This is a genomic window from Candidatus Eisenbacteria bacterium, assembly GCA_035577985.1.
Lineage (GTDB): Bacteria > Desulfobacterota > Binatia > DP-6 > DP-6 > DATJZY01.
Genome location: DATJZY010000042.1, coordinates 57,096 through 172,438, shown reverse-complemented (window position 1 = coordinate 172,438; position 115,343 = coordinate 57,096). Strand labels below are relative to the sequence as shown.

The following is a 115,343-nucleotide window of genomic DNA, read 5'->3' as shown; positions in this document are numbered from 1 at the left end:
GCGAGGGCGAGCGTATGCGACATCCGTTGCCCTGCCGTCTCCTGCTGCTGCTCCTCCTGCTCGTACTCGTCGCAGCGATCCCCGCCGCGGCCGACTTGACGGCGGAGCGGTTCGACGCGATCGCGATCGTGACGACGGGTACGATCCTCATCCCCGCGTCGCCTGCCGCGGGCAACATCCTCTCCGAAGTGCGCCACGACGTGCCCAACGTCTCCAAGGAGCTCACGGTGCGCGGCGGGACCGACACGGCCCTGCACTTCGGTCCGGGGCTGACGTCGCTGTTCGCCAGCCACGCCGGCTTCCAGGGTTTCGTGCGCAGCCGGATGGGCGCTCTCCGGCTCTGGGTGTCGGCCTTTGCCGACGCCTTCCCTACGCGCGTCCTGCTCGGGCCGAACCCGCTACGGGCGTACGCGGGCGTGTCGGTGTCCGGGAGCTTCAGCGAGATCGTCGTGCCCCCGGCCACGACGGGAATACCGGTCGGCAGCCCGACGTCGCTCAACCTGCACGTCCAGTTCGACTGCGTGGACACCAGCGCGGTGCCCGTGGTCGGGAGTCCAGGGTACGGGCTCGGGCATGTCGGCATCTCGCAGACCGTGGGGGCGGACGTCTTCACCGGCGACGGGAGCCGGTTCATCGACGGCCTCGGAACCCGCGAGCAGGGGTGTGGTGGGATCTCCAACGACAAGGTGATCGGTGGTCTCACGGCTGGCGACCCGGTCCTCCTGCAGTTCGGCGTGACGCTCTGGGCGATCGCGATCGCAGGCGACTACTTCCTCAGCAACGTCGGCACGGACATGTCGGACAATTCGGCGAGCGGTCTCGACACCGCCTACGTGCTGGTGACCGACGCCGATGGCCACGGCGTCGTGGGCCAGAGCGGGTTCGATTTCGGCCACGCCCCGCCAGCCGACGAGATCACGGTCACGACGACCACCTCGACCTCGACTACCTTCGTGCCGCCCACCACGCTGCCGACTTGCGCCGCGGAGGCATACTGCGGCGACGGCGTCCATCAGGCCGATTGCGGCGAAGAGTGCGACTGCCCGATGGCGCAGTCGGGCGACGTCGTCGCGAGCTGCGCCGCGGACGTGTCGGTTCCGGCGCTCGCGTCGGCGTGCATGCGCTGCACCGGTTGCCGCGTCGACTTCGAGCCGTGCGGTACGACCTCGACGACCACGAGCACGTCGGTGGCGGACACCTCTTCCACGACCTCCACGTCGGAGCCGGGGACTACGTCCACGAGCACCACGTCCGCACCGGGGAGCTCGACCACGACCACCACGACATTGCCGGGCGGCTGCGACGACCTTGCGGACCTGGCCGCCGTCGAGTGCCTGTGCGCCGGCAATACGGTGCCGGCCTGCGGCGTCACGCCGCCGCCCGGGAGCGTCGCCCACCCGTGGATGCAGGCCTGCAAGGGCGCCCATGCGAGCGACGGCGCGACCCCGGCGAAGGCGAAGAAGCAGCTCGCCAGAGCGTCGCGCCTGTTCGGAAAGGCGGCGGCCGCTCTCGGCCGGCCGAAGGTGTCGCGACGGCTCCCCGCCGCGTGCCGGGACGCGCTCCGCGCCCTGGCCGCCGAGCTGCGTGCGCGCGTCGATGCCGCGCGCGCCGGGCTCTGACGCGGCCGCCGCGCGCCACCACAGCTGGCCTGGCGGTCACAACGATGAGTGACCGCGGAAGCCGAAGTGCGAAAGGGGGGACTTGAACCCCCACGGTTTTACCCACAGGATCCTGAATCCTGCGCGTCTGCCAATTCCGCCACTTTCGCGGGTGGAGTCGGTAGGTACCAACGGCTCCGTGGGGTGTCAACGCGGCGCGACGGTGAATGGGATCTCGAGCGCCGGCGAATCCGCGAAAGCTGCCGACCCCTCCTGCACGACGCGCAGCGCGAGGACGTAGTCGCCCGGCTCCGACGGCGTCCCGACGCGCGCGCCCAGGCGAACCGCGTCGGCCGGCGCGACGTCCCACGGGAGCGGCACGGATTGCGGCGGCGGGACGGCAGCCGACGCCGGTCGCCACTCGGCGAGCAGGGCGACGCGGAACCTCTCGGGCTGATCGGCCGGCACGGCGACGGGCCACGGCGTCTGTCCCGTGTTCTCGACGCGCACGACGGGCGCCGTGAGCCCGCGCGCCTCGACCGAAGCGGGCGCCTCGACGAGCGACAGCGCCGCGCGTGTCCGCCCCGGATCGAGCGCCGACAGCGGCGCTCCGAGGACGGTGCGCCCCGGCTGCGGACCGGACGCGAGCGCTTCGAACCACGCTCCGCGTTCCGGCGCTCGGGCGACGCGCACGAGCGTCCATCCGTCCTCGTCGAACACGACCTGTCCCGCCATCGCGCGCAGGGTGGTCCGCGTCGCGACGTCGCGCCACGCGGCCGCCGGGCGCAGGAGGAGCCAGCGCACGTGCGTGAGGTCGACGATCGCGTCCCATGCGTCGGCGTCGGGCAGGCGCGCGATGAGCGACAGGAGGAGCGGCCGGTGCGCGGCGCGGTAGCCCGTGTAGCCGGTGAGGATCGGACGGTGGTGGATCGTCTCGCCGATCATCGCGTCGACCTCGAGAAGCGCCCACGAGCGGTCCTGGAGCGGCAGCTCGAGCAGCGCGCCCGAATCGGCGACGGCCCCGACGCGAGCGTAGACGCCCCGCGTGGCGCGATCGATAACGCGGTCGGGTGCCCACGCTTGCACGGCCGGCGCGCGATCGACAAGCACCGCGGCCGCCGTGATCAGCGCGATTGCCGCTCCCGCGCGCCCGGGGATCGCGGCGAGGGCGGCGCCCGCCAGGAGCGCCGTTCCGAAACCCGCGAGGACCAAGAACCGCTCCGGCATACGGAAGAACCGGAGGGGCGAGTCCGTGAGCAGCGCGAACGGCAGCGGCAGGTCGATTCCGAACGCCGGCTGCATCGGACCCAGCGCGAAGACGATCCCGACGAGCGCACAGGCGATTCCCAGCACGGCGAGACGGCGCGGCGGTCCGGGACGCAGCAGGCCGAGCACGCCGAACGCCGCGAGGGCGAGCGGAATCGCGCCGAAGCGCGACGGCGCGAACGCGACGAGCTCGGCGCGGTAGCGCGCGGCATCGTCGCGGACGGTCTGCGACATCTGATCCAGGATCGGGCCGAGCGCCGCGCCGCGTGCGAAATACGGACGGGACGCGACCATGAGGACCGCCACGGAGGCGACGAGCGCGAGCCCCGCGAGCGCCGTGTATCGCGCTCGCCCACCCGGGGGCGCGTCGAGCACGATCCACGCCGCGGCCATGACGAGCACGAGCACCGCCATGTAGTACGAGCTCACGAGACCCAGCAGCACGGCGGCGCCTATCGCGATCGCACGCCGGGCGTTCGGTTGATCGCGGAGCCGGACGAGCGCCAGCGCGACGAGCGCGAGGAAGACGTTCGCATACTGCAGCGTCTGCACGTTCGCGGGTGCGCGCAGCGGCCCCAGTGCGAACACGACGCCCGCCGTCCACGCGACGGCCGCGCCGGCGCCGAGTGCCGTCACGAGCCGTTCCATGACCACCGCCGCGAGCAGGTACGACGCCATCGTGGCGACGTTCGTCGCCAGCGCGGCGTTCCCGGTCGTCCAGTACACGGGCGCCGCGACGATCTGGCTCGTCGCGAGGTGCTCGGAGCCCGTGAGCTGCGCCGGAGCCGGGTAGTTGATCGGGGCGTCGAAGACGTGCGCCCCCGTGCGCAGCGCCTGCGCCACCCACCCGATCACCCACACGATGACGCGCGCGTCGTCGGCGTGCGGCTGCGCCGGGATCGCGTCGGCGGCGATCCGGATCCACGGCGCGAACAGGACGCCGAACAGCACGGCGTACCCGACGACCGAGAGCGCGAAGCGTCGCGTACCGGTCGTCACCAGCCGTGATCAGCCGTCGGCCGGCGTGCGCAGGGTGATGACGGTGATCTCTCGCGGCACGCCGATCCGCAGGCGCTGGCCGCTCGTCCCGAGGCCGCGGCTCACGTGCAGCACGCAGCCGTCCTCGACGAACGTGCCGGCGTCGAGCGGCGTCATGAGCACGCGAGCGGCGTTGAGGCGGGGGAGCCCCGGCACGGCGAGCTGGCCACCGTGCGTGTGCCCCGCGAGCGTGAGCGGGAGCCCGGCGGCGCGTGCGGCGTGGAACACCTTCGGATGATGCGCGAGCAGGATCGCGGGAACGGCCGGCGGCAGCGTCGCGGCCAGCGCGGGCAGCCGGGCGCTCTCCCATGGCACCGGCCGATCCTCGAGGCCGACGATCGCGAGGCGCTCGCCTCCGATGTCGACGAGCGCCGTCTCGTCGCGCAGGACGCGCCAGCGCGTGTGCGCGTGGATCCCGGCCGCGACCTCGGCGTGGCCGAGCCGCCCGTCGTGGTTGCCGAGGATGGCGAAGACACCGAGGCGCGCAGTGAGGCGGTCCAGCTCCGGGAGCCACGAGTCGAGATCGGTGTGCGGCGAGTCCACGATGTCGCCCGTCACGACCACCAGGTCCGGCGCCTCCGCGTTCGCCAGCTCGAGCCCGTCGCGCACGGTCGCGCGATGGGCGAGGGGACCCAGGTGCAGGTCGCTCACGTGGACGACGCGGAGGCCGTCCAGCGCGGACGGAAGATGCGGCAGCGTGACCTCGAGGCGCGAGACGGTGAGCCGGCGGTAGCCGCGCAGGTAGCCGTCGGCGACGAGCCCCATGCCGCCGGCCAGGCCGAGCATCGCGAACACCGCATGGATGGGATCGGCCGTCACGGACGGGACCAGCGTCAGCATGCCGGCCTCGGCGCTGAGTCCGCCGGCGCGCACGACGAGCATCCACAGGACCGCACCGACGACGAGGCCGCCGGTGCCGCCGGAGGCGACGAGCCCCGCGGCGAGGACGACGCCGCCCGAGCGGTGGAGGATCGGCGCCCGGTCGTCCTCGCGCTCGTACGCGACGGCGGCAAGACGATTGAGCGCGAACAGGCCGGCGATCGCGCCCAGGTGGGCGACGGGCCCGACCGAGATGCCGAGCGCCCAGCAGGCGAGGCCCCACTCGCCGAGCGCGGCGGCGATGCAGAAGGCTTCCCAGTAGTGACGGAAGATGTGGCGGGCCAGCAGGTTGCGCACGGGCTCGCCCACCTTAGCGGGCCGGGCGCGATCGGGCGAGCGGTCCTCAGCAGGAGCCTTGCTGGACCAGCTCCTCGACCGGCACGCCGGCCTTGTGCGCGCCGAGCACGGTCCCGTACCAGCGCGTCATCTCGGCGAGGCGCGGAGTGCGGAAGACCGCGTGGGCGAAGCGGATGGGAGTCGGAAAGCGGGCCATCACGCCGTCACCGTCGTGGCCGGCTCGGCCACCACCCGGTTCTCGATCGCGCCGATGCGCTCGATGTCGATGCGCACGACGTCGCCTTCCTTCAGGTAGATGCGGCGCGGGCCGCCGACGCCGGACGGCGTGCCCGTCGTCACGATCAGGCCGGGCTCGAGCGTGAAGACGGTGGAGAGCGTCTCGACACAATCGTAGCAGTCGAAGATCAGGTGCTTCGTGTTCGAGTGCTGGCGCTCCTCGCCATTGACCCAGGTCCGGAGCTCGAGCGCGTGCGGATCGCCGACCTCGTCGGGCGTGACGATCCACGGCCCGAGCGGGCAATGCGTGTCGAACGACTTCCCGAGCGTCCAGGTGGGCGCCTTGAACTGCCAGTCGCGCACGCTGACGTCGTCGCAGACGAGATACCCGGCGATGAACTCGCGCGCGCGCTCCTTCCGCACGTGGCGGGCGCGCTTGCCGATCACGAACGCCAGCTCGCCCTCGTAGTCGAGCTTGTTCGAGACGCGCGGCAGGTGGATCGGGTCGTACGGGCCGGTGACGCTCGCCGTCTGCTTGTTGAAGAAGAGCGGGAACTCGGGGAGCGGCAGCTTCGCCTCCTCGACGTGGTCGCGGTAGTTGAGGCCGACGGCGAGGATCTCGGGCGGACGGCGGATCGGCGCTTCGAGCGTGACGCGGGCGAGGGGGAGCCGATGCCCCGTCGCCGCGGCGGCAGACCGCGCGGCGTCCATCGCGGCGGCACCCGCATCGAGGAACGCGCGCATCTCCTGCGGCAGGCCCGGCGCCGCGGCGGCGAGGTCGACGATCTCGTCGCCGGTGACGACGCCGAGGCGCGTCCGCTCGTCGTGCGTGAAGGTGGCGAGCTTCATGGGCGCAGGGTTCCGCCATCGTCGGACGCGCGTCAAGCGCCGCCGCTCGCGCCTGCGCCCGCGGCGCGGTAAGGGAGGCCGCATGGAGCGGTCGTTCATGGCGCTGGGTGCGACGGCGGCCATGCTAGCCGTGGCGCTCGGCGCGTTCGGCGCGCACGGCCTCCGCAATCGGCTGACGCCCGAGATGCTGGCCATCTTCGAGACCGGCGTGCGCTACCAGATGTACCACGCGCTCGCGATCATCGCGGTGGCGTTCGCGACGCCGCATTGGCGCTCGGCCGCGACGGCCGGGTGGCTCTTCGCCTTCGGCATCGTCGTCTTCTCGGGGAGCCTCTACCTGCTGGCCGTGACGGGCGTGCGAGGGCTTGGCGCGATCACGCCGATCGGCGGGCTCGCGTTCCTCGCCGGTTGGGCCGTGCTCGTCCGGGCCGCGCTCCGCGGCTAGGCCCTCTCGTTGGCCTGTCCCCGGGCCTTTGGTATCAGACCCCCTCTATGCCCCGCGTCCGAGCGATCGATCCGACGACGCTCCCGAAGCACTTCGAGTCGGCCGCGGCCGAGGCCCGCTGGCACGAGCACTGGGATCGTCTGGGCGCGTATGCCTGGGACGCCTCGCGGCCGCGTGCCGAGACGTTCGTCGTCGACACCCCGCCGCCCACCGTCTCCGGCTCGCTGCACGTGGGGCACGTGTTCAGCTACACGCACGCCGACGTCATCGCCCGCTACCGCCGCATGCGGGGCGACAACGTCTTCTACCCGATGGGGTGGGACGACAACGGCCTGCCGACCGAGCGGCGCGTCCAGAACTACTTCAACGTGCGCTGCGATCCGAAGACGCCCGTCGTCGGCAATCTCCGCCTCGAGCAGGCGCCGGAGAAGACGAAGGAGCCGCCGCGCCTGGTCTCGCGTCCCGATTTCATCGACCTCTGCCTCGAGCTCACGGGGGAGGACGAGAAGGCCTTCAAGGCGCTCTTCCGGCGTCTCGGGCTCTCGGTCGACTGGGCGCAGGAGTACTCGACGATCGACACCCACTGCCGTCGCCTGGCGCAGCTCTCGTTCGTCGACCTGTGGGACAAGGGGCACCTCTACAGCCTCGAAGCGCCCACCATGTGGGACGTCGACTTCCAGACCGCGATCGCGCAGGCGGAGGTCGAAGACCGGCCGGTGAAGGGCGCGTTCCATCACATCGCATTCGACGTCGAGGGCGGGGGCGACCTCGTGATCGCGACGACGCGGCCCGAGCTGCTCGCCGCCTGCGTCGGCGTGACCGCGCATCCGGGCGACGCACGCTACAAGGGGCTGTTCGGCAAGCGCGCGATCACGCCGATCTTCCGCGTCCCCGTGCCGATCTTCCCGAGCGAGCTCGCCGATCCGGAGAAGGGCACCGGCATCCTCATGGTGTGCACGTTCGGCGACGCGACCGACGTCCTGTGGTGGCGCGAGCAGAAGCTCGCGCTCCGCCAGATCGTGGGGCGCGACGGCCGGCTCGTGCCGGTCGAGTTCGGGACGCCCGGGTGGGAGAGCGTCGATGCGGCGGCGGCCAATGCGGCGTATGCACGCATCGCCATGAAGGGCGTCGGCGGGGCGCGGCAGGTCGTGGTCGAGATGCTGCGCCAGCCGGCGGGCGGTCGCGCGCCGCTGCAGGGCGATCCGAAGCCGATCGAGCACTCGGTCAAGTTCTACGAGAGGGGCGACCGGCCGCTCGAGTTCGTATCCAGCCGGCAGTGGTTCGTGCGCCTCCTCGACAAGAAGGACGCGCTCCTCGCCAAGGGTGACGAGATCCGCTGGCACCCGGACTTCATGCGGCTGCGCTACCGCAACTGGACCGAGAACCTGAACGTCGACTGGTGCGTGTCGCGCCAGCGGTACTTCGGGCCCGCGATCCCGGTGTGGTATCCGCTCGACGCGGAGGGGAATCCGGACCACGAGCGGCCGATCGTGGCGGCGCGCGCGGCGCTGCCGGTCGATCCCACGACCGACGTGCCGGCGGGCTACCGCGCCGAGCAGCGCGACCGTCCGGGCGGCTTCACCGCCGACCCCGACGTCTTCGACACCTGGTTCACCAGCTCGCTCACGCCGCAGATCAGCTCGAAATGGGAGCTCGACCCCGAGCGCCACCGGCGGCTCTTCCCGGCCGACATGCGCCCGCAGAGCCACGAGATCATCCGCACCTGGGCGTTCTACACGATCGTGAAGGCGCTCCTGCACGAGCAGGCGATCCCGTGGAAGCACGCCGTCATATCCGGGTGGATCCTCGACCCCGACCGCAAGAAGATGTCGAAGAGCCGCGGCAACGTCGTGACGCCCATGCACCTGCTCGACGAGTACGGCTCCGACGGCGTCCGCTACTGGGCGGCGTCGGCGCGGCTCGGCACCGACACGGCGTTCGACGACAAGGTCTTCAAGGTGGGGAAGCGCCTCACCACCAAGCTCTTCAACGCCGGCAAGTTCGTGCTCCAGCAGGAGGGCGACGTCGCGCCGATCGACGCGGAGCTCGATCGCGCCTTCGTCCACCGCCTCCGCGCCTTGGTCGAGCGCGTGACCGCGCTCTACGAGGAGTTCGAGTTCGCGCACGCGCTCGCCGAGACCGAGTCCTTCTTCTGGCGCGACTTCACCGACACGTTCCTCGAGCTGGTGAAGGTGCGGGCGCGCGACGCGCAGGGCGGCTCGGCGATCGCGGCGCTGCGCCTGGGGCTCGGCGTGTTGCTGCGCCTGTTCGCGCCCGTCCTCCCGTACATCACCGAGGAAGTCTGGTCGTGGGCCTTCGCCGAAGAGAGCGGGCACGCGAGCATCCATCGCGCTCCGTGGCCGGGCACGGCCGACTTCGCGGGCATCGCGGCCCCGGCCGACGCCGGCATCTTCGACGCCGCCGTCGCGTGTCTCGCGGCCATCAACAAGGGCAAGTCCGAGGGCGGCGTGTCGGTCGGTCGCGGGGTGCGCACGGTGACGTTGCGCGCCAGCCCGGCGACGCTCGCGCGGCTCGCGCCGGCGATCGGCGACGTCATGGCGTCGGCCCGGGTCGAGGCGCACACGCTCGGACCGAAGCCCGATCTCGCTGACGACGTGTTCGAGGTGCCGGAGATCGCCTTCGTGGAGGTGGCCGAGGCGTGAGCGACCCCGTCTTCGACGATGCCCGCGTGACGGCGCTGCTCGACCTGGCGCTGCGCGAGGACGTCGGCCACGGGGACCGCACGTCGGAGGCGACGGTCCCGGAGACCGCCCGCGCGCGCGGCAGGCTGCTGGCGAAGCAGCGCCTGGTCGTCTGCGGCCTGCCGCTCGCCGAGCGCGTCTTCGCGCGCCTGGGCGGCGTCGCCATCGCGCTCCACGCCGCCGACGGCGACGTCGTGCAGCCGGGCACCGTGCTCGCCGTGCTGGAGGGCACGGCGCGCTCCCTCCTCGCGGGCGAGCGCCTGGCCTTGAACTTCCTCCAGCACCTTTCGGGCGTCGCGACGCTCACGCGCGCGTGCGTCGACAAGGTGCGGGGCACGAAGCTCGTCGTGCGCGACACGCGCAAGACCGTCCCGGGTCTCCGCCTGCTCGAGAAGTACGCCGTGCGCTGCGGCGGCGGAACGAACCATCGCATGGGCCTGGACGACGCCATCCTGGTGAAGGACAACCACCTGGCGCTGGGCGGCGGCAACTTCGATGCCGCAGTCCACGCGGCCCGGACGCGCTTCGCGTCCCTGCCGCTCGAGGTCGAGGCGCGCACGCTGGCCGAGGTCGAGCGCGCCGTCGCCGCCAAGCCCGATCTCATCCTGCTCGACAACATGACGCCCGACGACATGCGCAAGGCCGTGGCGCTCGTCGCCGGACGCGTCCCGCTGGAAGCCTCGGGCGGCATCACGTTGGAGAACCTTCCCGCCGTCGCCGCGACGGGCGTAGGGTACGTGGCGATGGGCCAGCTCACGCACTCGGCGCCGGCGGTCGACATCAGCCTCAAGCTCGAACCGCTCCGGCCATGACGAGGCGGCCATGAACGTCTGGGATCTCCGCCTGGCCGCCGGGAAGCGGAGCGAGCTGCCGGTCCCCGACGGCTACACGACCGCGCTCGTCGTCCTGCGCGGCGCCGTTCGCGTCGGCGAGTCGGAAGCGATGGGCGCGGCCGAGGTCGGGCTCTTCGATCGCGCGGGCAAGGACGTCACGGTCGGCTGCGACCAGGATGCGACGGCCCTCCTGCTGGCCGGCGAACCCATCGACGAGCGGATCGTCGGCAGCGGCCCGTTCGTCATGAACAGCCCCGTGGAGATCCGCCAGGCGATCGCCGACTACCAGAGCGGGCGCATGGGCCGGCTCGCCTGAGCGATGCCCTCCGGCGCGGCCGACCAGATCCTCGCCTGGCTGCGGGCCGCGAGCGCACCCCTCTCGGGCGAGGAGCTGGCGCAGCGCCTCGGGGTGTCGCGTGCCGCCGTCTTCAAGCACGTGGAAGCCCTGCGCGGGCGGGGGTACACGATCGACGCGCGCCACGCCCAGGGCTACGTGCTGGCGGGAACGCCGGATCGCCTCGACGCCGTGGAGCTCGGGCCGCACCTCACGGGGACGTGGCGCCGGATCGAGTGGCACGGCGAGATCGACTCGACGCAGCGGGCGGCGCGCGACCTCGCCCGCGCGGGCGCGGCCGAGGGAACGACCGTCGTCGCCGAGGCCCAGACGGCCGGGCGGGGGCGACTCGGCCGCTCGTGGCACTCGCCACCGGGCGTGAACGTGTACTGCTCGCTGGTACTGCGCCCGGCGCTGGCGCCGGGCGTCGTGCCGCAGCTCGGGCTCGTCCTCGGGCTCGCGGTGGCCGTCGCCGTGCGCGAGGCGACCGGGCTCGCGCCGATGCTGAAGTGGCCCAACGACGTCCTCGTCGGCGGCCGCAAGATCGTCGGCATCCTCACCGAGATGGAGGCGGAGCTCGAGCGGGTGCACTTCGTCGTGGCCGGCATCGGCGTCAACGTGAACGCGCCGGCCGATGCGTTCCCCGACGACCTGCGGGACAAGGTCACGTCGCTCGCGATCGCGACCGGGCGCCCGGTCGATCGGGTGGCGTTCATGGCGCGGCTCCTCGCGACGCTCGAGACCTACTACCGACGGTTCGCCGACGGCGGCTTCGGGCCGCTTCGCCCCGAGTGGGAAGGGCTGTCGGCCCTGACGGGCCGCACGGTCGTCGTGCGCGCCCCGGAGGGCGACCTCGGCGGACGCGTCGAGGGGCTCGACGACGACGGCGCGCTGCGTCTCGTGGACGCGGAGGGGACCGCCCGCCGCGTGGTCGCCGGCGAGGTCACGATCCGGGACGGCTACGGCACGTAGCGGGCTTGCGGCCCGGCTTCCGCCGGGGCTATGGTCCGCCGTCCGATGCTGCTCGCGATCGATGTGAGCAACACCCACACGAAGCTCGGGGTGTACGACCGCGAACGTCTCGCCCAGCACTGGCGGGTGCAGACGCTCGCGGAGCGAACGGCCGACGAGTATGCGGCGTTGCTGTTGGGGCTCTTCACGGCGGCGGGGCTCTCGCCGACGGCGATCTCGGGCGTCATCGTCTCGAGCGTGGTCCCGCCGATCAATCACACGGTCGAGGAGCTGTGCCGGAAGTTCTTCGGGCACGTGCCTCTGTGGGTCGGCCCGGGCACCAAGACCGGCATGCCGATTCTGTCCGACAACCCGAAGGAGGTCGGCGCCGACCGCATCGTGAACGCCGTGGCGGCCTACGAGCGCGTGCACACCGCCGCCATCGTGATCGACTTCGGGACCGCCACCACGTTCGACTACGTGACCCGCAAGGGCGAGTACCTGGGCGGGGTCATCGTGCCGGGCATCGGCATCTCGCTCGAGGCGCTCGGCTCGCGCACGGCGAAGCTCCCGAAGGTGGACCTGGTGCGGCCGCCGCGCGTGGTCGGCAAGAACACCGTGCACGCGATCCAGTCGGGCGTGGTGAACGGGTACACGGCGCTCGTCGACGGGTTGGTGGCGCGCATCCGCGAGGAGAACGATGCCGACGCCCGCGTGCTCGCGACCGGCGGCTTCGGCGCCCTCGTCGCCGGCGGGTCCACCACGATCGAGACGGTCGACGAGTTCCTGACGCTCGAAGGCCTGCGCATCATCCATATGCGCAACTGCGCACGCAACGGAGGACAGGATGGCAGTTGACGATCCGCGCAAGCTCCGCAACGTGGCCGTCGTCGGGCAGGGCGGCGTCGGAAAGACGCTGGTGTCGGACGCGCTCCTGTTCGCGGCTGGCGGGGTCACGCGGATCGGCCGGACGGAGGACGGCTCGTCGGCCTTCGACATCGAGCCCGAGGAGCAGCGCCGTCGCAGCTCGATCACGGCGGGGTTGCACCACTGCGCCTGGAAGAAGATCGACCTCAACGTGATCGACACGCCGGGCTACTCCTCGTTCCTGCACGACTCGCGCAACTGCCTGTACGCCGCGAGCGGCGCCGTGTTCGTCCTCGGCTCGGGCGGGGGCGAGATCAAGGTCGAGGCCGAGAAGCTCTGGCGCTGGTGCGAGGAGCTCGACCTGCCGCGGATCGGGTTCGTCACGCGGCTCGACCGCGAGCGGGCGCGCATCGACAATGCGCTCGAGGACCTGAAGAGTCTCGGCGCGAAGCCCGCGGTGCTCCAGGTTCCGATCGGCGCCGAGGGGGAGTTCAAGGGCGTCGTCGACGTCCTGTCCGGGAAGGCGTGGGTCTACCAGGGCGACGCGGTCCAGGAGACGCAGCCGCCCGCCGATCTCGCCGACGAGATCGCCGCCGCGCGCGATCAGCTGGTCGAAACGATCGCCGAGGCGAACGACGACCTGCTCGAGAAGTACCTCGAAGGCACCGAGCTCTCGCCCGACGAGCTGCGGGCGGGGCTGCGCGAGGGAACACGTACCGGCAAGTTCCTGCCGATCCTGTGCGGCGCGGGCGCGAAGGGGATCGGCCTCCACGCGCTGCTCGACGCCACCGTCGATCTCCTGCCGTCGCCGGGCGAGCTGCCGCCGTGGAAGGGCACGAACCCCAAGACCGGCGACGAGATCGAGCGCGCGCCCGATCCGGCCGCGCCGTTCTCGGCGTTCGTCTTCAAGACGGTGGTCGATCCCTTCGCGGGCAAGCTGTCGGTGATCCGCATCGTGTCGGGGAAGGCCACGCCCAACCTCGACGTGCACAATACCTATCGTGACGCGCGGGAGCGGCTCGGGCATCTGCTCAAGCTCGAAGGCAAGAAGCAGAGCCAGGTGCCGCTGGCGATCGCCGGCGACATCATCGCGCTCGCGAAGCTGAAGGACACGGCGACCGGCGACACGCTCGCCGACGAGCGCAACCCCATCGTCTACCCGCCCACGCCGGATTCGCCGGCGGCGATCTCGTTCGCGCTCTCCGCCAAGAACAAGGCCGACGACGACAAGGTGATGAGCGCGCTGCACCGCCTGATGGAAGAAGACACGGCCCTACGCGTTCACCGCGACGAGCAGACCAAGGAGTTCGTCGTCTCCGGAACGGGTCAGCTCCACATCGAGGTCGCGGTCGAACGCCTGCGGCGCAAGTTCGGCGTCGAGGTCGAGCTGAAGGCGCCGAAGGTACCGTACCGCGAGACCATCAAGGGCACGGCTAAGGCGCAGGGCAAGCACAAGCGTCAGACCGGCGGGCACGGCCAGTACGGCGACTGCTGGCTCGAGCTGTCGCCGCTCGCGCGCGGCGCCGGCTTCGAGTTCGAGGACGCGATCGTGGGGGGGACGATCCCGCGCCAGTTCATTCCGGCGGTCGAGAAGGGCGTGCGCGAGATGCTGCCGCAGGGGATCCTGGCCGGCTACCCGATCGTCGACTTGAAGGCGAAGCTCTACTTCGGGTCCTACCACGACGTCGACTCCTCGGAGATGTCGTTCAAGATCGCCGCGCACCTGGGGTTCAAGAAGGCGTTCGAGGACTCGCGCCCGGTGCTGCTCGAGCCCATCATGCTGCTCAGCGTGACGGTGCCCGACGAGTTCATGGGCGACATCATCGGCGACTTGAACAGCCGGCGCGGTCGCGTGCTCGGCGCCGAGCCGAAGGGCATCGGCCAGCAGATGGTGCGCGCCAACGTCCCGCTGGCAGAGGTCCTGCGCTACGCGCCCGACCTCCGCTCGATGACGCAGGGGCGCGGCGACTTCGAGATGGAGCTCGCCCACTACGACGAAGTCCCCCCGCACATCGCCGACAAGGTCATCAAGGAAGCCCAGGCGGCCCGCGCCGAGAAACATGGCTGACAGCGAAGACGACCTCCTCGCGGAGGACGCCGCCGAGCGGGTGAAGAACGGCACGGCCGAGGACATCTGGATCCCGGTCGACTTCCTGCGCGAGGACATCCCGCCGCCCAAGGCGCCGCTGCCGAGCATCGCGGTGCAGATCAGCCGCATGAACGTCGTCGAGAAGGTGAAGCTCGCCATGCTGGGCGGGAAGGAGGCGCGCATCCTGCTGACGCACGACTCGAACAAGGTCGTGCGGCGCTACGTCCTCTACAACCCGCGCATCACCGAGCAGGAGATCGCGATGATCGCGCAGAACCGGCTGACCGACGAAGAGCAGCTCCGGACGATCGCCGACAAGAAGGAGTGGATGCGGAACTACCAGGTCCGCGTCGCGCTCGTGAAGAACCCGAAGACGCCGCTGCCGGCCGCCATCGGCCTGCTGCCGACGCTGATGGAGCACGACCTCGCGCGCATGGCGAAGTCGCGCGACCTGCCCGACGGCGTGCTGAACCACGCGCGCCGGCTCGTCCTCGAGCGCCGCGAGCGCAAGCAATGAGGGGTCAGTCCGCGTAGCCGAGCGCGCGGAGCCGATCGCGCTGCTCGGGCGTGGTCGTGGTCCGGGCAGCGCGACCGTACCCGTCGCCATCGACCTGGTGGGCGGCGAGCCAGCGGTCCAGGATCGCGCCCAGCTGCGTGGCGACGGCGGGCGCGTCGCGCGCCCGATCGGTGCGCTCACCGGGGTCGGAAACCACGTCGTACAGCTCGATCGTGCCTGCCTCGCGATCGAACGCGTCGTTGTGCCGAAAGGTGTGGAGGGTCCGGACGAGCTTCCAGCGGTCGTCTCGGAGCGCCACCTGCGTGCCCTTCACCTGCTCGAGGACGAGCGGCGCGGCCGGCGCATGCGATGCGACGAGGTCCCGACCCTGCATGGTCGGTGGCGGGGCGAGAGCGGCGAGCTGGAGCAGGGTGGGCGCGACGTCGAGGCCGCTCGCGAGATCCGAGCGCCGCGCCGGGGCGAGACGGCCTGGGGCCCAGACGAGCATCGGGACGTGCAGCATCTCCTCCCACGTGCCGACGTGCGAGAAATAGACACCGTGCTCGCCGAGCCCTTCGCCGTGGTCGGCGGTGACCACGAGGATCGTCCGATCCGTCAGCCCCCAGGCGACGAGGGTGTCGCGCAGACGGCCGACCTGGCTGTCCACCCACGACACCTCGCCGGCGTATTGCGCGCGGGGATACTCGAGGTCGCGCAGTCCTTCGAGGAACCCGGCGATGCCCGGACCATAGGGGAGCTCGCGGCGCAGCTCGGCCGCGGGTCGCTGCACGAGACCGACGACCTCGCGGTAGCGGCCCGGCGGGGAGGTGTCGGGCCAGAGCAGGAGACGGCGGGCCCCACGGCTGTTGGTCGTGAAACGCTGCTTGAGGTCGCGCAGGACTCCGGCATGGGGCCCGAGGTGGACGCGGAGCTTCGATAGGTCGTAGAGGGCCCAATCGAGCTGCACGCCGGCCATGGTGTCGTGAGCGGGATCGCGCGGATCGCCGCGGTAGTAGGTGCGGTCGAAGGGCGACGGCGGCGTGTAGGGCATGTGCGGATCCCAGAGGTGGATCCAGGCGAAGGTCGGCTCGCGGCAGACGCCGCGAATCCACGCGAGCGCGCGATCCGTCGTATCGTCGGCCCGCCGCGGGTGGGAGATGCGTTCGGGCGCCTCGAAACGTTCCAGCCGATCGAGCATGCGGCCGAGGACCATCTGGGGGCCGAGGTGGTACGCGCTCACGAACGCTGCGGTGTGGTAGCCCGCGCGCGCGAACTCGCCCGGCAGAGTGGCGACCTCGGGCGGTGTCGAATCCTTGTTCGAGAGCACGCCATGCGTCGCGAGGGGCGTGGAGGTGAGCAGGCTCACGTGCGATGGCAGCGTGATGCTCGCCTGCGCGTACGCGCGCTCGAAGAGCAGGCTCTCGGCGGCGAGTCGATCGAACTCGGGCGTGTGCACGCGTGCGCTTCCGTATGCCCCCAGATGATCGGCGCGCAGCGTGTCGACGGTCACGAGAAGGACGATCGGCGCCTCCTTCCCTTGCTCGGGCGTGCAGTCGGGGCGGCAGGCGGCGGCGAGGAGGAGCAGGACGAGGGCGCGGGTCACTCCGCGTACCCCAGCGCGCGCAGCTTCGCGGCGAAGCCGGGATCGCTCGTGCCCGCGACCGTGGCGGCGGCCGGCGCCTGGCCCCGCCAGAGCTCGAGCGCCGCCAGGAGCGCGGCCGCTTCGGGTGCGGCCTGGCTGCGATCGGTCTGCTCGCGCGGGTCGTGCTCGAGGTCGTACACCTCGTTGCGACCCAGGCGCGGTGTCTGCACGAGCTTCCAGCGCGCCGTGCGGAGTGCGACCAGACTGACCGCGCTGCCGTCGGGCCCGATCCCGCTCGCCGTCTCGACGATCGCCGGGCGTTCGTCGGGGGCGCCCAGGAGATCGCGACCCGGCAGGTGGGGCGGCACGTCGGTCCCGAGCACGCGGGCGAGGGTCGGGAAGAGGTCGATCCCCTGTGCGACGTCGCTGCGCCGCTGCGCCGGAATGCCCGGACCCGCCAGCACGAGCGGCACGCGGATCGATTCCTCGTAGAGATGCGAGCCGTGTGTGAGGCGCCCGTGCTCCTGGAACTCCTCACCGTGATCCGCGGTCACGACGATGATGGTGTCCCGGTCGAGACCGGCGCGGGCGAGCGCGGTCGTGAGCGCGCCGAAGGCGCGATCCCACGCCTGCACCTCGCCCGCGTAGCGGGTCCGGAGGTACGCCACCTCGTCGGCCGTCAGCTTATCGCCGCCGCTCCAGTTGATGCGATTGGCGGCGTCGCGCACCCAGCCGCTGGCGATCGCCGGGCGCACGCCGGTGGGCGCTGTGCGCGCGGCGGGCGGCGTGTAGGGATCGTGCGGCTCCATGTAGTGGAGGTACGCGACGAAGCGGTAGCCCTCGCGGCGCGGGAGCCAGGCGAGGAACGCGCCGTTCACCTCCTCCGCCGACGCCCAGTCGTGCCCGTCCGGATCCCACGGCAGCTCGACGACCGTCTCGAAACCCTGCGCGAGGTTCGTGCCCACCGAGACGAGCGGGTTCGCCGACGCGGCGAAGGTCGTGATGCCCGCGTGGGCCGCCGCCTCGGCCCAGGTCGTCAGGTGATCGGCCAGGAAGCCCCACCGCGCGTGAGCATGGTTCGCTCCGTGCTCGGCTTCGCCGACGGCGCCGTGCCGGCGTGAGGGCAGGCCCGTCATGATCGACGCGACCGACGGCAGCGTCCACGACGATTGACTGACGGCGGTGGCGAACACCGTGCCGCGGGCCCCGAGGGCATCGAGCGCCGGCGAGGCGCCGGGGCCCGCCCCATAGAGACCGACCGCGTCGGCGCGCAGCGTGTCGACCAGGAGCACGACGACGTTGGGCCGATCGGACGCCCTGCGCTGTCGTTCGAGCGCCGTCGCCTGCACGACCCGCACGCGGCTCCAGGCCGCGGTGCCCGCGACGGGCTTGCCGGGTGCCTCGGCCTCGACGGCGAGCGCGATCTCGACCGACCGCCCCGCGTACGCCGCCAGGTCGATGCGCTCGTCGAACCAGCGGCGGTCGCGACGATCACCGGCGGGATTCACCGTGCGCGTGAAGAGCGGCGTGCCGTCGACCGTGAGCGTGAAGCGCACGCCGGTGCGGGAATCGTCCCGCGTCTTGTCGCCGGCGACGCCGACGCCGAAGCGCAGCGCCGCGCGCTCGGGCACGGCGACGCGCACGCTCGTCTTGGCGCCGGGTGCGAGGACGAGGCCGGTGCGGGCGCCGTCGCCGCGGAGCGCGTCACCGGGGTCGACCAGCTCCCGCTCGCCGCCGCCGAGATCCGCATCGAGGTGCTGGACCACGTCCTCCACCGTGAGCGTCGGCCCCAGCGGCGCGTCGCGGTGGCAGGCGACGCTCGCCGCGAGCGCGAGCACGGCGAACAGACGTCGCGCGCTACCAGTTGAACGGACCACGGACCTCGCGCGCCCGATCCGCGCCGCGTACGGTGTAGTGGAGGACGAACGACTTGCGCGACGTGCCGCGGCGGCCGACCGGGGCGCCGCCGTGGATCAGCATGCCGTGCCAGAGCAGGACCTCGCCCTTGCGGGCGAGGAACTCGTGGCGTGCGAAGCGCGTCGCGAGGTCGTCGACCCACGATTGATAGGACGCCGCGGTGGTGGCGTCGACGGTGCGGAGGTTCGTCTGCGGGTAGTCGGTGAACCCGGGGAACATCCCCGCCCGGTGCGAGCCCGCGTAGATGACGAGCGGACCGCTCTCGGGCTTGATGTCCTCGCACGCGATCCATGCGCCGACGAGGAGGTTGTGCGGATAGATGTGGAAGACGGCCATGTCCTGGTGCAGGTGCTGCTGGCTGCCGGCCATGAAGTTGATGGCGGCGAACGGCCGTGCGCGGCGTCCCAGGATCTGGGTCACCGCGGCGCGCAGGCGCTCGCTGTGGAAGATCCGGTGGGCGGGCGCGTTCACGTAATGGAAGCCGTGGATGCGCCAGTCGGAGTGGGCGCGCATGCGGGCGCGCTGCTCTTGCGGGAGCCCGAGCAGAGTCGTGTGTGGCACGGCCCGGGGCGGGGCGTCGGGCGCATCGCGCAGATCGAGCAGGTCGAGGTTCGCGATCGGCGCCGGCGCGTCCCACAGGCCGTCGAGCGTCGTGATCATCGCGTCGATGTCGGCCGGTTCGAGGACGTCGCGCAGCACGACGTAGCCGTCGCGCACCCAACTCTCGAGCGTCGCGCGCTCGTCCGCGCTCCGGGCGCGGCGGATCGCCTCGTCCATCGCGTCGGGCTGGTCGAACCACGGGAGCCGGTTCGGATGGCGCTGCCAGGACGGCGTGCCGCCGAAGAGAAGGCTTCGCACTCCCCGTTCCAAGCCCGTGCGCGCGTGATGCAGGCGCGAGCGCATCCCGTACGGCAGGAGCAGCCCCACGCGCGCGCTTTTCTCACACGGGATTCAACCGGGCAACCGGCCGAGCGCGCGAAGCACGAGCTTGGGGAGCGCGAGCGTCGCGAGCGCGCCCGCGGCGGGACGGCTCGCGAGCGACGACGGCGCGGCGGCGACCGCGCGCGCAGCGAGCGCGAGCCCGGTCGTCCGGCGGTCCTCCACCGCCGCGCCGGCGTGGTACCACAGCAGCCGGGCACGCGCCGCGCTGCAGGAGAGGCGCGCGATCGCCGGCGTCGTCGGGTCGGCGTAGTGCTTGTCGACGACGGCGAGGCCGCTCTCGAGCACGCGTGCGCGCGCGGTGTTGCCCGCGTGGCGCCGGTAGTACGTGAGCTCGTCCCGCACCGCGACGACCGGGAAGAACCGCGCGATGCGCAGCCAGAGATCCCAGTCCTCGCAGCCGAAGACCGGAAGCCGCTCGTCGAAGGCGCCCGCCTCGTCGAGGGCCGACTGCCGCACCAGAACGGAAGCGAGGATCATGCGATTCGCTCGCATGAGCGCGGGGAAGATCTCGCCCTCGAGCGGGACGGGCGGCCGCCGGATGCGGAGCCGCGCCCCGGCCGCGTCGACGTAGCGCGCGACGGTGTAGCAGAGCCCGGCGTCCGGCACGGCCTCGAGCGCGGCCGTCTGGCGCGCGAGCTTCTCGGGATGCCAGAGGTCGTCGCCGTCGAGGAAGGCGACCAGATTCGACTTGGCGGCGGCGATGCCGCGATTGCGAGCGGCGGCGCGCTCGCGCCGCGCACCCGGGAGATAGCGGATGCGCTTGTCGGTGACGGCGCGCGCGGCGACCTCGGCGGTGTCGTCGGTCGAGCCGTCGTCGACCAGAAGCAGCTCCCAGTCGGTGAGCGTCTGCGCGCGCACGCTGGCGATCGTCTCGGGAAGCCAGCGGGCCTGGTTGTGGGTCGCGAGGACTATGCTGACGCGCGGCACGCCGTCACTCGACGTAGCCGAGCGCGCGGAGCTGGTCGACCGTCTCCTTCGACGGCGCCGCGACGTCGCCGGCGCGCGGGCCGTAGCGCTGGGCGAGGCGCCGGCTGGCGTCGTGCCACTGGTCGAGCTCGGTACGCAGAGCGGCCACGCGCGCGGGATCGGCCGCGGCGCGGTCGCGGCGCTCGCCGCCGTCCCTGCTGGCATCGAAGAGCTGCACGGCGGCACCGTCGCGGACCAGCACCCACGGCTCGCGGCGGATGCTCTCGAAGACCCGGCCCGTCGCGTCGTCGCTGTACTCCGAGAAGACGACGTCCGGGACCGCCGCGTCCGGGCGGTCGCGTGCGATGCGAGCGAGGCTCACGCCCTCGGCCTGCGCCGGGATGGGAAGGCCCACGAGGTCCAGGATCGTCGGCGTCACGTCGAGGAGGCGCGCCGGCGTCCTCACCCGCAGGCCCGCCGGCAGCCGCTGCGGGAAGCGGAGCACGAGCGGCACGTGCAGCGTCTCGACGTGCAGGTCCTCGTGCAGGAACGTGCCGTGCTCCTGGAACGCCTCGCCGTGGTCGGACGTGAAGACGACGAGCGTGTCGTTCGCGAGGCCGAGGGCGTCCAGCTTCGAGAGGAGCGCCGGGAGCGTGCCGGCGTCCATCTTGTTGATGCCGGCGTCGTAGAGGTCGGACACGTAGCGGACGTGCCGAGCGTCGGTCGGGTCGACCGGCTGCCAGAAGATCTTGTGCGCCTGCGGCCACCCCGAGACGCCGTCGCGAACCTTCGCCACCGCGTCGGCGATCGCGGGCACCGGGTCCGACGCCCAGCGCGCCGCCACCTCGGGCGGCGGCGTGTACGGATCGTGCACCTCGTAGGTGTGGAAGAAGAGGAAGAACGGCTGCCGGCCCCGCGCGTCGAGGAACGCGAGGGTGCGGCTCAACTGATCGCCGTGCTTGTAGACGTCGAAGCCCTGGCCGAAGCCGCGATCGCGGTGCATGTGCGCGCCGCCGGTGAATGCGGCGGTCGCGTAGCCCGCATTCTTCAGGACCTCGGCGAGCGTCACGACGCGCGGATTGAGGGCAGGCGCGGCACCGGCTCCCATCCACAGGGGAACGCCGTGCACCGACGGATAGAGGGAGGTGAGCATCGTCATGTGCGACGGCGTCGTCTTCGGCGACTGGCTCCACGCGTCCTCGAACACGACGCCCTCGGCCGAGAGGCGGGCGTCGAGCGCCGGGCTGATCGGGCGCCCGTAGCCGTACGTGCCCAGCCGATCGGCGCGCAGCGTGTCGATGGAGATGAGGACGACGTTCGGGCCGCGACCACGGAAGAGATCGTACGCCTGGGCGATCCCGCGGCTGCCCGCGACGAAGGCGACCAGGACGAGCGGCACGGCGAGCTCGCGCCACGCCGACACGCGGCGGCGCATCGCGGCCACCAGGAGCAGCAGCCCGACGAGCACGCCCAGCCCGATCGGCGCCACGTGGTCGAAGCGGTCCCAGAACGCGTCGGCGACCAGATGGCGGTAGCCGTCCTCGATCCAGCCCTGCGCCACGGCCTCGCGCCAGGCGTCGAGCCCGGCGACGCCGAGCATGCCCGCGAGCACGGCGAGCGTGCAGGCGATCGGCAGGGCGCGGCTCATGGCTCGTCGCGCTTGCGGACCGCGTCGCGCAGGCGGAGCGCGAGCCGCGCCGCCGGATGGGCGTAGATCCGCTCGAGCGTGTCGCTGACGCGCGCGAGCTCGTCGTAGACGAGCCCCAGCGCGTCCGGCAGATGGGCTTCATAGAGGGCCCGGTGCTTCTCGGCGAGCTGCCGCATGAGCTTGCCCGAGACGCCCGGCGCACGCGCGGCGCGCTCGCGACTGCGCGCCGTGCGGCGGTAGTAGGCGAGGACCTCCGGCACGCAGACGGCTCTCGTGCCCCGCCCCGCGACGCCGATCCAGAAATCCCAGTCCTCGGCGCTCTCGACGTATCGCGAGTCGAAGCCGCCGACGTCGGCCCACAGGCTCCGGCGGAAGAGACACGTCACGTGCACGGTGCAGCGGGCGAGAAGGGCGGGGAGCTCGAACGGCCCGGTCTTCCACACGCCCTGATGGCCGCCGACGAGCGCGACCCACGTATGCACCACCCCGATCGCCGGCTGCGAATCGAGGACGGGCACGGTCTTCGCCAGGAACGCCGGCGCCAGATGGTCGTCGGCGTCGAGCGGGAGGACGTACCGCCCGCGCGCGCGCTCGATGGCGAGGTTGCGCGCCGCGGCGGGCCCGCGGTTCTCGGTGCGGATCACCGTCACTCCCGGGCGCGTGCGGGCGCGCTCGAGGATGCGCGCCGTCTCGCCGTCGGTCGAGCCGTCGTCGACGACGACGTGCTCCCACTGCGTGAACGTCTGCGCCGCGACGCTGCCGAGCGCGTCGGCGAGGTCGCGCCCGGCGTCGAGCACGGGCGTCACGACCGAGACGACGGGATCGCTCATGCCGCGAGGTCGCGACGCAGCTCGGCCAGGCGCGGGAGGGCGCGGACCAGCCCGGTGACGTAGCCGAGCGCCTCGCGGCGCCGGCACTCGTGTGCGAAGCGGCCCGGATCGATCGGCTCGCGGGTGTCGTACGGCAACGCGGTCAGCGCGCCCCAGTACAGCCACCACAGGCGCCAGACCGCGCGCAGCACGCCGCGGTTGCGCAGGATGAAGACGGCGGCCGACTGCCCGCCGGCCCAGTGCCGCCGCAGCATCCAGCGCGGCGACAGCCGCTCGGGGACGACGTGATGGTCGACGACGGCATCCGGAGTGTACCACACGACGCCGCCCGCGTGCTCGAGGCGGTAGCAGAGGTCGGTCTCGTCGTGCACGAGCTGGTGGCGGCCGAGCGGGCCGACGGTGGACGAGAAGCCGCCGGCCGCGCGCGCGGCCGCGACGCGGAACGAGATGTTGGCGCCGAATGGATAGGTCGCATGGCCGTAGCGGACGGGCCCCGCGATCGGCCCGAGATCGTACGCGGAGAGCGCGGCGTAGATCTCGGTCGAGAGCCATGGCGGCGGCGCGCCCGCGAAGCGCAGCACGATGCGGCCGCCGACCGCCACCACCTTCGGATCGTCGTACGGCGCGACCAGCGCGGCGAGCCAGCCGGGGCGCGGCACGGCGTCGTCGTCGAGGTAGGCGACGACGTCACCGCGCGCCGCGTGCAGGCCACGGTTCCGCGCCACGGACAGGCCGAGCCGCGGCTCCTCGACGATGCGGACGGCGTCGCCGTACGTGCGGCTGACGTCGCGCAGCACCGTCGGCGTCGCGTCGGTCGAGGCGTTGTCGACCACGATCACCTCGCCGCCGCACGCGCGCACCTGCGGCAGCGCCGCGCCGACGGCGTGGGCGACGAGATCGGCGCGGTTGTGGGTGCAGATGACGACGCTCGCGACGGCCAACTCGGTTCGATCTACTGGGTGGCCTCGCCACGCGTCAAGCGCACGTGCCCGCGTTGCCGCTCTCCCGGGGACGTGCTACTCGCGGCGCCCGGTCGATGCGCATCTGGTTGCTGACGTCGGAGCTCCCGCCCGAGACCGCCGGCGGCATCGCGACCTACGTCGACGGCTACGCACGGCTGCTCGCCGCGCGCGGGCACGAGGTCACGATCTTCAACGGCGGCGTACCGAGCCGACAGCGTCGAGCCGCGGCCGGGATCACCGTAGTGGATCTAGGGGGCCGTGGGGTGCGCGACGATCCCAATCCCTACGACGTGCTCTCGCCGCCAGCCGCGATGAGCTACGAGATCGCGACGCGGGTCCTGCAGCACGCAGCGGACGTCGGAGCGCCGGGGGTCATCGAATCGCAGGAGTATCTCGCGCTGCCGTACTACCTCCTGCAGCGCAAGCTCACCGAGCGGACCTGTCTCGGCACGACGCCGATCGTCGTCCACCTTCACAGCCCCCGCTTCGGCATCGCGCAGGCGAACCAGGAGCCACGCTTCAAGCTCCCCGACTACTGGACCGGGCAGATGGAGAAGTTCTGCGTGGTCGCCGCCGACGCGCTCGTCTCGCCGAGCCACTACCTCGCGGCCTGGGTCCGGCGTGCGATCGGACGCGACCTCGAGATCGCGTGCGTGCCGTATCCCCTCGTGCTCGGCGAGCGACCGGTCGTCCGTCCGCGACCAGGCGAGCTGGTCGCCGTGGGCCGCCTGGAGCCGCGCAAGGGCGTGTTGCCGCTGGTCCAGGCGTGCGACCGCCTGTGGGACAGCGGCCACACGTTTCGGTTGACGCTCGTGGGTGGCGATCTGGGCTACGCACCACGGGCGACGACGGTTCATGGGTATCTGCGCAAGCTGTACGGACGTTGGTTCGCCGACGGCCGTCTCCGTTGGTCCGATGCCGTTCCGCGGCCCGAGGCGCTGCGGCTCATGAGCGAGGCGTGGGCGGTCCTCGTGCCGTCGGTGTGGGAGAACTTCCCGAACACCTGCATGGAAGCGATGGGGATGGGGCAGGTCGTCCTGGCGTCCACCGCCGGCGGGCAAGCCGAAATGATCGCCGACGGCGGCATCGCCGGTTTCGTGTTCGATTGGACGCTCGAAGGCGACTTCGAACGCAAGCTCGGCGACGTCCTCTCGCTCGACGCTGCGGGGCATGCGCGGATCGGGTCGGCGGCGCGCGCCCGGATCGAGGCGTTGTGTGCACCCGAGACGGTGTTGGCGGCACGCGTGGAGCACTACGAGCGCGCACGCGTCGCGCGCGAGACCCGCCGTCTCTTTCCGACGACGACGACACGACCGGCACCTGCGCCCGGCGCCGCCGCCGGCGAGCAGAGGGGCCTCCTGTCGATCGTGATTCCCTTCTACAACTTGGGCGCCTACCTGCCCGAGACGCTCGCGAGCGTGGAGGCCTCGACGTACACCCCGCGCGAGGTCGTGATCGTCGACGACGGTAGCGACGATCCAGCGAGCCGGGCGCTCGCGGAGCAGCTCGAAGGCGATACGCGCTACCGGGTCGTCCGGACGAGAAATCAGGGCCTCGGTCCCACGCGCAACGCCGGGGCGGCCGCCGCGCGCGGGGAATTCATCGCGTTCGTCGACGCGGATGACCTGGTCGAGCGCGAGTTCTTCGGTCGGTGCGTCGACGTACTCCAGCGGTTCGAGAACGTCGGCTTCGTGTACTCGTGGGTGCGGTACTTCGGCACGCACGCCGGGATCTGGCCGACGTGGAATGCCGAGCTGCCCTATCTCCTCGGGCACAACATGCTGAACCCGTTCGTGGTCGCGCGCCGCGCGTGGTTCCTCCGCCACGGGCAGAATCGGAAGGAAATGGAGCACGGCCTGGAGGATCACGAATCGTGGCTGCGGCTCGTCCTGGCGGGGGCGCTGGGCGTCAGCCTTCCTCACGCGCTCGTCCGCTATCGGATTCGGCCGGAGTCGATGTTCCGCCAGATGCGCTCCGACGCCTTCCTCTACTCGCACGAGATGCTGGCGAACCTGCATCCCGACGTGTACCGCGAATGGGGCCCGGAGCTCACGAATCTGCTCAACGCGAACGGACCGAGCTGGAAGTGGAACCATCCCGACGTCGAGCCCGACCTTCCGTGGGGCGTGTCGTCTCGATACGACGCCGAGCTGGGCGGTCGTCTCGTCGAGCGCTTCCGGCGCTCCGCCGCGGGCCGGCTCCTCCTCCGATCGGCGAATCTCAGGCGGGGCGTGCGGCGATTGCTCGGCGTGTGACGGCGGGGCTCGTCAGATTGACGTGGGCGCGCTTTTCCAGCATCTGCGCCATGACGTGACCGCTCGCAGCACCGTCGCGCCCGTCGAGCGCGATTCCACGCAGACACGCGCCGACGTGGCGATCGCCGTGCGGGGCCTCGGCAAGCGCTACATGCTCTACGATCGGCCACACGAGCGGCTGAAAGAGCAGCTCCTGTGGCGGTTCGGACGGACGTTCGGACGCGAGTTCTGGGCGTTGCACGACGTCACGTTCGAAGTCGGACGCGGGGAGGCGGTCGGGATCGTGGGACGCAACGGCAGCGGCAAGAGCACGCTGCTGCACATTCTCGCCGGGACGCTCGCGCCCACCACGGGCGAGTGCCTCGTGACGGGTCGGGTGGCGGCGCTGCTGGAGCTCGGGAGCGGTTTCAATCCGGAGTTCACCGGCCGGGAGAACGTGTTCCTCAACGGCGCCGTCCTCGGCATGCCGCGCGCCGAGGTTGCGCGCCGGTTCGACGACATCGCCGCCTTCGCCGACATCGGTGAATTTCTGGACCAGCCCGTGAGGCTGTACTCGAGCGGCATGATGGTCCGGCTGGCCTTCGCGGTACAGGCCCACGTCGACGCCGACGTCCTGATCGTCGACGAGGCGCTCGCGGTGGGTGACGCGTACTTTCAGCACAAGTGCATGCGGCGCATCCGCCAGCTCGTCGACCGGGGGACGACGTTGCTCTTCGTGTCGCACGCCACCGACGCGGTGAAGCGTTTCTGTCGCCGGGGACTCTGGCTCGATGGCGGCGCGCTGCGGTACTTCGGGGAAGCGGGTGTCGCGGTGGAGCGCTATCTGGCCGACACGCGCATGCGCGAGGCGCAGAACGGGGAGATCGTCTCCGAGGCAGCGGTCGAGACGTCCGCCGGAGCCGCCCGGTCCGCCGTGCCGCCGGACGACGCCGTGCTCCCGCAGCTCGCCGGCGATCTCGATCTGTCGGCCGACGGGCTCTTTCTGCGCGGCATCTGGCCCTGGTTCACGCTTCGCGAGGGCGAGGCTTTCGGTCGCTACACGAACGACCCTCGCGCCCTTGCCGCCTTCCGGACGGCGGGAACGCTCCTCGAGCTGACCTTCGGGTGCGGCCCCGACGCGAGCCCGGTCGACGTGAGCATCGACGGCCAGCCCCGTCGCACCGACCTCCATGCGATCACCGCGCGTCCCCAGACCTATCGCTTCGCGCTCGCACCGGGGCCGCACATCGTGGCGATCGCCCCCGCCGAGCGCCCGGGTGCTCGGGTCACCCTCGTGTCGTGGCTCGGCGGGCGCGTTCACGCCTCGCCGGCGCTCGCCTTCCGATCGGACCCGCGTCTCGGCTCGACCGACAGCGAAGTCGGACGGTACGGAAACGGGCGAGCCCGGCTCACGGCCGTCGAGGTCCTCGACTGGGTCACGCAGGAGCCCGTGTCCGAGATCGCCTTCGGCCAGCGCGTGCGGCTGCGACTGCATGCGGAACGGCTCGCACCGGTCAGCGGTCGGATCGAGTTCTCCTACATCGTCCGCGATCGCAATCGCGTGGACATCCTCGGGACGACGACCATCGACGAGCGCGTGCGGCTGGACGCATCGGCGTCACGGCTCGTGGTCGAGTTCGCGTTCGACGTGCGGCTGGGTCCCGGCTCGTACTCCGTTCTGGCTGCGGTCGTCGAGTGCTCCGAGGACCTCACGCGGCGCATTCCGATGGATCAGATCGACATCGCTGCGGTGTTCAACGTGGGCGGGGATCCCCAGCGTCCGGTGTGGTACGTCTACCACGAGCCCGTCGCGGTCGCCGCGGCCACGTTCGAAGGGGATGCCCCGCATGGATGATCCGCGGGTCGACGGCCTGCGCCGCCTGGGGGCGCGCATCGGGCAGGCCGTGTTCCTCGGCGCGGACGTGTACGTCGAGCCCGATTTTGCTTCGCTGCTCACCATCGAGGACGGCGTCGTGCTCGCTCGCGGGGTGTCGATCCTCCTCCACGACTCGGCGCTGAACAACGCGCTGGGCGAGCCGGTGAAGTTCGGGCGCGTCGTGCTGCGGTCGGAGTGTTACGTGGGCGCCAACGCGACCATCCTGTGCGGCGTCGAGATAGGCGCGCACGCGGTGGTCGGCGCCGGGTCGCTCGTCACCTCCGACGTCCCCGCCGGCGCCGTCGCCTATGGGCATCCCGCACGCGTCCACGGGACCGCGGCAGCACTGGCGGCGAAGCACCGCCGGCTCCGCGAGACGAGCGACCGTTTCCACTATCTGGACATCGAGCCGTGGCGCGAGCATCGTTCCGGAGACGCGCTCACGCGTGCGGTCGAGAAGATCGGGACCTTCGTCGGCCGCATACCGGACCGGAAGAGCCGTTCCTGAGGGTGACCCCGACGCGGCGCGTTTGCGTGTGCCTCGTGGTCGACCGCGTCCCGCCCGTGGATCGGATCGGAGGGGTCGAGCGGTACACCTACGATCTCGCGCGCGGCCTCCACGAGCTGGGCCACGAGGTGCACGTCGTCGCGCGCGGGAGCGTGCCGATCCGGCGCGACGGGCTTGGGTTCACGATCCATGGGATCGCACCCACGGATCTGGACGACCGTATCGGGTTCTCGTCGCATCCCGTGTGCAGCACGAACGCCCGCTTCGCAGTGGCGGCCGCCCGGCGCATCGCCGCGCTGCAGAGAGAGGGCATCGCGTTCGACGTCGTGCACGCGTCCAACTGGAACGCGTGTGGGTTGGGCGTGCTGTGCGCGCGTCTGGCGCCGCTCGTCCTGATGCTCGTCACCCCACTCAGCGAGATCATGGGCGGCCACGGCTGGGAGCCGACCGACGATCTCCGCCACGCCGTCGCGCTCGACCGCTGGCAGGTCGAGAACGCCGACGCAGTGTGCTGTCCGTCGTGGGGTGTCCTCGACGTGTACGAGGAGACGATGGGCCTCTCGCTGCGGGGCCGACCGACCATGTACCGCACGCCCCTCGGGGTCGCTCCCACGCCGGCGTCGCCCGTCGCGGGAAGAGGGCGGAAGCGGCTGCTGTTCGTGGGGCGTCTCGAGCAGCGCAAGGGCATTCACGTCCTGCTCGCGGTGCTCCCGCGGCTGCTCGCCGCCCATCCGGATTGGGAGTGCGACCTCGTCGGCGACGACAGTGTCGTCGCTCCTGGGACGGACGCGACGTTTCGCGCGACGTTCGAAGCCGGGCCGGTCGGATCATGGAGGGATCGCGTCCACTTCCGTGGGCCGGTCGCGGATCAGGAGCTCGCGCGCTTCTTTGCATCGTGCGACGTCTTCGTGGCGCCGTCGCTCTTCGAGTCGTTCGGTCTCATCTACCCGGAGGCGATGCAGTACGGAAAGCCGGTGGTCGGGTGTCGCACCGGTGGCATTCCCGAGGTGGTGCGCGACGGCGTGGACGGACTCCTGGTGCCGCCGGACGACGCCGAGGCGCTGGCGGGAGCGCTCGACCGTCTCATGTCGGACGCAGCGCTCCGCGAGCGCCTGGGCGACGCGGCGAGGACGAGCGTGCGGGAACGCTTCGACCACCGCGCGATGGCGGCCGGGCTAGTCGCGGTCTACGAGCGCGTCGCAGCGGGCGGGCGCGCGGGTCGACGCGCACGCCTCGGCCGATCGAGCGATCCTGCCGTCGACCGCATCCTCGAAACGATCGCCGCACACGTGGCCGGCGTCCCGGCTGCCGATGGATCGACGGCGGTCCCGCTTCGCACGCATCGCATTCGCGAGTTGCTCGAGGGTGCTCGCACCGAGCCGATCGGCGGCCGACTCGCCTGGCTGAAGAAGCTCGTCTGCTGGTTCACCGCGTCGGCGTTCGACCGACAGGCGAAAGCGCAGGAGGCGCTGCTCGCCGCCCTCGTGGAGGTCGAGCAGGAGATGGCCCGACTGCGCATCGACGAGGGCGAGGTGGAAGGGAGCAGACGTCCGACGAGCGGCTCCTTTGACGCTTCGGAAATCGTGACGATGAAGCGCCGGTGAGGAGCGACGCATTTTCGACGCCCGGTCGCGATTCCAACGCGCCGAGCCTCGTCGCCGAAGGGCCGCCGAGCGGACGGTGCTGTGCGGTGGTCCCGGTCGCGTCGTGCGAAGCTCTCCGCCGGATCGCGAGGAATCGCGCACGACGCCGTGAGGGTCGATTCGGCGCCCGCCGTGCGCGATCGGGCCCGTCGGTTGCTAGGATGCCCTTCCGCCTTCTCGTCGGTCTCCTGGTGCTCGTGTGCGCGATGCCCGCGGTCGCGCGAACCCGTTTGCGCGACTGCAAGCAGGTCTGCGCGCCCGCGATCCAGACATGCATCGACGGCGGCGGACGTGCCCGGAAGTGCAAACGCACGGTCCTGCGGAGCTGCCGAAAGAACGGGCTCTCGGTCTGCACGAAGCCGCAGTCGGTGGGCACGTTCGCCACGGCGCCCGGCGGCGTGGACGTCGCGGGGTGTGGGACGTTCGACTCGCCCTGCGCGACGATCCAGTACGTCGTCGACAACCTGATTCCGCGAGGAACGGCGGCCACGATCAAGGTGGGTGTCGGGGTCTTCGACGGGCAGACGCCGTGCGACGCGGGGACCGGTGCGGACCACGCCGTCGTGTGTGTGGTGGACAAGTACGCCACGATCCTCGGAGGGTTCGTCCCGCCGAATTGGGACACGCCGACCGGCGATCCGAGCGACACGGTGATCGATGCGCAAGGGCAGGGACGGGGCGTCGTCGCCGTCCACAGCGGACCCACCCATCCGGCCGCCGGGATCGAGATGGACGGTTTGACGATCCAGAACGGCATGGCGCACGGCCAGGCGGGCACCAGTGTCGCTCAGACGTGGGCGTTCGGCGGAGGCATGCTTTCCGGGACCTGCCCCGTCACGTTGCGCAACATGATCTTCCGTAACAACACGGCCGTCGGCGGCACCACGAGCCAGGCCGACGGTGGACGCGGCTCGGGCGGTGGCCTGGCGCTGACCGGGACACCAGGGACCACGTCCCCCGCGACGCTCACCAACGTCACCTTCGACGCCAACACCGTGCACGGGGGCGACGGTCAGGAGGCCGGCGGCTACGCGCTCGGTGGCGCGATGATCACGTTCGGATACGGCGTGAGCGCCGATGGCCTCGTCTTCACGAACAACACCGCGACCGGCGGCAACTCGAACGGCGACGGCACCGCCGGAACCGACAAGGCCGACGCGCTCGGCGGCGCGGTGGCGATCGAAGTGGACAGCTCGGCCGATCTCCGGCACGTCACCGCGAGCGGAAACGTCGCGATGGGCGGCAATGCGCTGAACGGGGATGGCGGCGGCGCGTTCGGCGGCGCCTTCTTTGCGGAGCTGGGAACACTCACACTGACCGACGCGGCGCTGGTCGGCAACCTGGCCCACGGTGGCGACGGCACGAACAGCGTGGGCGACAGCTCGATCGCGCAGGGCGGGGCGATGATGGCAACCATGACGGCGCTGACGCTCGATCGCGTGGCCTTCGTCGACAACGAGGCGCGAGGGGGCAACGGCGCCGCGTACGGTGGCATTTCCGAGGGCGGCGGTGTGGCGATTGCGATCGGGTCGCGGGACGGCGTCGATCTGCCTTTCACGATAAGGAACAGCGTCATGGCGAGCAACCGGGTATCGGTGGGCTCGGGCACGCTCGCGGGCGGTGGGGGCGGCGCGATGTGGATCCAGGGCGCTACCGGAACGGTCGAGCATGCGACGATCGCCGACAATCACCTCGGGGAACCCCATCTCCTCGGTGGCGGGGTCGGCATCCTGCCGCTCAACGGCTTCCAGACGCGTGCGGCGTTCAACAACTGCATCTTCGCGAACCACAACTCGCCGGCGACCCAGCCGGGCGTCTACACGAACGCGGCTCTCTGGGTGGCGCAGAACGCGACCGCCGACGTGACGCGCGTGCTCTTCGCCAACAACATCCACGACTCCAACGCGGGAATCTGGGACGTCCTCAACGTGCCCTCGGGAACCATCAACCTGAGCGGGGTGGTGACCGCGCCGAACGCCGGGTTCGTCTCGAGCGGCGACCCGGACAACGACTACCATCTCGCCGCGGGATCGCCTGCGGTGAACCAGGCCGGACCGAGTGGCGTGGCGGTCGACCTGGACGGTGCCGCGCGACCGTCCGGGCCTTCGCCCGACCTCGGGGCGTACGAGTTCACTCCCTAGTGGCGGGGTCGCCGGGGCGGTTCTTCAGGGGGCAGCTCCGGCAGACTCACGATCCTCGGTGTCCGGCGAGACCGCCACGACGGATGGCCACCTCGCAGGTCGTTCGTGCCGCGCGACGAGCACCTCTTCGAAGATCGCAACGGTGATGAGGACGCTCAAGAAGTCGAACATGCTGGCGAAGCGATCGCAGTCCATGAGCATCGCCACGTGCATGGCGACCGTTCCCAAGTAGCCGATCGCGAGGACGAGAACGACCGCCGACCTCGCACCGCGCGCACGACCTCGGAACCGGACGATCCATACGAAGTAGAGGCCGAGCGCCAGGAGGAAGCCGAGAGAGACGACGGCTCTCCCCGGTCGAAGATAGGCGTGGCCCGCCCGAGCGAAGAGGGCCGTCGTGGGCGTGTCGCGACCCCGGGGAACGAAGGTCCAGTGGGGCAATCGGGACGCAGCCTCGCTCCGACTCAGGGCCTCCATGTTGCCGACGTGGCCGACCTCCACGTCGAACCAGAAGAGCAGGGCTGAGCGGTCGTCGACCGTGGCGGGCCCGAATCCACCGAAGGCAACCGCACTCTCGCCGATCTGCGAGACGTGGAGCCACGGATCCTTGGCGATCTGCTCGTCCAAGATGCGCCTCGCCAGGTCCTCGGCCTCTCGTGGGTCGAACCTGTTGCTGAACCGCCACAGCCATTCGAAATCGATGTGATCGTATTCGAGCATCTCGTTCACTCGCGCGAGCGTCGGCATCGATGAGTCAAAGGGCCGGTGCATGTTCTTGTACATGACGAGAACTCGATTCGTCGAACTGAAGAACGACGGCCGTCCATATGCCGCCCAGTTTCGCCAGAGCCACGGCGTGACGATGATGGACGTGATCGTGACGGTCAGGAGCACCGGGCGGAGATACTCGAGACTGCGCCTCAGGCGACCAACGTCGCCGCACGTTCCGTTCGCCGGTCGCTGCAGAAGACATGCGCCCCCGGCGATCGCGGCGCCCAGCGCGACCACGTTGGCGCGCGTCAACGTGCAGACGCCGAGCACCACGCCGAACGCGACCCAGCCGACGGAGCCCCCTGGTCGAACGAGGCACGCGAGCCCGACCAAGACGAGGAGCAGATAGAGGGTGAGCCCGAAGGCTTCGGCCATGATCGCGTGCTCGTTCAGCAGGTAGACGGGGTTGAGCGCGAGGAACACCACCATCACCCATGAGATCAACCGGGAGCCAAGGACCTTGCCGATCCCCCATCCGATCGCGGCCGTGGTGAGGCCAAGCACGCTCTGCAGGAGGACGATCGAGTCCGAACGCCACCCCACGAGCGGCGAGGCGAGTGCCAGCAGCGTCGGGTATCCGGGTAGTCGGACGTCGCGGAGCCCCGCGCTGAAGAAGTCCAGGTCGCGGCGGATGTCCTGCGCGGCCTTCAAGTAGTCCCAGGAGTCGTTCGTGAGGAGCGCAGGAAGGTCCCGGTAGAGAACCCATCGCACCCCGACCGCGGCGACCACCAGCAATGACACGAGCAAGATGTCGGTCGTCGAACGGCGCGACGTCACGCCTGCGAGTCCTTCCGACACGCGGTCCACGTGGCGACGACGAGTAACCGCGTGCTCATGCTGCGCGCTCGCGCGCGGGATATCACATGTGGACCGATGGAATCGAGCGGTGGCGTGCACGTTGCCCTCACCGGATGGCTCTGGTATTCCGCGCCGAAGTGCCCCCGAAGGTGGATAGCCTGCGTTTCGCGCGCGGCACGGCGGCGTACCTGCGATGGCCTCGGTGACCTCCATCCCCATGCGGGCCGACACGGCCGAAGGCGACGCGAGCGCGCACGAGCCCACGATCATCTCGTCGCTGCCGCCGCCGCCACCACCGATCGCCGAGCTCCCGACGCACCTGAACCAGCTCTACCAGCATCCGGCGCCGCGCTTCCTGTGGGACGAGCGCGGAGGGTTGCGGCTACAGGTGAAGCGCGCGCTCAACTTCGTGCTCCGGTTCGTCGGTCGCTCCCAGGAGGCCTTCAACCGCGAGGTGCTCGACGTCCTCACGTTGCTGATGGCCGAGGTACGTGCGCTCCGCCGCTGGAGCGAATCGCTCGCGGCGCCGCCCGGAGAGCGCCCGCTCGATCCGATCGTCCAGGAGCTCGCGACGCTCCGCCAACGCGTCGCGCACCTCCAGGCGCTGTTCTCGAGCGAGATCGTGGACGCGGGACGTCACCGCATGGAGCGGCTCGGCGAGATCGACTCGGCACTGCGCGACATCGGAAGCCGCATCGACGGGCTCGCCAGCCAGGACATGGCGCTCTTGCGTGAGTTCCGCGAGGGCTTCATGAGCCACGCCGACTGGATCACGGTGCTGCAGCGAAAATACCAAGGCGTGTCGCTCGAGGCGCGCGAAATCTCCCAACCACCCGCCGACTGGCCCGAGCCGCGCATCGTCGATCCCGAGGCGTACGCGCGGCGCCTGAAGGACATGGGAGCGGCGGTGCGGGCGAACCTCGGCTGCGGCGAAAAACTGCTCCCGGACTACCTGAACGTCGACCTGCGCGCGCTGCCGGGGGTCGACGTCGTCGCCGACGTGCACCGCCTGCCCTTCGAGGCGGGCTCGCTCGACGAGATCGCTTCCTCGCATCTCGTCGAGCATTTCCGCGAGCACCACGCGCGCACCCGATTGCTCCCGTACTGGAAGAGCCTTCTTCGACCGGACGGCCGGCTCCGCATCGTGTGCCCGAACTGGGCGGTGATGCTCGAGCGCGTGCGGGACGGGCAAATGACCCTGCAGGAGTTCAAGCTCGTCACGTTCGGATGGCAGGACTACGAAGGGGACGATCACTTCGCGATGTTCACGCCGGAAACGCTGCGCGACCTCCTGGTCGACGTCGGATTCCGGCACGTGGACGTGCTCGTCACCGGCCGCATGAACGGCATGTGTCCCGAGATGGAGATCGTCGCTCGCCAGTGACGAGCATCGCTCCGCTGTGATCCATCACGTCATGGAAGCGCTCGACGTCGGCGACGGCGTGACCAACGTCGCCCTCGGCACGGCGGCCTTGCTGCGCGAGCTCGGCGAGTCCGGCACGATCCACGCCCCGGCGAAATGGGTCGCACCGTCGTTGCTCGGCGAGACCCGGCCGCGGCACGACGTGCTCGCCCATCCCGAGGGAGGCCTCCTGTTCCACTACTGGAACTACAACACCTCGACCTGGACCGTACACGCGATCCACGGGAGACGGGCGATCTATTTCCACGGCATCACCCCACCACGTTTCTTCGCCGCCGGATCCGAGCTCCATCGCATGACGTCGGAGGGCTATGCGCAGCTCCGCCGCCTCGTGAACTGCTTCGATCTGATCATCGGTCTGTCGCGGGACGCGCTGGCGACCGTGTGTGGCTTTTTGAGTCGCCCGCGGCCCGCGCTGCACATGTATCCGGTCATCGACCCCGACGAGGTTCGTCGGGATCCGGTCGATGCGTCGCTGCTGACCCAGCTCGAGTCGAGCGGCGACGTGAACCTGGTGTTCGTGGGGCGTGTCGCGCGCAACAAGCGTCACGACCAGCTCCTCCGCCTCTTCGATCAGTACCACGGGCGAAACCCCCGCTCGCGTCTCTTCCTGGTCGGGAACGACGCGGCCGATCCCGCGTTCCGGGCCGAGCTCGAGCAGCAACGCCTCGCCCTGCGTGCGCCCGAGCGCGTCGTCTTCACCGGCAAGGTGAGCGACGCCGCACTCAACGCCTATCAGCGGGGTGCCGACGTCTTCGTCTGCGCAACGGAGCACGAGGCGTTCTGCATTCCCGTCGCGCACGCGATGGCGCTGGGCGTCCCGGTCGTTGCGCTTCGGGCGACGGCCGTTCCCGAGACGCTCGGAGGCGGGGGCATCGTCGTCGACCGGTGGGACCCCGCGTCGGTGGCGGACATCGTGGATCGGCTGGTGCGCGATCGGATGCTGCGGGCGAGCGTGGTCGTGCGGCAGCGCGAAGCACTGCGGCGGTTTTCCGCCGCCGAGGTGAGGGCGCGGCTGGCTGCAGTCGTGGAGTTTCTGCGCTCGGGCACTTGGAGCCCGCTGTTCGCGTGGTCGCACGCGCTCGGCGGCGAGGACGGCGGAGCACTGCATGCAAGAGCATGAGGACGGGCAGGGCGCCGAGACGCGCACCGGCGCGGCGGCAGCGCTGCCGATACCGCCGTCGAACGGGGGACGGGTCCTCGACGGCATGGCGCAGGAGGGACCCGACCAGCTCGTCGACGCCTACGACGGCGGATTCGCCGAGGCGATCGCCATGGGCGGAGAGGTGTACCCGACCTTGTCGCCGCTGCTCCTCGCGAGCCACGAGCGCCGCGTCGCGCTGCTCGAGGCGCTGCCGGTCGGGGACCTCTCGACCAAGGTCTGCGTCGACTACGGCGTCGGATCGTGGGGCTTCGGGCAGATCTACCCGAAGCTCCGGCACTGCGCCTACGCGATCGGCATGGACATCTCGCGCTCCGCGCTCGAAGCGTCGGCGCGGGTTTCGGCCGAGCATCGGTGGCCGTACGGCAACAACTACATGTACATCACCTCGCGGGGAGATCGCTTCGCCCTGGACGACGCGAGCGTCGACCTGTTCTTCGCCGGCGAATGCATCGAGCACGTCGAGAACGTCGAAGCGTTCCTCGACGAGATCCATCGCGTCCTGCGACCGGGCGGGATGCTCGTGCTGACGACGCCGAACGCGGATGGCTACCTCTATCGCCTCCGCGGCGAGCGGTACTGCCCGAGCGTCGAGCACCTGTCGCTCATGGGTTGGGGAGAGCTGTCGGCGTACCTCGCGCCGCGATTCGACGTCGTCGTCGCACACGGATTCAATGCGAGCGTTCAAGAGGACTGGGACGCCTCCATCACGGAGCCGGCGTTCATCAAGGCCTGGACCGAACAGTTCCAGGACCGGCCCGACCTGGCGACGAGCATCGTGCTGCTGGCACGCCGTCGGGACGCCTATCGGCGTCCGCGCTATCTGCAACAGACGTATCATCACGAGTCCAAGGCCATCGCCTACGAGGGCCGGTGGGAGATCGCGCCGCTGCACCGCACGATGACCGCCCGCCGGGGTATGGATGCGGACGCCTCGTCGCTCGCCTTCGACTTCGAGGGGACCGACCTGCTCCTCTTTCTCTGGTCGCACGACTGGAGCGGGTACGCCTTCATCGAGGTCGACGGCATCGGCGCGGACGTGCTCAATCTCTACGGCTCGCAGGGTGGCTTCCGCCGGGTCCATCTGCGCGGGCTGGCCCCCGGCAGGCATCGCCTGACCTTGCGGGGTGGCGAGATCCGCGACCCACGCAGCCATGCGAACCAACTGATCTTCTACCAGGCGATCGCGTACACCCGTGTCGACGACCAAGGGGAAAGCATGAGCTCCAGCGCGCAGGACGTTCCCGCCAACCACAACTTTTCCACCCGGCCCGCCCGGTTCGGCGTCATCTACACGACCCCCGCGCACATGACGGCGCCCGAGCGAGTGCTCGTCTATTCGTTGGTCCTGGGCCTGCGGCCGCAGCGCTGCCTCGAGATCGGGACCCACAAGGGTGGTTCGGCCCTCATCATCGGCGCCGCGCTCGACGACCTCGGCGCGGGGCGACTCGTCTGCGTCGATCCCCAGCCCCTCGTCGCGCCCGAGCACTGGGCGCAGGTGAGCCACCGGGCGACCATGATAGCGGGGCCTTCGCCGGCCGTGCTCCCCCAGGCGATCGAGTCGGCCGGAGGGCTGTTCGACTTCGCGCTCATCGACGGCGACCACGAGTACCCGGGGGTGGTCCGGGACATCGAGGGGACGCTCCGCGTGCTCGCGCCGAACGCCTACATGCTGTTTCACGACGCCAACTACTTCGAGGTGGCGCGGGCGATCGACGAGATGCTGTGCAAGCATGCCGACCGGCTGGTCGACTGCGGGATGCTCTCCGTGCAGCAGACGCCAGAAGATCGCGTCGTGTCCGGTCATCCGGTCATCTGGGGTGGCCTGCGCCTCGTGCGCTATCACAAGCCCGGGTGACGGACCGTCCGACGCATGGTAGCTGAAGGCGGAAGCTCGGGCCGCCCGGTCGGCGGGTGCGCACGATCCCGCGAGCAATGACCAGCGTTTCGATCATCGTCGTCACGTACAACCGGGCGGACTACGTGGAGCAGCTGCTCGCGTCGCTCGGCCATCTCACCTATCCGCACTTCGAGGTGGTGGTGGTGAACGGTCCCTCGAGCGACCGCACGGCGGATGTGCTGCGGGAGTACGACGGCCGCATCAAGGTCGTGAGCTCGCCGGTGGGACGCATGACGGCGCAGCGCAACCTCGGGATCGATCAGGCGACTGGAGACATCGTCATCTTCATCGACGACGACGCGCGGCCGGCCGAGCCGGATTGGCTGGACCGGATCGTCGAGGTCTTCGATGCCGATCGGAGCGGGCGCGTCGGCGCGGTCGCGGGGCCCGCGATCCACTGCGATGGTACGCTGCTCCAGTTCGAATCGGGCATGACGTCCGACTACGCGTTCCAGGTGTTCTGGGGCTCCCGGCCGGACGCGCCGAAGCCGGACGGGACGCGGTGGGTCCGGCGCACGGTGGGCTGCAACAGCGCGTTCCGCCGCTCGGCGCTCGTCGAGGTCGGAGGGTTCGACGAGAACGTTCTCTACTACGCCGACGAGGCAGACGTCTGCTTTCGCCTGGCGAGAGCCGGCTACCGGACCGTCGCCATCCCCGACGGCGCCGTGCGGCACTATCCTGCATCGTCGCCTGGTGCGGGCAAATCGCTCCGCCGAAACTATCGGGTCATCGCCCGGGACGACACGTACTACTGCATGCACAATGGACGAGGTGGCCGCCTCCGCCGGTTCCTCACGACGTTGCGGGTCGCGCCGCGGAAGCACTTCGTCGCGGACGTGTTCAAGTTCTACCGCGAAGACCAGACGTCGGCGGCTGGCGTGCTTCGCTTCTTCCTGTGGGAGTGGCCGCTGGGAATCGTCATGGGGATGTGGGCGGCGCTCGTTCGTGGGCGGCGGTTGGCGCGGGCGGCGATCCCCCCGGCGTTTCTCCCGTTCGGCGCGCAGCGGCCGGAGCGCCGCCTTCGCGTCGCCCTCGTCACCGATCGCGTGCCCCCGTTCGATCACATCGGCGGTGTCGAGCGCTACACGTACGATCTCGCCAAGGGGCTGCATCGGCTCGGGCACGAGGTACACGTGATCTGCCGCGGCGACTTCGGAATTCGGCGCGACGGGCTTGGCTTCACACTGCACGCGGTGTCCGGGGAAGAGCTGGTCGACAACGTCATGTTCCCCGATCGACCCATGGTGAACCAGATCACCGCGTACGCGGCCGCGGTCCCCCACAAGCTCGTGGCGCTCGAGCGCGAAGGCATCACGATCGACGTCGTGCACACGACCAACTGGAACCTCTGCGGCCTCGGGGTATGCCTGGCGCGACTTCACCCGTTCGTGATCATGCTGGTCACGCCGCTCGCGGAGATCATCGAGACGCAGGGCTGGACGCTCGACGACGGGCTGCGAACCTACCTGGCCCTGGATCGGTGGCAGATCGAGCAGGCCGATACGATCTGCTGCCCCTCGTGGGGGGTGCTCGACGTCTATCGCGAGAAGGTGGGACTCGACCGCGAGCACCTGCCTCCCCTCCATCGCACGCCGCTCGGCGTCGCGCCGTTTCGCCGCCCGGATCTCCCGGTGAACACGGGATGCCGGCGCCTCCTCTTCGTCGGCCGCCTCGAATACCGCAAGGGTGCGCACGTGCTGCTCGACGCATTGCCCGACCTGCTGGTGCGTCATCCGGACTGGCAGTGCGACTTCGTCGGCGACGATTGCGGCGCCGACGGCACGGGGACGCGTCTCAAGGGCGAGTTCCTGCGGCGACATGCCGGAGCGCCCTGGCTGGATCGGGTCACGTTCCACGGCGCGGTATCCGACGAGCGGCTCGCCGGCTTCTACGCGGCGTGCGACGTGTTCGTGGCACCGTCGCTGTTCGAGTCGTTCGGGCTGATCTACCCGGAAGCGATGCAGTACGGGAAGCCGGTCATCGGTTGCCGGAGCGCGGGCATTCCCGAGCTCATCACCGACGGTGTCGACGGCGTCCTGGTCGAACCGGGGAGCGTGCAGGCGCTCACGGCCGCGCTCGATGCGCTCATGGGCGACGCCGAGCTGCGTCGCCGACTGGGTGAGGCCGCGCGCGCCAAAGTCGCTCGCGACCTCGATCACCTCGCCATGGCGCGCCGGATGATCCCCGTCTACGAGAGCGTCGTCCGGCGCATGGATGCGCGGGCCAGGGAGCGTCGGCGCCGGCACGTCGCCTCGGCGATCCCGTTCCGGGATGCGCGCGCCGTCGAACGGGTCGGAGCGTGGGAGGAGCGGGAGCCGCGTCCCGGTGAGACCTATCTGGTCGCCGAGCGCCCGGGCGCGGCGCTGCGTTTCGAGGTCCCCGGCGGCAGCGTGCTGTCGCTGGTGACGCTGCGCCACGATTGGAGCGGCGTGCTCGCCGTCGACGTGGACGGACAGCCGCCCGTCTACCTCGATCTGTTCGAGCGGCAGCCCGACTTCCGGAGGCGGACCGACCTGCCCATCGTGGGTGCGCCGGACGACCAGGTCGCCGTGCGCCTGCGCGTACAGCCGTGGCGGAACCTCGACAGTCGGGCGAGCCAGGTGTGGATCCGCCAGGTGTTCGTGAGCGACGCCGCCGATTCCCCGGAGAGCGAACGATGACGACGCACCCCGAAGATTCCGCGAACGTGGACGAGCTGTTGCGGACCATGGACGCCCGCCTGCGCGCGTGCGAGGCGGCGTCCCAGCGCAGCATCTCCCTGGCGATGCAGGCACGCGAGCAGTGGCATCGATTCCGCGCCGAGCCGCTCGGCGGGCGTCTCCTGGGCCTCAAGCGCTTCGTGTACTGGTTCAGTGCGTCGGCGTTCGACCGCCAGGCGCGCGTCCAGGAGGCCATCCTCGACGCCATGGACGAGATCGCGCGTGAGCTGGTCGATCTGCGCAACCGCATGGCCGTGCTCCGGGTCGAGCTGGAGCGGAGCGACGAGGTCACCGGGAGCCCGCGGAGGGGAAACGGCGCGACGTGAGGCGGCGCGCGCCGGGTGGCGCGCGATCGGGGCTGAATCTCGTCGATGCAAGTCTACGAGGCAGTGCTTGGCAGGGAGCGACGCTCTTCACGACCGTGGCTCCCGGTGGTAAGCACACGAGCAAGGTCGATCGATGCCGTCGAGACGCACAGGTCGATTGATCGCGCTGTCGATCGCGGCGTTGGTGTTCTCCACCTCGACTGCTGCTCGCGCGTGGCAGGCACGGCTCAGCGGCACGGGAAGCGGGGAAGGCTCCGCGCTCGCCGTCACGGCGGCGCCCGGCGGCGACGTGGTCGCCGGGGGCTTCATCGACCAGACCGCCACCGGGGCCGATTTCGCTGTGGTGCGGCTCGCCTCGGCGGACGGGTCCGAGCTGTGGCGGACGGTGCTTGCCGGGCCGGCGGTGCACATGCCGCCCAACGAAACCGACGAAGCCGTCGCGGTTGCCATCGATCCCGCCGGCGACGTCATCGCCGCCGGACGCACGTCGTCGCCCGGGGTCGACTCGCAATTGACCGTCGTGAAGCTGAACGGCGCCACCGGCGCGATCCGTTGGCGCCAGGACGCTCCGGCGACATTCCAGGAACCAGTGGGGCTCGCGGTCGACCCGAGCGGCGACGTCTTCGTTGCTACGACGACGGTCGATCCCATGAGCTTCGAATCGCGCATGACGCTCAGGCGGCACGCTGCGCAGACGGGGCTCCCGTCGTGGACGTATACGGGCGTACAAGGGGAGGGTGTCGCCGTCGCCCTGCACCCGAGCGGCGATCCCGTTCTCCTCGGGCGAACCCTGGGAACGTTCCTGCAGGGGAGCGCGGTCGCGCGCGTCGATCAGGCGACGGGAATGGAGGTCTGGGCCACCATGCTTCAGCCTCCGAGTGGCGAGGCCAAGCGATTGCTGGTGTCGGCTGCGGGCGACGTTTACGTCGGCGCGGGCAACACCGGCTCCGACTTCATGATCACCGGTACCATCTCGTTGCTCTCCGGCACCGCCGGGCAACCGAGCTGGACCCACGAGGTGCGCAGCGTCGACGACGCAACCGTGCTCGGGAACGGCGATGTCGCCGTGCTCGAGACGAGCACGATCCAGCAGGGGCAGGCCGCCTTGCTGTCGCCACACACCCTGTGGGTCGAGAGACTCGCGCATGACGACGGCACCCTCGTGGCCGACCACGAATTCCCGCGCGACCCGGGCAACGTGTATCCCTGTCCATGCGGCGCCCGCGGTCGCGGCGCAGCCCTCGTCCTCGATCCGTCGTCGGGCGATCTGTTCGTCGTGGGCAGCTACCGCGACTTCGGTTTCCTGGCCGCACGGCTCGCCGCGGCAGATCTTCACGAGCTGTGGCGCCGCGAAGGGGGCGAGACCCCGGACGTCCCGGGCTGGTACCAGCCGCGCGGTGCGACTCGCACCGCGAACGGGACGCTGGCCGTCGGCGGTGGGCACGCGGCCGTCCTGCCGGGTACGGGCCCGTCCTCCCTCCCCACGTTCACGGTGACGACGTTCGCGGCTGACGACGGCGCGCCACTTGCCTGCGGCGACGGCACCGTGGATGCGGGCGAAATGTGCGACGACGGGAACTTCGTCGGCGGCGACTGTTGCGCCGCCGACTGCAAGACGGCCGCCGCGGAGGGCTCCGCCTGCGACGATGGCTCCGTCTGCACCCTGGGTGATGCGTGCCACGGCGGTATCTGCGCGGGGTCGTCCGAGCTTCCGTGTGCGCCCTGCGGAGAATGTTCGCCGACCAATGGGTGCCTCGCGGAGCCGACGGCGTCGTGCGGTCGGTCGATGGTGAGCGGCGGCGGTCGGCTCGCGGTGGATCGCCCACGGTCCTCTCGCGGCTCGTTCCTGTGGACGCTCAGAAGTGGGCCCGCGACGACCGTCGCGAATCTCGGAGATCCACGGGCCGCCGCCGGGTACGCGGTCTGCGGGATCACGGAGTCCGGGAGGGTCGTACTGCGCGCGACGGCGCCCGCCGGAGGGTGCGGCGCGGTGCGGTGCTGGCGACGAACGCGCCACGGCTTCGAATACAGGGATGCGCGCGCGCCGGACGGGCTGTCCCGTCTTTCGCTTCGGGCAGGCGCCGGGGGCCAGTCGCGATTCGAGGCGACGGGTGGCGGGAAGCATGCGGTCGTTCCCGACCTCCCGGCCACGGAATCGGTCAGGATCGAGCTTCGACGCCTCGATGCACCCGATCGCTGCTGGGCGGCCGACCATGGCACCGTCCGCCGGAACACCCCGCGCCACTATCGGGCGATGGGCGAGTGAACCGCCCCGGCGCTACGCTCACAACACGTCGGCGAATCCCGGCTTCGTGATCATGAACCAGGCGTAGCCGAGGACGAACACGGCGGCGGAGGTCGCCATCGCGATCGACCACGCAGTCCAGTCGGGCGTCTGACTCCAGACGAGGACGCGGCGAAAGTCCTCCACGATGTTGGAGAGGGGGTTGAGGCCGAGGACGGTGCGCAGCGGCTCGGGTACCGCGTCGGCGCGGTAGAAGACCGGCGTCAGGAAGAAGAGGATCTGCGTCGCCATGCCGACGGCGTAGGTCGTGTCACGCAAGAAGACGCCGAGCGACGCGAGGAGCCAGCTGAGGCCGAGCGAGAACGCCAGCAGCGGGAGGGCCGCCACCGGAAGGAGCCAGAGGGTGTGCGACAACGTGCCGAACACGACGAGGCTCGCGACGAGGAGGATCGCGACGTTGACGACGCCGTGGAAGAGGGCGGCACCGAGGGCGCTCACGGGCAGGATCTGGATGGGGAAGACGACGTTCTTCACGTAGTTCGTGTTCGCGACGACCAGCGTCGGCGCGCGCGTCACGCACTCCGCGAAAAGGTTGAAGGCGATGAGGCCGGCGAACAGCGTCAGGGCGAACTCGCCGCGTTGCGGAACGGCGTCGACGCGCCACCGTGCCTGGAAGATGGTCGAGAACACGAGCGTGTACGTAGCGAGCATCACGAGCGGCGTGATGAGGGACCACAGTAGCCCCAGGTACGATCCGCGATATCGCGCCTCGATCTCGCGCCGCGCGAATTGGCCGAGCAGCTCGCGGTGAACGTACAGGTCGCGCATCGGTCGCAGCGGGTTAAGGAAGCGGTACCACATCGCCGCGCGGCGGATCAGGTAGCAGACGTCCGGCGGAGGTTCCAGCACCGGCCACGGCATGATGGTCCGGCGCCACCCGGACGTCGTCGACACGCCCTTGCGCCGCTCTCCGAATTCTAGTTTCTGGCCCTCATGGCGTACTCCATCTCCAAGGCCCCCGCCGGCGATCCCATCCGCATCGCCGGCGGCAAGCTCCAGGTTCCCGACAAGCCCATCCTCCCGTTCATCGAGGGCGACGGCACCGGCCCCGACATCTGGCGCGCGAGCCAGCTCGTCTTCGACGCCGCGGTCGCCAAGGCCTACGGCGGGAAGAAGAAGATCGCGTGGATGGAGGTCTACGCCGGCGAGAAGGCGTTCAACCAGTTCAAGGACTGGCTGCCGGAGGAGACGGTCACCGCGTTCAGGGAGTTCCTGGTCGGCATCAAGGGACCGCTCACGACGCCGATCGGCGGCGGCATCCGCTCGCTCAACGTGACGCTGCGCCAGATGCTGGACCTCTACGTCTGCCTGCGCCCGGTCCGCTACTTCAAGGGCGTCCCGTCGCCCGTGAAGCGCCCCGAACAGGTCGACATGGTGATCTTCCGCGAGAACACCGAGGACATCTACGCCGGGGTCGAGTGGCAGGCCGAGAGCGCCGAGGCGAGGAAGCTCATCGCCTTCCTGCAGAAGGAGATGGGCGTCAAGAAGATCCGCTTCCCGGAGACGAGCGGCATCGGAATCAAGCCCGTATCGCGCGAGGGCACCGAGCGGCTCGTGCGCGCCGCCATCGACTACGCGCTCGGGCAGAAGCGCAAGAGCGTGACCTTCGTCCACAAGGGCAACATCATGAAGTTCACGGAGGGCGCGTTCCGCGACTGGGGCTACGGGCTCGCGGTGCGCGAGTACCGCGACAAGGTCGTGACCGAGCGCGAGAGCTGGATCCTCGGGAACAAGGAGGGGAAGGCCGATCTCACCCCGCAGGCGAACGCCAAGGAGATCGACCCCGGCTACGACATGATGACGCCCGACCAGCAGGCGAAGGTGGTGAAGGAGGTCGAGGCGGCGCTGGCACTGTGGCCGACGCATGGCGACGGCAAGTGGAAGCAGAAGCTCATGGTCCGCGACGCCATCGCCGACATCACGCTGCAGCAGGTCCTGACCCGCCCGAAGGACTTCGACGTCATCGCGACGCCGAACTTGAACGGCGACTACCTCTCCGACGCGCTCGCGGCGCAGGTGGGCGGGATCGGCATCGCGCCCGGCGGCAACATCAACTACGTGACGGGCCACGCCATCTTCGAGGCGACGCACGGCACGGCCCCCAAGTACGCGAACCTCGACAAGGTGAACCCGGGCTCGGTGATCCTCTCGGGCGAGATGATGTTCCGGTTCCTGGGGTGGAACGAGGTCGCCGACCTCATCATCAAGGGCATGGACGGCGCCATCGGCGCCAAGACCGTCACCTACGACTTCCACCGCCTGATGGACGGGGCGACGTTGGTCTCGTGCTCGGGCTTCGCGAAGGAGATCGTGAAGCACATGTAGGCGCGCGCGGGGCGCGCCTACTTCTTGTTCTTCTTCGGCCCCTTCGGGTGCTTCGTCTTCTTCTTGTGCTTCGTCTTCGGCTTCTTCTTGGCCGCGGCCGCACCGGCGGGGGCGGGCGGGTTCGGCTCGAGCACCGGGCGCGCGATGATGGCCCCGCCCTCTGGCCGGATGACCGTCATCGAGGTGCTCGCCTTGGTGGGCACGAAGCACGGGAACTGCGGCGTGTGGAACATGACGACGATGACCCGCTTGCAGACCGTGACCGTCATCTCCCAGCGGCTCGTCGTCTGATCGCCGGAGATGACCCAGAAGAACTCGAGCGGCTTGCCGACGTCCTTGAACTTCTCGAGCGCGACCGCGATGCCCTTGCGGATGATCGACTCGGTGTCGATCGTTTGCCAGAAGCCGCCGCCTGGCGGATCGTTCAGCCAGTCGCGACGAAAGTGCTCGGCCGCCGGCGCGTCGGCATAGAACCCCATGTCCTGCATGATCTGGGGGATCTTGTTCGCCGGCTGCGACGGATCGCCGTTCAGGCGGGTGATGATCTCGTCGACGAGCGGGTTCGAGCTGGCGCCGGCCAGGCGCGAGGCCTTGGCGAGGCGGTGAAAGACCGGGGCTCGAAGGATCAGATCCGGCATCCCTGGCATGGAGGGTTCCTCCTCTCTTCGCCGGTTACCATGATACCTCGAAGAGGTGGTAGCGGCGCGCAAAGCCGCGCAGCGCGACCCGCCCCTTGTCGGTGAACCGGACGGCCTGACCCGACGCGAGCTGCCGGACGACCTCGGCGACCAGGATCTGCCCGGGACGGGCGCGCGCGCAGATGCGTGCCGCCGCCGTGACGGCGGTGCCGAAGAAGTCGTGGTCCTCGAGCATCGCCTCGCCGGCGTTGATGCCGACGCGCACGCCGAGGCGGCGCTCCGGCGAGCGCGCGTTGTGGGCCGCGATCTGGCGCTGCAGCAGGACGGCGCAGTCGAGCGCCAGCGACACCGACGCGAAGGTCGCCATGATCCCGTCGCCGGTGTGCTTGGTCTCGACGCCGCCGGTGCGAGCGAGCGCGTCGCGGACGATGCTGTCGTGCGTGCGCACCAGCTCGCGCGCAGCCGCGTCCCCCAGGCGGTCGAACAGCGCAGCCGACCCGGCGATGTCGGTGAACAGGATCACGGCGAGCGGGCGATCGCGGGCCGGCGGCGGCTCGGGCACGACCCCGAGGGAGCGGGCGTAGAGGACCGCTTCGGCGCGGGTGTCGACGCCGATCTTGCGGAACAGCGTACGGAGATGGCGTGCGAGCGTGTCGGCGCGCAGCACGAGATCGCGGGCGATCGTCGCGTCGTCGTGCCCGCGCGCGAGGTGGAAGAGGATCGTGTGCTCACGGCGGTTGAGGCCTTCGGTGCTCTCGAGCTGGGCAGGGGCCGCGGCGGCGGTCTCGAGAACGGCAGCGAGCGTGCGGGCCTGGTCTTCGAACGGCGTCATGCCGAGCTCGCGCAGGATCGGGAGGGCACGGCCCACGTGGTCCACCGCGCGCCGGCGGTCGGCGCGCCGTCCACGCGCGACGAGCAGCCGCGCCAGGCCGAGGTGGATGCGCGCCAGCTCGGGTCGCATGCCGTGCGTCGTCGCCTGCGCGAGCCCGGTCTCGAACCAGGCCTGGGCCTCGTCCCACCGGTGCAGCATCGTCGCGGCGGCGCCGAGGACGCGCGCGGTGAGACACACCCATCCGCTCGACACGACGACGCCGCGCTCGGCGGCGCGCACGAGGACGTCGTACACGGGCTCGGCCAGCTCGGGCGCGGCGAGGCGCTCGGCGGTCTCGACGAGGGCGCCGTACATGCCGACCGCGTAGACATCGGCGGCGTCGTCCCTCGTGATCGGGCGGGCGAGGGGCAGGAAGCGGTCGTGCAGCTCCGCACGGAGATCCTCGGGACGCTCGGTCCAGGCCCGCACCGCCTGGCGCAGCACGAAGACGGCGAACTGGATCGCCGGCCCCGGGTCGTCGAACACCTGCCCCGGGTCGCCCAGGATGGCGAGCGCGTCCTCGGCTTCGCCGAACGCACCGCGCGCGATGCGTGCGCACGCCAGCGCGGGAAGCGCGGTCGGTCCCGCCCACGGATAGCCGGACCGCTGCAGCAGGGCCATCGCGCGGTAGGCGTGTCGCTCGGCACCGTCGAAGTCGCCCCGCGCGACCGCGAGGCAGGTGAGCGCGCCCTCGGCGAGGGAGTTGTCCCCCCAGTCGTGGAGGCGGCGCGTGATCTCCGCGGCCTCGAACGCGGCCGCGTCGGCGTCGGCGAGCCGCCCGCTCCAGAGGAGCGCCAGCGGGCGGCGCTGCAGGAGGTTGCTCTCGATCCAGGAGTCGCCGCCACGTCGCGCGCAGACGAGGCCCTGTTCCAGGTGCTCGAGCGCGCCGCGCGGATCGAGCGCCTGGCTGGCCGCGAGGGCGGCGGAGCGATGCGACTCGGCGGCGAGCGGATCGTCGCCCAGACGGCGACCGATCTCGAGCCCGCGCTCGGCCATCTCGCGTGCCTGGCCGGCGCGCCGGGCCGTCCAGTAGACCTGCGAGAGCTCGGCCCACACGAACCCGCACAAGGAGGGGTCGTCGTCGGCGAGCCGCTCGGCGACGGCGGTGAGCGGACCGGGATCGATCAGGGTCCCGTAGCCGACCGACGCGAGCGTGAAGCAGGCACGCGTCTTTCCCATGAGGGAGCGCGCCAGCCCGCGCGGATCGTCGGCCTCGGTGAAGGCCGCGATCGCCTTCTCGTAGTGGTCGAGGCACGGGCCCGCGTCCTGATCGCGGGCGTGCGCGAGGCCGGCCAGCCGGTGCAGCTCGGCGCGTTCCCGTACGGGAATCGTCTCGCCGCCGGCGTCGAGCGCGGCCGCGTAGCAGCGCGCCGCGTCCGTCCACGAGGCGCGCGAGAAGGCGAGGTGCCCCGCGCGGCGCGCGTACGCGACGACGTGGATCGGATCGGCGGCCGGTCCGGCGGCGATCAGATGATGGGCGATTTCGAGGTCGCCGTCGGGCGTGGCCGGCAGGTAGTGAGCGCGGAGCGCGCTCGCCACGGTGAGATGCATCCGCTGGCGCTGGCTCGGCGATGGCGTGGCGTAGAAGGCACGCCGAATGAGCGGATGCGCGAACTGGAAAGCACGGCCGTCGGTCGTGAGCAGCCGGCCGGCGACCGCGCCGTCGAGCCGCTCGACCACGACCGCCTGGGGCGTCGCGCTCACCGCGGCCAGCACCTCGGGCACGATGCGATCGCCGATGCAGGCGGCGAGCGTCAGCAGGCGTCGCGTCTCGACGTCGAGCGCGTCGGTCCGCGAGGCGATGGCGGTCGTCACGTCGAGCGGCAGCGGCACGTCGGCGGCCGAGGCGCTCGTCGTGAGGGTGCCGCCCTGCTCGCGGATTGCGCCGTGACGCCGCAGGTGATCGATCACCTCCTGCACGAAGAGCGGGTTGCCATGCGTGGCCTCGTTCACCACCGCGATCATCTGATGCGACGGCCGGCGCAGGCCGAGCCCCTGCACGAGGCGCGTGAGGTCCATCTCGCCGAGGCCTTCGAGGTCGAGGGTTTCGCAGACGTCGTCGCGCTGGAAGCGCGCGATCGCGCGGCCGAGCCGGTGCGTCGGCTCGACCGGACGGCTCGACGCGACGACGAGCAGCGGCAGCCGGTCGCGCCCGGCGACGTCGGCGATGCCGAGCACGAGGTGGGTGAAGAGCTCGAGGGACGCCTGGTCCACCCAGTGCACGTCGTCGAGCATGAGAACCATCGGCTCCTCCCGCGCGAGCTCGATCACGGCGCGCGACGCGGCGAGGAAGAGCTTCGGATCGTGCGGCTGCCACGGCCGGTGCGAGTCGTGGACGGCGCCGGTCGCGACGTCGCCGTGGACGAGACGCCGCACGACGTCGGCGTCGCCGCCCAGGAGACGGGCGACCGACGCCGACATGCTCTGCACGCGCGGCGCCAGCGCCTCGGCGATGGGCAGGAACGGAATGGCCAGGTCCTCGTGGCCTCGCCCCACGCACACCGACGCGCCGCGCGCCGTGGCGTGCGTCTGCAGCTCCCGGAGCAGGCGCGTCTTCCCGATTCCGGGCTCGCCGACGACGAGGGCGACGCGCGGGCGGCCCGCGAGCGCGGACTCCAGGCAACCCCGCAGCCACTCGAGCTCGGCCGCGCGTCCGACGAACGGCGGCGCGCCGCGCGGCGGGTTCGCGAAGGAATGATGGTTCAGCTCGGCTGGAGGGGTCACGACGCTACCTCAGTGCGACATGCCGGGTGGGACGTGGGGGATGAGGAAGATGCAAGAGCGGTTTGCGATACCGTCGAGGATGCCGCGACGCCGATCGAGGTCGGCGAAGTTGCGGTTCGGGCCGCCGAGCGGATCGTCCACCCCCGCCGGTGCCGTTCCGGTGAGGAACTTCGAGAGCAGCGCCTCCTGCCCGAGGGGACCGCTCGGCGACACATGCGTGAAGTGCGTGTCGGTCTCGCGGGCATGACAACCCGAGCACGTATTGAACGAGAACTTGTGACGAAGTTCGGACGGGCTGATGGGCGAGCTGGTGGCGCCCTGCCAGAACGTGTCCTCGGCCATGAGCGCGTCGCCCCCTTTGAACGACGCCGTACCGGGATACTGAAGGGGCACGTCGTACGGCTGGTCGTTGAGGATCGGCGTGGAGTTGGCGGTGACCCACGACGAGACGTCCGCGGTGCCGTTGGCCTCGGGTCGCGGCGTGCGACGCACGGTGCTCTGGGCGAGCGCGCCTAAGTCGTTCAAGTGGAACTCGCGCAGCTCCCAGAGCTGGTTGCCGGGCATCGCGGCCAGGTCCAGGAGGTCGATCTCGTTCGTCCGCAGCTGGGCGAGCGCGCTCCCGTTCGGATTCCCCGGCGCCGCCCCGCTCTTCACGATCTGCTCGGTCAAGACCTCGAGCGCGTCGTTGTAGGCGGTCGTTCCGGGCGTGAGGCTCGAGAGGTCGGCCCACGCGCGCGCCCAATCGCGAAGCGCGATGCAACCGGAGCGTTCGACGCCGTATTCGAAGATCACCGTGAACTGGAGCGGCTTGCACGACGGTGGAGCGCCGAGGGCTCCGAACACGAAGCGCAGCTCGCCGGCGCTTCCCGAGCCGTACGAGAGGTTCTCGGTGAGGTCGATGCGGTTCACGATCGCGAGCAGGCGGAACGGCGCCTCGGCCAGGTCGAGCGGACCGCCCGGAGTCGTTCGCGGCCACGGGTCGATGATCGCGCGCTTCATGAGCCCGCGGCTCGCGATCGAGAGGCCGTTCACGGTCTGCGCGGTCTCCCACTGCGCGAGCCAGTTCCGCACCATCGCCGCGGCGTCGGTCGTGCCGGCCATCTGCTGCATGAGATAGCCGAACGTCCACTTCCCGAGCTTGGTTCCCACACCCCCGGTGCAGGGGTTGTACGTGCGGGTCGTGTCGCCGACGACGCTCGTGTCACGGACGAACAGCGACTTCTTCTCGTCGATCAGCATGGGGGCCACCCAACCGACGTCGAGCGCGACCTTCTCGCCCGAGACGAGCGGCCCGATCGGAAGCTTCGGCAGGACCTTCACGCCGATCTGCTGGCGGCCGGCGAAGACCGGGATGGTGAGCTCGCCGCCGTGCTCGCTCGCCATGCGGTCGAGCAGCTCCTGTCGCTTGCGCAGGGCGTCGACGTCGAGGGTGGTGGTTCCCGTGAAGAGGACGGAGGCGTCGGATTTGGGCCCCTTCTCGGCGTGCAGCTCCACCGGGCCGTGATCGCCCTCGACCGTGAGCGTGTCCTTCAAGCGCGGGTCGCGTGCGAGACGAACGAAGACGCGCGCGGTCGAGGATGCCGGGTCGATGAGCTGCACCGCCACCTCGTCGACATGCGGAGGTCGGACCTGGAAGCTCTCCGATCGCGCTACGATGGGGACCCTCTCCGCATCGGCTCCCTGGCAGGCGGTCAGGGCGGCGACGGCGAGCGTCGCGCAGGCGCGAACGGTACCGATTCGCACGCGCATCGAGGTCCCGAGCGACCCTAGTGCCAGCGCTGCTCGTCGGGCAAGAGGGCACCCCGGCGTGGGCTGCACGGCTTCCTGCGACGGCGACATACCCTCGGAAGAGCACGTTCCGTACCGTTCGGAGCGGCCAAGGTTCGGGACCGCGCGTCGGCTCGATTGGGCAGGGCGTCCAACTGCGTGTCCACGCGAGTGGACACGGCGAGCGGCCCGTCTGCGCCAACCCCCGGCTTGCGCCGGCCCCCGATTTTTAGTTTGAGACCGCTCCTATGGCTCGCAAGAAGATCGCTCTGGTGGGCGCCGGCATGATCGGTGGGACACTCGCGCACCTCTGCGCGACGAAGGGCCTCGGCGATGTGGTCCTCTTCGACGTCGTCGAGGGGTTGCCGCAGGGCAAGGCCCTCGACCTGGCGGCCGCCGGGCCGGTCGAAGGGTTCGACTGCGTCGTGAAGGGCACCAACGACTATGCCGACATCGCGGGGGCCGAGGTCTGCATCGTGACGGCCGGCGTGGCGCGCAAGCCCGGCATGAGTCGCGACGACCTCCTCGGCATCAACGCGAAGATCATCAACACCGTCGCCGAGAACATCACGCGCTACGCGCCGAACGCCTTCGTGATCGTCGTCTCGAATCCGCTCGACGCGATGGTGACCCTGATGAAGGAGAAGACCGGCTTCCCGAAGAACCGTGTCGTCGGGATGGCGGGCGTGCTCGACTCTTCGCGCTACCGCTGCTTCCTCGCCTGGGAGCTGGGCGTGTCGGTCGCGAGCGTGCAGGCCATGGTCCTGGGCGGGCACGGCGACGACATGGTGCCGATCCGCAGCCACACGACGGTGAACGGCATTCCGGTCGCGTCGCTCGTCAAGGCCGATCGCCTGGACGCCATCGAGAAGCGCGTGCGCGGGGCGGGCGCCGAGGTGATCGCGCTCTTGAAGACGGGCTCGGCGTACTATTCGCCGGCGCACTCGGCGATCGAGATGGCCGACGCCTACCTCCACGATCGCAAGAAGATCCTTCCGTGCGCCGCCTACCTCGAGGGCGAATACGGCCTGCGGGGGCTCTACGTCGGCGTGCCGGTGCAGATCGGCGCGGGCGGGGTCGAGAAGGTGATCGAGATCGGCCTCACCGCCGACGAGAAGAAGGCGCTCGCCGTGTCCGCCGACCACGTGAAGGAGCTCGTCGAAGCGACCGCGAAGGTGCTCGCGCAGGCGAATAAGCCCGCGTGATGGCTCTTGCGAGCGCATTTCATTTCGCGCCGGGCGGCAGGCTCGCTACCCTGAAATAGAAGAGCCATGAGTTCCTCGCCCGCACTGCTGGCGTCGACGATCGGCCGCAAGATCGTCATGGCGGTGACCGGCGTCATCCTGTTCGGGTTCGTCGTCCTCCACATGGTGGGGAACCTCCAGCTCTACCTCGGACCCACCGTGATGAACGAGTACGCCGTCTTCCTGCGCGAGCTCCTGCACGGGGCGGGGCTCTGGATCGCGCGCGGCATCCTGCTCGCGGCCGTCGTCCTGCACGTCTGGGCGGCCGTGTCGCTCACGCGCCTCGACCTCGGCGCGCGCCCGGTCGGCTACCGCGAGTGGCGGGCGGCCGAGTCGACGTACGCGTCGCGCACGATGCGCTGGAGCGGGGCGTTCCTCGCCGTGTTCGTCGTCTACCACCTCCTCGACTTCACGTTCGGCACCGTGAATCCCGGCTTCGACGAGGGCAACGTCTACCGCAACGTCGTCGCGAGCTTCCGCATCGTGCCGGTGGCGGGGTTCTACGTCGTCGCGATGTGTCTGCTCGGCATGCATCTGAAGCATGGCACGCTGAGCCTGCTGCGGACCCTCGGGGTTTCGCATCCCCGGCACGAGGCGATCGCCCGCCGGGCGCTCACCGTCATCGCCGCGGTCGTGGTGGTCGCGAACATCTCCTTCCCGCTCGCCGTGCTCCTGGGTGTCGTCCGATGAACCTCGACGCGCACATCCCCTCGGGTCCGCTCGAGCGCAAGTGGGACACGCGTCGCTTCGAGATGAAGCTCGTCGCGCCCAACAACAAGCGGAAGTACCACGTCATCGTCGTCGGGAGCGGGCTCGCTGGCGCGAGCGCCGCCGCCTCGATGGCCGAGCTCGGCTACAACGTCAGCTGCTTCTGCTACCAGGACAGCCCCCGCCGGGCGCACTCGATCGCCGCGCAGGGCGGCATCAACGCCGCCAAGAACTACCGCAACGACGGCGACAGCGTGCGGCGCCTGTTCTACGACACGATCAAGGGCGGTGACTTCCGCTCGCGCGAGGCGAACGTCTACCGGCTCGCCGAGGTGTCGGTGAACATCATCGACCAGTGCGTCGCACAGGGCGTGCCCTTCGCGCGCGAGTACGGTGGCCTGCTCGACAACCGCTCGTTCGGCGGCGCCCAGGTCTCGCGCACGTTCTACGCGCGCGGGCAGACCGGCCAGCAGCTCCTGCTGGGCGCCTACCAGGCGCTGGAGCGGCAGATCGGGTGCGGGCGGGTGCAGATGTACGCGCGGCACGAGATGCTCGAGCTGGTGGTCGTCGACGGCCGCGCACGCGGCATCGTCGTCCGCGACATGGTGACGGGCGAGATCGCATCGCACGTCGGCGACGCGGTCGTGCTCGCGACCGGCGGCTACGGCAACGTCTTCTTCCTCGCGACCTATGCGAAGGGCTGCAACGCCACCGCCATCTGGCGCGCCCACAAGAAGGGCGCGGGCTTCGCGAACCCGTGCTACACGCAGATCCACCCGACCTGCATCCCCGTGTCGGGCGAGTACCAGTCGAAGCTGACGCTCATGAGCGAGTCGCTGCGCAACGACGGGCGGATCTGGGTGCCCCTCAAAGCGGGCGACACACGCGCGCCGGCCCAGATCCCCGACCCGGAGCGCGACTACTACCTCGAGCGCATGTATCCGAGCTACGGCAACCTGGCGCCGCGCGACATCGCGTCGCGCGCCGCCAAGCGCGTCTGCGACGAGGGGCGCGGCGTCGGTCCGGGCGGGCTCGGCGTCTATCTCGACTTCGCCGACGCCATCGGCCGACTGGGCCGCGAAGCCATCGCCGAGAAGTACGGCAACCTCTTCGAGATGTACGAGCGCATCACCGGCGAGGATCCCTACGCCGTGCCGATGCGCATCTACCCGGCGACGCACTACACGATGGGCGGGCTCTGGGTCGACTACGACCTCATGAGCACGATCCCGGGTCTCTTCGTGGCCGGCGAGGCGAACTTCTCGGACCACGGCGCGAACCGCCTGGGAGCGAGCGCGCTCATGCAGGGGCTTGCCGACGGCTACTTCGTGCTGCCGTACACGATCGGCAACTTCCTCGCCGGCGTGAAGCCGGGCGGCATGGACGCGACGCACGCGGAGTGCCGGGCGGCCGAGGCGGCCGTGCGCGAACGCATCGAGCGCCTGCTCGCGGTGCGCGGCAACCGCACGGTGATGTCGTTCCACCGCGAGCTCGGGCGCATCATGTGGGAGCACTGCGGCATGGCGCGCACCAAGGCGAGTCTCACTGCCGCGATCGAGAAGATTCCCGCCCTGCGGCAGGAGTTCTGGAAGAACGTGACCGTCCCCGGCGCGGGGGCCGACCTCAACCAGTCGCTCGAGATGGCGGGGCGGGTCGCCGACTTCTTCGAACTCGGGGAGCTCATGTGCCGCGACGCGCTGGCACGCGAGGAGTCGTGCGGCGGACACTTCCGCGAGGAGTACCAGACGCCGGACGGCGAAGCGCTCCGCAACGACGAGCGCTTCTGTCACGTCGCGGTGTGGGAGTGGTGCGGCGCGGACCGGCCGCAGACGCGGCACGAGGAGCCGCTCGCATTCGAGAACGTCCACCTCGCCACCCGGAGCTACAAGTGATGAACCTGACGCTCCACGTCTGGCGCCAGAAGGACCGCGACTCGGCGGGGCGCTTCGTCACCTACCAGGCGACGGGCGTCGACCCGCACATGTCGTTCCTCGAGATGCTGGACGTGGTGAACGAGGACCTGGTGAAGAAGGGCGAGGAGCCGATCGCCTTCGACCACGACTGTCGCGAAGGCATCTGCGGTACGTGCGGCGTGGTCATCAACGGGCACCCGCACGGCGGCCAGCCGCGTACGACGACCTGCCAGCTCCACATGCGGAAGTTCAAGGACGGCGACACGATCGTCATCGAGCCGTGGCGCGCGAAGGCCTTTCCGATCGTGAAGGACCTCGTCGTCGATCGCGGCGCGTTCGATCGCATCATCGGGGCGGGTGGCTTCGTGACCGCGCCGACCGGCAGCGCGCCCGACGCCAACGCGATCCCCATCCCGAAGGAGAACGCGGACCTGGCCTTCGACGCCGCCACCTGCATCGGGTGCGGGGCGTGCGTCGCCGCGTGTCCGAACGCGTCGGCGTCCCTCTTCACGGCCGCGAAGGTCGCGCACCTGGGGCTCCTGCCCCAGGGGCAGCCCGAGCGCTGGGATCGCGTGCTCGCGATGACGGGGCAGATGGACGGCGAGGGCTTCGGCGGGTGTACGAACCACGGCGAGTGCGAGGCCGCGTGTCCGAAGGGCATCAGCGTGCGCTTCATCGGACAGATGAACGCCGACTTCCTGCGGGCGCGTCTTCGGCGCGGGCGGCGGCCGGCACAGGCGGCCACCGGCGGAGCCGGGTGAGGGAGCGGAATGAACATCCACGAGCATCAGGCGAAGGACCTCCTGCGACGCTACGGCGTGGCGACCCTGCAGGGGCAGGCGTGCTTCACGGTCGACGAGGCCGTGGCGGCGGCCGAGAAGCTCGGGTTTCCGTGCGCCGTGAAGGCGCAGATCCACGCCGGCGGGCGCGGCAAGGCGGGCGGCGTGAAGATCGTGAAGGACGTCGCCGGCGCGCGAGCGGCCGCAACCGAGATCCTCGGCAAGACGCTCGTCACGCATCAGACCGGGCCCCAGGGCCGCGTCGTGCGCCGGCTCTTCGTCGAGCAGGGCTGTCGGATCGCGCGCGAGCTCTACCTCGGCATCGTCGTCGATCGCGCGGTCGGGCGCGTGACCGTCATGGCGTCGACCGAGGGCGGCGTCGAGATCGAGGAGGTCGCGGCGCGAACGCCCGAGAAGATCCTGCGCGAGATCGTCGATCCCGTGGTGGGGCTCGCGGGGTACCAGGCCCGCCGCCTGTGCTTCGGGCTCGGCCTCTCGAAGGAGCAGCTCGGCAAGGGGGTCCCGTTCCTCACCGCGCTCGCCCGCGCCTTCGTCGACCTCGACGCGTCGCTGGTCGAGATCAACCCGCTGGTCGTGACGGCCGCCGGCGACCTGGTCGCGCTCGACGCCAAGATCAGCTTCGACGACAACGCGCTCTTCCGTCACCCCGACGTGAAGGAGCTGCGGGACGTCAACGAGGAGGATCCGCGCGAGACCGAGGCGGCGAAGTTCGACCTCTCGTACATCGCGCTCGACGGCAACATCGGCTGCATGGTGAACGGCGCCGGCCTCGCGATGGCGACCATGGATTCGGTCAAGGCGGCGGGCGGGAGCCCGGCCAACTTCCTCGACGTGGGCGGCGGCGCCAACACCGAGAAGGTGAAGGCCGCCTTCAAGATCATCCTCTCCGACGCGGCCGTGAAGGCGATCTTCATCAACATCTTCGGCGGCATCCTGCGCTGCGACGTGCTGGCCGAGGGCGTTGTCGCCGCGGCGCGCGAGGTCGGCCTCAAGGTGCCGCTCGTCGTGCGGATGGAGGGGACGAACGTCGACAAGGGCAAGCAGATTCTCGCGGAGTCGCGTCTCGACATCATCTCGGCGTCCGACATGCAGGACGGCGCCAAGAAGGCCGTCGCGGCGGCGGGACGCGCGGCGTAGGGGAGGCGACGATGGCGGTGCTCGTCGACAAGAACACGCGCGTCCTCACGCAGGGCATTACGGGTGCGACGGGGCAGCTCCACACGCGCCTGTGCAAGGAATACGGCTCGCAGATGGTCGCGGGCGTGACGCCCGGCCGCGGCGGGACCGACTTCGAGGGCATTCCGATCTTCGACACCGTCGCGCAGGCCGTGAAGGTGACGGGCGCGAACGCGGCCGTCATCTACGTGCCGCCGCCGGGCGCAGCCGATGCGATCCTCGAAGCGGCAGACGCCGACGTCCGCCTGGTCGTGTGCATCACCGAGGGCATCCCGGTGATCGACATGGTGCGCGTGAAGCGCGCGCTCGAGGGCCGTCCGGTGCGCGTCATCGGGCCCAACTGCCCCGGCGTCATCACGCCGGGCGCGAAGTGCAAGATCGGCATCATGCCCGGCTACATCCACACGCCGGGTCGCGTCGGCGTCGTGTCGCGCAGCGGGACGCTCACCTACGAGGCCGTCTACCAGCTGACGCAGCTCGGCATCGGCCAGTCGACCTGCATCGGGATCGGCGGCGATCCCATCATCGGCACCGGCTTCGTGGATGCGCTGCGCCTCTTCAACGACGACCCCGACACCGACGCCGTCATCATGATCGGCGAGATCGGCGGCTCCGCCGAGGAAGAGGCGGCCGCCTTCATCAAGGCCAACGTGAAGAAGCCGGTCGTGAGCTTCATCGCCGGGCAGACCGCGCCGAAGGGCAAGCGGATGGGCCATGCGGGCGCCATCATCGCGGGCGGCAAGGGCACGGCGGCCGAGAAGATCGCGGCGCTCGAGGCCGCCGGCGTCCACATCGCGCCGAGCCCCGCCGAGCTCGGCGTCACCATGCAAGCGGCGATGCGAAAGGCAGGGCTGTTGAAATGAGCCAGCGGACGTTCTTCATCGTCAAGCCGGACGCGATCGCGAAGCGCGTCCTCGGCAAGGTGCTCGCGATGATCGAGGCCTCGGGTCTCGTGATCGTCGCCGGGCGCATCACGCAGCTCACGGACGAGCAGGCCGGGCGGTTCTACGCCGTCCACAAGGAGCGGCCCTTCTTCGGCGACCTCAAGCGCTTCATGACGTCGGGCCCCGTCTTCGTCGGCGTCCTCGAGGGCGACGACGCCATCAAGCGCTGGCGTGACCTCATGGGGCCGACCGATTCGAAGAAGGCGCCCAAGGGCACCGTGCGCGGCGAGTTCGGGACCGACGTCGAGAAGAACGCGTCGCACGGCTCGGATGCACCCGAGACGGCCCGCGCCGAGATCGCCTTCTTCTTCCCGGGGCTCGAGCTGCCGGGCGCAACCGCGGCGCCATAGCATCCGCTCGCGCGTTCTCCGGTTCGGTGCGCCACCGATTTTCGCTTGACCGTTTCGTTCACGGCACGGTAACTGCCACCTGGCTCGAATGCTCCGAAGGTCGGTCCTCGCCGGTGTCCTGCTGCTCGGTCTCGCGTCCGGTGCGTGGTCGCAAGCGATCCTCACCAAGGCCAACGGCGGCGACGACATCCTCATCTTCCCGACGCCCGGCACCGGCCTGCCTGCCCCGACAGCGACACCGGTGACGGGGCTGCCGTCGGCGCCCCTGCGGCCGCACGGCGTCACCTGCATCGACGACGACACCTGCCTCGTGGGCGACTTCCTCTCGCCGCGCGTATTCGTCGTGCGCGCCTCCACCGCCTCGGTCATCGACACGATCGACACCACCGCCACGTACACCGGCAGGGCCACGCTCGCGGTGAACAACGCCCGCACCTTCGTCCTCGCCGTCTCGTCGGGGTTCTCGGGCACCTCCACGCTCGCCGTCATCCCGTTGCCGCTGACGTCGCCGCCGACGATCGGCACCGTGCCGCTGCCCGATCTCCTCGCCGCCTTCGCGACGGAGGGCGTGGCCTTCGACGCCTCGGATCGGGCCTACGTCTGTCACGGCACCGGCGTGTCGGTGCTCGATCCGCCGTACACGACGATCGCGTTCACGATTCCGCTGCCCTCACCGCAATGCGTGTCGGTGGCCGTCACGCCCGACGGGACGAAGCTGCTCGTGCCGGAGCTGACGGTCGGTACGACCCAGGGCCGCGTGCGGATCTTCACGGCGCCGCTCTCGGCCATGTCCACCTTTGATCCCCTGGACATTGCGGGTGCGTCCAACGGCGCGATGCCCGCCCTCTTGAACCTCTCCGGCATCGTCATGCTGCCGGACGCAAGCCGGGCGCTCGTGACGACGACCGCCGCGCCGAACCTCTGGTCGATCACCGCGCCGTTCAGCGGCGCCTCGGTGGTGGAGCCGATCGCTCTGCCGGCGAGCTTCAACGCCGCCCGCGGCTTCGAGGACGTCGGGATCAGCCCCGATGGACAGCTCGCCATCCTCGGCGGCGGCGGCGACAACGACGCGCACACCGCCTTCGTGCGGGCGCCGTTCACGACCGCCGGGGCGACCGTTTTCGACGTCGCCGTCGCGGGTGGACGCGGCAACGGAGCCGCCCGCTTCCTGAGCCCGGTCCAGCTCCCTCCGGTCACCACGACCACGCTCCCGGGAGGCGCCGAGGACTGCGGCAACTGTCTCGACGACGACGGCAACGGCCTCACCGATGCCGAGGACCCGTCGTGCTGCACCGGATCGCAGCGTCAGACGCTGACGCTGCGATCCGGCCGGCTGAAGCCGGGCCCGAGCGACACCACCGCCCTCAAGCTGAAGTCGATGATCCCCGGATTGTCCGGCGTCGATCTCCGCACGCAGGCGCTGGAGGTCCAGCTCCGCGGCGCGCACGGCGAGCTGTTCTGTGCGACGCTACCGGCGGGCCGCCTGGTCGGAAAGAAGCGCGCCTTCCGCTTCAAGGACCGGGCGGGCACGGTGGCGCGGGGCCTCGCCAAGATCGCGGTGAAGCTCGCCAGGGGCGGCGCCGCCAAGGTCTCGATCGCAGGCAAGCGGACCCAGCTCACGACCCCGGCTGCCGGCAGCATCGACGTGACGCTCGGGCTCCGCAGCGAAGCGGAGAGCCGGTGCGCCGCGGTCACCGCCCCCTTCCGTGCCGTCGGCAAGAAGGGCGTGCTGCGCGCGCCCTAGGGTGGTGGCGGCAGCTCGTCTCGCGTCCAGTCGGACGTCGGACGATACGGCATGATGACCCAGAGCACGGCGTAGATGACTGGCCCGGCGATGCCGAGGCTGAACACGGTGCCGAGCACGAACGCGAGACGGACGACGGTGACGGAGACGCCGAACTCCTGCGCGAGCCCCGCGCACACGCCGGCGATGCGGCGCTGCTCGCGCGAGCGATACCAGGTGCGCGTGAGGGCGTGGCCGTCGACGATGCTGCCGCAGTAGCGGCACTTGACCGCCTCGGCGCGGATCTCCTCCGCGCAATGTGGACAGCGCTTCATGGCGTCAAGCATGCGCCTCCTGCAGGGCCGCCCGGAGCTGGCGCTCGGCCAGCACCGGGACCGCCGCGTAGGTGAGGGCGAGGATCAGGACGAGGACGATCGCGTACTGCGTCACGAGGTAGGTGGTGAGGGCCGCGGGGAGCAGCGTTCCGAGGACGTCGTGCAGCCAGCGGAGCACCGTCACGTCGAAGGCGAGGACGAACGGCAGCGGCACCAGCGCCGCCGCGAACGGGCGGAGCCAGGTGCGCCACCGCACCCGGCGAGCGTGTACCGCGAGCAGCGGCGCCGCGGCCGCCAAGACGCGCGGCGTGAGATCGCCGGGCGGCGGCACGTCGAGCGCGCCCAGCAGCGTGCGGATCTCGTCGCGCTCGCTCACGCGGTCCTCGCGAGGGATTTGAGATTCATGACGGCGTGGTGGAGGCGGCTCTTCACCGTCCCGCGTGGGACGCCGAGGATCTCCGCGACCTCGTCCTCCGGGAGATCGTGATAGTAGCGCAGCAGGACGGCCTCGCGCTGCGGCGCGGGCAGCGCCGAGAGGAGGCGCGCCGCGTCGAGCGCCGCGCCCTGGCGTTCGGCCGTGTCGGGCGCGGCGCCGTCGAGGGTCGAGGGATCGACCGGGTCGGGCGGCGGACGGCGATGCCAGTCGCGACAGAGGTTGACGGCGATCTGGAAGAGCCAGGTCGAGAAACGTCTCCGGCGGTCGAAGCGATCGGCGGCGCGGAGGACGCGCAGCCACGTCTCCTGATAGAGGTCGTCGACGTCGCGGCCGCCGAGGTGGCGCCACAGGAACCGGTGCAGCGGGCGCTCATACCGCCGGCACAGGCTCTCCAGGGCCTGCGGATCGCCGCTCGCGACGGCCGCCATCAAGTCCTCGTCGGACGGCATCTCGGGCTGTGCGCCCCGCTATCATGCGGCCGGGCCCCCCGAAAAAGGCGTCGACGATCCGTGGCGCCAGCGACGCAGCATCGCCGCCGCGTCGTCGAGCAGCCCTTCGACCTGAGACGGCTCGCCCGCCGTGCGGGGGATCATCAGCCAGCCGATGGCGTACAGCATCGGGCCGAGGAAATGGATGAAGGTGAGCACGCCGAAGCCGAGGCGCACCGCGCCGACCGGAACGGCGGTGGCGTGGGCGACGGCCGCCGCCACGCCGGCGACCCGGCGCTCCGGATGGTCGCGGCGCCACGCGCCGGCGTCGAGCATCGCGAGCCGGCTCCGGCAGTGCGGGCAGCGAATCGCCGCGGCGGCGATGTCCTCGGCGCAGAACGGGCAGGGGCGTCGCGGTTGGGTCTCGTCCATGAATCCTCCTCGCCCCGTAGTACGCGGCCCGGGTCGCGGAGGTTCACCCGGCAGGATAGTATCCCGATTCCGCATGGCGCTCGCGGACATACAAGACCTGGACCTCGCCGTCGCGCAGGCCTGGTGCGAGCAGGCGGGCGAGCCCCGCTACCGCGCCGCACAGGTGCTCGCGTGGGTGCACCGCCGCGGCGTCGACGACTTCGCCGCCATGTCGAACCTCGGGAAGACGCTGCGGGCGAAGCTCGCCGAGGTGTTCGAGGTGCGGCGCCTCGTGCCGGCCCACGTCGAGAACGCCGCCGACGGAACGCGGAAGCTCCTCTTCCATCTTCCGGGGACGACCGAGAACGGGCAGCGGCCCGCCGCGATCGAGAGCGTGCTGATCCCGCAGACAGGACGCCCGAGCGGCGCGCGCGATCGTCTGACCCTGTGCATCTCGAGCCAGGCCGGCTGCGGCATGGGCTGCGGCTTCTGCGCGACGGCGCAGATGGGGCTCGTGCGGAACCTGCGCGCGGGCGAGATCGTGGGGCAGGTGCAGGCGGCGCAGGCGGTCGCGGCACCCGAGGCCATCACGAACGTCGTGCTCATGGGCATGGGCGAGCCGCTCGCGAACTACGACGCGGTCCGCACGGCCACGGGCATCCTCACGGCGGAGTGGGGCTACGCGATCTCGCCGCGCCGGATCACCGTGTCGACCGTCGGGCTCGCGCCGCTCGTGCCGCGCTTCATCGCCGAGACGCGCGTGAACCTCGCCGTCTCGCTGCACGGCACGACCGACGCGCAGCGCGAGCGCCTCGTTCCCGTGAACCGGCGCTACCCGCTGGCCGCGCTCCTGGCGGCGTGTCGCGAGGTGCCGATCCCGCGTCGCAAGCGGATCACCTTCGAGTACGTCATGCTCGCCGGCGAGAACGACGCCGAGGCCGACGCCCGCCGGCTGGTGGAGCTGCTCCACGGCATGCGCGCCAAGGTGAACCTGATCCCCTTCAATCCCTTTCCCGGGACGCGATTCATGCCGAGCCCGCGCGCCCGCATCGCCCGCTTCCAGCAGATCCTGCTGGGTCGCGGCGTCCACGCCACGGTCCGCGAGAGCCGGGGTCGGGACATCCAGGCGGCCTGCGGACAGCTCGCGACGGCGCGGCCGGCGGCGTAGCGACCGTGGGCGGCATCGGCGTCGTCGTCAATCCGCACGCGAAGGGCAACCGCACGGTCGCCCCCGATCGCGAACGGCGCATGTCGGAGATCCTCGGCAGCGACGGCGTCGTGCGCGTGACGCCGAACCTGGCGGCGATCGGCGACGTCGCGCGCGAGTTCGCCGAGCGGGGGGTCGACATCCTGGCCGTGTGCGGCGGCGACGGCAGCGACCACTGCACGCTCACCGAATTCCACAAGGTGTACGGGGACCGTCCGCTACCGGTCCTTCTCCCGCTCCGCGCGGGGACGATCAACTACATCGCGGACGCGACGGCGGGACGCCGCGGCACGCCCGAGCAGGTGCTGGCGCGCGTCGTGCGCGACGAGCGGCGCGGGCACACGCACGTCACGACCGAGCGCGACGTGCTGCGCGTGAACGGCACCGAGCTGGGCTTCCTGCTCTCGTTCGGGACCGCCGTCAACTTCCTGCGTACGTACTACGCGCTCGACCGGCAGGGGCCGTGGCAGGCGACGAAGCTCCTCTCGAAGATGATCCTGTCGGCCATGTTCGGCACGCACATCTCGCGCGCGGTGTTCCAGGCGGTCGAGGCCGACATCGACTGCGACGGTGACGCGCTGCCGTTTCGCCTCTTCACGTTCTTCTTCGCGGGCACGGTCGACCAGATCGCGCTCGGCTTCAAGCCGACGTACCTGGCACTGCGCAAGCGCGGCTTCTTCCACGTGATCGGGGGGCCGATCCCGGCACGCCGCCTCATCCGCCGCGTCGTGCGCGTCTACCGTGGCTTCCCGACCGGCGAGCCCGAGCTGTACGACAGCTTCGGCCAGCGACTGTCCATCGATTTCGCCCGCTCGACGCACATCATGCTCGACGGCGACATCCTCGAGCCGGTCGTGCGCTGCGAGGTCGACGTGCCGTTCCGGGTGACGCTCATCCGTGGCTGACATGCGGCCGACGAGGTTGCGTTCGCGTGTCGATTCCGTACCATGCGCGCGCCGCCGGGGCGGGCGGCCTGCATGAGCGAACCCACCCTCGGCGTCATCGGCGGAAGCGGACTCTACGAGCTTCCGGGGCTGGCGGACGTCGATCGCGTGCGCCTGCGGACGCCGTTCGGGGAGCCCTCCGACGAGATCGTCGTCGGGCGGCTCGGCGGCACCCGCCTCGCGTTCCTGCCGCGCCACGGCCGCGGGCATCGCCTGCTGCCGAGCGAGCTGCCGTTTCGGGCGAACCTGTGCGCGTTGAAAACGCTCGGCGCCGAGTGGGTGGTGGCGGTGAGCGCCGTGGGATCGCTGCGGGAGGAGATCGCACCAGGACACGTGGTCGTGCCCGACCAGTTCATCGACCGCACGCGCGGACGCACCGAGGAGAGCACCTTCTTCGGGCACGGCGTGGTGGCGCACGTCCAGTTCGCGGACCCGTTCTGCGCGCCGCTGTCGCGCGCGCTGGGAGACGCGGCCCGCGCCCAGGGTGCGACCGTCCACTCGGGCGGCGTGTACGTCTGCATGGAGGGGCCCCACTTCTCGACCCGCGCCGAGTCGAACCTCTACCGGAGCTGGGGCGCGCACGTGATCGGCATGACGAACCTCCAGGAGGCGAAGCTCGCGCGCGAGGCCGAGCTCTGCTTCGCGACGCTCGCGCTCGCGACCGACTACGACTGCTGGCGCCCGGGCCACGAGGACGTGCAGATCGACGACATCCTGCGCGTGCTCGCCGCCAACGTCGACCTGGCGCGGCGGACGGTCGCGGCCGTCGCCGGCCGGCTCCCGGCGCGCAGCGGGTGTGCGTGCTCGCGTGCGCTCGAGAACGCGATCATCACGAGCCGGGACGCGATCCCCGCGGCCGTCCGCCGCGATCTGGCGCCCATCGCGGGGAAGTACCTGTGACGGCGGCGGTCAACGATGGCGCGATCGCGGTCATCGGCTCGGTCGCCTTCGACACGCTCGAGACGCCCGCGGGTCGCGCCGACGACGAGCTCGGCGGCTCCGCCGTCCACTTCGCCGTGGCGGCGAGCTTCTTCACGAAGGTGCAGCTGGTGGCGCCGATCGGCGACGACTTCCCGGCCGAGGCGCTGCGCTACCTCGAGTCGCGGGGCATCGACTGCAGCGGGCTCGAGCGGCGCGCCGGTCGCACCTTCCGCTGGCACGGGCGCTACCACGAGGACATGAACCGTCGTGACACGCTGCACCTGGACCTCGGCGTCTTCGGGGGCTTCCAGCCGCGTGTGACCGACGCCATCCGCCGCGCGCCGTTCGTCTTCCTCGGCAACATCGACCCGACGCTCCAGGGTGGCGTGCTGGACCAGTTCGCGAGCCCGACCCTCGTCGGCCTCGACACGATGAACCACTGGATCGACGAGGCGCGCGCACCGCTGGAGGCGCTGCTCCCGCGCGTCGATCTGCTCGTCATCAACGACGAGGAGGCGCGGCAGCTCTCGCGCGAGACGAACGTGGCCCGTGCCGCGCGGCGCATCCTCGGGCTCGGGGCGAAGAGCGTGCTGGTCAAGCGCGGCGAGTACGGCGCCATCCTCTTCTCGCCCGGCTCGGTGTTCGCCGTGCCGGCGTTCCCGCTCGAGGAAGTCTTCGACCCGACCGGGGCCGGCGACACGTTCGCCGGTGGCCTCCTCGGCCATCTCGCCGCCAGCGGCGACCTCGCGACGCCGAACGTGCGGCGGGCCATCGTCTACGGCAGCGTGCTCGCGTCGTTCGTCGTCGAAGACTTCGGGGGACGTCGCATGCGGACCCTCGAGCGCGATGCGATCGAACAGCGCTATCGCCAGTTCGTGGCCCTGACGGAGTTCTGATCACGTCGTCGCCGCACCTATCGGTCGTGATCCCGCTCTTCAACGAAGAGGAGAGCGTGGACGCGCTCGTGCGCGAGCTCGGGGAGGTGCTCGACGACCTCGGGGAGCCGGCCGAGATCGTCGTCGTCGACGACGGCAGCACGGACCGGAGCTTCGCGCGGCTCGCGGCGCTCCAGGCGGAGGAGGGGCGCCTGCGCATCGTGCGGCTGGCGCGGAACTACGGGCAGACGGCGGCGCTCGCCGCCGGCATCGCGCACGCGCGCGGCGAGCTCCTCGTCACGATGGACGCCGACCGGCAGAACGACCCGCACGACATCCCGCAGCTCCTGGCGGCGCTCGGCGACGACGTCGACGTCGTCAACGGGTGGCGCATCGACCGCAAGGACGGCTACCTGCGGCGCCGACTCCCGTCGCAGCTCGCAAACCGGCTGATCTCGCGCGTCACCGGAACGCGGCTGCACGACTACGGCTGCACGCTGCGGGTCATGCGAATGCCGATCGCAAAGGAGCTGCCCCTCTACGGGGATCTCCACCGCTTCATTCCGGCGCTCGCCGCCGAGATGGGCGCACGCGTCGTGGAGCTGCCGGTGAACCACCGGCCACGTACGGCGGGGCAGTCGAAGTACGGCCTCGGACGCGTCATGCGCGTCGTGCTCGACCTCGTGACCGTGCGGTTCCTGTCCGGGTTCTCCACACGCCCGATCCAGCTCTTCGGCCTCCTCGGCGCACTGTTCACGATCGCCGGCTTCGGCCTCGTGGCGTGGCTCGGCTTCGAGCGCATCGTCCTTCGCACTCCCCTCGGCGGACGCCCCATCGTCCTCCTCGCGCTGCTGCTCGGCATCGTCGGCGTGCAGTTCGTCTCCATCGGACTCCTCGGCGAGATCCTCATGCGCACGTACCACGAGTCGCAGGAGAAGCCGATCTTTCGCGTGCGCGAGATTCGCGACGGCCGCGTGGCTGCCGTGAGCGACGCGGTGGAGCGTTTGCATTGACATCCCGGGAAACCGCAAGTAAGGCTCTCCGCGCATGAAGCTCTGCGTAGTTGGAACGGGCTACGTCGGGCTCGTCGCCGGTACTTGCTTCGCGGAGGGCGGCAACGACGTCATGTGCGTCGACAACGTCGCGGCGAAGATCGAAGCGCTGCGGCGCGGTGAGGTGCCGATCTACGAGCCCGGCCTGGAAGAGCTGATCCGGCGCAACGTCGCCGAGGGCCGGCTCGCGTTCACGACCGACCTGCCGGACGCCGTGCGCAAGAGCCGCGTCTGTTTCGTCGCCGTCGGCACGCCCGAGCGCGAAGACGGCTCGGCGAACCTCTCCGCCGTGCTCGCCGTGGCGCGCGGCATCGCCGAGACGATGGACGGCCATCGCGTGGTCGTGACCAAGAGCACCGTGCCCGTCGGGACGCACCTGAAGATCCGCCACGAGATGGAGCCGATCACGAAGCATCCCTTCGACGTCGTGTCGAACCCGGAGTTCATGAAGGAGGGCGCCGCGATCGAGGACTTCCTGAAGCCCGATCGCGTGGTGATCGGGGCCGCGTCGCCCGAGGCCTTCAAAGTGATGCGCGAGCTCTACGAGCCGTTCGTGCGCACGGGCGCCCCCATCCTCGAGATGGACAACGCCAGCGCCGAGATGACGAAGTACGCCGCCAACGCGCTCCTCGCGACGCGCATCTCGTTCATGAACGAGATCGCGAACCTCTGCGAGCGCGTGGGCGCCGACGTCGACTACGTGCGGCGCGGCATCGGGTACGACCGGCGGATCGGGCATCACTTCCTCTTCCCCGGCGTCGGCTACGGCGGCTCCTGCTTCCCCAAGGACGTGCAGGCCGTCATCCACACCGCGCACGAGAACGGGATGATGTTCCCGCTCCTCAACGCCGTGGAGGAAGTGAACGACGCGCAGAAGCGGCGCCTGGTCGAGAAGATCGTGACCGAGTTCGGCACCGATCTGCGCGGCAAGCGCTTCGCCATCTGGGGCCTCGCCTTCAAGCCGCGCACCGACGACATGCGCGAGGCGCCGGCGCTGACGGTGATCAACGGGCTTCTCGACCACGGGGCCGAGGTCGCCGTGCACGACCCCGAGGCGCTGACGCAGGCGCGCAGCGTCTTCGGCGACCGCGTGACCTACCATCGCGTGAACTACGAGGCGCTCGCCGGCGCCGATGCGCTCCTCATCGTGACCGAGTGGAGCGAATTCCGGCGCCCGGATTTCGATCGCATGAAGTCGCTTCTCAAGCGGCCGATCATCTTCGACGGCCGCAACATCTACGAGCCCGAGGTCATGCGGGAGCACGGCTTCACGTATTTCCCGATTGGGCGCGTCGTCGTCCGGCCGTCGTAGGGCGAGGGGAGGGGCGGCCATGGGACGGGTGCTCATCACCGGCGGCGCGGGATTCATCGGCTCGCACCTCTGCGAGCGCTTCCTGGCCGACGGCGACGACGTGATCTGCATGGACAACTTCCTCACGGGGTCGCCGGACAACATCGCGCACCTGTTCGCGAATCCGCGTTTCTCGTTCATCCAGCAGGACGTGACGAACTACATCTACGTCGCGGGCGCGGTCGACGCGATCCTGCACTTCGCGTCGCCGGCGAGCCCGGTCGACTACCTCGAGAAGCCGATCCAGACCCTCAAGGTCGGCTCGCTCGGCACGCACAAGGCCCTCGGCCTCGCCAAGGTGAAGAACGCGCGCTTCCTGCTCGCGTCGACGTCGGAATGCTACGGCGATCCGCTCGTGCACCCGCAGAACGAGGACTACTGGGGAAACGTGAACCCCATCGGCCCGCGCGGCGTGTACGACGAGGCGAAGCGCTTCGCCGAGGCCATGACCATGGCCTACCACCGCACGCACGGCGTGCAGACGCGCATCGTGCGCATCTTCAACACGCACGGCCCGCGTATGCGGCTCAACGACGGGCGTGTCGTGCCGAACTTCGCGGCGCAGGCGCTCCGCGGCGAGCCCATCACCGTGTACGGCGACGGCTCGCAGACGCGCAGCTTCTGCTACGTGGCCGACCTGGTCGAGGGGATCGTGCGCCTGCTGCGCTCGGACTACGACAAGGGCCCGGTGAACCTCGGCAACCCGACCGAGACGACCATCCTGCAGTTCGCCGAGAAGATCAGAGCGCTCACCGGCTCGAAGAGCGAGATCGTCTTCCGCCCCCTGCCGGTCGACGACCCGAAGGTGCGGAACCCCGACATCACGCGCGCCCGGAAGCTCCTCGGCTGGGAACCGAAGGTGGGCCTCGAAGACGGCCTGCGCAAGACGATCGAGTACTTCAAGGGCAAGGTATGAAGATCCTGGTGACGGGCGGTGCGGGCTTCATCGGCTCGCACGTGGTGGACCTGTGTCTGTCGGCCGGCCACGAGGTCCTGGTCGTCGACAACCTCGCGACCGGGAAGCGCGAGAACCTGAACCCGAAAGCGCGCTTCTTCGAGCTCGACATCCTCGATCCCAAGACCGCCGATCTCATCCGTGCCGAGAAGCCCGACGTCCTGAACCATCACGCCGCCCAGATGGACGTGCGGAAGTCGGTCGCCGACCCGATCTTCGACGCGCGCACGAACATCCTCGGCACGATCGAGCTGCTGAAGGCGGCGCGCGACGCGCAGGTGAAGAAGGTGCTGCTCGTGTCGTCGGGCGGCGCGGTCTACGGCGAGCAGGAGGCGTTCCCGGCGCCGGAGACGCATCCGACCTGGCCCGTGAGCCCCTACGGCGTCTCGAAGCGGGCGAGCGAGCTGTACGCCTACTTCTTCATGAGCGAGTACAAGCTCCCGTTCTGCGCCTTCCGCTACGCCAACGTCTACGGCCCGCGGCAGGATCCGCACGGCGAGGCGGGGGTCGTCGCGATCTTCTCGGGCAAGATGCTGCGCGGCGAGCCCGTCACGGTGAACGGCGACGGCACGCAGACGCGCGACTATGTCTACGTGGGCGACGTCGCGCGTATGAGCCTGCTCGCACTGGAGAAGGACGCGACGGGTCCGGTCAACATCGGCACCGGCGTCGAGACCGACGTGAACCGCCTGGCGGCGCTGCTGCTCGAGGTCTCGGCGAGCAAGAGCGAGGTGCGCCACGGTCCGGCGAAGCCGGGCGAGCAGCGCCGCAGCGTGGTCGACGTCCGGCATGCCGCGGCGGCGTTCGGGTGGAAGCCCGAGGTGCCCATCAAGGACGGGCTGCGTCGCACTGTGGAGTTCTTCCGGCAGAAGCAGGACCGCGACGGCTGACGGCCCGACTTTCGGGTTGACAGGACGTGGTCCCGGAACGATGGTCCCCGTGCATGCATGTCCGCACGGGCACACTCGTGGGCGCGCTCCTCGCCGTCGCGCTCGCAGGACCCGCAGCGTCGCATGCGTCCGGTCGACTCTGTCCGAGCGACAAGGCGAACGCGGCTGGGAAGGAGAGTCTGTGCAGGGCGCGCTGTGACGCCGCCGCGTTGCGCAGCGGCTCTGGCCCCAGCTCGGACTGCCACGATCGATGCCGCTCGAAGCTGGGGCTCGCCTGGGCCCGCGCCGATCGCAAGGGGGACTGCATCGTCGCCGGGGACGAGGGTGCGGTCGCCGACCAGGTCGGCGCGCTCGTCGTCGCGCTGGAGGGTACGCTCGGGCTCGCCGGACGGAGCGCGTGCACGGGCAAGCAGTACCAGTACGCCGGCCGGCGTGCGTCCTGCCGCCTCAAGTGTCACGCGACCGCGATCCGGCAGAGCGTGCCCGTGTCGTCGGCCTGTCTCGACGGGTGTGATCGCTCCTTCCAGGGGCGATGCCTCGGCGCGAACGCCGCGGGCGGATGCCTGGTGCCGGTATCGTGCGCGGGGGTCGCTTCGACGGTCGATGCATTCGTCGACGGGACCGTCACGGCGTTGCTGACCGCCACCACCACGACCACCACGTCGACGACCACGCCGCCGACCTCGACGACCGCGCCCGCGTGCATTGGTTGCGTGGCCGACGGGAACGGGAACGGCGTCCGGGAATGGATGATGGTCGGGGACTCGAACACCACCTTCATCGCGTGCGCGTACCCGATCGTGTTGCAGAGCCGGTACGATCCGCTCGACGTGACCATCCTCGACGAGGGCGATTTCGGATCGTCCGCCGCCTCGTGGGTCGCGGGCGACGTCCTCGCTCCGTTGCTCGCGGCATTCGATCCCGACGCCGTCCTCATCTCCCTCGGGACGAACGACATCGTAGTGGGGACCGCGGAGGCGGCCTGGGCAAACCTGCAACAGCTCTACGATCAGGCGGCGGCCTGGTGTCATGCGAACGGCGACTGCGTGGTGCCGTTCGTTGCGACCGTGCCACCGATCTATTCGCCCCCGGATCCGGTCGACTACAATCCGGAGATCCAGGCGCTCAACGCGCTCATTCGCGCCTCCGTCCCGGCCGAGCGGGTCGTGGACTTCGATTCGTGGATGCCCGCGACGTGGGACGCTTCCGTCATGTGGCGGGACACCGACGGCCGGCATCTCGGCTGCGGCGGCCATGCGATCCGGGCGGACGTCTGCGAGGCCGTTCTCGATCGAACGCCGTAGGCGGTCAGGCGGGACGCGGCAGGGGGAAGGTCAGCAGCGCCGCGACCGGCGCGACCGGATCCGGCTTGCCCGCGAGGACGTTCGCCGCCACCTCGACGACCGCGCGCTCGTGCCTGCCCATGAAGGTCGCGATGCGCGCCGCCTCCGGATCCTCGTCCGCCGACACGAGCGTCGCGAGCTCCAGGTAGCGCGGCAGGTAGTTCGCCTTCACGATCTCCTGGATCGCGCCGAAACGCTCCGCCCAGGGAAGGGCGTTCAGGCCGTCGGCGCCCGACATGCCTCCGGCTCTGCCCTCGGGATCCTCGAGCATCGAGAGGTCGAGTCGCATGAGGAGCGGGCGGATGATCGCCTTGCCCTCGGTCTCGAGCTGGAACAGCGAGCCGAGGACGTATCGCTGCTGAACGTCCTCCGCCTTCCCGAGCATGCCGCCGAACACGGCCTCACCCGCGACCTCGCCGCGATAGACGTCGATCAGGCACTCCCTGAACGCCTTCGTCGCCATGTCGTCACCGCCTGCTGGAGTTCGCGGGTACGCTAGCGCGCTCCTGTCCGCCGACGCAACCGCGATCGCGATGCACGTTAGGGACCAAACGGGTCGCCAGCGTCACACGCGGGACCACGCGCCGATCTCCGATCGCGCGATGATCGCGCTCCCGTTCGCGACGGCCTCGGCGACCATTCGCTCGGCGAGCGTGTCGACGCCGACCTCCGCCGCGGTCGCGACCCCGAATTGCTCCATCGCCGGAAGGAGCGTGCGCGCGACGCTCGCCGCCAGCTGCACGGCATCGGCGCAGTTGACGCCGCTCCCGAGCACGGCCTGGAGTCGCATGGTTGGAACCTGAAGCCCCGCGGCGACGAACACCGAGCCGAGCTTGGCGCCCATGCTGTTGTCGGCGCCGGACGCGCGAATCACCTCGCCGATCCAACGGCAGCACCGGTCGTACGTCGGTGCCGGCGGCGCTGAACGGACACCGTCCCAATCGAGCTCGTGGAAGACGATCGTACCGCCGGGCCGCAGATGGGCGGCGAGACGCCGGAGCATTCCAGCAGGGTCCTGCTGGAACTGCAGGACGTAGCGGCCGACGACGGCATCGAAGGGTCGCTCGAACGTCATCGCGGTCGGGTCGCCCTCGTGGAACGACACGTTGCGAAGGGACCGGGCTGCCGCGCGCTCTCGCGCCGACGCGAGCGCGACCGGAGAGCGGTCCACGCCGACGACCTCACCGGCGCTGCCCACCAGCTCCGCCGCCAGGAATGCGACGTCGCCCGCGCCGCTGCCTACGTCGAGCACGCGCATGCCGCCGGCGAGCCCCGCCTCCTGGAAGAAGGCTCGCGTGATGGGATCGATGAGTCGCGCCTGCGCGGCCAGGCGCTCGATCTCGCGATCGGAATGCCCGAGGACGTATCCGCCCGCATCGCTCAGAGTCTACTCCCGAAGACGCGCCTGACCGGAACGGCATCGAGGTCGACGCCGTCCAGACACCGGACGTTGATACTCCATCCGGAGAACTCGGGTACACCCCCGGCCATTTCCTTGGACGTGCGGTGACGCGGTCGCCGAAACGGCAGGATGCCGCACGTTGGACAGAAGTAGTCTTCGGCCGTGCGCGTGCCCCACTGGTAGAGCGTCAGGTCTTCCAGGGGCGTCAGCAGCCGGAGCCGATCGGCTTCCACTCGATGGATGAGCGCTCCCCGCCGCCGACAGATCGAGCAGTCGCACGACCGGACGTGATCGAGGTCGAGATCGACCTCGAATCGGGTGCGACCGCAGTGGCAGGAGCCGCGATAGGTCGTCACGTGACGGCTTCCAAGAAGCACAGGATGTAGCCGTCGGGATCCTCGACGTAGAAGTCGCGCGCGCCCCAGGGTCTCTGCTCGAGGGCCTTCGTGATCGGCGCCCCGCGACCGACGAGCTCGTCGTGCAGCTCCCGGACCCCGGAGACGGCGAGGTACGCGTCGAGATGGTCTCCGATCGGCGATGGACGCGCTCCGCCTCGAGCTTGGGTGCGCACTTCAGGTGGATGACGGCCCCACCGCGGGACACGCTCGCGTAGAAGTCCCCGTAGACGAAGTCACGCGAGAAGCCGAGGCGCTGCTCGTAGAAGGTGAGCGCGTCGCTCAGCTTCTCGACGAGGAACTGGGGGGCCGCAGCAGTGATCGAGGCCATCGTATACCTCTCCTCGACCCGTCTGACTGAAGATGGTGAGCAGCCAGCGAAGGCCAGGCTGCTGCATCGCCGGGGCTAGACGGTGGTCAACACTTCCCATGCTGCGACGGTAAGCTGTTGATGCACCGGGTGACACAGTCCGGAGTGCATGCGCTGGACCCGTGGTCCGAGACGGATGCCCGCGATCCGCGTGGCGACGATCTCGAAGGCATCAAGCAGTGGCGCCAAGCTTATCTCGGGCGGTGTATGCTCATAGGCGACAACGACGACCGCTTTGCGCTCGTTCCCATTCAGCGTCTGCAGCTTCAAGCAGTCACCGATGACGCTGACGTTGCCCGGGTAGGGGTGGAGGAGGTTCACTGACCAGTTCTCGGCTTCCTTGCCATTGTCCCCGAAGGGTCGAGCGATTTTGAACTCGAGCGCCCACTGTCCGGGGATCAGAAGATCTGGTGTTCGCTTCGTCCGAGCCGAGCCGCCGTAGGCCGGTAGGCCATTGAGGTGTTTCGCGACTGCGCCAACGAGCTGTGGCTCGCCATACGGCCCCACGCCGGGTCGAAACTGTTTAAACCCGATCCCGCAGCCATCGAGAGCGACGAGACCCTCCACAACGTCGTCCACCACCCGCGCGAGTTCCATCCTTTCCTTACCCGCCTAATGTCGGACCGGTTCAACGGCGGAACCAACCGCCGCCCGTTGCCCCTTCGACTTCACCGCTCGAGCACCCCGCTGTTGCGCGCGTCGTGATGATACCGCGGCCACGGCGGCGTCGTCTTCGGGTTCCCCGCGCTCCGCCACACCCACACGTATCCCTCGCGCGTCGTGACCGCGACCACCTGACTGCCCTTCGCGAACTGCTGGCTCACGGTGGGCGACGCGATGATCCAGCCGCCCGTGAACTTCGGCCAGCGGAGCGGCTCGGTTCCCGAGGCGTCGATCGCGTGGACGAGGTAGCCGCCGCTGCCGACGAGGATCTCCGGCACGTCGTCGCCGGAGATGTCGGCGACCGACGGCTCGCCGAGGAAGACCAGGTCGTCCAGCAGGCGGGGGAACGCCACCAGCGACTCGCCGGTCGCGGCGCGCCAGGCGAGGAGGTGCACGTCGTGCGGGAGCTGCTCGGCCGGGAGCTGCGCATCGAGCAGGCGGACGAAGCCCGCGCCGGTCTGGATCCACGCAACCGTGCCGCCGGGCCCGATCGGCGCGAACGTGCCGCTGCCGAGGCTCGGCACCGACGCGAACGGGTCGGTCGTGGGGCTGGCGGCGCCGAAAGTCGCGCGATCGGTCGGCAGCGTACGTGGCTTGCCGGCGGCGTCGGCACCGTAGAACGACGAGCCGTCGGACTGCAGCAGGTATGCGGGCCCAGCGACCGAGCTGATGCCGACCTCGAGCGTTCCGTCGCCGTCGACGTCGGCCATGGACGGCGCGCCGGGCACGCCTTCGATCCACGGCAGCAGCTCGTCGGCGAGGATCGCGGGACGCGCCGGCCAGCCGGTCAGATACGGCCCCGACGGATTCGTCGCGCCCTCGGCATCGTTCATGCCGGCGGCCGGGATCGCGTACACGCGGCCGTTCGCCTGCGAGAGCACGCCGAGGTTGATGAAGAGCGAGATCGTCCCGTTGCCGGCGGCGGCGAAGTTCGGCGCTTCGCGATACTCCTCGTTCGTCCCGACGACGATGACGGGCCTGCCGTCGCCGCGCAGCGGACCCACAGCCGGCGTCGACACGATCTTCGTCCCCTGGAGCGCGACCGCCTGGCCGTTCACGACCTTCGGCGTGACCTTGTGCGAGACGGGATCGATCGCCGCCATCTGCGTGCGGTCGACGACCTGCACCGGCCAGCCGGGAAGCGGAGAGCCGTCCGGACGCCACACGTAGACGTGGCGATCCATCGCCGCGGCGACGATCTCGAGCGTCTTCGGTGTGCTGTCGAGATCGGCGAGCACGGGCGGCGCGACCAGCCCGCGCTGTACGCGGTTGAAGCGGTCGCGCACCGTCCGCGCCGAGAAGCGCGGGTCCGTCGTCACGGGGAAACCCTTCCGGCGACGACCCTTGCGATCCCACACGTAGAGCTTGCCGCCGAGCGATCCGGCCACCACCTCGACGCGGTGGTCGCCGTCGATGTCCGCCGCGGCGAGGCCGTTGCCGAGCGACTCGGCGTAGGTGGGTTGCAGCGCGCCGACGGTAAACGCGTGCGATCCCGTGTGGAGCGGCAGGAGATCGGTCGAGACCGGCCAGCCCTTCATCTCCGTCCCGTCGGGGCGATAGGCGTGCAGGAGGCCGTCCGACGTCGCGACGAGGAGGTTCTCCTTTGCCCGCTTCCCGTGGCCCTTGAGCGCGATGAAGAGGGGCGACGCCTCGCCGCTGCCGCCCAGGCGCACGGGGAAGCCCGGGAGGAGGTCCTGGTCGTGAACCACGTAGACCGTGCGGCGCGATTCGCCCGTTCGCCCCGCATCGTCGACGACGCGCAGGCGCAGCGTGATCGTGAACAGGTCCGGGGTATCGTTCGGCGACGCGGTACCGCTCGGTGCCGTCGACGGGGTGGCGGCGGGGTCGAACGCGCAGGTGGCGGCGGCGTCGGCGACACGCCAGGTCGCGAGGGTCGCTGCACTCAGCGGCGACGTCACGCCCGACGCGCTCGCGATCGGATGGAAGCGGTCTTCGGTTGGCTGGACGCCGCACCCGAACGCCAGCTCGTAGCCGAACGACGTCGCGCGACGCGCCGCCGCCGAGCCCGTGATCGGGACCGCGGGCGTCGACTGCGGATCGAGCGTGGTCCACCAATCGGGCGCGAGCAGGTCGGCCTCCGGCGGGATGTCGCCCATCGCCACGGCGCCCACGGCGTGCGCCGCATGCGCCCGCCCGTAGCCGAAGTACTGGTCCCAGCCGGGCTGGGACGCATAGCGCACGGTGGTCGTGCCCGGGAGCCCGAAAGCGGCCGTCCGGTTCGACGAGAAGTCGATGTCGTCGGCCGTCATCGTGAGGAGCTGGCCGACCTCGTTCGCGGAGAGCGGGTGTACGTTGCCGGTGGGATCGGTGCGGCGCGGCGTGAGCGAGCCGGCCTCGACGGCGTCGAGCGCGGCCGAGACGAGGAGGCCCGCGATGCCCGATCCGCGCCCGGTCGCCTCGGACGAGCACGACGACGACGCGATCGCGACCGCGATGTTGCCGCCGTAGTTCGTGCACCCGTTGAGGAAGAGGAAGGAGTGCGGCGTCAGCTCGATGCCGGACACGTCCGTGAACTTCGTCACCGAGTTGACGGTGATCGTGTGCCGGTTCGCGGCCGGCACGTTGTGGTGGAAGCTCTCCTCGTCCGCCGCCGACGCGATGACGGGTACGTCGCGGCCGTAGGCGTACTCGATCGCGTCGCGCGCGAACTGCGAGTCGTTGACGGCGCCGAGCGCCTCCTGGACGACGTGGGCGCCGCTGTCGACCGCGAAGACGACGGCCTGCGCGAAGTTGTTCGAGTCGGCGATGAAGCTGTCGCCGACCCGCACCGGCATCACCATGCAGTTGGGGCAGACGCCCAGGTCACCGCCGTTGTCGGCCTCGGCGCACGAGTCGCGCGCCTCGCCGGTGCCGTGGCCGTACGACACGTCGTCGAACGGGTCGTTGTCGTCGTCGAGGAAGTCCCACCCTGCGATGTCGTCGACGTAGCCGTTCGTGTCGCCGTCGACGCCGTCGCTGAAGGCGGCGATCAGGTCCTCCGGGTCGATGACGCCGTTGGCGTTCCGGTCGCCGACGCGCGGGTCGGCGGCGTAGTCGGCGGCCGTCAGCACGCCGTCGTCGTCGAGGTCGTAGGGATCGGGGTTGCGCGCGCCGGGCGCAGCCGCGGGCTTCGTCTGGCCCGCCGCATTCTGCGGCAGTGGCAGCTCGTGCCGGTTCACGTGCACCTTGCGGGCGAGATCGGCCATCGCCCCGCGGTCGTCCCATTTTATCCCGGAGTCGAGGACGGCGATCAGCACGTCGGGCCGCCCCGTCGTCACCTGCCAGGCGAGGTCGGCGCTCATGCCCGTGACGCCGAAGAGCTCGTCCGGGCTCGCGTCGATGGCGGGGTCGCCCGACTGGTCGCTGGTGAGCTTCCAGGCGTCGCCGCCGGCGAAGTCCCCGGGACGCGTCGGCGGGACGGTCATGGGGAGGCGGAGGTAGGCGCCGTAGCTCTGGGGAGGGGTGCCGGGAGGCGGCGCCGGGTAGGGAAAGGTGGCGAGCGCCGGCGCGGCGATCGCGAGCAACCCGATGGCGGCGATCGCGAGACGACCCATGCCTGCTTTTCGACGCGACCGGCGCCCGGTTGTCAAGGAAAAACGTGGAGAGCCTGGCGGGGCGCCGCAGGGAGGGCTCGGCGTCCGAATCCGCCGCTCCCGTCTAGCGCCCCGAACCCGGCCGGTGGTAAGCATCCCTAGCGAGTGAGTCTAGCTATCGTGCTCGTGTAGCAGGACATATGACCCTCGATTCGTCGCCACCGCACGCGAACGTCCGGTTGCTGGCGAAGCTCCTGTGCCTGTCGCTCGTCGTGATGAGCGCGCCGGCGCGACCCCGGCGGCCGAAACCGACGCCGTGCCCCGGCGGCCGCTTCACGGTTGCCGGCGAACCGCTGGTGGCGGGCGGCACGCCCCCCGACGCAGATGCGGTCCGGATCACGGGCTCGGAGGTATCGATCGACAGCGGCTGCGCGACGACCGCGTTCCACCGCAACGTGACGCGCGAGGCGACGATCGTCACCGCACGCTGGAAGACCTGCGGCGATCTCCGCAAGGTGCGGCTGGTCGCGCACATCGCCGGCGGGTGCAACGAGATGATGGGGAAGTTCACGGCCAAGCGCGCGCCGCCGCACCACTTCACGGCGACGCTCGCGCCGTGCGGCGACGGCGTGGTCGACGCCACCATCGGGGAAGAGTGCGATCCCGCCGCGACGCCGACCGGATGTCTCGCCGGCCGCCCCTGCAGTAGCGCGTGTATGTGCGGACCCGGAGGCCCCGTCACGACCACCTCGTCGTCGACGCTGGAGGCCACCACGAGCACGACGACCACGGCCACGACCACGAGCACCGTCGTCATCGGATCGACGACGACGAGCTCGACGACCGAGCCCACGACCAGCTCGTCGACCACCAGCAGCACGTCGACGACGACGTCCACCTCGACGACGCTGTCGAGCATTCCGCCACCCGATCCGTCGACGCTCGCGCCGCCGCTGACGCCGACGGCGGTGACGGCGTTCAGCGATGCGACGTCGTTCCTCTACGAGGGGGCGACGCGCGTCCAGGAAGGGATGACGCCGGGGGCCATCGCGCCGGTGCGCGTCGCCGTCCTGCGCGGACGCGTGCTCGACCATGACGGCATGCCGCTCTCCGGCGTCGCGGTGCGGGTCGTCGATCATCCCGAGCTCGGGCGGACGCTCAGTCGGGTCGCGGACGGCATGTTCGACCTCGCTGTCAACGGCGGCGGCAAGGTGCGCCTCGGGTACGATCTCACCGGCTACCCGCGCGCCGAACGTGACGTCGACGTGCCCTGGCAGGACTACGTGATGGTGCCGGACGTGGTCCTGATGCCGCTCGATGCGAACGTGACCGCGATCACGCTGGGTGCCGCGGCGATGCAGATCGCACGCGGCGGCGCAGTGGTCGACGGTGACGGTGCGCGGCAGGCGACGGTGCTCGTCCCCGCTGGGACCACCGCGGACCTCGTCCTGCCCGGCGGCTCGATGACGCCGGCGGCGACCCTGCACCTGCGGGCGACGGAGTATACCGTGGGCGACATGGGCGCGATGGCGATGCCCGCCGTCCTGCCGCCGTCGAGCGAGTATACCTACGCGGTCGAGTGGAGCGCCGACGAGGCGATCGCGGCGGGCGCGAGCGAGGTTCGCTTCAACCAGCCCGTGATCGAGTACGTCGAGAACTTCCTCGGGTTCCCGAGTGGAACGACGGTGCCGCTGGGAATACTCGATCGCGACAAGGGCGCGTGGATGCCGATGCCGAACGGCAGGGTCATCCAGGTCCTCACGACCGACGCGGGCCGTGCGACGGTCGACACCGACGGCGACGGTCAGGCGGATGACGGCGGCGCCCTCGGCATCACCGAGGACGAGCGCGCCGCGCTCGCGTCGCTCTACCAGCCGGGCGTCTTGCTGTGGCGGACGCCGCTGCCGCACTTCAGCCCGTGCGACCTGAACTGGCCCTCGTCGCCGCTTGGCGCGCAGGCGCCGGCGCAGCCGGCGCCGAACCACCCGGGCGGCTCGAACGTCCCGCCCGGCGGAGCGCCGAACTGCGGAACGAGCGGGTCGCTCATCACCTGCGAGACGCAGGCTCTGGGCGAGGACATTCCGATCGTCGGCACGCCCTACCACCTGCACTACTCGAGCGATCGCGTCCCGGGGCGGGTGAGCGACGACACGATCGACGTGTCGGTGACGGGCGGTGCTCTCCCCCCGCTGCTGCAGGGCGTCGAATTGTCGGTGAGCCTCGCGGGACAGGAGGCGACGAGCCTCCTCCCGGCGATGCCGAACCAGCACGTGCCGTTCACCTGGAACCACCGCGATGGCTACGGGCGGACAGTGCAGGGCCGCCAGCCCGTCCATGTCGCCATCGGCTACCGCTATCCCTCCGTCTATACGACCGCCGACGCCTCATCGGTGTCGTTCGCCCAATTCTCCAGCCAGCCCGGCGTCTCCGTCACGAGCAGTCGCGCGCGCCGGGACATCACGGTGACGCAGCACATCGACGACGTCATCGGCTCGTGGGACGCTCGTGCGCAGGCGCTCGGCGGCTGGACGCTCGACGTGCTGCACGCCTACGACCCGGTCGGACGGCGGCTCGAGATGGGCGACGGCCGCGAGCGCAACGCGTCGGCGATCGGAAACACCATCGGCGCGATCATGGGCAGGATCGGGGTGGGCTGCCAAAATCCGGTGAGTCCGTGCGGCGATGGCGGGCCGGCCTCGTCGGCGATCACCCTCAGCGGCGGAGGGGTGGCGGCGGGTCCCGACGGCAGCGTCTACAGCGCCGAGGGATGGCGCGTGCGCCGGATCGGCCCGGACGGCATCGTCACGACGATCGCGGGGACGGGGCAGAATGGTGAGTCCGGCGACGGCGGGCCGGCGCTCCAGGCCACCCTGAACTATGCGAAAAGCGTCACCGTCGGACCCGACGGCTCGGTCTACGTGAGCACCGTCGACTACGGCGGGTTCACCCACCCCGACCACATTCGCCGCATTCGTCCCGACGGTGTCATCGAGGCGTTCGCGGGCTACGGGAGCGGCGGCGATGGCGGTCCAGCGCTCGCGGCCAGCATCGGCATCTACGACGCCAATCTGACCTTCGGTCCCGACGGCAGTCTCTACTTCCCCGACTACGTCGGCCAGCGCGTGCGGCGCATCGCTCCCGACGGCATCATCTCCACCGTCGCGGGGAACGGCGACAACAACTCCTACGGTGATGCCGGGCTCGCCACGAGCGCCGCGTTGTCGAACCCGTTCGCGGTTGCCGTCGCGGCCGACGGGACCATCTACGTGACGGACCACTACACGGTGATCCGCAAGGTCGCGCCCGACGGCATCATCAGCACGCTCGGGGGTGACCAGGACTGTGGCAGCTCCTCCTGCGGCGACGGCGGCCCGGTCGCCAACGCGCATTTCAACAACCCCATCGGGCTCGCGATAGCTCGCGACGGGAGCCTGCTCGTCCTCGAGTCGGCGAAGATCCGTCGGGTGGGCACCGACGGCATCGTCACCACGATCGCCGGCAACGGAACCAACGGCTACATGCAGCCCGGCGACGGGGGGCTCGCGGTGGACGCGCAGTTCTACGCCGTCTACGGCATCGCCGTCGCGCCAGACGGATCGATCCTGCTTCGGGACGAGGGGCGCATGCGCCGCATCACGCCGATCACGCCTGGCTTCTCGGGCGCCAACCAGCAGGTGATCGCGTCGGACGACGACCGCGAGCTCTACGTCGTCGACGGGCAGGGCCGGCACCTCCAGACGATCGACGCCTTCACGGGCGCCGCGTTGCTCTCGTTCACCTACGACGGGGCCGGTCGACCTGTGGGCATCACCGACGTCGCGGGCCGCGTCACGACGATCGAGCGCGACGCGAGCGGCGCACCGACGGCCATCGTCGCGCCGAGTGGCCAGCGCACGATGCTCACGACGAACGTCGAGGGGTGGCTGACGCAGGTCGTGGCGCCCGGCGGTGCCACGACGCATCTCACGCCCGCGCCCGACGGGCTCCTGGCGACCCTCGTCGATCCGAACGGCGGGACACACGCGTTCGCCTACGACGCGGAAGGGCGTCTCGTCGCCGACGCGGATCCGGCAGGGGGAATGCTGACGATCGCCCACACCGAGACGGCGAGCGGGTTCTCCGTTCACATGGCGAGCGCCGGCGGTCGCACGCGCGACTTCACTGTCGAGGCCAGTCCCACCAGCACGCATCGCGCGGCCACCGACGGCGGCGGCGCGACCGCCGACATGGTGGGAACGCCGGGGAGCCGAACGCTGACGCTCGCCGACGGCTCGGTCGCGCACCTGACGCTCGGTCCCGATCCACGCTTCGGCATGCAGGCGCCGATCACGACCCACCTCGGCATCACGACGCCGGGCGGTCTCAACGTGACGCTCGACGCGAAGCGGACCGCCGTCTTCACGCAGGCGGCGAACCCGGCGACGCTTCAGTCGCTCACGCACACGGTGACGCTGAACGGCCGCGTCTACCAGAGCACCTACAGTGCGTTCACGCACGTGACGACCGCGACGACTCCCGCCGGGCGACAGATCTCGACCGAGATCGACGCGGCGGGGCGGGTCGATCAGGGCCGGCTCGGCATCCTCCAACCGGTCCTCCTCGGTCGCGACTCGTCCGGTCGCCTCGCCACCGTGCGGCAGGGGACGCGAACCCTCACCCTGGACTACGGCACCGACGGGTTCCTTGCGACCATCACCGATCCGTTGCAGCAGGCAACGAGCTTCACCTCGGACGCGGCGGGAAACGTCCAGCAGTGGACGGAGCCCGACGCCCGCATGATCGGCTTCACGCACGACCCCGTCGGGAATCTCCTCTCGGTGACGCCGCCGGGAGGCTCGCCGCACGTGTTCACGTACACGCCCGTCGACCGGCTCGCGACCTACGCGCCGCCCACCGTTCCGGGGACGGGGACCACGGCCTACACCTACGACCTCGATCGCCACCCGACGCACCTCGCGCGTCCGGGCAGCTCGACGATCGACCTCACGTACGACGGCGCGAGCCGCCCGGTGACGGTCGCGATCGATCGCGGGACCTACACGCTCGCGTACGACGGCAGCGGGGCCATCGCGAGCGTGACGGCCCCCGGCGAGACGCTCACGCGCACACACGATCTCGACGGTGCGCTGCTCGTCTCCGAGACCTGGAGCGGGGACGTCGCGGGCAACGTCACGCGCACGTGGAACAACGACCTCCACGTGGCCAGCACGTCGGTCGCCGGCCGACCGGCGGTGGCGCGGACATACGATCTCGACGCGCTCCTGACCGGCGCAGGAACGGAGACGCTCGCACGCGATCCGCAGGACGGCCTCGTCACGGGCACGACCCTCGGCGTGGTGACGACGGCGCACGCGTACGATTCGTTCGGCGATCCGTCCGAAGACACGGCGAGCGTTTCGGCGGGCCCCGTGTGGGACGTCACCTATGCGCGCGATGGCCTGGCACGGGTGACCGAGCGGGTCGAGACACGAAGCGGGGTCGCGGTCACGAGCGACTACGCCTACGACGCGGCCGGCCGCCTGACCCAGGTCCAGCAGGACGGCACGCCGGTCGCGACCTATACTTTCGACACCAATGGGAACCGAATCACCTTTGCAGACGGCGTCGTCGGAAGCGTCGCGGCGACGTACGACGCGCAGGACCGCTTGCTGACGCTCGGGACGGACACGTACTCGTACAGCGCCGCCGGCGAGCTCGCGAGCGTGACCCACGGCATGGCGATGACGACCTACACGTACGACGCGCTCGGCAACCTCGTGAACGTCGTCCTCCCGGGCGGCTCGCAGATCGACTACGTCATCGACGGTCTCAACCGCCGCGTCGGCAAGAAGGTCGACGGCACGCTCGTGCAGGGCTTCCTCTTCGACGAGCGGCGGCGCGTCGTCGCGGAGCTGGACGGTACGGGAGCGGTCCGAAGCGAGTTCGTCTACGGCAGTCGCAGCTACGTGCCCGACTACCTGATCCGGGCAAGCGACGGCGCGACCTTCCGCATCGTCGCCGATCAGCTCGGGAGCCCGCGCTTCGTGATCGACGCGGCGACCGGCGTGGTGGTCCAGGAGCGTCGCTACGACGCGCTCGGCCGGATCGCGTTCGACTCGGCGCCCGGCTTCCAGCCCTTTGGCTTCGCGGGCGGCCTCTACGACGGCGACACCGGCTTCACGCGCTTCGGCCTGCGCGACTACGACGCACGGACCGGCCGCTGGACGGCCAAGGATCCGGCGGGCTTTCTCGGCGCCGACACGAACCTCTATGGGTACGTGCTCGGCGATCCGGTGAATGCGATCGATCCCGAGGGACTCTTCGCCAAGGAGGCGTCCAACTTCATCGCCGGCTTCGGCGACGCCCTCAGCCTGGGTCTCACGAAGTGGATCCGCGACATGTGGGAGGAGGCCTTCCAGCTCGGACCGACCGTGAGCCCCTGCTATCCTGGCTACTATACGGCGGGCAAGGCGGGCGGGACGCTCTACGGTTTGGCCCTCGGCGGCGCGCTCGCGGAGAGCGGCGCCGTGGGTGAAGGATCGCGTCTGAGCGAGCTCGACTGGGAGGGGATCGCGCGGCGCACGGCGAACAGCAGGGGCGTCTACAGGGGCGACATCTATCTCGGCGCCCCGCGGTGAGCGACGCAACGCCGGGGAACGGTCGGCCCTCGATTCGGGATCGCTCGGATAGTCGAAGCGCACCGTCAGCTTGCGCCGGTAGTCCCAGGAGCGATCGCCCGGGCGCGCGCTTGCGGAGAAACGACGCGGCCCGTAAGTTTCCTCGGCTTGGACACCGCCCACATCCGCAATTTCTCCATCATCGCCCACATCGACCACGGGAAGTCGACGCTGGCCGATCGGCTCCTCGAGACGACGGGCACGGTGTCCAAGCGGGAGATGTCGTCGCAGTTCCTGGACGACATGGACCTCGAGCGCGAGCGCGGGATCACGATCAAGGCGCGCTCGGTCCGCCTCGGCTATCGGGCGCGCGACGGCCAGGACTACGTGCTGAATCTCATCGACACGCCCGGCCACGTCGACTTCACCTACGAGGTGTCGCGCAGCCTCGCGGCCTGCGAGGGGGCGATCCTGGTCGTCGACGCCACGCAGGGCGTCCAGGCCCAGACCCTCGCCAACGTGTACCTCGCGCTCGATCACGACCACGTGATCGTCCCGGTCCTGAACAAGATCGACCTCCCGAGCGCCGAGCCGGATCGGGTCCGGCAGGAGATCGAGGACACGATCGGCCTCGACGCTTCGGGCGCCATCCTCGCCTCGGCCAAGGAGGGCATCGGCACCGAGGACATCCTCGAGGCGATCGTCCGGGAGATCCCGGCGCCCAAGGGCGACCCGGACGCGCCCCTCCGGGCGCTCATCTTCGACTCCTGGTTCGACCCGTACCACGGCGCCGTCAGCCTCGTGCGCGTCGTCGACGGCGTGCTCGCCAAGGGCGAGCACATCCGCCTCATGGCCGTGGGCAAGGAGTTCCTGGTGACGCGCCTGTGCGTGCTCGCGCCGCGCGCGGTCGAGGTCGACCAGCTCGGGCCGGGCGAGGTCGGCATCCTCTCGGCGGCGATCAAGGAGGTCGCGGACACGAAGATCGGCGACACCGTGACCGACGCGGAGCGGCCGGCGGCCGCGCCGCTGCCGGGCTTCAAGCCCGTGAAGCCGATGGTGTTCGCGGGGCTCTATCCGGCCGAGTCGGCGGACTACGAGAACCTGCGCGACGCGGTCGAGAAGCTGCGCCTGAACGACTCCTCGTTCACGTACGAGCCGGAGACGTCGCTCGCGCTCGGCTTCGGATTCCGGTGCGGGTTCCTCGGGCTCCTCCACATGGAGATCATCCAGGAGCGCCTCGAGCGCGAGTTCGAGCTGACGCTCATCACGACGGCACCGACGGTCGCGTACCGCGTCGTCAAGACGAACGGCGACGCGATCATCATCGACAGCCCGGCCAAGCTGCCGTCGCCGATGGAGATCGATCGGATCGAGGAGCCGTACATCCGCGCCACCATTCACCTGCCGACGGAGTTCCTCGGCAACGTCCTCCAGCTCTGCCAGGACCGCCGCGGCGAGCAGAAGGAGATGAAGTACCACGGCCAGACGCGCGTCATGGTAACGTACGAGCTGCCGCTCTCCGAGATCGTCATGGACTTCTACGACAAGCTGAAGTCCATGACGAAGGGCTACGCGTCGATGGACTACGAGTACCTGGATTTCCGCCCATCGAACCTCGTGAAGCTGGAGCTCCTCATCAACGGCGATCCGGTCGACGCGCTCTCCGTCATCGTCCACCGCGACAACGCCTACGTGCGCGGCCGCGACCTCTGCTCGCGCCTGCGCGGGCTCATCCCCCGGCAGATGTTCGAGATCGCCATCCAGGCCGCCATCGGCGCCAAGGTGATCGCCCGCGAGACCGTCAAGGCGATGCGCAAGAACGTGACCGCCAAGTGCTACGGCGGCGACATCACCCGCAAGCGCAAGCTCCTCGAGAAGCAGAAGGAGGGGAAGAAGCGCATGAAGCAGGTGGGCCGGGTGGAGATTCCGCAGGAGGCGTTTCTCGCCGTGCTGAAGGGTGGCGAGTGACCGGGCCTTCCTCTATGATTCGGCTCCATGCCCGTGCGTGATGGTCGAGCCACCGAGGTGGCCGCGGTGGCGCCGCCCGTCATCCGCTCGAAGTCGACGGTCCGCGAGCTGGCTGAAGCCCTCGCCGTCGCCCTGCTGCTGGCGATGGTCATCCGGACGTTCATCGTCCAGGCCTTCAAGATTCCGTCCGGCTCGATGCTGCCGACCCTCGAGATCGGCGACCACATCCTCGTCAACAAGTTCATCTTCGGGCCGCGCTTCGAGATCCCGCTGACGCAGATCTCGCTCGGCCAGCTCCCGGGCCTGCGCGAGCCGCGCGTCGGCGACGTGGTCGTGTTCATCTGGCCGAAGGACCGCTCGAAGGACTTCATCAAGCGGGTGGTCGCGGTGGCCGGACAGACGATCCAGGTGGATGGCGAGAAGCTGATCGTCGACGGCAAGGTCCAGCCGGACCCGCACGCACACTTCAGCGCGCACCACACCGACTTCGGCCCCTTCACGGTGCCGGCCGGGCACGTGTTCGTCATGGGCGACAATCGCGACCAGAGCTACGACTCGCGCTTCTGGGGCCCGGTCCCGATCGAGGACATCAAGGGCCTGGCGCTCGTCATCTACTGGTCGTGGGGCGGCGACAGCTGGGTGCGCTGGGATCGCCTCGGCCGCCTCGTCAACTAGGGCGCCGACCCAAGACCAAGTCTTGGGTCGGGGAGGACGCGAGAATGTCGCGTCCGTGGCACGCGCGACCGGTATGCCGCGGCCAGCGAAGCTGGCGCGGCAAGGCGAGGTACGCTCGCTTCGCAGGTGCGTGGGACCTCGTCGCCGATGCGTCCACGGTGGGTCGGGAGCCCGATTCCCCTTTACGGCCGGGGTGTCTCTGTGTTCTTGTCCCGTCGAGACGCAAGGGGGTAGCAGGTCATGACTCGACGAAGCTGGAAGGGTGCCGCGGCAGCCGTGGTCGTGGGGCTCGCCTTGGCGGCGCCCGCTCGCGCCGTCACCGGGTGCTCCCCGAACGATCCGTCGAGCTGCTCGGACAACAACCTCTGCACGACCGACGTCTGCGACACGACCAAGACGCCCGCCGTGTGCACGCACGTGCTCGACAAGTGCGACGACGACGACCCCTGCACCGACGACGTGTGCGATCCGGCGAACGGGGCCTGCTCGTTCCCGGCCGTGAGCTGTGGCGACAACAACCCGTGCACGACCGACGCCTGCGATCCGGCGAAGACGGGGCCCGACAAGTGCACGCACGTCCTCGACAAGTGCACGGACGACAACCCGTGCACCCTGGACGTCTGCGATCCGGCGACGGGCGCGTGCTCGTTCCCGGCGGTCAACTGCAGCGACAACGACCTCTGTACCCTCGACAAGTGCGACCCGACCACCGGACAGTGCGTCTTCACGCCCAAGGTCACGTGCGACGACGGCAACAAGTGCACGGCCGACGCCTGCGATCCGAAGACCGGCACGTGCACGTTCACGCCGATCGACATCGTGTGCAACGACGGCGATCCCTGTACCGAGGAGAAGTGCGACCCGACCACTGGGATGTGCAAGTCGATGGGGGCGCTCGACTGCAACGACGACGACAAGTGCACCAATGATGCGTGCGTGCCCGGCGTGGGGTGCACGCACACGAACGTCGTCTGCGTCGACAACGACCTCTGCACCGACGACGTCTGCGTGCCCGCGACCGGCTGCACGTTCCCCGACAGCAGCGCGCGCTGCGACGACGGCGACACGTGCACGATCGATTCGTGCGATCCACAGCAGGGTTGCCTCCACGTTCCCAGCACCGAGCCGGGCTGCAAGCCACTGCACCATTTCCAGTGCTACGAGGCGAAGCCGTTCGCCTTCGCCGGCATCTCCGGGGTGAGCGTGCAGGACCGATACGGAAGCCAGACGGTGCAGCTCGGGACGCCGCATCCGTTCTGCCTGCCGTCCGACAAGCGCGGCGAGGATCCGACCGCGCCGGCCGACCCGCAGCATCTGCTCGGATACCCGGCCGCGGGCGAGCCGCTGCGGGTGGCGAACCAGACGGTGACGAACCAGTTCGGGACGGTGAAGGTCGACATCACGCGCCGCACGTTCCTCATGGTGCCGACGGCGAAGAGCCTCACCGGGCCGACCGCCGAGCTGACCGATCCCGATCTCGACCACTTCCAGTGCTACCTCGTGAAGAAGTCGCTCGGGTCGACGAAGTTCGTCCCGCAGAAGGGCATCGCGGCGGTCGATCAGTTCGGCGCCCACACCGTCGATCTCGTGCGGCCGCGCAGTCTGTGCGTGCCGGCGAACAAGAACGGCGAGAACCCGCTGGCGGCGTCGCACACGCGCGTGCTCCTCTGCTACAAGGCGCGCCACGCCGTCGGCATCTCGACGACCGAGGCGTTCACGAACAATCAGTTCGGACCGCTCGAGCTGACGCTGACGCGGCGCCTCGAATTCTGTGTGCCGTCGCTGATCAAGTAACGGCGGGCGGGCTCGTCCGCGCGAGGGGGATGGGTGCGCGGCTGCCGGCGCGGCCCGGGGGTGCCCGCGTTCGCTCCCCGATAATCGTTCGGCGCGCACCCCCCGGGCCGCCCCGGCAGCCGCACGCGACGCCGTGCGCGCGGGCTCGCAGCGGCCGGACTTGCTAAGCGATCTTGTGGGTGCCGGGCCCTAGGTCGAACGTTCTGCGATGCCAGGTGACGGTGGCGCGCATGCCGGCGGGGATCGTGACGTGAGAGTCGTCGGCGGCCCAGCGTAGCTCGAGGAGGCCCTTCGCCGTCGGGACGGTGCCCTCGGCCCACGCGAGTGAGCCGAGCCGGGGGCGGAGGTCGACGTGGCTCGCGCCGGGGTGGGTCACGTGGACGCCGAGGACGTGCGTGGCGAGGGTGGCGGCGACGGCGCCGGACCAGCCGTGGCACAGGGAGACGCCGAAGCGACGGCCGTACAGATCGAGCTCGGTCGCGCGATCCTCGTCCGGATCGAAGCTCTCCCAGAACGTCGTCGCGCCGCGATCGAGCATGCCGCCCCAGTAGCGACGTACGAGCGCGAGCGCCGCGTCGGGATGGCCGGCCTCGAACAACGCGGCGACGTTGTAGGTCTGCCCGTAGCCGGTGGTCGTCGGCTCGGCGCGGCCGGCGGCGTTGGCCAGGATCTCGGCCATCGCGGTGCGCTGGTGCGCGTCGCCCACGCCCTGGAGCAGCGCCCAGGCCGTGGTGAAGCGGCTGACGTGCCGGGTGCGTTCGCCGCCGCGCACCCAGTCGACGATGGCGGGAATATCGTCGTGCCAGGCGCGCTCGAGCGTGCGCTCGAGCATGAGCGCGGCATGGCCGCGGAACACGTCGGCCTCGGCGTCGCGCCCGAGCCAGCGGGCCAGATCCGCGCCGGCGCGCAGCGCCGCCGCCGTCATGAGCGAGAGGACGGTCACGTAGCCGCGTTTCTCGACCGGGGCGCCGAACGGCTCGCGCCGGTTCCAGTCGAGGAACACCCACCAGTCGGTCTCCTCCTCGGGCCCCACGAGCCCGTCCGGCCCCACGCGCTCGAGCAGGAACTGGAGGGCGCGCCGCACGGTCGGCATCACGAGAGCCGCCGTCTCGAGGTCGCCCGAATGGAGCGCGTAGGCGCGCGCGGAGAGGATCCACTGCGGGACGTAATCGGCCAGCACGAGGTCGTTCGGATGCGGGCCGACGCCCGGCAGGGCGCCGCTTCGGAGCTGCGCCGAGGCCGCGAGGAGGAGCGACCGCCGCAGCGGGCGCAGGTCCCCGATCGTCAGGCCGAAGACGTCGGCCGTCGCGGCGAGATCGCCGAGCCAGAGGAGGCGATCGCGCTTCGGCCCGTCCTCGATGTAGTCGTGCGTGCAGCGCAGGACCGTACGGCGGGCCGTCCGGTAGATCTCGTCGAGTAGCACGTCCGCGCAGCGGAACGCGCCGCGCGGCTCGATCGCGACCTCGAAGGCGTCGAGGCCGAGCTCGAACGTCGCCGGCAGGCCGGAGTCGTTGCGGACGGCGACGTGCCGGAGCGCGGCGCGACGCGCGTCGCGCCAGGTGCCCTGGTCGAAGAGCGCGGCCACCCTGAGGGGGTTCTCGGTGCGATCGTCGAAGTCGCGCGCCTCGGGCTCGGATTCTCCGGGTCCGAGCGTCAGGCGCAGCGGCGCGTCGCTCCGAACCGTCAGATGTCCCACCAGCTCCTCGCCGAAGTCGACGATCGTGACGGCGTCGGGCGCGAGCGTGATCGGCGCCGGCGCCTGACGATGTGTGTGGCGGAAGGAGGGGAGCTCCTCGTCGGCCGCCTGTTCCAGACGTCCACCCCGCCGGGGCAGGCGGAGCAGCGGCGAGGCCGCGAGCGGGTGCAGGAAGACGCCGCTCCGCTTGTCCCAGGGCCCTTCGGCGGTGCGGCGCACGAACACCTCCCACGTCGACGACGCGACCGCGGGGCGCGTCGGCATGACGCGCATGAGGCTCTGGCGCTCGCCGGTCGCGAGGCGGAAGAGGGGCTCGCCGGGGACCTCGATGTCGGCCTGGAAGAGGACCGCGACGCACACCGGCAGGGCGAGGCCCACCATCGTGGGCAGGTCGTAGTACGTGGCCTCGATGCTGATTTCGTTCGAGCCTTCGACGAGCGCGCCCGCGAGATCGACCGGCACGGCCTCCCCCCGCAGGAGCAGGCGCTGCGACGGATCGCTGATGAGGCCGTTCACCGTGAGGATGCAGAACGGCGGCTGCGTCGCTGCGGAATTGAAGCCGAGCGGATGGCTCGCCCAGAGGCCGGCCGCCGCCACCCAGCCGCGAGCGGCGTGGGGCGCGGCTTCGAGCGTGAAGCGTGTCCGCGCGAGAACGGCGTAGGATCCCGGGTCGGCGACCGCCCAGCTCGCGTCCCAGTGGTCGGCGAAGCGGGCGTCGGGCTGCGTCGGATCGGCTGTCATCGCGTTTCAGGCGAGGTGGAAGACGTTGCGGCCGCCCTCGACGCGCACCGTGCCGCGCCGGCCGACGCCCTCGCTCGCTTCGAGCGCCGCGAAGGCGTCGCGATCGGGGGCGAGCGTCGCCAGGAACCGCTTCGCATCCGGCAGGCGACCGATGATCGCGCCGCGCTCGGGTGCGCCGTCGCGACCGTGAACCACGGTGTACGTCTCGATCGTGCCGGGCCCGTCGGCTTCCGCGACGACCTCGGGCGAGGGTTGGGCGTCGACCCAGGCCTGGATCGCGCCGGTGTCGACTCGCCTCCAGCCCTGCGGCGACGGCGATCCGCCGAGGACGGCGAGCGCGTGCTTGGTGCAGCTCCAGCCGAGGCCGTGCAGGAAGCCGGTCGCGCCGCGGTCGCGCCGCAGGAGGCGCATCATGGCCGCGAGCGCATGGGTGCCGTAGTTGTTGCCCGGGCCGCCGAACCAGGGCAGGCCGCCCGTGACGGTGAGCGGGCGCGTCGTGCCGGGATCGAGGCCGATCGTCGCCGCGGACAGCCGCGGGGCGATCGGGAAGCAGCTATAGAGGTCCAGGTGCGTGACGTCGCCGGCGTGGCGCCCGATCGTCTCGAAGAGCGCGGCCGCCGCACGCTGCGTACCGGCGAGCGCGTGAAGCGTCGTGCGCTCGGACAGGTACCACTGCTCGGTCACGTCGGCGGCGGCCCACGGATGGACCCAGCGGTCGGGCGTGATCCCGAGCCGCCGCGCGGCGGCGTCGCTCGCGACCAGCAGGGCCGCGCCCTGATTCACCTCCATGATCGCGTTCAGGTACTTCGGATACGGGAACGCCACCATCCGGTTGGACGGCGTGGCCGTCGTGAGGGTGGCCGCGTCCTTCGCCTCCGGAAACCACGCGTACGGGTTGTCGGCGGCGACGCGCGTGCAGCGCTCCGCGAAGGCGCCGATCTCGCGCCGCGCGTCGTCGAGCGAGAGGCCGCGCGAGGCGCGGAATGCGTTCTCCACCAGCGCGAAGGTGACGTACGCCTCGCGCATGCCGTGACGCGACTCGAGATCGCTCGTGCCCGAGCGCATGTCGCCCCAGCGTGGGACGTCGGTCGCGCGGTGCGGCGTCCATGCCGGCTCGATGCCGCGCTTGCCGAGCGCGCGCAGGGTCCCGACGGCTTCGGCGCCCGCGACCAGGGCCAGCTCGCAGCGTCCCGCCGCGACCTCGTCGCACAGAAAGCTCGTCAGCGACTGCGGGGTGTTCCCGCCCCAGGTCGTGACCAATCGGCGGCCCGGCCCGCAGCCCAGGCGAGCGGCCAGGAGCGTCGCGGTGTCGCCGTAGTCGTGGAAGACGTTGGTGACGACGGCGACGGTGTCGACGTGGGCGAGGAGGGCGGCTCCGCCACCGGCGTCGTCGCAGGCGCGGCGCGCAGCGGTCTCCATCAGCGCCAGCGGCTCCAGGCCGAGCATCGGGTCCTCGGGCTTGTCCACGACTTCGCCCGCGCCGACCAGCACGGGCTGCGGCGCCGTCATGCGCTCCCTCGCCTTGACACGCCACGCATGGGCATCGAAAGTCCCTCGCATGCACTCGCCCGCGACGTCAAACGGGACGCACCACTCGCGGCTCCGTACGCCTGTCTGCGACCTGTTCGGGATCGAGTATCCGATCCTGCTCGCCGGGATGGGTGGCGTGTCGATGGCGCCGCTCGTCGCCGCCGTCTCGAACGCGGGCGGCCTCGGCATCATGGGCGCGGCGAACCTCGCGCCGGACGGCCTGCGCGACGAGATCCGCAAGACGAAGGCGCTGACGCAGAAGCCGTTCGCCGTCGATCTCCTGGCGCCGATCCCCGAGATGATCGTGCCCTATCTGCCCGTCCTGTACGACGAGGGCGTGAAGATCTTCGTGGCGGGGCTCGCGGTCCCCGAGAAGCACGTGGGCGAGATGAAGCGCCACGGCATGACCATCATGGTGATGACCGGCAAGGTCGCGCACGCGCGACGCGCCGAGCAGGCGGGCGCCGACGTGGTCGCGGCGCAGGGCACGGAAGCCGGCGGACACACCGGCGAGATCGGCACATTGGCCCTCGTGCCGCAGGTGGTCGACGCCGTGAAGATCCCCGTGGTCGCCGCCGGCGGCATCGTCGACGGCCGCGGCGTCGTTGCGGCCATGGCGCTCGGCGCACAGGGCGCCGTCATCGGCACGCGCTTCATCGCCACGCCCGAGGCCACGGCCGCCCTCGAATATCGCGAGGCGCTCGTGCACGCCGAGCAGGACCAGACGATCCGCACCCGGTGCTACTCGGGCAAGCCGCTCCGCTCGCTGCGAAACCCCTACATCATGGAGCACGAAGCCGATCCGGCGAAGATCAAGCGCTTCCCCGAGCAGCTCATGATCTCCTCGCAGCGCAACGTGATGGCCTACTGGAACCCCGAAGCGGACCCGCAGCGCACCTGCATGCCCGCCGGCCAGGGCGTCGGCTCCTTCAAGGAGATCACGCCCGCCGCCGACGTGTTCCGCGAGATCGTGACGAGCGCCGAGGCGGTGCTCGACCGCGGCGTCTTCGCGGCCCGCTAGCGGGCCGCCGGCCGGTGCCGTGTGGGTGCGGGAGGTCTGGGCCCGGGGCGGAGGCGCCTGCGAAGCGGCGCGACGAAATGTTGGGCCGTGACGTAGCGTATGTTCTGTCGCGCGACGGAGCCGAAGCCGAAGCCCCGGGCCCAGACCTCCCGCACCCACGCTCCGCGGCGTCGTTCTAGCCGTCGGCCCGCGCCGCGTCCGGCGGCGCGGTCGCGTAGAGCTCGCGGTAGATGTCGGTGAAGGCGAGGAGCGTCGCGAGGATCACCGGCGCCAGGAAGACGCCGAGGAAGCCGTAGACGGTGATGCCGCCGAGGAGGGCGAAGAGGAGGAGGAAGGTCGGCAGGCGGGCGCGGCCGCCGATGAAGAGGGGCTTGATGACGTTGTCGACGGTGCTGACGGGGACGACGCCCCAGATGGCGATCGCGATCGCCTGGCCCCGGAAGCCCATGAGCGCGAGGTAGGTCGCAACCGAGCCCCACACGAAGGCGGGTCCGGCGAGCGGCAGGAACGCGGCGACGCCGGTCAGAAAGGCGAGGAAGAGGGCGTACGGGATGTCGGTCAGGAGCCAGTAGCCGATGCCGGCGAGCGTGCCCTGAGCGACGGCCGTGATGAGCATGCTCTGCACGACCGCCGTGAGCGTGTCGAAGAGCCGCCGGAAGACGATGTCCTTGTGCTCGGGCGCCATGGGGACGAGGTCGCTGATCCGCGTCGCCATGCGCTCGCCGTCGCGGAAGAAGAAGAACAGGGCGACGAACATGAGGAGGAGGTTCAGGAGCGTCACGAGGGCGTTGCGGGCGAGCGCCGTCGTCTGGCCGAGGATCTGCTGCGAGATCCAGTTGCTGGCGGTGAGGATCAGCGCGGCCGGATCGAGCTGGACCTTGTCGTGGAACGGCGCCGTGACGCGCTGGAAGAAGAGGCCGAGGCGCGACTCCCGTGCCTGGTCGATCAGGCGAGAGAGCTGGCCGCTCGTCGCCATCTCCTGCACCTGCTGATAGGCGCTCGCGGTCTGACGGACGATCGCGGCGCCGAGGTAGATCGACGGCAGCACGACGACCGCGATGACCAGCAGGACGAGCACCAGGGACGCGGCCGTCCGGTTCCCGCGCAGGAGTCGCGTCAGCCGCGTCGTCAGGGGATAGAAGGTGAGGGCCAGGATGGTCGCCCACACGAGCGGCGTGAAGAACGGTGCCAGGAACAGACCGAGCTGATAGAGCAGGAACACGAAGACGGCGAAGAAGAACGCCGCGAACAGTTGCTCCCGCGACACGCGCGGAGACTACTGGCGACCGCGAAGCGCCACAAGCTCGCGGCTTTTCAAGAGATTGTCTTGACAGTGGAGAAGGCGGTTGGTACGAGAGGCGGCTTTTCGAAACCTTGCGCAGGCACGTAGCTCAGTGGAAGAGCGCTTCCTTGACACGGAAGAGGCCGGCGGTTCAATCCCGCCCGTGCCTACTCTCATGGTCCGCCCGACCTCGCCCCCTCATGCAATCGCCTGATGTCTGACATCACCGTCACCTTCGCCGAGGGCGCACCGCTGCGCCTGCCGGCGGGCGTCACGGCGGGCGACGCGCTCCGAGCGCACGGCGAGCAGAACGGGACCAGCCGCAAGGAGCTGAAGCGAGCCATCGCGGCCAAGGTCGAGGCGGACGGCGCGACGCGCATCGTCGACCTCGGTCGCGCGCTCACGCAGGACTGCCGGGTGACGCCGGTCGTCCCCGACAGCCCCGATGGGCTGGAGGTCCTGCGCCACTCGTCGGCGCACCTGATGGCGCACGCCATCACGCGGCTCTACCCCGGCACCGAGATCACGATCGGGCCCGTGGTCGAGAACGGCTTCTACTACGACGTGAAGCGGCCCGAGGGGTTCACGCCAGAGGATCTCGCGCTCATCGAGGACGAGATGCGGAAGATCGCGCGCGAGAACCACCCGGTCGTGCGCGAGGAGGTGACGCGCGACGACGCGATCCGCCTCTTCCGCGACATGGGGCAGAAGTACAAGGTCGAGATCATCGAGGGCCTTCCCGCCGGCGAGCCGATCTCGCTCTATCGCCAGGGCGACTTCGTGGACCTCTGTCGCGGGCCCCACGTGCCGTCGACGGGCCGGCTGGACGCCTTCAAGCTGACCAGCATCGCCGGCGCCTACTGGCGCGGCGACGCGAACAACGAGCAGCTCCAGCGCCTCTACGGCACGGCGTGGGCGACCAAGCAGGACCTCGACGCGTATCTGAGGCGCGTCGAGGAGGCGAAGCAACGCGATCACCGCCGCCTCGGCCAGGTGCTCGATCTCTTCTCGTTCAACCCGCTCGCCCCGGGCTCCCCGTTCTTCCATCCGAAGGGCGCCATCGTCTACAACATGCTGGTCGAGTACGTCCGCCGGCTCTATGCCCGCTACGGCTACACCGAGGTGATCACGCCGCTCATCTTCAAGACCGAGCTCTGGAAGAAATCGGGCCACTACGGCGCCTTCCGGGAGGACATGTTCCTCATGAAGGTCGACGAGGACGAGTACGGAGTGAAGCCGATGAACTGCCCGGGGCACTGCGAGCTCTTCGCGGCCCACAAGCACTCCTACCGCGATCTCCCGATCCGCTACGCCGACTTCAGCCGCCTGCATCGCTTCGAGCCGTCGGGCACGCTGCAGGGGCTCACGCGCGTGCGCTCGCTCGCGCAGGACGACGCGCACATCTACTGCACGCCGGACCAGGTCGACGGCGAGATCGACGCGTTCGTCGCCATGGTGAAGGAGGTCTACGCCGCCTTCGGCTTCGATCGCGTCGAGGTGTCCGTCCAGACGCGCCCGAAGAACTTCCTCGGGCGGGTCGAGCTGTGGGACACGGCCGAGGCCACGCTCCACCGGGCGGCCGAGAAGACCGGCTATCCGACGACGGTCCTGCCGGGCGAGGGCGCCTTCTACGGTCCCAAGATCGGCTTCGACTTCCGCGACGTGCTGGAGCGGTCGTGGACGCTCGCCACGGTGCAGATCGATTGCGCCATGCCGGAGCGCTTCGGCCTGCGCTACGTCACGTCCGACGGCACCGAGGCGACGCCCATGATGGTGCACCGCGCGGTCCTGGGCTCGCTCGAACGGTTCATCGCGATCCTGCTCGAGCACACGAACGGCAAGCTGCCGCTCTGGCTCGCGCCCGAGCAGGTCCGCGTGATCCCGGTCAGCGAGAAGGTCGAAGCGTACGCGCGACGCGTGGAGGCGGCCTGCCGCGCCGCGGGGCTGCGCGCCGAGTCCGATCTGCGCGGCGAGAAACTCGGCTACAAGATCCGCGAGGCGCAGGTGGCGAAGGTCCCCGTCATGGCCGTCATCGGCGAGCGCGAGGCGGCGGACGGCACGGTCGCACCGCGGGTCGGAGGGAACAACGAGCCCGCCGTCGGGCTCGACGCGTTCGTCACGCGCGTCGCGACCGACGCGCGCATGCCAGGAGGTGGGTCATAGCGAAAGTCGAAGAGAAGGTTCGGATCAACCATCAGATCCGGTCACGCGAGATCCGGGTGATCGACGCGGACGGTGCGCAGCTGGGCGTCATGACGCCGCAGGACGCGCAGCGCATCGCCGATCAGAAGGAGCTCGACCTCGTGGAGGTCGCGCCCACCGCGAACCCGCCGGTGTGCCGGATCATGGACTACGGGAAGTTCCGGTACGCGCAGAAGAAGAAGGCCCAGGAGTCGCGCAAGAAAGGGGCCGCGAGCCAGCTGAAGGAAGTGAAGATGGGCTCGCAGACCAGCCAGCACGACGTCGACTTCAAGGTGAACCACATCCGGGATTTCCTCGGCGAGGGACATCGGGTAAAGGTGACGGTCTTCTTCCGGGGCCGGCAGATCACGCACCCGGAGCTCGGGCACGTGATGCTCAACCGGGTCGCGGGGATGCTCACCGACATCGCCGTCATCGAGCAGTCCGCGCGGATGGAAGGTCGCAGCATGTCGATGATGCTCGTCGCGAAGTAGAAAGGACCAGACCCATGCCCAAGCTCAAGACCCGCCGAGGGGCCGCCAAGCGGTTCACCTTCACGGCCAAGGGAAAAGTGAAGCGACACAAGGGATTCAAGCGGCACATCCTCAGCTCGAAGACCCGCAAGCAGAAGCGGCACCTCCGCCGCGCGGGGCTCGTGAACCCAGCCGACGAGAAGTCGATCAAGCGCCTGCTGCCGTACGGCTGCTGAGCGCCCAAGGAGCGAATCATGCCACGCGCGAAAGGCGGCCCGAAGACGCGCCGCCGCCACAAGAAGACCATGAAGATGGCGAAGGGCTACGTCGGTGGCCGGCGCAAGACCTATCGCCAGGCTCGCGAGACCGTCGAGCGCGGCCTCACCTACGCCTACCGCGACCGCAAGCAGAAGAAGCGCGACTTCCGGGGCCTCTGGATCGTGCGGATCAACGCCGCGGCCCGCAAGCACGGCCTCTCGTACAGCCGGCTGATCGCCGGCTTGAAGAAGGCGGCGGTCGAGGTCGATCGCAAGATGCTCGCGGCGCTCGCGCTCGACGATCCGCAGGCGTTCGGCGAGCTCGCGGCGCTCGCAAAGAGCCAGGCGACGGCGTAGCCCGTGCGCGCCGCGCTCGCGGAGATACGCGAGACGGCCCTGGCGGAAATCGCCGCCGCCGAGAGCGACGACGCGCTCGAGGCGATCCGGCTCAAGTACCTCGGCCGCAAGGGCTCACTCAGCGCGCTGTTGCGGGGCTTGGGACAGCTCCCGGCCGAGGAGCGCCCGGCGATGGGCGCGCTCGCCAACGACATCGATGGGATCGTCCGGGAGGCGCTCAATCGGCGGCAGTGGCAGTTCCGGGAGGCGGAGCTCGCGCGCCGGCTCGCCGAGGAGCGCATCGACGTCACCATGCCGGGTCGCGCACGGCCGCGCGGGCACGTCCATCCGCTGCGCGCCGTGGAGGACGAGATCGTCGACATCTTCGTCGCCATGGGGTTCGAGGTCGTCGAGGGTCCGGAGATCGAGGACGACTTCCACAACTTCGGGGCCCTCAACATCCCGCCCGATCACCCCGCGCGCGACATGCAGGACACGATCTACGTCGCGGGCGCGGACGACCTGCTGCTGCGCACGCACACCTCGCCCGTGCAGATCCGGGCCATGCGGGCGATGCGCCCGCCGCTGCGCGTGATCGTGCCGGGCACCGTCTACCGGCGCGACGACCCGGACGCGACCCATTCGCCCATGTTCCAGCAGGTCGAGGGGCTCATGATCGACGACCGCGTGACGTTCGCCGACTTGAAGGGCGTGCTCGTGCAGTTCGTCCGCCGCCTGTTCGGCTCGGCGACGCCCGTGCGCTTCCGGCCGAGCTTCTTTCCGTTCACCGAGCCGTCGGGCGAGCTCGATATCGGGTGCGTGCGGTGCGCGCGCGCGACCCGCGGCGCCGATCCCTCGTGCCGGGTGTGCAAGGGATCCGGCTGGCTCGAGATCCTCGGGTGCGGGATGGTCCACCCGAACGTCCTCCGAGCGGTCGACTACGATCCCGAGCGCGTGCGCGGCTTCGCCTTCGGCATGGGGATCGACCGGCCGTTGCTGCTGCGCCTCGGGCTCGACGACCTGCGCCTGTTCTACGACAACGACCTGCGCTTTCTCGGACAGTTCTGATGCGGATCCCGCTCGACTGGCTGCGCGAGTTCGTGGCCGTGGACCTCTCGCCCGCGGCGCTCGCCGATCGCCTCACCATGGCGGGTCTGGTCGCCGAGGGGCTCGAGCCCGTCGGTCGCATCGATCCGCGGGTCGTCGTCGGCCGGATCGCGGCCGTCGAGGCGCATCCGGACGCCGACCGGCTGCGGGTGTGTCGCGTCGACGTGGGAGCCGACACGCCGCTCACGGTCGTGTCGGGTGCGCCGGACGTCCGCCCGGGACGCCGGGTTCCCGTCGCGCGCGTCGGGGCGGTGCTCGCGACCGGCACCGAGATCCGGGCGGCGACCCTGCGCGGGGTCGCGTCGGAAGGGATGCTCTGCTCCGAGGTCGAGCTCGGGCTCGGGGACGACGATTCGGGCCTGCTCGACCTCCCCGCCGACGCGCCGCTCGGGACTCCCGTGACGGAGCTGCCCGGCGTGGCCGACACCGTGCTCGTCCTCGACGTGACGCCGAACCGCGCCGACTGCCTGTCCGTCCTCGGCGTCGCGCGCGAGGTGGCCGCGCTCACCGGCGCGCGCCTGCGGATGCCCCGAGGGCGTCTGCGCGAGAGCGGCCCGCCGGCCGCGAGCGCCGTGTCGGTCGAGATCGTCGCCCGCGACCTCTGCGCCGAGTACTGCGCGCGCGTCGTCCGGGGCGTGCGCATCGTGCCGTCGCCGCTCGGGGTGCGCCTGCGCCTGCGGCGCGCCGGCATGCGTCCGATCAACGCCATCGTCGACGCGACGAACTTCGTGATGCTGGAGCATGGTCAGCCGCTGCACGCCTTCGACCTCTCGCGCGTCGAGGGGGGGCACATCATCGTGCGGCGGGCGTCGGCCGGCGAGGCCTTCACGACCCTCGACGGTGTCGCGCGCGTCCTCGAGCCATCCGACCTGGTGATCGCGGACGGCCGCCGGCCGGTCGCGCTCGCGGGCGTGATGGGCGGTGCAGACTCGGAGGTGACGAGCGGGACCACGTCGCTCCTCCTGGAGAGCGCGTTCTTCGCGCCGGCGAGCGTGCGGCGTACGGCCCGCCGGCTGGGTCTCCTCTCGCAGGCCGCGTATCGCTTCGAGCGCCGCGTCGATCCGGCAATGGTCGAGCCGGCCGCCGACGTCGCCGCGGCGCTCATCGCGCGGCTGGCGGGCGGCAACGTGGCGCCGGGGATCGTACGCGACACGGGGAGCGTCGCCGGCATCGATCCGCCGGCCATCCGGCTGCGGCCGTCGCGCGCGGCCTCGCTCCTCGGTGTCGCGACCCCGAAGGCGGAAGTCACGCGGCGGCTGCGCGCGCTCGGCGCGGCCTGCTCGGGCGAGGGACCGGTGCTGGTCGTCGCGCCGCCGAGCCATCGCGGCGATCTTCGCATCGAGGAGGACGTGATCGAGGAGATCGCGCGCCTCGGCGGATACGAAACCATCCCGACGACGCTGCCGGCCGTCCCCATGACCTGCGGGTCGGACAGCGCCTCGCGGAGCTTCTCCCGCCGCCTCCGCACCGCGCTCGTCGCCGAGGGTCTCACCGAGATGGTGACGCTCGCCTTCACCGATCACGCGACGAACGAGCGCGTGCCGGGCCACGTCCTCGCCGGTCTGGAACCGATCGCGCTCCGCAACCCGCTGTCGGGCGATCTCGGCGAGCTGCGCCGCTCGCCGCTGGCTGGGCTGCTGCGCGCCCTGCACCTGAACGTCGCGAACGGTGCTTCGTTCGTGGCGGCGTTCGAGATCGGCAAGGGATTCGGCGCCGGACCCGGGGGACGGCAGGAGCGGCGCGCCGTGTCGATCGTGCTGCACGGCCTCTGGCCGCCGATGGGCGCGGAGCGCAGCGGCCCCCAGGTCGAGTTCCTGGATCTGAAGGGCATCGTCGGCAACGTGCTCGTCGGACTCGGCGCCGATCCCGACGCCCTGCGCTGGCGGCCGCACCGGGTGTCCGGATTCCTCCACCCCGGCAAGACCGCCGCGATCGCCGACGGCGAGCGGGTCCTGGGCGTCGTCGGCGCGCTCGATCCCAGGGTCGTGCAGGCCCTCGATCTTGCAGGGGAAGTGCTCATCTGTGAGCTTGACTTCGAGGAAGTCGCTCACTATCGTCCGCGCCGCGTCGGGCTCCGGCCGGTTCCGCGCTTCCCGGCCGTCAGCCGCGACATCGCCGTGATCGTTGAGGAGGCCTTTGCGAGCGAGTCGATCCTGGAGGAGATCCGCGCGTTGAGAGACCCGCTCATCGAGTCAGCCCGCTGCTTCGACTGCTATCGGGGAACGCCGATCCCCGAGGGCAAGAAGAGCCTCGCGTACTCGATCGCGTATCGCCACCCCGATCGGACTCTCACCGACGAGGAGGTCAATGCCACGCACGGACGGGTACGCGCGCACCTCGCCGCCCGCTTCGCGCTCGAACTCCGGAGCTGACATGACGACGACCAAAGCGGACATCGTCGAGCGGATCCACGAGAAGATCGGGTTCTCGAAGAAGGAAGCGACGGACGTCGTCGAGTCGGTCTTCGAGATCGTGAAGCGATGCCTCGAGCAGGGCCGCAAGGTGAAGATCTCCGGCTTCGGCAACTTCATCGTCCACGAAAAGCGCCCCCGCAAAGGCCGCAATCCCCAGACCGGCGAAGAGATCATCATCAGCGGCCGCAAGGTCCTCTCCTTCAAGGCCAGCCAGGTCCTGAAGAAGACGATGAACGGCGAAGCCGTCACCGCCGCCGACACCGCCGCAGACGAATGACTCCGACCCAAGACTTCGTCTTGGGTCGGGGGCGAGGGTGTAGCGTCGGTGGTACGTGCGATCGGCATGGCGCGGCCGGCAAAGCCGGCGCGCCATACTAGGTACGCGCGGCTTCCCGGATGCCGCGGAAATCGACCGTCGCGGTGTCGCAGGATCGGAGCACGTCGCGCGCAAACACGCGGCTCAGGCGTACTAGCGTTGTCGCGCCGGCTTAGCCGGCCGCGACATGCCGCCCGCGCGTAGCAGAGCGCGGCGGCCTACGCGTCCGATCCCAGCCCGGTAGCTCGGGCTGGAGTTACCGAACGCCGCTCGTGCGCTTGGTGCGCAGGTGGAGGCGGTAGACCTTCTTCTCGGCCGGCGTCGGGCCGCCGTTGGCGGTTTCCATCGACGCGATCCGCTGCGCCTTCCACGTGACGAGCTTCTCGCGCAGCGCTTCGGGATCGATGCCGAGCGTCTCGCACACGTTGTTGAACGAGAAGGGCCACTCGTAGTCGACCGCGCGGATCCACTCCTCGGCCTGCTTCGACAGCAGCCGCGGGTTGGAGCGCGGGTTCGTGAGATGCTCCTGGAAGCAGCGGATGCCGTCCTCGAGGACGGCGAGCATGAGGGCCTTCTCACCGGAGACGTAGCTGTCGCGACGATAGCCCTGTGTCAGCTGCTCGGGCAGCACCACTTCGGGCGCGAAGAGCTCGGCGAGGATCTCGGGGTCGCGCGGGCGCGGTCCCGGGTCGCGTGCGTCCTGGGTCTGCTCGAGTGCCGCTGCGGCTTCGGTTGCGACGTTCTTCGACATGTGTGTGCCCTCCGGCGTGACATGGCGAGTGCAAGGCGCGGGCCAGCGGCGCCGGTGCTTGCAACTCGTGAAGCTGCGCAGCCGTTTGCGCGCACGAGGGCTCGCCGCGTGGCGAGAAACTGCCGCGCTCGCCGCCAATTTGACACCGCGGCGCGCATTTCGGCCGACGCGTGCGCGGACGTGTCAACGCGCTGACTGTCGCTTGACTGCCCACGGGCCGACCCCTAAGAGGTTGCCGATCACGGCGGGGCGTGGCGCAGCCCGGTAGCGCACTCGCTTGGGGTGCGAGTGGTCGGCCGTTCAAATCGGCTCGCCCCGACTGACGCCACGAAGGTGGCGGCGTGTCGCTTGCAGCGCCGCCACCTTGGTGGCACCTTCACCGCGCTCCATGTCCGCCCCGCTCATCCTCGTCTCGAACGACGACGGGATTCACTCGCTGGGGATCGCGGCGCTGGCGGACGCCATGGCAGCCCTCGGCGAGGTGGTGGTCGTCGCGCCCGACCGCGAGCAGAGCGCGTGCAGCCACGCGCTGACGCTGCATCGCCCGCTGCGGATCGAGTCGGTCGGACCCGGACGCTACACCGTCGACGGCACGCCGACCGACTGCGTGAACCTGGCCCTCAACGGCATCCTCAAGACGCGCCCGGCGCTCCTCGTCTCGGGGATCAACCGGGGCGCGAACCTGGGCGACGACGTGACGTACTCGGGCACGGTGAGCGCGGCGATGGAGGGCACGCTGCTCGGCGTGCCGTCGATCGCGCTCTCGCTCATCGGGCGGGGGACGTTCGACTTCGCGATCGCCAAGGCGTTCGCGGGCCGGGTCGCCGCCTGGGTGCTGGCGCACGGGCTGCCCGCCGACACGCTCCTCAACGTCAACGTCCCGCAGGAGTTCGAGGGCCCGACGCCACGCGGGGTCGCGCTCACGCGCATGGGGCGCCGGCGCTACGGCGACGCGATCGTCGAGAAGGTCGATCCCCGGGGGCGGAAGTACTACTGGATCGCCGGCGAGGAGGTTCCGTTCGTCGCCGAGGAGGGGACCGACTTCCACGCCGTGCACCAGGGCCTGATCTCCATCACGCCGATCCAGCTCGATCTGACGAACTATCGCGCCTTCGACTCCCTCGCCCCCGTGCAGGGCACGTGGCCGTAGGGTAAGAAGGGTGCGGTGGTGCGGCAGGTGGCGGTCATCGTGGTGCTGGGAGCGCTCGCGCTCGCGAGCGCCTGCCGGCCGACGACCTCCGCGTTCCGACACCAGGTGAAGCCGGGCGAGAACCTCTACCGGATCGGGAAGGCCTACGGGGTGGACTACCGGGAGCTGGCACGCGCCAACGGCATCACCGATCCGAGCCGCATCGAGGTAGGCGACAAGCTCGTGATCCCGAATGCGACGCGCGAGCTGCCGGTCGCGCTCATCACGCCGGCGCGCTCGCGCGACGACCAACCGGCGGAGAGCGAGCTGCCGCCGGACCGCTCGCCCTTCGTCTGGCCGGTCGAGGGCGCGGTCACGTCGACGTTCGGGATGCGCGGCGACGCGCATCACGACGGCATCGACATCGCTGCACCGACCGGCACGCCGGTGCGCGCGGCGCGCGGCGGTCGCGTGCTCTACAGCGACGAGCTGCGGGGCTACGGGAACATCGTCATCATCGAGCACGGCGACGGCTATGCGACGGTGTACGCGCACAACCAGGACAACACGATCCTCGTGGGCACGATCGTGCGCCAGGGGGACGTCATCGGCGAGGTCGGCGAGACGGGGGAGACGTCGCAGCCGAATCTGCACTTCGAAGTCCGCAAGGACAACGTCGCTCGCAATCCGCTCTACTACCTACCACCGCGAAGGACGGCGTCTCGGGGGGCGCCCGCACCATGACGGACTTCAAACGTCTCATCCGTGACATTCCCGACTTCCCCAAGCCGGGGATCGTGTTCAAGGACATCACGCCGCTGCTCGCCGACGGCCCGGCCTTCCATTCGATGGTCGACGCGCTGGTGGCGCCGTACCGGGGCCGCGTCGACACGGTGCTCGGGATCGAGTCGCGCGGCTTCATCATCGGGGCCGCCGCGGCGCTCTCGCTCGGCACCGGGATCGCCATCGTGCGCAAGCCCGGCAAGCTTCCGTACCGAACGCACCAGGCGAGCTACGAGCTCGAGTACGGGACCGACACCCTCGAGATCCACCATGACGCCGTCGCCGGCGGCCACCGGGTGCTCCTCATCGACGACCTGCTGGCGACCGGCGGGACGGCGACGGCGGCGATCCAGCTCGTCCAGCAGTGCGGGGGGAAGGTCGCCGCGTGCGCGTTCGTGATCGAGCTCGGCTTCCTCCGCGGCCGCGCGCGCCTGGCGCCACACGAGGTACACGCGCTCGTCCGCTACGACTGAGGCGGACGTGGAGGCGCGCGACCACACGCAGGAAGCGGGAGCCCTGCGCTCGGGGCTCATCGTGAGCGCGGGCCTGTGCCTGGTCGAGCTCGTGGGCGGCCTCGCGACCAACAGCCTCGCGCTGGTGACCGATGCCGTGCACATGTTCACCGACGTCGCGGCGCTCGCCCTCACCTGGTTCGCGCTCTGGATGTGCTCGCGGCCCGCGTCGCCCCAGAAGACCTTCGGCTATTACCGTGCCGAGATCCTGGCCGCCTTCGTGAACGGCGTGGCGCTGTCCGTGCTCGTCATCTTCGTGCTGTTCGAGGCGTGGCACCGCCTGCAGGCGCCGCCCAGCGTCGCCGGCGGAGGGATGCTCGCGATCGCCGTCGCGGGTCTCGCGGTGAACGCGATCGTCGCCGCCCGCCTGCACGCGCACAAGTCCGCGAGTCTCAACCTGCGCGGCGCGTACCTGCACGTCGTCTCCGATCTCCTCGGCTCGGTCGGCGCGATCCTCGCGGGCGTGATCATCGTCACGACGGGATGGACGCTCGCCGATCCGCTGGCGAGCGTCGCCATCGCGGTCCTGATCCTGCGCAGCTCGTGGAAGCTCGTCGGCGAGGCCGTCGACGTGCTGATGGAGGGCGTGCCGGCCCACGTCGACCTCGCGGCGTTGCAGCAGGGACTCGAAGGCGTGACCGGCGTGGAGGAGGTGCACGACCTCCACGTCTGGACGCTGACGACGGGGCGCTACGCGCTGTCCGCCCATGTCGTCGCCGATGGGCGCTCGACCCCCGACACGATGCTGAACGACCTCACCTGCGTGTGCCGGGATCGCTTCGCCATCGACCACGTGACGATCCAGGTCGAGGCCGAGAGCCGGCGGGCGGCCGAACCCGCCCATTGAGTCCAGTTTCGGTCGCCGCGGCTCGCCGCGGCGCATGGCGTCTGCAACCAAGGTACTAGACGGCTCGCGCGGCGGCGCGAGTGTTCACGCCCCCCGCGGCACGCCAAAAGTGCTTTACGACCGACGGGTTTCTGTGTTGTTGTCCCGTCCTGCAGGGGGGCGTTCCCATGACTCGACGACGCAGCAGGACGGCCATGCGGGCGGTGGTTGCGGCCCTCGCCGTGCTCGCCATCGCGCCGGCCGCGCGCGCTCATGTCGATCCGCCGGGCTGCACGCCGGCCCCCGTGGCGATCGACATGCGCGTGTTCCGCGGCGACGGCGTGACGAACGTCATCGGCGGCGTCTCGGAGTGCGAGAGCGTCTTCTATCAGGTGTCCGTTCACAAATCGTCGGCTGGCAGCTGCGCCTTCGAAGGCGGCGCGTTCACGATGACGCTGCCGAACGGGACTTCGGTCGTCGTGAGCCCGAGCGTGCCGTGCGTCGGCGGGACGCTGTCCCCGTGCGACCCCTCGACGGTGAACGTCACGAGCGGGCTCATCCCGTACACGGTCAGTCTGGCCGACGTCGTCGGCGGCCTCATCACGGCGACGGCCACCTACAGCGGCGGCGTCCTCCACGATGGCGAGGTCGACACGCCGCTCGGCTCGTTCCCGATGCAGAAGAAGACGTCCGTGTTGCTCTGCGCCGACGGGAAGAAGTGCACGCAGGACCTCTGTGACCCGGCGAAGGCGGGTTCGGCCGCCTGCTCCAATCCGGACGTCGTCTGCGACGACGGCGACAAGTGCACGACGGAGGTCTGCGATCCGCAGACGGGCGCGTGCACCCAGACCGGCGCCACGACGTGCGACGACAACAACGCCTGCACGACCGAGGCGTGCAACCCGTCCACGGGCAAATGCGAGACCCTCGACACGAAGACTTGCGACGACCAGAACGCCTGCACCGACGACTCGTGCGACTCGGCGACCGGCGCGTGCGTGTTCACGGACGTCGTGACGCCCACCTGCGGCGACGACGACCTCTGCACCCGCGACGTCTGCGATCCCGCGACGGGGCAGTGCGAGTATCCGCCGATCGATCTCGTCTGCGACGACAACAACGCCTGCACGACGGAAGCCTGCAATCCGCTGACGGGCACCTGCAAGACGACCAGCGAGCTCGACTGCAACGACAACGACGCCTGCACCGACGACGGGTGTGCGGCGGCCTCGGGATGCACGCACACGCCCATCGTCTGCAACGACGACGACGCCTGCACCGACGACACGTGCAGCCCGACCGACGGGTGCAAGTTCGTCGACAACAGCGCCCGCTGCGACGACGAGGACGCGTGCACCATCGACGCGTGCGATGCCCTCCTGGGGTGCACCCACACGCCGAGCACGACGCTGGGGTGCCTCCCCCTCAACCACTTCCAGTGCTACGAGACGAAGCCCTTCGCGTTCACGAAGATCCCCGGCGTGACGATCCAGGATCGCTACGGCACGACGACGCTGCCGATCCGCACGCCGCATCCGTTCTGCCTGCCGTCGGACAAGAACGGCGAGGATCCGACCGCGGCGACCGATCCGGACCATCTCTTCGGCTATGCCGACGCGAACGGTCCGGTGGGGATCGGGGCGCAGACGGTGACGAACCAGTTCGGCACGGTGACGCTCGACCTCGTCCGCCGGACCTATCTCATGGTCCCGACGGCGAAGAGCCTGTCGGGTCCGACGCCGCCGCTGGCGGCGCCGGTGACGGACCACTTCCAGTGCTACTCCGTGAAGCGAACCCGCGGCACGGCGAAGTTCGTCCCGCAGCGGGGCGTCAGCGCCGTCGACCAGTTCGGGGCGCACACGCTGGACGTCCTGCGCCCGCGCTACCTCTGCGTGCCGGCCAACAAGAACGGCGAGGACCCGACGGCGCCGTCCCACCCGGACAGCCTGGTCTGCTACAAGGCGCGCCACCGCGATCCGTTCGGCACGATGCACCCGTTCACGAACAATCAGTTCGGGCCGCTCGAGATCACGCTCACCCGCCGCCTGGAGTTCTGCGTCCCCTCGAAGGTCGTCACCGACTGACCGCGCTCAGGCGGAAGCCGACGCGCGGGAAGTGGACGACGATCTCGCCCAGGGCGGGGTCGATGCGCCGTACGGCCACCTCGTGCGCCGAGGCGGCGTGCAGGGTCCCGGCGACCGGGTCGAATCCGTAGTCGTCCGGCGTGACGCTCACGGCGTCGCCGGCCGCGAGACCGTTCGGCTCCCCGGGCGCAACGGTTCCCGGGGCGGGCGTCGCGGCGCGGGCGATCGCGAGCGCATCGGCGGGGGCGACGACGGTCTTGTCGCCGTCGCCCATCGCCTCCAGGCGGCCCATCCAGGCAGCAACGTGGGCGAAGGGCGCCAGCAGGTCACGCGCGCCGGGGGCCACGCGCAGGAACCACAGCGGGTGGTAGCAGGCGGCGTCGGGCAGGCCGAACGCATCGCCGAGGACGAATGGCCGCCCGTCGGCGAGCTGCGCGTCGAGCGTCGCCACGAGGCCGCGGAGCTGGTCGCGCGCGTAGGGCGCCTGCTTCGAGATCTCGGCGAAGTCGCGTCCGGCCATCATGCGCGACCGATCGTCCACGAACGCCTTCGGGACGAACTCCCCGATCTCGGCGAACACGACCGACACGACCGGCAGGAAGAGGAGCCGGTCCGCCCACAGGTTCCAGGCGTGGCAGGTCGCTTCGCTGCGCCCGGGGTAGATCGTCGGCTCGGGCCGGCGCGCTTCCAGCACGCGCGCGATCAGCTGCGAGTCGCAGTACACGTCGGCGCCGATCTGCAGCACCGGGATGCGGCGATAGCCGCCCGTCAGCGGCACGAGGTCCGGCTTCGGCATGATGCTCGGCTGCTCGACCGCGAACCACGCCAGGCGCTTGTGCGCGAGCACCTTGCGGATCTTCTCCGAGAACGGCGACGTGTCGTACTGATGCAGGATGAGGGCGGTGTGATCGGGTGTCATCGGATCCTCCTTGTTGACAGTACGAGACTCGCCGCGTATGTGGACGCAGCTCGAACGATCGACGGACCTTTTAACTTGACCCAGCGAGGTCAGGAAGGGTTACGATGGACTCGGTAGATCTCCGCTCACACGCGCACGCCTCCCGGCTCGGCCGCGGAGGCTTTTTTTTCGACCGGGCGGCATGACGGCGAACGGCACCCGGCTCGTCATGGACGCCCAGGCGATCCAGCGCGCCCTCGTCCGCATCGCCCACGAGATCGTGGAGCGGGGGCGGGGGACGGCCGGCTTCGCCCTGGTGGGCATCCGCTCGCGCGGCGTGTACATCGCCCAGCGCCTGCGCCGCCTGCTCGCCGACATCGAGGGCGGCGAGCCCGTCCCGTTCGGGGTCGTCGACATCACGCTCTACCGCGACGACCTCGACCGGCGCATGCAGAACCCCGTCGTCCAGGGCACCAGCATCGACTTCGACGTCGACGGGCGGCGGATTCTGCTCGTCGACGACGTGCTGTTCACGGGGCGCACGATCCGCGCCGCCATGGACGCGATCATCGACTTCGGGCGGCCGCAGGCGATCCAGCTCGCCGTCCTGGTCGACCGTGGCCACCGCGAGCTGCCGATTCGCGCCGACTACGTGGGCAAGAACATCCCGACCTCCCGCCAGGAGGAGGTCGCGGTCCGGCTGGCCGAGGCGGACGGCGTCGACGAGGTCCTCGTCGAGGCGCCGTGATGGAGGGACGCATGGCATTCGCGGAGCGTCACCTGCTCGGGCTCGAGGGCATGGGGGCCGAGGCCATCACGTCGATCCTCGACTCGGCGGCCTCGTTCAAGGAGATCTCGGACCGCGACATCAAGAAGGTGCCGGCGCTGCGCGGAAAGACGGTCATCAACCTCTTCTACGAGAACAGCACGCGCACGCGGACGTCGTTCGAAATCGCGGCCAAACGGCTGTCCGCCGACACCGTCAACATCTCGGGATCCAGCTCGAGCGCGAGCAAGGGTGAGACGCTGGTCGACACGGCCCGCAACCTGGAGGCGATGCGGCCCGACGCGATCGTGCTGCGGCACTCGATGTCGGGCGCGGCGCATCTGCTCGCACGCCACGTCTCGTGTCCGATCATCAACGCCGGCGACGGTTGCCACGAGCACCCGTCGCAGGCGCTGCTCGATCTCCTGACGATCCGCGAGCGCCGCGGCGCGATCGCGGGGCTCACGGTGGCCGTCGTGGGCGACCTGCTGCACAGCCGCGTCGGTCGCTCGAACCTGCACGGCCTGCGCGCTCTCGGCGCGACCGTGCGCGTGGTCGGGCCGCCGACGCTCGTGCCGCGCGAGTTCGCGGCGCTCGGGGCCGAGGTCCACACCCGCCTCGCCGACGGCGTGCGCGACGCCGACGTCGTCATGATGCTGCGGGTCCAGCGCGAGCGGATGGGCGCGAACTTCTTCCCGAGCCTGGATGAGTACTCGCACTACTACTGCCTCACCGAAGAGGTCGTCCGGCTCGCGAAGCCGCAGGTCATCATCCTGCATCCCGGCCCCATGAACCGGGGGCTCGAGATCTCGAGCGCCGTCGCCGACGGCCCGTACTCGGTGATCATGAACCAGGTGACGAACGGGGTCGCCGTGCGGATGGCGCTCCTCTATCTCCTGATCGCGCGCAGCAAGGCCGAGGACGCGGCCGAGCTGGAGGCGGCGACCGACGCGCCGGTGGTCCGCGGGCGCAGCGGGGGGCGGGCGTGACGCGGCTGCGGATCGCGAACGGGACGGTCGTCGACCCGGTGGCGCAGACGGCGACCCGGCTCGACGTGCTGGTCGAGGACGGCCGGATCGCCGCCGTCGAGCCCGGCGATCAGCTCGAAGCCGAGGCCGAGCCGTACGACGCGCGCGGGTGCCTCGTCGTGCCCGGCCTCGTCGACATGCACGTGCACCTGCGCGAGCCGGGCTACGAGTACAAGGAGACCATCGCGACCGGCACGGCCGCGGCCGTCGCGGGCGGCGTCACCTCGGTCGCCTGCATGGCGAACACGAACCCCGTGAACGACAGCAGCGCGGTCACCCGCTTCATCCTGGAGCAGGCGGCGGCGGCCAGGTTGGCGCGCGTCTACCCGATCGGCGCCGTGTCGGTCGGGCTCGCGGGCAAGCAGCTCGCCGAGTTCGGCGAGATGCGGCGGGCGGGCATCGTCGCCGTCTCGGACGACGGCATGCCGATCATGGACGCCGGCCTCATGCGGCGGGCGCTCGAATACGCGAAGCTCTTCGATCTGCTCGTCATCGCGCACGAGGAGGACACGTGCCTGCGGTGCGACGGCGTGATGAACGAGGGCCTCACGTCGGTCCGGCTCGGGCTCCGCGGCTCACCGGCGGCGTCCGAGGAGTTGATGGTGGCGCGCGACGTCGCGCTCGCCGAGCTGACCGGCGGACGCCTGCACGTGGCGCACGTGAGCACGGCCCGATCGGTTGCCATGATCCGCGAGGCCCGGGCGCGCGGCCTCGCCGTCAGCGCGGAGGCGACGCCGCATCATCTCTTCCTCACCGAGGAGGCGGTCGCGGAGTACGACGGCAACGCGAAGATGGCGCCGCCGCTCCGTACGCGGGCCGACGTCGAGGCGCTGCGCGCCGGGCTCGCCGACGGCACCATCGAGGCGATCGCCACCGACCACGCGCCGCACCACCCGGACGAGAAGGACTGCGAGTTCGACCAGGCGGCGAACGGCATCGTCGGCCTCGAGACCGCCCTCGGCCTCGGCCTGCGCTTGGTGGCGGAAGGGGTGCTGGACCTTCCGACGCTGATCGCGCGCATGACCGTGGGGCCGGCCCGGCTCCTCGGCATTCCCGCCGGCACGCTGGCGGTCGGCGCGGCGGCGGACGTGGCGGTGATCGACCCCGAGCGCCGCTGGAGGGTCGCGGCGCGGAGCTTCAAGTCGAAGAGCCGCAACACGCCTTTCGACGGGTGGGACCTGCAGGGCAAGGCGATCGCGACGTTCGTCGGCGGCGCGCTCGTCTACGAGGACCGCACGACGGCGCCCCCGCTGCGGGTGGCGTCGTGAGCGAAGCGATCCTCGCGCTCGCGGACGGAACGGTCTTCCGGGGACGGGCTTTCGGCGCACGCGCGCAGGCGGTCGGCGAGATCGTCTTCAACACCAGCATGACCGGCTACCAGGAGATCCTGACCGATCCGTCCTACGAGGGACAGCTCGTCGCGATGACGTACCCGCAGATCGGCAACGTCGGCGTGAACAAGCACGACGTGGAATCGCGCCGGCCGTTCGTGCGGGGCTTCGTCGTGCGCGAGTACCGCGAGGTGCCGTCGTCGTGGCGGGCCGAGGAGACGCTCGGGAGCTACCTCGCTCGGCACGGCATCCCCGGGATCGAGGGCATCGACACCCGCGCGCTCGTTCGCCACCTGCGCGACCACGGGGCCCAGGAGGCCGTGCTGTCCACCGACGAGCTGGACGCCGAGCGTCTCGTGCGCCGGGCGAAGGACGCCCCGAGCATGGTGGGGCAGGACCTCGCCAACGTCGTCACCTGCACCGAGCCGTACGGCTGGACGCAGGGGCCGTGGACGCTCGAGGGCTACGTCTCGGCCGAGGACGTCGCGGCGCGCCGCGGCCGGCCACCGCTCAAGGTCGTCGCCTACGACTACGGGATCAAGTACAACATCCTGCGGAACCTCGTCGGCGCCGGCTGCGCCGTGCGCGTCGTGCCGGCCTCGACCCCGGCGCGCGAGGTGCTCGCGCTCTCGGCCGACGGCGTGTTCCTGTCGAACGGTCCCGGCGATCCCGACGCGGTCGTCGGCGCGCGCGAGAACGTCGCCGAGCTGCTCGGCAAGGTGCCCGTGTTCGGCATCTGCCTCGGGCACCAGATCCTCGGGCTCGCGCTCGGCGGCAAGACCTACAAGCTCAAGTTCGGCCACCACGGCGGCAACCAGCCCGTGCAGGACTTGACGACCGGCAAGGTCGAGATCACGGCCCAGAACCACGGCTTCGCGGTCGACGCGGACTCGCTCCGCGACCGCGCCGAGGTGAGCCACGTGAATCTCAACGATCGTACGGTGGAAGGCCTCGTCGTGAAGGGGCAGCCGACCTTCTCCGTGCAGTACCATCCCGAGGCGTCGCCCGGACCGCATGACGCGCGCTACCTCTTCCGGCGCTTCGTCGACTTGATGGAGCGGCGCTAGCGATGCCGCGGCGAACCGACCTCCGCGCGATCCTCCTCATCGGCTCCGGGCCCATCGTCATCGGCCAGGCGTGCGAGTTCGACTACTCCGGCACCCAGGCCTGCAAGGCCCTCAAGGAGGAGGGCTACCGTGTCATCCTGGTGAATTCGAACCCGGCGACGATCATGACCGATCCCGAGTTCGCGCACCGGACGTACGTCGAGCCGCTCACGGTTGAGGTGCTCGAGCGCATCATCGCCGCCGAGCGCCCGGACGCCGTCCTGCCGACGATCGGCGGACAGACGGGCCTCAACCTGGCGCTCGACCTGGCCGAGGCGGGCATTCTCGCGAAGTACGGCGTCGAGCTGATCGGCGCCAAGGTCGACGCCATCAAGCGGGCCGAGGATCGCGACCTCTTCAAGACGACGATGCGCGAGATCGGCCTCGAGGTGCCGCGCAGCGGCGTCGTCCGCTCGCTCGCCGACGCGGAGCGGCTCCGCGGCGAGATCGGGCTGCCGGTCATCATTCGCCCCTCGCGGACCCTCGGTGGGTCCGGGCAGAGCTTTGCCACGACCGAGGCCGAGTTCCGCACCAACGTCGAGTGGGGCCTCGAGATGTCGCCCATCCACGAGGTCCTGATCGAGGAGTCGATCGCGGGCTGGAAGGAGTTCGAGCTCGAGGTCATGCGCGACGGCAAGGACAACGTCGTCATCGTGTGCTCGATCGAGAACTTCGACCCGATGGGCATCCACACGGGCGACTCCATCACGGTCGCGCCGGCGCAGACGCTGACGGACAAGGAATACCAGATCATGCGCGACGCGTCGGTCGCGGTGATCCGCGCCATCGGCGTCGACACGGGCGGCTCGAACATCCAGTTCGCCGTCCATCCCGAGAACGGCCGGCTCGTCGTCATCGAGATGAACCCGCGCGTGTCGCGCAGCTCGGCGCTCGCCTCCAAGGCGACGGGCTTCCCCATCGCGAAGATCGCCGCCAAGCTCGCCGTCGGCTACACGCTCGACGAGATCCGCAACGACATCACCCGCGAGACGCCCGCCTGCTTCGAGCCCACGATCGACTACGTCGTCACCAAGATCCCGCGTTTCACGTTCGAGAAGTTCCCGCAGGCCTCCGACGAGCTCGGCCCCCAGATGAAGTCGGTCGGCGAGGCCATGGCGATCGGCCGCACCTTCCGCGAGTCGCTCCAGAAAGCCATGCGCTCGCTCGAGATCGGGAGCAACGGCTTCGAGCCGCGCGACAAGAGCGACGCCGAGCTGCGCGCGAACCTCGTGCGCCGCGGCGCCGATCGGTTGTGGTGGGTCGCCGAGGCGCTGCGGCGCGGCCTCAAGGTGGAGGAGGTCGCGGCGCTCACGACCATGGACCCGTGGTTCCTGCGCCACGTCGAGGAGATCGTGGCCGACGAGCGCCTGCTGTCGGGAGCGCCCCTCGCCTCGCTCTCGGACGGGCGCATGCGGTCGCTCAAGCAGGCCGGGTTCTCCGACGCCCGGCTGGCGACGCTCCTCGGCACGACCGAGGGCGCCGTGCGCGCGAGGCGCGAGGCGATGGGCATTCGTCCCGTCTACAAGACGGTCGACACGTGCGGCGCCGAGTTCGAAGCCTACACGCCGTATCTCTACTCCACCTTCGAGCCGGGCGACGACGAGGCGAAGCCGAC

Annotated in this window: 91 protein-coding genes, 3 tRNA genes and 1 pseudogene (1 of these 95 only partly in view); 63 read left to right on the top strand and 32 right to left on the bottom strand. The window is 70.4% G+C overall.

The annotated features are described in order from the left end of the window. Positions 1–14: 14 nt before the first annotated feature. Complete coding sequence (locus VMS22_06855) at positions 15–1,619, top strand: hypothetical protein (protein HXJ33745.1); 1,605 nt, start codon at positions 15–17, stop codon at positions 1,617–1,619. Positions 1,620–1,686: 67 nt separating this feature from the next. On the opposite strand, the gene VMS22_06850 is transcribed toward VMS22_06855, so the two are convergent. From VMS22_06850 to VMS22_06830, 5 genes are all read right to left on the bottom strand, one after another. Next, positions 1,687–1,768 (bottom strand) — tRNA-Leu (locus VMS22_06850). 37 nt (positions 1,769–1,805) lie between these two features. Beyond that, positions 1,806–3,863, bottom strand: coding sequence for a hypothetical protein (locus VMS22_06845; protein ID HXJ33744.1), 2,058 nt, complete (start codon positions 3,861–3,863; stop codon positions 1,806–1,808). Between the two features lie 9 nt (positions 3,864–3,872). Next, positions 3,873–5,078, bottom strand: a complete 1,206-nt coding sequence (locus VMS22_06840) for a metallophosphoesterase (GenBank protein ID HXJ33743.1) — start codon at positions 5,076–5,078, stop codon at positions 3,873–3,875. A 46-nt stretch (positions 5,079–5,124) separates the two neighbouring features. Beyond that, complete coding sequence (locus VMS22_06835; protein HXJ33742.1) at positions 5,125–5,274, bottom strand: hypothetical protein; 150 nt, start codon at positions 5,272–5,274, stop codon at positions 5,125–5,127. Further along, complete coding sequence (locus VMS22_06830) at positions 5,274–6,143, bottom strand: fumarylacetoacetate hydrolase family protein (GenBank protein HXJ33741.1); 870 nt, start codon at positions 6,141–6,143, stop codon at positions 5,274–5,276. The genes VMS22_06835 and VMS22_06830 overlap by 1 nt, the downstream gene beginning before the upstream one ends. A gap of 82 nt (positions 6,144–6,225) precedes the next feature. Here VMS22_06830 and VMS22_06825 point away from each other — a divergent pair, with 82 nt between their 5' ends. The 8 genes from VMS22_06825 to VMS22_06790 are packed head-to-tail and all read left to right on the top strand — an operon-like array spanning position 6,226 to position 14,881. Continuing rightward, positions 6,226–6,588: a DUF423 domain-containing protein gene (locus VMS22_06825; GenBank protein ID HXJ33740.1), complete on the top strand. Its 363-nt coding sequence runs from the start codon at positions 6,226–6,228 to the stop codon at positions 6,586–6,588. Positions 6,589–6,635: 47 nt separating this feature from the next. Continuing rightward, entirely contained in the window at positions 6,636–9,251 is a 2,616-nt protein-coding gene (gene valS, locus VMS22_06820; protein ID HXJ33739.1) for a valine--tRNA ligase, read from the top strand. Further along, a complete protein-coding gene (gene nadC / locus VMS22_06815; protein HXJ33738.1) occupies positions 9,248–10,102 on the top strand; it encodes a carboxylating nicotinate-nucleotide diphosphorylase in 855 nt (284 codons plus the stop codon). The genes valS and nadC overlap by 4 nt, the downstream gene beginning before the upstream one ends. Before the next feature lie 10 nt (positions 10,103–10,112). Then, positions 10,113–10,439: a pirin-like C-terminal cupin domain-containing protein gene (locus tag VMS22_06810; GenBank protein HXJ33737.1), complete on the top strand. Its 327-nt coding sequence runs from the start codon at positions 10,113–10,115 to the stop codon at positions 10,437–10,439. Positions 10,440–10,442: 3 nt separating this feature from the next. After that, positions 10,443–11,429: a biotin--[acetyl-CoA-carboxylase] ligase gene (locus tag VMS22_06805; protein HXJ33736.1), complete on the top strand. Its 987-nt coding sequence runs from the start codon at positions 10,443–10,445 to the stop codon at positions 11,427–11,429. Between the two features lie 45 nt (positions 11,430–11,474). Beyond that, positions 11,475–12,266: a type III pantothenate kinase gene (locus tag VMS22_06800; GenBank protein ID HXJ33735.1), complete on the top strand. Its 792-nt coding sequence runs from the start codon at positions 11,475–11,477 to the stop codon at positions 12,264–12,266. Continuing rightward, on the top strand, positions 12,256–14,343 hold the full coding sequence (fusA, locus tag VMS22_06795; GenBank protein HXJ33734.1) for an elongation factor G: 2,088 nt from the start codon (positions 12,256–12,258) through the stop codon (positions 14,341–14,343). Before VMS22_06800 ends, fusA begins: the two co-directional genes overlap by 11 nt. Further along, on the top strand, positions 14,336–14,881 hold the full coding sequence (locus VMS22_06790; protein HXJ33733.1) for a hypothetical protein: 546 nt from the start codon (positions 14,336–14,338) through the stop codon (positions 14,879–14,881). Before fusA ends, VMS22_06790 begins: the two co-directional genes overlap by 8 nt. Before the next feature lie 4 nt (positions 14,882–14,885). Here the strand turns inward: VMS22_06790 and VMS22_06785 are convergent, their stop codons facing one another. The 7 genes from VMS22_06785 to VMS22_06755 form a co-directional block, all read right to left on the bottom strand. Beyond that, positions 14,886–16,463: a sulfatase gene (locus VMS22_06785; protein HXJ33732.1), complete on the bottom strand. Its 1,578-nt coding sequence runs from the start codon at positions 16,461–16,463 to the stop codon at positions 14,886–14,888. Further along, positions 16,460–18,319, bottom strand: a complete 1,860-nt coding sequence (locus VMS22_06780; GenBank protein HXJ33731.1) for a sulfatase — start codon at positions 18,317–18,319, stop codon at positions 16,460–16,462. Before VMS22_06780 ends, VMS22_06785 begins: the two co-directional genes overlap by 4 nt. After that, the gene (locus VMS22_06775) at positions 18,300–19,217 is read right to left on the bottom strand and encodes a phytanoyl-CoA dioxygenase family protein (protein ID HXJ33730.1); all 918 of its coding nucleotides are present in this window, start codon (positions 19,215–19,217) and stop codon (positions 18,300–18,302) included. Before VMS22_06775 ends, VMS22_06780 begins: the two co-directional genes overlap by 20 nt. A 93-nt stretch (positions 19,218–19,310) precedes the next feature. Further along, positions 19,311–20,228, bottom strand: a complete 918-nt coding sequence (locus tag VMS22_06770) for a glycosyltransferase (protein HXJ33729.1) — start codon at positions 20,226–20,228, stop codon at positions 19,311–19,313. 4 nt (positions 20,229–20,232) lie between these two features. Beyond that, positions 20,233–21,855: a sulfatase gene (locus tag VMS22_06765; GenBank protein HXJ33728.1), complete on the bottom strand. Its 1,623-nt coding sequence runs from the start codon at positions 21,853–21,855 to the stop codon at positions 20,233–20,235. Next, on the bottom strand, positions 21,852–22,685 hold the full coding sequence (locus tag VMS22_06760; GenBank protein HXJ33727.1) for a glycosyltransferase: 834 nt from the start codon (positions 22,683–22,685) through the stop codon (positions 21,852–21,854). The genes VMS22_06765 and VMS22_06760 overlap by 4 nt, the downstream gene beginning before the upstream one ends. Then, positions 22,682–23,626, bottom strand: a complete 945-nt coding sequence (locus VMS22_06755; protein HXJ33726.1) for a glycosyltransferase — start codon at positions 23,624–23,626, stop codon at positions 22,682–22,684. Before VMS22_06755 ends, VMS22_06760 begins: the two co-directional genes overlap by 4 nt. A gap of 95 nt (positions 23,627–23,721) precedes the next feature. On the opposite strand from VMS22_06755, the gene VMS22_06750 reads away from it, so the two are divergent. From VMS22_06750 to VMS22_06725, 6 genes and pseudogenes are all read left to right on the top strand, one after another. Then, on the top strand, positions 23,722–25,902 hold the full coding sequence (locus VMS22_06750; protein HXJ33725.1) for a glycosyltransferase: 2,181 nt from the start codon (positions 23,722–23,724) through the stop codon (positions 25,900–25,902). A 151-nt stretch (positions 25,903–26,053) separates the two neighbouring features. Then, a pseudogene (locus VMS22_06745) lies at positions 26,054–26,671 on the top strand (ABC transporter ATP-binding protein). Between the two features lie 69 nt (positions 26,672–26,740). Beyond that, complete coding sequence (locus VMS22_06740) at positions 26,741–27,736, top strand: Wzt carbohydrate-binding domain-containing protein (protein HXJ33724.1); 996 nt, start codon at positions 26,741–26,743, stop codon at positions 27,734–27,736. Beyond that, the gene (locus VMS22_06735; GenBank protein HXJ33723.1) at positions 27,729–28,265 is read left to right on the top strand and encodes an acyltransferase; all 537 of its coding nucleotides are present in this window, start codon (positions 27,729–27,731) and stop codon (positions 28,263–28,265) included. The genes VMS22_06740 and VMS22_06735 overlap by 8 nt, the downstream gene beginning before the upstream one ends. A gap of 56 nt (positions 28,266–28,321) precedes the next feature. Continuing rightward, the gene (locus tag VMS22_06730) at positions 28,322–29,869 is read left to right on the top strand and encodes a glycosyltransferase family 4 protein (protein HXJ33722.1); all 1,548 of its coding nucleotides are present in this window, start codon (positions 28,322–28,324) and stop codon (positions 29,867–29,869) included. Positions 29,870–30,069: 200 nt separating this feature from the next. Beyond that, positions 30,070–32,049, top strand: a complete 1,980-nt coding sequence (locus tag VMS22_06725; GenBank protein ID HXJ33721.1) for a choice-of-anchor Q domain-containing protein — start codon at positions 30,070–30,072, stop codon at positions 32,047–32,049. A gap of 24 nt (positions 32,050–32,073) precedes the next feature. Here the strand turns inward: VMS22_06725 and VMS22_06720 are convergent, their stop codons facing one another. Then, positions 32,074–33,597 (bottom strand): hypothetical protein, encoded by a 1,524-nt coding sequence (locus tag VMS22_06720; GenBank protein HXJ33720.1) that lies wholly within the window; start codon positions 33,595–33,597, stop codon positions 32,074–32,076. Between the two features lie 214 nt (positions 33,598–33,811). Between VMS22_06720 and VMS22_06715 the strand changes: the two genes are divergently transcribed. From VMS22_06715 to VMS22_06690, 6 genes are all read left to right on the top strand, one after another. Then, positions 33,812–35,002 carry a methyltransferase domain-containing protein gene (locus VMS22_06715; GenBank protein ID HXJ33719.1) on the top strand — a complete coding sequence of 397 codons (1,191 nt, stop codon included), beginning with the start codon at positions 33,812–33,814 and terminating at the stop codon, positions 35,000–35,002. A 16-nt stretch (positions 35,003–35,018) separates the two neighbouring features. Continuing rightward, a complete protein-coding gene (locus VMS22_06710; protein ID HXJ33718.1) occupies positions 35,019–36,164 on the top strand; it encodes a glycosyltransferase family 4 protein in 1,146 nt (381 codons plus the stop codon). Next, on the top strand, positions 36,151–38,061 hold the full coding sequence (locus VMS22_06705; GenBank protein HXJ33717.1) for a class I SAM-dependent methyltransferase: 1,911 nt from the start codon (positions 36,151–36,153) through the stop codon (positions 38,059–38,061). The genes VMS22_06710 and VMS22_06705 overlap by 14 nt, the downstream gene beginning before the upstream one ends. Positions 38,062–38,138: 77 nt before the next feature. After that, positions 38,139–40,763 (top strand): glycosyltransferase, encoded by a 2,625-nt coding sequence (locus tag VMS22_06700; GenBank protein ID HXJ33716.1) that lies wholly within the window; start codon positions 38,139–38,141, stop codon positions 40,761–40,763. Beyond that, entirely contained in the window at positions 40,760–41,128 is a 369-nt protein-coding gene (locus tag VMS22_06695; protein ID HXJ33715.1) for a hypothetical protein, read from the top strand. The genes VMS22_06700 and VMS22_06695 overlap by 4 nt, the downstream gene beginning before the upstream one ends. Positions 41,129–41,261: 133 nt before the next feature. Next, complete coding sequence (locus VMS22_06690; GenBank protein HXJ33714.1) at positions 41,262–43,394, top strand: PQQ-binding-like beta-propeller repeat protein; 2,133 nt, start codon at positions 41,262–41,264, stop codon at positions 43,392–43,394. An 18-nt stretch (positions 43,395–43,412) separates the two neighbouring features. On the opposite strand, the gene VMS22_06685 is transcribed toward VMS22_06690, so the two are convergent. After that, positions 43,413–44,294 (bottom strand): ABC transporter permease, encoded by an 882-nt coding sequence (locus tag VMS22_06685; protein ID HXJ33713.1) that lies wholly within the window; start codon positions 44,292–44,294, stop codon positions 43,413–43,415. A 72-nt stretch (positions 44,295–44,366) separates the two neighbouring features. Here VMS22_06685 and icd point away from each other — a divergent pair, with 72 nt between their 5' ends. After that, positions 44,367–45,758 carry an NADP-dependent isocitrate dehydrogenase gene (gene icd, locus VMS22_06680; GenBank protein ID HXJ33712.1) on the top strand — a complete coding sequence of 464 codons (1,392 nt, stop codon included), beginning with the start codon at positions 44,367–44,369 and terminating at the stop codon, positions 45,756–45,758. A 17-nt stretch (positions 45,759–45,775) separates the two neighbouring features. On the opposite strand, the gene VMS22_06675 is transcribed toward icd, so the two are convergent. The 3 genes from VMS22_06675 to VMS22_06665 are packed head-to-tail and all read right to left on the bottom strand — an operon-like array spanning position 45,776 to position 51,590. After that, a complete protein-coding gene (locus VMS22_06675) occupies positions 45,776–46,405 on the bottom strand; it encodes a hypothetical protein (GenBank protein HXJ33711.1) in 630 nt (209 codons plus the stop codon). A gap of 25 nt (positions 46,406–46,430) precedes the next feature. Further along, positions 46,431–49,991: an AAA family ATPase gene (locus VMS22_06670; protein HXJ33710.1), complete on the bottom strand. Its 3,561-nt coding sequence runs from the start codon at positions 49,989–49,991 to the stop codon at positions 46,431–46,433. 9 nt (positions 49,992–50,000) lie between these two features. Then, positions 50,001–51,590: a hypothetical protein gene (locus VMS22_06665; GenBank protein ID HXJ33709.1), complete on the bottom strand. Its 1,590-nt coding sequence runs from the start codon at positions 51,588–51,590 to the stop codon at positions 50,001–50,003. A 416-nt stretch (positions 51,591–52,006) separates the two neighbouring features. Between VMS22_06665 and mdh the strand changes: the two genes are divergently transcribed. The 8 genes from mdh to VMS22_06625 all read left to right on the top strand — a co-directional run bounded on the left by mdh (position 52,007) and on the right by VMS22_06625 (position 60,637). After that, positions 52,007–52,963, top strand: a complete 957-nt coding sequence (gene mdh / locus VMS22_06660) for a malate dehydrogenase (protein ID HXJ33708.1) — start codon at positions 52,007–52,009, stop codon at positions 52,961–52,963. A gap of 66 nt (positions 52,964–53,029) precedes the next feature. Next, the gene (locus VMS22_06655) at positions 53,030–53,692 is read left to right on the top strand and encodes a succinate dehydrogenase cytochrome b subunit (GenBank protein ID HXJ33707.1); all 663 of its coding nucleotides are present in this window, start codon (positions 53,030–53,032) and stop codon (positions 53,690–53,692) included. After that, a complete protein-coding gene (locus tag VMS22_06650) occupies positions 53,689–55,602 on the top strand; it encodes a fumarate reductase/succinate dehydrogenase flavoprotein subunit (protein ID HXJ33706.1) in 1,914 nt (637 codons plus the stop codon). The genes VMS22_06655 and VMS22_06650 overlap by 4 nt, the downstream gene beginning before the upstream one ends. Beyond that, the gene (locus VMS22_06645; protein ID HXJ33705.1) at positions 55,602–56,384 is read left to right on the top strand and encodes a succinate dehydrogenase/fumarate reductase iron-sulfur subunit; all 783 of its coding nucleotides are present in this window, start codon (positions 55,602–55,604) and stop codon (positions 56,382–56,384) included. Before VMS22_06650 ends, VMS22_06645 begins: the two co-directional genes overlap by 1 nt. Before the next feature lie 9 nt (positions 56,385–56,393). Further along, positions 56,394–57,560, top strand: coding sequence for an ADP-forming succinate--CoA ligase subunit beta (gene sucC / locus VMS22_06640; protein ID HXJ33704.1), 1,167 nt, complete (start codon positions 56,394–56,396; stop codon positions 57,558–57,560). Between the two features lie 11 nt (positions 57,561–57,571). After that, on the top strand, positions 57,572–58,462 hold the full coding sequence (sucD, locus tag VMS22_06635; GenBank protein ID HXJ33703.1) for a succinate--CoA ligase subunit alpha: 891 nt from the start codon (positions 57,572–57,574) through the stop codon (positions 58,460–58,462). After that, a complete protein-coding gene (gene ndk, locus VMS22_06630; GenBank protein HXJ33702.1) occupies positions 58,459–58,893 on the top strand; it encodes a nucleoside-diphosphate kinase in 435 nt (144 codons plus the stop codon). Before sucD ends, ndk begins: the two co-directional genes overlap by 4 nt. A gap of 88 nt (positions 58,894–58,981) precedes the next feature. Beyond that, positions 58,982–60,637, top strand: coding sequence for a hypothetical protein (locus VMS22_06625; GenBank protein ID HXJ33701.1), 1,656 nt, complete (start codon positions 58,982–58,984; stop codon positions 60,635–60,637). Here VMS22_06625 and VMS22_06620 read toward each other — a convergent pair. Genes VMS22_06620 through VMS22_06605 form a run of 4 tightly spaced genes read right to left on the bottom strand, consistent with a single transcriptional unit; the run spans position 60,634 to position 62,247 of the window. Continuing rightward, a complete protein-coding gene (locus VMS22_06620) occupies positions 60,634–60,951 on the bottom strand; it encodes a PspC domain-containing protein (GenBank protein HXJ33700.1) in 318 nt (105 codons plus the stop codon). The genes VMS22_06625 and VMS22_06620 overlap by 4 nt on opposite strands. Before the next feature lie 4 nt (positions 60,952–60,955). Continuing rightward, entirely contained in the window at positions 60,956–61,327 is a 372-nt protein-coding gene (locus tag VMS22_06615; GenBank protein HXJ33699.1) for a hypothetical protein, read from the bottom strand. Next, on the bottom strand, positions 61,324–61,815 hold the full coding sequence (locus VMS22_06610) for a sigma-70 family RNA polymerase sigma factor (protein ID HXJ33698.1): 492 nt from the start codon (positions 61,813–61,815) through the stop codon (positions 61,324–61,326). Before VMS22_06610 ends, VMS22_06615 begins: the two co-directional genes overlap by 4 nt. Before the next feature lie 42 nt (positions 61,816–61,857). Beyond that, positions 61,858–62,247: a PspC domain-containing protein gene (locus tag VMS22_06605; GenBank protein HXJ33697.1), complete on the bottom strand. Its 390-nt coding sequence runs from the start codon at positions 62,245–62,247 to the stop codon at positions 61,858–61,860. A gap of 73 nt (positions 62,248–62,320) precedes the next feature. Between VMS22_06605 and rlmN the strand changes: the two genes are divergently transcribed. The 9 genes from rlmN to VMS22_06560 all read left to right on the top strand — a co-directional run bounded on the left by rlmN (position 62,321) and on the right by VMS22_06560 (position 71,725). Next, positions 62,321–63,394, top strand: a complete 1,074-nt coding sequence (gene rlmN, locus VMS22_06600; protein ID HXJ33696.1) for a 23S rRNA (adenine(2503)-C(2))-methyltransferase RlmN — start codon at positions 62,321–62,323, stop codon at positions 63,392–63,394. Between the two features lie 5 nt (positions 63,395–63,399). Beyond that, on the top strand, positions 63,400–64,338 hold the full coding sequence (locus tag VMS22_06595; GenBank protein ID HXJ33695.1) for a diacylglycerol kinase family protein: 939 nt from the start codon (positions 63,400–63,402) through the stop codon (positions 64,336–64,338). A 72-nt stretch (positions 64,339–64,410) separates the two neighbouring features. Further along, positions 64,411–65,277 (top strand): S-methyl-5'-thioadenosine phosphorylase, encoded by an 867-nt coding sequence (gene mtnP, locus VMS22_06590; GenBank protein ID HXJ33694.1) that lies wholly within the window; start codon positions 64,411–64,413, stop codon positions 65,275–65,277. Beyond that, positions 65,274–66,194, top strand: coding sequence for a PfkB family carbohydrate kinase (locus VMS22_06585; protein HXJ33693.1), 921 nt, complete (start codon positions 65,274–65,276; stop codon positions 66,192–66,194). Before mtnP ends, VMS22_06585 begins: the two co-directional genes overlap by 4 nt. Further along, positions 66,191–67,186, top strand: a complete 996-nt coding sequence (locus tag VMS22_06580) for a glycosyltransferase family 2 protein (protein ID HXJ33692.1) — start codon at positions 66,191–66,193, stop codon at positions 67,184–67,186. Before VMS22_06585 ends, VMS22_06580 begins: the two co-directional genes overlap by 4 nt. A gap of 34 nt (positions 67,187–67,220) precedes the next feature. Beyond that, a complete protein-coding gene (locus VMS22_06575) occupies positions 67,221–68,537 on the top strand; it encodes a UDP-glucose/GDP-mannose dehydrogenase family protein (GenBank protein HXJ33691.1) in 1,317 nt (438 codons plus the stop codon). A 19-nt stretch (positions 68,538–68,556) separates the two neighbouring features. Beyond that, a complete protein-coding gene (locus VMS22_06570; protein HXJ33690.1) occupies positions 68,557–69,492 on the top strand; it encodes a UDP-glucuronic acid decarboxylase family protein in 936 nt (311 codons plus the stop codon). Further along, positions 69,489–70,421, top strand: a complete 933-nt coding sequence (locus VMS22_06565; protein ID HXJ33689.1) for an NAD-dependent epimerase/dehydratase family protein — start codon at positions 69,489–69,491, stop codon at positions 70,419–70,421. The genes VMS22_06570 and VMS22_06565 overlap by 4 nt, the downstream gene beginning before the upstream one ends. A 53-nt stretch (positions 70,422–70,474) precedes the next feature. Next, on the top strand, positions 70,475–71,725 hold the full coding sequence (locus VMS22_06560; protein ID HXJ33688.1) for an SGNH/GDSL hydrolase family protein: 1,251 nt from the start codon (positions 70,475–70,477) through the stop codon (positions 71,723–71,725). Between the two features lie 4 nt (positions 71,726–71,729). Here VMS22_06560 and VMS22_06555 read toward each other — a convergent pair whose 3' ends face one another. The 6 genes from VMS22_06555 to VMS22_06530 all read right to left on the bottom strand — a co-directional run bounded on the left by VMS22_06555 (position 71,730) and on the right by VMS22_06530 (position 78,148). Beyond that, a complete protein-coding gene (locus VMS22_06555) occupies positions 71,730–72,227 on the bottom strand; it encodes a hypothetical protein (GenBank protein HXJ33687.1) in 498 nt (165 codons plus the stop codon). Positions 72,228–72,329: 102 nt separating this feature from the next. Continuing rightward, the gene (locus VMS22_06550; GenBank protein HXJ33686.1) at positions 72,330–73,094 is read right to left on the bottom strand and encodes a methyltransferase domain-containing protein; all 765 of its coding nucleotides are present in this window, start codon (positions 73,092–73,094) and stop codon (positions 72,330–72,332) included. Positions 73,095–73,144: 50 nt separating this feature from the next. Next, on the bottom strand, positions 73,145–73,522 hold the full coding sequence (locus VMS22_06545; protein ID HXJ33685.1) for a GFA family protein: 378 nt from the start codon (positions 73,520–73,522) through the stop codon (positions 73,145–73,147). Then, positions 73,519–73,737: a VOC family protein gene (locus tag VMS22_06540; GenBank protein ID HXJ33684.1), complete on the bottom strand. Its 219-nt coding sequence runs from the start codon at positions 73,735–73,737 to the stop codon at positions 73,519–73,521. The genes VMS22_06545 and VMS22_06540 overlap by 4 nt, the downstream gene beginning before the upstream one ends. Positions 73,738–73,967: 230 nt before the next feature. Further along, positions 73,968–74,528 carry a hypothetical protein gene (locus tag VMS22_06535; GenBank protein HXJ33683.1) on the bottom strand — a complete coding sequence of 187 codons (561 nt, stop codon included), beginning with the start codon at positions 74,526–74,528 and terminating at the stop codon, positions 73,968–73,970. A gap of 71 nt (positions 74,529–74,599) precedes the next feature. Continuing rightward, a complete protein-coding gene (locus VMS22_06530; GenBank protein HXJ33682.1) occupies positions 74,600–78,148 on the bottom strand; it encodes a S8 family serine peptidase in 3,549 nt (1,182 codons plus the stop codon). 179 nt (positions 78,149–78,327) lie between these two features. Here VMS22_06530 and VMS22_06525 point away from each other — a divergent pair, with 179 nt between their 5' ends. The 4 genes from VMS22_06525 (at position 78,328) to VMS22_06510 (ending at position 89,160) form a co-directional block, all read left to right on the top strand. Further along, positions 78,328–84,744, top strand: a complete 6,417-nt coding sequence (locus VMS22_06525; GenBank protein HXJ33681.1) for an RHS repeat-associated core domain-containing protein — start codon at positions 78,328–78,330, stop codon at positions 84,742–84,744. A 147-nt stretch (positions 84,745–84,891) separates the two neighbouring features. After that, positions 84,892–86,691: a translation elongation factor 4 gene (gene lepA / locus VMS22_06520; GenBank protein HXJ33680.1), complete on the top strand. Its 1,800-nt coding sequence runs from the start codon at positions 84,892–84,894 to the stop codon at positions 86,689–86,691. A gap of 27 nt (positions 86,692–86,718) precedes the next feature. After that, a complete protein-coding gene (gene lepB / locus VMS22_06515) occupies positions 86,719–87,366 on the top strand; it encodes a signal peptidase I (GenBank protein HXJ33679.1) in 648 nt (215 codons plus the stop codon). Positions 87,367–87,606: 240 nt separating this feature from the next. After that, positions 87,607–89,160: a hypothetical protein gene (locus tag VMS22_06510; GenBank protein HXJ33678.1), complete on the top strand. Its 1,554-nt coding sequence runs from the start codon at positions 87,607–87,609 to the stop codon at positions 89,158–89,160. A 163-nt stretch (positions 89,161–89,323) separates the two neighbouring features. Here the strand turns inward: VMS22_06510 and VMS22_06505 are convergent, their stop codons facing one another. Together VMS22_06505 and VMS22_06500 are read right to left on the bottom strand one after the other, a co-directional pair. Beyond that, the gene (locus tag VMS22_06505) at positions 89,324–91,597 is read right to left on the bottom strand and encodes a hypothetical protein (GenBank protein ID HXJ33677.1); all 2,274 of its coding nucleotides are present in this window, start codon (positions 91,595–91,597) and stop codon (positions 89,324–89,326) included. A 6-nt stretch (positions 91,598–91,603) separates the two neighbouring features. Continuing rightward, positions 91,604–93,106, bottom strand: coding sequence for an acetyl-CoA acetyltransferase (locus VMS22_06500; protein ID HXJ33676.1), 1,503 nt, complete (start codon positions 93,104–93,106; stop codon positions 91,604–91,606). A gap of 49 nt (positions 93,107–93,155) precedes the next feature. Between VMS22_06500 and VMS22_06495 the strand changes: the two genes are divergently transcribed. After that, positions 93,156–94,148 (top strand): nitronate monooxygenase, encoded by a 993-nt coding sequence (locus tag VMS22_06495; GenBank protein HXJ33675.1) that lies wholly within the window; start codon positions 93,156–93,158, stop codon positions 94,146–94,148. Between the two features lie 175 nt (positions 94,149–94,323). Here VMS22_06495 and VMS22_06490 read toward each other — a convergent pair whose 3' ends face one another. Beyond that, on the bottom strand, positions 94,324–95,415 hold the full coding sequence (locus VMS22_06490; GenBank protein HXJ33674.1) for an AI-2E family transporter: 1,092 nt from the start codon (positions 95,413–95,415) through the stop codon (positions 94,324–94,326). Between the two features lie 113 nt (positions 95,416–95,528). Here VMS22_06490 and VMS22_06485 point away from each other — a divergent pair. The 8 genes from VMS22_06485 to VMS22_06450 all read left to right on the top strand — a co-directional run bounded on the left by VMS22_06485 (position 95,529) and on the right by VMS22_06450 (position 102,475). Beyond that, positions 95,529–95,600, top strand: a tRNA-Val gene (locus tag VMS22_06485). Positions 95,601–95,643: 43 nt separating this feature from the next. Further along, positions 95,644–97,593 (top strand): threonine--tRNA ligase, encoded by a 1,950-nt coding sequence (gene thrS, locus VMS22_06480; GenBank protein HXJ33673.1) that lies wholly within the window; start codon positions 95,644–95,646, stop codon positions 97,591–97,593. After that, complete coding sequence (gene infC, locus VMS22_06475) at positions 97,590–98,105, top strand: translation initiation factor IF-3 (protein HXJ33672.1); 516 nt, start codon at positions 97,590–97,592, stop codon at positions 98,103–98,105. Before thrS ends, infC begins: the two co-directional genes overlap by 4 nt. A 14-nt stretch (positions 98,106–98,119) precedes the next feature. Next, positions 98,120–98,320 (top strand): 50S ribosomal protein L35, encoded by a 201-nt coding sequence (gene rpmI, locus VMS22_06470; GenBank protein HXJ33671.1) that lies wholly within the window; start codon positions 98,120–98,122, stop codon positions 98,318–98,320. A gap of 18 nt (positions 98,321–98,338) precedes the next feature. Further along, a complete protein-coding gene (rplT, locus tag VMS22_06465; GenBank protein ID HXJ33670.1) occupies positions 98,339–98,698 on the top strand; it encodes a 50S ribosomal protein L20 in 360 nt (119 codons plus the stop codon). A 3-nt stretch (positions 98,699–98,701) separates the two neighbouring features. Then, positions 98,702–99,745: a phenylalanine--tRNA ligase subunit alpha gene (pheS, locus tag VMS22_06460; GenBank protein HXJ33669.1), complete on the top strand. Its 1,044-nt coding sequence runs from the start codon at positions 98,702–98,704 to the stop codon at positions 99,743–99,745. Next, a complete protein-coding gene (pheT, locus tag VMS22_06455) occupies positions 99,745–102,156 on the top strand; it encodes a phenylalanine--tRNA ligase subunit beta (GenBank protein ID HXJ33668.1) in 2,412 nt (803 codons plus the stop codon). The genes pheS and pheT overlap by 1 nt, the downstream gene beginning before the upstream one ends. 1 nt (position 102,157) lies before the next feature. After that, entirely contained in the window at positions 102,158–102,475 is a 318-nt protein-coding gene (locus VMS22_06450; GenBank protein HXJ33667.1) for an integration host factor subunit alpha, read from the top strand. Between the two features lie 295 nt (positions 102,476–102,770). On the opposite strand, the gene VMS22_06445 is transcribed toward VMS22_06450, so the two are convergent. After that, the gene (locus tag VMS22_06445; GenBank protein HXJ33666.1) at positions 102,771–103,265 is read right to left on the bottom strand and encodes a hypothetical protein; all 495 of its coding nucleotides are present in this window, start codon (positions 103,263–103,265) and stop codon (positions 102,771–102,773) included. A gap of 245 nt (positions 103,266–103,510) precedes the next feature. Between VMS22_06445 and VMS22_06440 the strand changes: the two genes are divergently transcribed. From VMS22_06440 to VMS22_06415, 6 genes are all read left to right on the top strand, one after another. Continuing rightward, positions 103,511–103,584 (top strand) — tRNA-Pro (locus VMS22_06440). 69 nt (positions 103,585–103,653) lie between these two features. Continuing rightward, complete coding sequence (gene surE / locus VMS22_06435; GenBank protein HXJ33665.1) at positions 103,654–104,415, top strand: 5'/3'-nucleotidase SurE; 762 nt, start codon at positions 103,654–103,656, stop codon at positions 104,413–104,415. Between the two features lie 15 nt (positions 104,416–104,430). Next, the gene (locus tag VMS22_06430; GenBank protein HXJ33664.1) at positions 104,431–105,138 is read left to right on the top strand and encodes a LysM peptidoglycan-binding domain-containing M23 family metallopeptidase; all 708 of its coding nucleotides are present in this window, start codon (positions 104,431–104,433) and stop codon (positions 105,136–105,138) included. Continuing rightward, positions 105,135–105,650: an adenine phosphoribosyltransferase gene (locus VMS22_06425; protein ID HXJ33663.1), complete on the top strand. Its 516-nt coding sequence runs from the start codon at positions 105,135–105,137 to the stop codon at positions 105,648–105,650. The genes VMS22_06430 and VMS22_06425 overlap by 4 nt, the downstream gene beginning before the upstream one ends. A gap of 7 nt (positions 105,651–105,657) precedes the next feature. Further along, entirely contained in the window at positions 105,658–106,536 is an 879-nt protein-coding gene (locus tag VMS22_06420) for a cation diffusion facilitator family transporter (GenBank protein ID HXJ33662.1), read from the top strand. A 167-nt stretch (positions 106,537–106,703) separates the two neighbouring features. Continuing rightward, complete coding sequence (locus VMS22_06415; GenBank protein ID HXJ33661.1) at positions 106,704–108,599, top strand: hypothetical protein; 1,896 nt, start codon at positions 106,704–106,706, stop codon at positions 108,597–108,599. On the opposite strand, the gene VMS22_06410 is transcribed toward VMS22_06415, so the two are convergent. Then, on the bottom strand, positions 108,589–109,518 hold the full coding sequence (locus VMS22_06410; protein HXJ33660.1) for a glutathione S-transferase family protein: 930 nt from the start codon (positions 109,516–109,518) through the stop codon (positions 108,589–108,591). The two genes, VMS22_06415 and VMS22_06410, sit on opposite strands and share 11 nt — an antisense overlap. 181 nt (positions 109,519–109,699) lie before the next feature. On the opposite strand from VMS22_06410, the gene pyrR reads away from it, so the two are divergent. The 5 genes in view from pyrR to carB are tightly spaced (at most 11 nt apart) and all read left to right on the top strand, a layout consistent with a single transcriptional unit that may run on beyond the window. Then, on the top strand, positions 109,700–110,245 hold the full coding sequence (pyrR, locus tag VMS22_06405; GenBank protein HXJ33659.1) for a bifunctional pyr operon transcriptional regulator/uracil phosphoribosyltransferase PyrR: 546 nt from the start codon (positions 109,700–109,702) through the stop codon (positions 110,243–110,245). Positions 110,246–110,256: 11 nt separating this feature from the next. Next, a complete protein-coding gene (locus tag VMS22_06400) occupies positions 110,257–111,252 on the top strand; it encodes an aspartate carbamoyltransferase catalytic subunit (protein HXJ33658.1) in 996 nt (331 codons plus the stop codon). 5 nt (positions 111,253–111,257) lie between these two features. Next, complete coding sequence (locus VMS22_06395) at positions 111,258–112,559, top strand: dihydroorotase (GenBank protein HXJ33657.1); 1,302 nt, start codon at positions 111,258–111,260, stop codon at positions 112,557–112,559. Beyond that, positions 112,556–113,689, top strand: coding sequence for a glutamine-hydrolyzing carbamoyl-phosphate synthase small subunit (gene carA, locus VMS22_06390; protein ID HXJ33656.1), 1,134 nt, complete (start codon positions 112,556–112,558; stop codon positions 113,687–113,689). Before VMS22_06395 ends, carA begins: the two co-directional genes overlap by 4 nt. Positions 113,690–113,691: 2 nt before the next feature. Next, positions 113,692–115,343 carry the 5' portion of a carbamoyl-phosphate synthase large subunit gene (gene carB / locus VMS22_06385; GenBank protein HXJ33655.1) on the top strand. The gene runs 1,558 nt beyond the window's last position, so 1,652 of the gene's 3,210 nt are visible here — the first part of the coding sequence; it begins with the start codon at positions 113,692–113,694; its stop codon lies beyond the right edge, outside the window.

What these genes read in the sequence shown, in the direction of transcription:
- VMS22_06855 (HXJ33745.1), top strand. Translation starts at nt 15, where the DNA reads ATGCGACATCCGTTGCCCTGCCGTCTCCTGCTGCTGCTCCTCCTGCTC.
- VMS22_06835 (HXJ33742.1), bottom strand. Translation starts at nt 5,274, where the DNA reads ATGGCCCGCTTTCCGACTCCCATCCGCTTCGCCCACGCGGTCTTCCGC.
- VMS22_06830 (HXJ33741.1), bottom strand. Translation starts at nt 6,143, where the DNA reads ATGAAGCTCGCCACCTTCACGCACGACGAGCGGACGCGCCTCGGCGTC.
- VMS22_06825 (HXJ33740.1), top strand. Translation starts at nt 6,226, where the DNA reads ATGGAGCGGTCGTTCATGGCGCTGGGTGCGACGGCGGCCATGCTAGCC.
- valS (HXJ33739.1), top strand. Translation starts at nt 6,636, where the DNA reads ATGCCCCGCGTCCGAGCGATCGATCCGACGACGCTCCCGAAGCACTTC.
- VMS22_06810 (HXJ33737.1), top strand. Translation starts at nt 10,113, where the DNA reads ATGAACGTCTGGGATCTCCGCCTGGCCGCCGGGAAGCGGAGCGAGCTG.
- VMS22_06805 (HXJ33736.1), top strand. Translation starts at nt 10,443, where the DNA reads ATGCCCTCCGGCGCGGCCGACCAGATCCTCGCCTGGCTGCGGGCCGCG.
- VMS22_06800 (HXJ33735.1), top strand. Translation starts at nt 11,475, where the DNA reads ATGCTGCTCGCGATCGATGTGAGCAACACCCACACGAAGCTCGGGGTG.
- fusA (HXJ33734.1), top strand. Translation starts at nt 12,256, where the DNA reads ATGGCAGTTGACGATCCGCGCAAGCTCCGCAACGTGGCCGTCGTCGGG.
- VMS22_06790 (HXJ33733.1), top strand. Translation starts at nt 14,336, where the DNA reads ATGGCTGACAGCGAAGACGACCTCCTCGCGGAGGACGCCGCCGAGCGG.
- VMS22_06765 (HXJ33728.1), bottom strand. Translation starts at nt 21,855, where the DNA reads ATGAGCCGCGCCCTGCCGATCGCCTGCACGCTCGCCGTGCTCGCGGGC.
- VMS22_06760 (HXJ33727.1), bottom strand. Translation starts at nt 22,685, where the DNA reads ATGAGCGATCCCGTCGTCTCGGTCGTGACGCCCGTGCTCGACGCCGGG.
- VMS22_06750 (HXJ33725.1), top strand. Translation starts at nt 23,722, where the DNA reads ATGCGCATCTGGTTGCTGACGTCGGAGCTCCCGCCCGAGACCGCCGGC.
- VMS22_06740 (HXJ33724.1), top strand. Translation starts at nt 26,741, where the DNA reads ATGCGCGAGGCGCAGAACGGGGAGATCGTCTCCGAGGCAGCGGTCGAG.
- VMS22_06735 (HXJ33723.1), top strand. Translation starts at nt 27,729, where the DNA reads ATGGATGATCCGCGGGTCGACGGCCTGCGCCGCCTGGGGGCGCGCATC.
- VMS22_06725 (HXJ33721.1), top strand. Translation starts at nt 30,070, where the DNA reads ATGCCCTTCCGCCTTCTCGTCGGTCTCCTGGTGCTCGTGTGCGCGATG.
- VMS22_06715 (HXJ33719.1), top strand. Translation starts at nt 33,812, where the DNA reads ATGGCCTCGGTGACCTCCATCCCCATGCGGGCCGACACGGCCGAAGGC.
- VMS22_06705 (HXJ33717.1), top strand. Translation starts at nt 36,151, where the DNA reads ATGCAAGAGCATGAGGACGGGCAGGGCGCCGAGACGCGCACCGGCGCG.
- VMS22_06700 (HXJ33716.1), top strand. Translation starts at nt 38,139, where the DNA reads ATGACCAGCGTTTCGATCATCGTCGTCACGTACAACCGGGCGGACTAC.
- VMS22_06695 (HXJ33715.1), top strand. Translation starts at nt 40,760, where the DNA reads ATGACGACGCACCCCGAAGATTCCGCGAACGTGGACGAGCTGTTGCGG.
- VMS22_06690 (HXJ33714.1), top strand. Translation starts at nt 41,262, where the DNA reads ATGCCGTCGAGACGCACAGGTCGATTGATCGCGCTGTCGATCGCGGCG.
- VMS22_06685 (HXJ33713.1), bottom strand. Translation starts at nt 44,294, where the DNA reads ATGCCGTGGCCGGTGCTGGAACCTCCGCCGGACGTCTGCTACCTGATC.
- icd (HXJ33712.1), top strand. Translation starts at nt 44,367, where the DNA reads ATGGCGTACTCCATCTCCAAGGCCCCCGCCGGCGATCCCATCCGCATC.
- VMS22_06675 (HXJ33711.1), bottom strand. Translation starts at nt 46,405, where the DNA reads ATGCCAGGGATGCCGGATCTGATCCTTCGAGCCCCGGTCTTTCACCGC.
- mdh (HXJ33708.1), top strand. Translation starts at nt 52,007, where the DNA reads ATGGCTCGCAAGAAGATCGCTCTGGTGGGCGCCGGCATGATCGGTGGG.
- VMS22_06655 (HXJ33707.1), top strand. Translation starts at nt 53,030, where the DNA reads ATGAGTTCCTCGCCCGCACTGCTGGCGTCGACGATCGGCCGCAAGATC.
- VMS22_06650 (HXJ33706.1), top strand. Translation starts at nt 53,689, where the DNA reads ATGAACCTCGACGCGCACATCCCCTCGGGTCCGCTCGAGCGCAAGTGG.
- VMS22_06645 (HXJ33705.1), top strand. Translation starts at nt 55,602, where the DNA reads ATGAACCTGACGCTCCACGTCTGGCGCCAGAAGGACCGCGACTCGGCG.
- sucC (HXJ33704.1), top strand. Translation starts at nt 56,394, where the DNA reads ATGAACATCCACGAGCATCAGGCGAAGGACCTCCTGCGACGCTACGGC.
- sucD (HXJ33703.1), top strand. Translation starts at nt 57,572, where the DNA reads ATGGCGGTGCTCGTCGACAAGAACACGCGCGTCCTCACGCAGGGCATT.
- ndk (HXJ33702.1), top strand. Translation starts at nt 58,459, where the DNA reads ATGAGCCAGCGGACGTTCTTCATCGTCAAGCCGGACGCGATCGCGAAG.
- VMS22_06625 (HXJ33701.1), top strand. Translation starts at nt 58,982, where the DNA reads ATGCTCCGAAGGTCGGTCCTCGCCGGTGTCCTGCTGCTCGGTCTCGCG.
- VMS22_06620 (HXJ33700.1), bottom strand. Translation starts at nt 60,951, where the DNA reads ATGAAGCGCTGTCCACATTGCGCGGAGGAGATCCGCGCCGAGGCGGTC.
- VMS22_06610 (HXJ33698.1), bottom strand. Translation starts at nt 61,815, where the DNA reads ATGGCGGCCGTCGCGAGCGGCGATCCGCAGGCCCTGGAGAGCCTGTGC.
- VMS22_06605 (HXJ33697.1), bottom strand. Translation starts at nt 62,247, where the DNA reads ATGGACGAGACCCAACCGCGACGCCCCTGCCCGTTCTGCGCCGAGGAC.
- rlmN (HXJ33696.1), top strand. Translation starts at nt 62,321, where the DNA reads ATGGCGCTCGCGGACATACAAGACCTGGACCTCGCCGTCGCGCAGGCC.
- mtnP (HXJ33694.1), top strand. Translation starts at nt 64,411, where the DNA reads ATGAGCGAACCCACCCTCGGCGTCATCGGCGGAAGCGGACTCTACGAG.
- VMS22_06575 (HXJ33691.1), top strand. Translation starts at nt 67,221, where the DNA reads ATGAAGCTCTGCGTAGTTGGAACGGGCTACGTCGGGCTCGTCGCCGGT.
- VMS22_06570 (HXJ33690.1), top strand. Translation starts at nt 68,557, where the DNA reads ATGGGACGGGTGCTCATCACCGGCGGCGCGGGATTCATCGGCTCGCAC.
- VMS22_06565 (HXJ33689.1), top strand. Translation starts at nt 69,489, where the DNA reads ATGAAGATCCTGGTGACGGGCGGTGCGGGCTTCATCGGCTCGCACGTG.
- VMS22_06560 (HXJ33688.1), top strand. Translation starts at nt 70,475, where the DNA reads ATGCATGTCCGCACGGGCACACTCGTGGGCGCGCTCCTCGCCGTCGCG.
- VMS22_06555 (HXJ33687.1), bottom strand. Translation starts at nt 72,227, where the DNA reads ATGGCGACGAAGGCGTTCAGGGAGTGCCTGATCGACGTCTATCGCGGC.
- VMS22_06535 (HXJ33683.1), bottom strand. Translation starts at nt 74,528, where the DNA reads ATGGAACTCGCGCGGGTGGTGGACGACGTTGTGGAGGGTCTCGTCGCT.
- VMS22_06530 (HXJ33682.1), bottom strand. Translation starts at nt 78,148, where the DNA reads ATGGGTCGTCTCGCGATCGCCGCCATCGGGTTGCTCGCGATCGCCGCG.
- VMS22_06525 (HXJ33681.1), top strand. Translation starts at nt 78,328, where the DNA reads ATGACCCTCGATTCGTCGCCACCGCACGCGAACGTCCGGTTGCTGGCG.
- lepB (HXJ33679.1), top strand. Translation starts at nt 86,719, where the DNA reads ATGCCCGTGCGTGATGGTCGAGCCACCGAGGTGGCCGCGGTGGCGCCG.
- VMS22_06510 (HXJ33678.1), top strand. Translation starts at nt 87,607, where the DNA reads ATGACTCGACGAAGCTGGAAGGGTGCCGCGGCAGCCGTGGTCGTGGGG.
- VMS22_06505 (HXJ33677.1), bottom strand. Translation starts at nt 91,597, where the DNA reads ATGACAGCCGATCCGACGCAGCCCGACGCCCGCTTCGCCGACCACTGG.
- VMS22_06500 (HXJ33676.1), bottom strand. Translation starts at nt 93,106, where the DNA reads ATGACGGCGCCGCAGCCCGTGCTGGTCGGCGCGGGCGAAGTCGTGGAC.
- VMS22_06495 (HXJ33675.1), top strand. Translation starts at nt 93,156, where the DNA reads ATGCACTCGCCCGCGACGTCAAACGGGACGCACCACTCGCGGCTCCGT.
- thrS (HXJ33673.1), top strand. Translation starts at nt 95,644, where the DNA reads ATGTCTGACATCACCGTCACCTTCGCCGAGGGCGCACCGCTGCGCCTG.
- rpmI (HXJ33671.1), top strand. Translation starts at nt 98,120, where the DNA reads ATGCCCAAGCTCAAGACCCGCCGAGGGGCCGCCAAGCGGTTCACCTTC.
- rplT (HXJ33670.1), top strand. Translation starts at nt 98,339, where the DNA reads ATGCCACGCGCGAAAGGCGGCCCGAAGACGCGCCGCCGCCACAAGAAG.
- pheT (HXJ33668.1), top strand. Translation starts at nt 99,745, where the DNA reads ATGCGGATCCCGCTCGACTGGCTGCGCGAGTTCGTGGCCGTGGACCTC.
- VMS22_06450 (HXJ33667.1), top strand. Translation starts at nt 102,158, where the DNA reads ATGACGACGACCAAAGCGGACATCGTCGAGCGGATCCACGAGAAGATC.
- VMS22_06445 (HXJ33666.1), bottom strand. Translation starts at nt 103,265, where the DNA reads ATGTCGAAGAACGTCGCAACCGAAGCCGCAGCGGCACTCGAGCAGACC.
- surE (HXJ33665.1), top strand. Translation starts at nt 103,654, where the DNA reads ATGTCCGCCCCGCTCATCCTCGTCTCGAACGACGACGGGATTCACTCG.
- VMS22_06425 (HXJ33663.1), top strand. Translation starts at nt 105,135, where the DNA reads ATGACGGACTTCAAACGTCTCATCCGTGACATTCCCGACTTCCCCAAG.
- VMS22_06415 (HXJ33661.1), top strand. Translation starts at nt 106,704, where the DNA reads ATGACTCGACGACGCAGCAGGACGGCCATGCGGGCGGTGGTTGCGGCC.
- VMS22_06410 (HXJ33660.1), bottom strand. Translation starts at nt 109,518, where the DNA reads ATGACACCCGATCACACCGCCCTCATCCTGCATCAGTACGACACGTCG.
- pyrR (HXJ33659.1), top strand. Translation starts at nt 109,700, where the DNA reads ATGACGGCGAACGGCACCCGGCTCGTCATGGACGCCCAGGCGATCCAG.
- VMS22_06400 (HXJ33658.1), top strand. Translation starts at nt 110,257, where the DNA reads ATGGCATTCGCGGAGCGTCACCTGCTCGGGCTCGAGGGCATGGGGGCC.